The 115,343-nt window shown below is 35.1% G+C and carries 115 protein-coding genes and 1 riboswitch (1 of these 116 running past the window's edge); of the genes, 52 read left to right on the forward strand and 63 right to left on the reverse strand.

All coding sequences use genetic code 11. The features are described 5' to 3' along the window. Positions 1-154: 154 nt before the first annotated feature. Positions 155-1,483, forward strand: a complete 1,329-nt coding sequence (mtaB, locus tag MWU65_RS10790) for a tRNA (N(6)-L-threonylcarbamoyladenosine(37)-C(2))-methylthiotransferase MtaB (protein WP_247077867.1) — start codon at positions 155-157, stop codon at positions 1,481-1,483. Positions 1,484-1,524: 41 nt separating this feature from the next. On the opposite strand, the gene MWU65_RS10795 is transcribed toward mtaB, so the two are convergent. Next, the gene (locus MWU65_RS10795; protein ID WP_247077868.1) at positions 1,525-1,821 is read right to left on the reverse strand and encodes an N-acetyltransferase; all 297 of its coding nucleotides are present in this window, start codon (positions 1,819-1,821) and stop codon (positions 1,525-1,527) included. 177 nt (positions 1,822-1,998) lie between these two features. Between MWU65_RS10795 and MWU65_RS10800 the strand changes: the two genes are divergently transcribed. Next, positions 1,999-2,649 carry an alpha/beta hydrolase gene (locus MWU65_RS10800; RefSeq protein WP_247077869.1) on the forward strand — a complete coding sequence of 217 codons (651 nt, stop codon included), beginning with the start codon at positions 1,999-2,001 and terminating at the stop codon, positions 2,647-2,649. A gap of 52 nt (positions 2,650-2,701) precedes the next feature. After that, a complete protein-coding gene (locus MWU65_RS10805; RefSeq protein WP_247078059.1) occupies positions 2,702-3,640 on the forward strand; it encodes a lytic transglycosylase domain-containing protein in 939 nt (312 codons plus the stop codon). Positions 3,641-3,955: 315 nt separating this feature from the next. Here MWU65_RS10805 and MWU65_RS10810 read toward each other — a convergent pair whose 3' ends face one another. Both MWU65_RS10810 and MWU65_RS10815 read right to left on the reverse strand, forming a co-directional pair. Further along, complete coding sequence (locus tag MWU65_RS10810) at positions 3,956-4,471, reverse strand: DUF2892 domain-containing protein (RefSeq protein ID WP_247077871.1); 516 nt, start codon at positions 4,469-4,471, stop codon at positions 3,956-3,958. A 4-nt stretch (positions 4,472-4,475) separates the two neighbouring features. Next, positions 4,476-5,360 carry a DUF6263 family protein gene (locus MWU65_RS10815; RefSeq protein ID WP_247077873.1) on the reverse strand — a complete coding sequence of 295 codons (885 nt, stop codon included), beginning with the start codon at positions 5,358-5,360 and terminating at the stop codon, positions 4,476-4,478. Positions 5,361-5,526: 166 nt separating this feature from the next. Here MWU65_RS10815 and rpmH point away from each other — a divergent pair, with 166 nt between their 5' ends. Together rpmH and carB are read left to right on the forward strand one after the other, a co-directional pair. Continuing rightward, positions 5,527-5,688 (forward strand): 50S ribosomal protein L34, encoded by a 162-nt coding sequence (rpmH, locus tag MWU65_RS10820; RefSeq protein ID WP_247077876.1) that lies wholly within the window; start codon positions 5,527-5,529, stop codon positions 5,686-5,688. 114 nt (positions 5,689-5,802) lie between these two features. Beyond that, positions 5,803-8,655 (forward strand): carbamoyl-phosphate synthase large subunit, encoded by a 2,853-nt coding sequence (gene carB / locus MWU65_RS10825; protein ID WP_247077878.1) that lies wholly within the window; start codon positions 5,803-5,805, stop codon positions 8,653-8,655. Between the two features lie 107 nt (positions 8,656-8,762). On the opposite strand, the gene MWU65_RS10830 is transcribed toward carB, so the two are convergent. Continuing rightward, positions 8,763-9,155 (reverse strand): VOC family protein, encoded by a 393-nt coding sequence (locus tag MWU65_RS10830; RefSeq protein WP_247077880.1) that lies wholly within the window; start codon positions 9,153-9,155, stop codon positions 8,763-8,765. Positions 9,156-9,208: 53 nt separating this feature from the next. Beyond that, the gene (gene gndA / locus MWU65_RS10835) at positions 9,209-10,621 is read right to left on the reverse strand and encodes an NADP-dependent phosphogluconate dehydrogenase (protein WP_247077882.1); all 1,413 of its coding nucleotides are present in this window, start codon (positions 10,619-10,621) and stop codon (positions 9,209-9,211) included. Between the two features lie 213 nt (positions 10,622-10,834). Here gndA and zwf point away from each other — a divergent pair, with 213 nt between their 5' ends. Together zwf and pgl are read left to right on the forward strand one after the other, a co-directional pair. Further along, positions 10,835-12,364, forward strand: coding sequence for a glucose-6-phosphate dehydrogenase (gene zwf, locus MWU65_RS10840; RefSeq protein ID WP_247077884.1), 1,530 nt, complete (start codon positions 10,835-10,837; stop codon positions 12,362-12,364). 9 nt (positions 12,365-12,373) lie between these two features. After that, positions 12,374-13,090, forward strand: coding sequence for a 6-phosphogluconolactonase (gene pgl, locus MWU65_RS10845; protein WP_247077885.1), 717 nt, complete (start codon positions 12,374-12,376; stop codon positions 13,088-13,090). A gap of 120 nt (positions 13,091-13,210) precedes the next feature. On the opposite strand, the gene MWU65_RS10850 is transcribed toward pgl, so the two are convergent. From MWU65_RS10850 to MWU65_RS10870, 5 genes are all read right to left on the reverse strand, one after another. After that, positions 13,211-13,573 (reverse strand): hypothetical protein, encoded by a 363-nt coding sequence (locus tag MWU65_RS10850; RefSeq protein WP_247077887.1) that lies wholly within the window; start codon positions 13,571-13,573, stop codon positions 13,211-13,213. Between the two features lie 225 nt (positions 13,574-13,798). Next, a complete protein-coding gene (locus MWU65_RS10855) occupies positions 13,799-14,545 on the reverse strand; it encodes a hypothetical protein (RefSeq protein ID WP_247077889.1) in 747 nt (248 codons plus the stop codon). A gap of 136 nt (positions 14,546-14,681) precedes the next feature. Beyond that, positions 14,682-16,073, reverse strand: a complete 1,392-nt coding sequence (locus MWU65_RS10860) for a hypothetical protein (protein ID WP_247077891.1) — start codon at positions 16,071-16,073, stop codon at positions 14,682-14,684. Positions 16,074-16,391: 318 nt separating this feature from the next. Next, positions 16,392-16,745: a DUF779 domain-containing protein gene (locus MWU65_RS10865; RefSeq protein WP_247077893.1), complete on the reverse strand. Its 354-nt coding sequence runs from the start codon at positions 16,743-16,745 to the stop codon at positions 16,392-16,394. Positions 16,746-16,812: 67 nt separating this feature from the next. Beyond that, positions 16,813-18,312, reverse strand: a complete 1,500-nt coding sequence (locus tag MWU65_RS10870; RefSeq protein WP_247077895.1) for an aldehyde dehydrogenase family protein — start codon at positions 18,310-18,312, stop codon at positions 16,813-16,815. A 172-nt stretch (positions 18,313-18,484) separates the two neighbouring features. Between MWU65_RS10870 and MWU65_RS10875 the strand changes: the two genes are divergently transcribed. Beyond that, positions 18,485-19,402 carry an AraC family transcriptional regulator N-terminal domain-containing protein gene (locus MWU65_RS10875; protein ID WP_247077897.1) on the forward strand — a complete coding sequence of 306 codons (918 nt, stop codon included), beginning with the start codon at positions 18,485-18,487 and terminating at the stop codon, positions 19,400-19,402. 82 nt (positions 19,403-19,484) lie between these two features. Here MWU65_RS10875 and MWU65_RS10880 read toward each other — a convergent pair whose 3' ends face one another. The 6 genes from MWU65_RS10880 to MWU65_RS10905 form a co-directional block, all read right to left on the reverse strand. Next, the gene (locus tag MWU65_RS10880; protein WP_247077898.1) at positions 19,485-20,030 is read right to left on the reverse strand and encodes an acyl-CoA thioesterase; all 546 of its coding nucleotides are present in this window, start codon (positions 20,028-20,030) and stop codon (positions 19,485-19,487) included. Between the two features lie 4 nt (positions 20,031-20,034). Continuing rightward, entirely contained in the window at positions 20,035-20,400 is a 366-nt protein-coding gene (locus MWU65_RS10885) for a 6-phosphogluconate dehydrogenase (protein WP_247077899.1), read from the reverse strand. Positions 20,401-20,435: 35 nt separating this feature from the next. Beyond that, complete coding sequence (rmuC, locus tag MWU65_RS10890; protein WP_247077900.1) at positions 20,436-21,767, reverse strand: DNA recombination protein RmuC; 1,332 nt, start codon at positions 21,765-21,767, stop codon at positions 20,436-20,438. Positions 21,768-21,872: 105 nt separating this feature from the next. Beyond that, positions 21,873-22,667, reverse strand: a complete 795-nt coding sequence (locus tag MWU65_RS10895; protein WP_247077901.1) for an ABC transporter ATP-binding protein — start codon at positions 22,665-22,667, stop codon at positions 21,873-21,875. Between the two features lie 154 nt (positions 22,668-22,821). Beyond that, the gene (locus tag MWU65_RS10900; RefSeq protein WP_247077902.1) at positions 22,822-23,853 is read right to left on the reverse strand and encodes an iron ABC transporter permease; all 1,032 of its coding nucleotides are present in this window, start codon (positions 23,851-23,853) and stop codon (positions 22,822-22,824) included. 1 nt (position 23,854) lies between these two features. Then, a complete protein-coding gene (locus MWU65_RS10905; protein ID WP_247077903.1) occupies positions 23,855-25,012 on the reverse strand; it encodes an ABC transporter substrate-binding protein in 1,158 nt (385 codons plus the stop codon). Between the two features lie 68 nt (positions 25,013-25,080). Continuing rightward, positions 25,081-25,286: riboswitch (cobalamin riboswitch) on the forward strand. An 89-nt stretch (positions 25,287-25,375) separates the two neighbouring features. On the opposite strand from MWU65_RS10905, the gene MWU65_RS10910 reads away from it, so the two are divergent. Further along, positions 25,376-27,232, forward strand: coding sequence for a TonB-dependent receptor plug domain-containing protein (locus tag MWU65_RS10910; protein WP_247077904.1), 1,857 nt, complete (start codon positions 25,376-25,378; stop codon positions 27,230-27,232). Between the two features lie 102 nt (positions 27,233-27,334). Here the strand turns inward: MWU65_RS10910 and MWU65_RS10915 are convergent, their stop codons facing one another. Then, positions 27,335-28,843 carry a S41 family peptidase gene (locus MWU65_RS10915; RefSeq protein WP_247077906.1) on the reverse strand — a complete coding sequence of 503 codons (1,509 nt, stop codon included), beginning with the start codon at positions 28,841-28,843 and terminating at the stop codon, positions 27,335-27,337. 230 nt (positions 28,844-29,073) lie between these two features. Here MWU65_RS10915 and MWU65_RS10920 point away from each other — a divergent pair, with 230 nt between their 5' ends. The 5 genes from MWU65_RS10920 (at position 29,074) to MWU65_RS10940 (ending at position 32,139) form a co-directional block, all read left to right on the forward strand. Further along, positions 29,074-29,583 (forward strand): sigma-70 family RNA polymerase sigma factor, encoded by a 510-nt coding sequence (locus tag MWU65_RS10920; RefSeq protein ID WP_247077908.1) that lies wholly within the window; start codon positions 29,074-29,076, stop codon positions 29,581-29,583. After that, entirely contained in the window at positions 29,570-29,989 is a 420-nt protein-coding gene (locus MWU65_RS10925) for a hypothetical protein (RefSeq protein ID WP_247077910.1), read from the forward strand. Before MWU65_RS10920 ends, MWU65_RS10925 begins: the two co-directional genes overlap by 14 nt. A 9-nt stretch (positions 29,990-29,998) precedes the next feature. Continuing rightward, positions 29,999-30,535, forward strand: coding sequence for a DUF4252 domain-containing protein (locus MWU65_RS10930; protein ID WP_247077912.1), 537 nt, complete (start codon positions 29,999-30,001; stop codon positions 30,533-30,535). A gap of 67 nt (positions 30,536-30,602) precedes the next feature. Next, complete coding sequence (locus MWU65_RS10935; protein ID WP_247077914.1) at positions 30,603-31,148, forward strand: DUF4252 domain-containing protein; 546 nt, start codon at positions 30,603-30,605, stop codon at positions 31,146-31,148. Positions 31,149-31,335: 187 nt separating this feature from the next. After that, a complete protein-coding gene (locus MWU65_RS10940) occupies positions 31,336-32,139 on the forward strand; it encodes a mechanosensitive ion channel domain-containing protein (RefSeq protein WP_247078061.1) in 804 nt (267 codons plus the stop codon). A gap of 78 nt (positions 32,140-32,217) precedes the next feature. Here the strand turns inward: MWU65_RS10940 and purB are convergent, their stop codons facing one another. Continuing rightward, positions 32,218-33,561, reverse strand: coding sequence for an adenylosuccinate lyase (gene purB, locus MWU65_RS10945; protein ID WP_247077916.1), 1,344 nt, complete (start codon positions 33,559-33,561; stop codon positions 32,218-32,220). Between the two features lie 133 nt (positions 33,562-33,694). Beyond that, positions 33,695-34,255 carry an adenylosuccinate lyase gene (locus MWU65_RS10950; RefSeq protein ID WP_247077918.1) on the reverse strand — a complete coding sequence of 187 codons (561 nt, stop codon included), beginning with the start codon at positions 34,253-34,255 and terminating at the stop codon, positions 33,695-33,697. A 35-nt stretch (positions 34,256-34,290) separates the two neighbouring features. On the opposite strand from MWU65_RS10950, the gene MWU65_RS10955 reads away from it, so the two are divergent. After that, positions 34,291-34,764: a heme-binding domain-containing protein gene (locus MWU65_RS10955; protein ID WP_247077920.1), complete on the forward strand. Its 474-nt coding sequence runs from the start codon at positions 34,291-34,293 to the stop codon at positions 34,762-34,764. Here the strand turns inward: MWU65_RS10955 and MWU65_RS10960 are convergent. Continuing rightward, positions 34,727-35,422: an NAD-dependent deacylase gene (locus MWU65_RS10960; RefSeq protein ID WP_247077922.1), complete on the reverse strand. Its 696-nt coding sequence runs from the start codon at positions 35,420-35,422 to the stop codon at positions 34,727-34,729. The two genes, MWU65_RS10955 and MWU65_RS10960, sit on opposite strands and share 38 nt — an antisense overlap. Positions 35,423-35,475: 53 nt before the next feature. On the opposite strand from MWU65_RS10960, the gene MWU65_RS10965 reads away from it, so the two are divergent. Both MWU65_RS10965 and MWU65_RS10970 read left to right on the forward strand, forming a co-directional pair. Beyond that, entirely contained in the window at positions 35,476-36,126 is a 651-nt protein-coding gene (locus tag MWU65_RS10965; RefSeq protein WP_247077924.1) for an RNA methyltransferase, read from the forward strand. Positions 36,127-36,190: 64 nt separating this feature from the next. Continuing rightward, positions 36,191-36,718 carry an SRPBCC family protein gene (locus MWU65_RS10970; RefSeq protein WP_348646034.1) on the forward strand — a complete coding sequence of 176 codons (528 nt, stop codon included), beginning with the start codon at positions 36,191-36,193 and terminating at the stop codon, positions 36,716-36,718. Between the two features lie 6 nt (positions 36,719-36,724). Here MWU65_RS10970 and MWU65_RS10975 read toward each other — a convergent pair whose 3' ends face one another. Further along, the gene (locus tag MWU65_RS10975) at positions 36,725-37,399 is read right to left on the reverse strand and encodes a hypothetical protein (RefSeq protein ID WP_247077926.1); all 675 of its coding nucleotides are present in this window, start codon (positions 37,397-37,399) and stop codon (positions 36,725-36,727) included. A 176-nt stretch (positions 37,400-37,575) separates the two neighbouring features. Between MWU65_RS10975 and MWU65_RS10980 the strand changes: the two genes are divergently transcribed. The 4 genes from MWU65_RS10980 to MWU65_RS10995 all read left to right on the forward strand — a co-directional run bounded on the left by MWU65_RS10980 (position 37,576) and on the right by MWU65_RS10995 (position 41,790). After that, the gene (locus MWU65_RS10980) at positions 37,576-38,454 is read left to right on the forward strand and encodes a PPK2 family polyphosphate kinase (RefSeq protein WP_247077928.1); all 879 of its coding nucleotides are present in this window, start codon (positions 37,576-37,578) and stop codon (positions 38,452-38,454) included. A 2-nt stretch (positions 38,455-38,456) separates the two neighbouring features. After that, the gene (locus tag MWU65_RS10985; protein ID WP_247077930.1) at positions 38,457-39,851 is read left to right on the forward strand and encodes a M28 family peptidase; all 1,395 of its coding nucleotides are present in this window, start codon (positions 38,457-38,459) and stop codon (positions 39,849-39,851) included. Between the two features lie 81 nt (positions 39,852-39,932). After that, positions 39,933-40,865, forward strand: coding sequence for a peptidylprolyl isomerase (locus MWU65_RS10990; RefSeq protein WP_247077932.1), 933 nt, complete (start codon positions 39,933-39,935; stop codon positions 40,863-40,865). Positions 40,866-41,244: 379 nt separating this feature from the next. Continuing rightward, the gene (locus MWU65_RS10995; RefSeq protein ID WP_247077933.1) at positions 41,245-41,790 is read left to right on the forward strand and encodes a YfiT family bacillithiol transferase; all 546 of its coding nucleotides are present in this window, start codon (positions 41,245-41,247) and stop codon (positions 41,788-41,790) included. A 2-nt stretch (positions 41,791-41,792) separates the two neighbouring features. Here MWU65_RS10995 and MWU65_RS11000 read toward each other — a convergent pair whose 3' ends face one another. After that, positions 41,793-42,347 (reverse strand): thioredoxin family protein, encoded by a 555-nt coding sequence (locus MWU65_RS11000; RefSeq protein ID WP_247077934.1) that lies wholly within the window; start codon positions 42,345-42,347, stop codon positions 41,793-41,795. Positions 42,348-42,402: 55 nt separating this feature from the next. Here MWU65_RS11000 and MWU65_RS11005 point away from each other — a divergent pair, with 55 nt between their 5' ends. After that, complete coding sequence (locus MWU65_RS11005) at positions 42,403-42,741, forward strand: tRNA-binding protein (RefSeq protein WP_247077936.1); 339 nt, start codon at positions 42,403-42,405, stop codon at positions 42,739-42,741. Positions 42,742-42,754: 13 nt separating this feature from the next. On the opposite strand, the gene MWU65_RS11010 is transcribed toward MWU65_RS11005, so the two are convergent. The 3 genes from MWU65_RS11010 to MWU65_RS11020 form a co-directional block, all read right to left on the reverse strand. Next, on the reverse strand, positions 42,755-45,274 hold the full coding sequence (locus MWU65_RS11010; protein WP_247077938.1) for a M14 family metallopeptidase: 2,520 nt from the start codon (positions 45,272-45,274) through the stop codon (positions 42,755-42,757). Between the two features lie 72 nt (positions 45,275-45,346). Next, entirely contained in the window at positions 45,347-45,721 is a 375-nt protein-coding gene (locus MWU65_RS11015; protein WP_247077940.1) for a PUR family DNA/RNA-binding protein, read from the reverse strand. An 88-nt stretch (positions 45,722-45,809) separates the two neighbouring features. Next, positions 45,810-47,561, reverse strand: a complete 1,752-nt coding sequence (locus MWU65_RS11020; protein ID WP_247077942.1) for an ABC transporter ATP-binding protein — start codon at positions 47,559-47,561, stop codon at positions 45,810-45,812. Positions 47,562-47,729: 168 nt separating this feature from the next. Between MWU65_RS11020 and nusB the strand changes: the two genes are divergently transcribed. From nusB to MWU65_RS11040, 4 genes are all read left to right on the forward strand, one after another. Next, positions 47,730-48,677, forward strand: a complete 948-nt coding sequence (nusB, locus tag MWU65_RS11025) for a transcription antitermination factor NusB (RefSeq protein ID WP_247077944.1) — start codon at positions 47,730-47,732, stop codon at positions 48,675-48,677. A gap of 46 nt (positions 48,678-48,723) precedes the next feature. After that, complete coding sequence (locus tag MWU65_RS11030) at positions 48,724-49,209, forward strand: DUF1573 domain-containing protein (protein ID WP_247077946.1); 486 nt, start codon at positions 48,724-48,726, stop codon at positions 49,207-49,209. A 4-nt stretch (positions 49,210-49,213) separates the two neighbouring features. Next, a complete protein-coding gene (gene yajC, locus MWU65_RS11035; RefSeq protein WP_247077948.1) occupies positions 49,214-49,510 on the forward strand; it encodes a preprotein translocase subunit YajC in 297 nt (98 codons plus the stop codon). 94 nt (positions 49,511-49,604) lie between these two features. Next, on the forward strand, positions 49,605-50,924 hold the full coding sequence (locus MWU65_RS11040; RefSeq protein ID WP_247077950.1) for a Gfo/Idh/MocA family oxidoreductase: 1,320 nt from the start codon (positions 49,605-49,607) through the stop codon (positions 50,922-50,924). Between the two features lie 10 nt (positions 50,925-50,934). On the opposite strand, the gene MWU65_RS11045 is transcribed toward MWU65_RS11040, so the two are convergent. Beyond that, the gene (locus tag MWU65_RS11045; RefSeq protein WP_247077952.1) at positions 50,935-51,546 is read right to left on the reverse strand and encodes a DUF1801 domain-containing protein; all 612 of its coding nucleotides are present in this window, start codon (positions 51,544-51,546) and stop codon (positions 50,935-50,937) included. A 2-nt stretch (positions 51,547-51,548) separates the two neighbouring features. Further along, complete coding sequence (gene pepT / locus MWU65_RS11050) at positions 51,549-52,772, reverse strand: peptidase T (RefSeq protein WP_247077954.1); 1,224 nt, start codon at positions 52,770-52,772, stop codon at positions 51,549-51,551. Between the two features lie 164 nt (positions 52,773-52,936). Here pepT and MWU65_RS11055 point away from each other — a divergent pair, with 164 nt between their 5' ends. Beyond that, complete coding sequence (locus tag MWU65_RS11055; RefSeq protein ID WP_247077956.1) at positions 52,937-53,974, forward strand: quinone-dependent dihydroorotate dehydrogenase; 1,038 nt, start codon at positions 52,937-52,939, stop codon at positions 53,972-53,974. Positions 53,975-53,977: 3 nt separating this feature from the next. On the opposite strand, the gene MWU65_RS11060 is transcribed toward MWU65_RS11055, so the two are convergent. After that, entirely contained in the window at positions 53,978-54,397 is a 420-nt protein-coding gene (locus tag MWU65_RS11060; protein WP_247077958.1) for a Dabb family protein, read from the reverse strand. Positions 54,398-54,480: 83 nt separating this feature from the next. Here MWU65_RS11060 and MWU65_RS11065 point away from each other — a divergent pair, with 83 nt between their 5' ends. The 14 genes from MWU65_RS11065 to MWU65_RS11130 all read left to right on the forward strand — a co-directional run bounded on the left by MWU65_RS11065 (position 54,481) and on the right by MWU65_RS11130 (position 67,918). Next, positions 54,481-55,107: a LysE family translocator gene (locus MWU65_RS11065; RefSeq protein ID WP_247077960.1), complete on the forward strand. Its 627-nt coding sequence runs from the start codon at positions 54,481-54,483 to the stop codon at positions 55,105-55,107. 30 nt (positions 55,108-55,137) lie between these two features. Continuing rightward, on the forward strand, positions 55,138-56,004 hold the full coding sequence (locus tag MWU65_RS11070; protein WP_247078066.1) for a hydroxymethylglutaryl-CoA lyase: 867 nt from the start codon (positions 55,138-55,140) through the stop codon (positions 56,002-56,004). A 160-nt stretch (positions 56,005-56,164) separates the two neighbouring features. Beyond that, positions 56,165-57,343, forward strand: a complete 1,179-nt coding sequence (locus MWU65_RS11075; protein WP_247077963.1) for an OprO/OprP family phosphate-selective porin — start codon at positions 56,165-56,167, stop codon at positions 57,341-57,343. 98 nt (positions 57,344-57,441) lie between these two features. Continuing rightward, positions 57,442-57,978, forward strand: coding sequence for an FMN-binding protein (locus tag MWU65_RS11080; RefSeq protein WP_247077965.1), 537 nt, complete (start codon positions 57,442-57,444; stop codon positions 57,976-57,978). Then, positions 57,978-58,475, forward strand: coding sequence for a hypothetical protein (locus MWU65_RS11085; protein ID WP_247077967.1), 498 nt, complete (start codon positions 57,978-57,980; stop codon positions 58,473-58,475). The genes MWU65_RS11080 and MWU65_RS11085 overlap by 1 nt, the downstream gene beginning before the upstream one ends. 36 nt (positions 58,476-58,511) lie before the next feature. Next, on the forward strand, positions 58,512-59,219 hold the full coding sequence (locus MWU65_RS11090) for an Insecticidal toxin complex protein (RefSeq protein ID WP_247077969.1): 708 nt from the start codon (positions 58,512-58,514) through the stop codon (positions 59,217-59,219). A 59-nt stretch (positions 59,220-59,278) separates the two neighbouring features. Next, positions 59,279-60,751, forward strand: coding sequence for an IMP dehydrogenase (gene guaB / locus MWU65_RS11095; RefSeq protein WP_247077970.1), 1,473 nt, complete (start codon positions 59,279-59,281; stop codon positions 60,749-60,751). Between the two features lie 117 nt (positions 60,752-60,868). Beyond that, entirely contained in the window at positions 60,869-61,201 is a 333-nt protein-coding gene (locus MWU65_RS11100) for a metalloregulator ArsR/SmtB family transcription factor (protein ID WP_247077971.1), read from the forward strand. Between the two features lie 29 nt (positions 61,202-61,230). Next, the gene (locus tag MWU65_RS11105; protein WP_247077972.1) at positions 61,231-61,701 is read left to right on the forward strand and encodes a DUF6428 family protein; all 471 of its coding nucleotides are present in this window, start codon (positions 61,231-61,233) and stop codon (positions 61,699-61,701) included. A 30-nt stretch (positions 61,702-61,731) separates the two neighbouring features. Next, positions 61,732-62,364, forward strand: coding sequence for a protein-tyrosine-phosphatase (locus tag MWU65_RS11110; RefSeq protein ID WP_247077973.1), 633 nt, complete (start codon positions 61,732-61,734; stop codon positions 62,362-62,364). Beyond that, complete coding sequence (gene arsB / locus MWU65_RS11115; RefSeq protein WP_247077974.1) at positions 62,351-63,394, forward strand: ACR3 family arsenite efflux transporter; 1,044 nt, start codon at positions 62,351-62,353, stop codon at positions 63,392-63,394. The genes MWU65_RS11110 and arsB overlap by 14 nt, the downstream gene beginning before the upstream one ends. Before the next feature lie 55 nt (positions 63,395-63,449). Continuing rightward, positions 63,450-63,959: a DUF3124 domain-containing protein gene (locus MWU65_RS11120; RefSeq protein WP_247077975.1), complete on the forward strand. Its 510-nt coding sequence runs from the start codon at positions 63,450-63,452 to the stop codon at positions 63,957-63,959. Between the two features lie 196 nt (positions 63,960-64,155). Then, a complete protein-coding gene (locus tag MWU65_RS11125; protein WP_247077976.1) occupies positions 64,156-65,964 on the forward strand; it encodes a DUF885 domain-containing protein in 1,809 nt (602 codons plus the stop codon). A gap of 778 nt (positions 65,965-66,742) precedes the next feature. Continuing rightward, entirely contained in the window at positions 66,743-67,918 is a 1,176-nt protein-coding gene (locus MWU65_RS11130; protein ID WP_247077977.1) for a dicarboxylate/amino acid:cation symporter, read from the forward strand. Between the two features lie 180 nt (positions 67,919-68,098). Here MWU65_RS11130 and MWU65_RS11135 read toward each other — a convergent pair whose 3' ends face one another. The 18 genes from MWU65_RS11135 to MWU65_RS11220 form a co-directional block, all read right to left on the reverse strand. Then, complete coding sequence (locus MWU65_RS11135) at positions 68,099-69,337, reverse strand: S41 family peptidase (protein ID WP_247077978.1); 1,239 nt, start codon at positions 69,335-69,337, stop codon at positions 68,099-68,101. 149 nt (positions 69,338-69,486) lie between these two features. Then, positions 69,487-70,326 (reverse strand): alpha/beta hydrolase fold domain-containing protein, encoded by an 840-nt coding sequence (locus MWU65_RS11140; RefSeq protein WP_247077980.1) that lies wholly within the window; start codon positions 70,324-70,326, stop codon positions 69,487-69,489. A 277-nt stretch (positions 70,327-70,603) separates the two neighbouring features. Then, the gene (locus MWU65_RS11145; protein ID WP_247077982.1) at positions 70,604-72,457 is read right to left on the reverse strand and encodes a PLP-dependent transferase; all 1,854 of its coding nucleotides are present in this window, start codon (positions 72,455-72,457) and stop codon (positions 70,604-70,606) included. A 245-nt stretch (positions 72,458-72,702) separates the two neighbouring features. Continuing rightward, complete coding sequence (locus MWU65_RS11150) at positions 72,703-73,263, reverse strand: GNAT family N-acetyltransferase (RefSeq protein ID WP_247077983.1); 561 nt, start codon at positions 73,261-73,263, stop codon at positions 72,703-72,705. Positions 73,264-73,818: 555 nt separating this feature from the next. Continuing rightward, the gene (locus tag MWU65_RS11155) at positions 73,819-74,190 is read right to left on the reverse strand and encodes a DUF2200 domain-containing protein (RefSeq protein ID WP_247077984.1); all 372 of its coding nucleotides are present in this window, start codon (positions 74,188-74,190) and stop codon (positions 73,819-73,821) included. A 153-nt stretch (positions 74,191-74,343) separates the two neighbouring features. After that, entirely contained in the window at positions 74,344-74,844 is a 501-nt protein-coding gene (locus MWU65_RS11160) for a hypothetical protein (protein ID WP_247077985.1), read from the reverse strand. 68 nt (positions 74,845-74,912) lie between these two features. Then, the gene (locus MWU65_RS11165) at positions 74,913-75,404 is read right to left on the reverse strand and encodes an amino acid transporter (RefSeq protein ID WP_247077986.1); all 492 of its coding nucleotides are present in this window, start codon (positions 75,402-75,404) and stop codon (positions 74,913-74,915) included. A gap of 52 nt (positions 75,405-75,456) precedes the next feature. Further along, a complete protein-coding gene (locus tag MWU65_RS11170; RefSeq protein ID WP_247077987.1) occupies positions 75,457-76,269 on the reverse strand; it encodes an alpha/beta hydrolase-fold protein in 813 nt (270 codons plus the stop codon). Between the two features lie 216 nt (positions 76,270-76,485). After that, positions 76,486-77,220, reverse strand: coding sequence for an SDR family oxidoreductase (locus MWU65_RS11175; protein WP_247077988.1), 735 nt, complete (start codon positions 77,218-77,220; stop codon positions 76,486-76,488). 73 nt (positions 77,221-77,293) lie between these two features. Beyond that, positions 77,294-77,989 carry a haloacid dehalogenase type II gene (locus MWU65_RS11180; protein WP_247077989.1) on the reverse strand — a complete coding sequence of 232 codons (696 nt, stop codon included), beginning with the start codon at positions 77,987-77,989 and terminating at the stop codon, positions 77,294-77,296. A 140-nt stretch (positions 77,990-78,129) separates the two neighbouring features. Then, complete coding sequence (locus MWU65_RS11185) at positions 78,130-78,690, reverse strand: carboxymuconolactone decarboxylase family protein (protein ID WP_247077990.1); 561 nt, start codon at positions 78,688-78,690, stop codon at positions 78,130-78,132. A 271-nt stretch (positions 78,691-78,961) separates the two neighbouring features. Then, entirely contained in the window at positions 78,962-79,525 is a 564-nt protein-coding gene (locus MWU65_RS11190; RefSeq protein WP_247077992.1) for a TetR/AcrR family transcriptional regulator, read from the reverse strand. Between the two features lie 265 nt (positions 79,526-79,790). Beyond that, positions 79,791-80,834, reverse strand: a complete 1,044-nt coding sequence (locus MWU65_RS11195) for a serine hydrolase domain-containing protein (RefSeq protein ID WP_247077994.1) — start codon at positions 80,832-80,834, stop codon at positions 79,791-79,793. A 320-nt stretch (positions 80,835-81,154) separates the two neighbouring features. After that, positions 81,155-81,730, reverse strand: a complete 576-nt coding sequence (locus MWU65_RS11200; protein WP_247077996.1) for a hypothetical protein — start codon at positions 81,728-81,730, stop codon at positions 81,155-81,157. 152 nt (positions 81,731-81,882) lie between these two features. Beyond that, positions 81,883-82,626 carry a type II CAAX endopeptidase family protein gene (locus MWU65_RS11205; RefSeq protein WP_247077998.1) on the reverse strand — a complete coding sequence of 248 codons (744 nt, stop codon included), beginning with the start codon at positions 82,624-82,626 and terminating at the stop codon, positions 81,883-81,885. 169 nt (positions 82,627-82,795) lie between these two features. Then, a complete protein-coding gene (locus MWU65_RS11210) occupies positions 82,796-83,554 on the reverse strand; it encodes a DUF6090 family protein (RefSeq protein ID WP_247078000.1) in 759 nt (252 codons plus the stop codon). A gap of 336 nt (positions 83,555-83,890) precedes the next feature. Continuing rightward, positions 83,891-84,799, reverse strand: a complete 909-nt coding sequence (locus MWU65_RS11215) for a VOC family protein (RefSeq protein WP_247078002.1) — start codon at positions 84,797-84,799, stop codon at positions 83,891-83,893. Positions 84,800-84,946: 147 nt separating this feature from the next. After that, entirely contained in the window at positions 84,947-85,714 is a 768-nt protein-coding gene (locus tag MWU65_RS11220; protein ID WP_247078004.1) for a DUF6090 family protein, read from the reverse strand. A 426-nt stretch (positions 85,715-86,140) separates the two neighbouring features. On the opposite strand from MWU65_RS11220, the gene MWU65_RS11225 reads away from it, so the two are divergent. Continuing rightward, positions 86,141-87,694, forward strand: a complete 1,554-nt coding sequence (locus tag MWU65_RS11225; protein ID WP_247078006.1) for a M20/M25/M40 family metallo-hydrolase — start codon at positions 86,141-86,143, stop codon at positions 87,692-87,694. A 221-nt stretch (positions 87,695-87,915) separates the two neighbouring features. Here MWU65_RS11225 and MWU65_RS11230 read toward each other — a convergent pair whose 3' ends face one another. The 12 genes from MWU65_RS11230 to lysA form a co-directional block, all read right to left on the reverse strand. After that, positions 87,916-88,647, reverse strand: coding sequence for a DUF6090 family protein (locus tag MWU65_RS11230; protein WP_247078008.1), 732 nt, complete (start codon positions 88,645-88,647; stop codon positions 87,916-87,918). A 175-nt stretch (positions 88,648-88,822) separates the two neighbouring features. Beyond that, a complete protein-coding gene (locus tag MWU65_RS11235; protein WP_247078010.1) occupies positions 88,823-89,305 on the reverse strand; it encodes an SRPBCC family protein in 483 nt (160 codons plus the stop codon). Between the two features lie 107 nt (positions 89,306-89,412). Further along, complete coding sequence (locus MWU65_RS11240) at positions 89,413-90,135, reverse strand: DUF6090 family protein (RefSeq protein WP_247078012.1); 723 nt, start codon at positions 90,133-90,135, stop codon at positions 89,413-89,415. A 160-nt stretch (positions 90,136-90,295) separates the two neighbouring features. Continuing rightward, positions 90,296-91,174, reverse strand: a complete 879-nt coding sequence (locus tag MWU65_RS11245; RefSeq protein ID WP_247078014.1) for an alpha/beta hydrolase — start codon at positions 91,172-91,174, stop codon at positions 90,296-90,298. A gap of 835 nt (positions 91,175-92,009) precedes the next feature. Beyond that, a complete protein-coding gene (locus MWU65_RS11250; RefSeq protein ID WP_247078015.1) occupies positions 92,010-93,755 on the reverse strand; it encodes an FAD/NAD(P)-binding protein in 1,746 nt (581 codons plus the stop codon). A 171-nt stretch (positions 93,756-93,926) separates the two neighbouring features. After that, positions 93,927-94,691, reverse strand: coding sequence for a type I methionyl aminopeptidase (gene map, locus MWU65_RS11255; protein WP_247078016.1), 765 nt, complete (start codon positions 94,689-94,691; stop codon positions 93,927-93,929). 166 nt (positions 94,692-94,857) lie between these two features. After that, positions 94,858-95,436, reverse strand: a complete 579-nt coding sequence (locus tag MWU65_RS11260) for a hypothetical protein (RefSeq protein WP_247078017.1) — start codon at positions 95,434-95,436, stop codon at positions 94,858-94,860. A 2-nt stretch (positions 95,437-95,438) separates the two neighbouring features. Then, positions 95,439-95,933: an RNA polymerase sigma factor gene (locus MWU65_RS11265; protein WP_247078018.1), complete on the reverse strand. Its 495-nt coding sequence runs from the start codon at positions 95,931-95,933 to the stop codon at positions 95,439-95,441. Continuing rightward, the gene (locus MWU65_RS11270; RefSeq protein ID WP_247078019.1) at positions 95,923-96,798 is read right to left on the reverse strand and encodes an alpha/beta hydrolase; all 876 of its coding nucleotides are present in this window, start codon (positions 96,796-96,798) and stop codon (positions 95,923-95,925) included. The genes MWU65_RS11265 and MWU65_RS11270 overlap by 11 nt, the downstream gene beginning before the upstream one ends. Before the next feature lie 611 nt (positions 96,799-97,409). Then, positions 97,410-97,595 (reverse strand): hypothetical protein, encoded by a 186-nt coding sequence (locus MWU65_RS11275; protein ID WP_247078020.1) that lies wholly within the window; start codon positions 97,593-97,595, stop codon positions 97,410-97,412. Between the two features lie 832 nt (positions 97,596-98,427). Further along, complete coding sequence (locus MWU65_RS11280) at positions 98,428-98,940, reverse strand: DUF255 domain-containing protein (RefSeq protein WP_247078021.1); 513 nt, start codon at positions 98,938-98,940, stop codon at positions 98,428-98,430. Positions 98,941-99,015: 75 nt separating this feature from the next. Further along, positions 99,016-100,257 (reverse strand): diaminopimelate decarboxylase, encoded by a 1,242-nt coding sequence (gene lysA, locus MWU65_RS11285; protein ID WP_247078023.1) that lies wholly within the window; start codon positions 100,255-100,257, stop codon positions 99,016-99,018. A 320-nt stretch (positions 100,258-100,577) separates the two neighbouring features. On the opposite strand from lysA, the gene sucC reads away from it, so the two are divergent. After that, positions 100,578-101,768 (forward strand): ADP-forming succinate--CoA ligase subunit beta, encoded by a 1,191-nt coding sequence (gene sucC / locus MWU65_RS11290; protein WP_247078025.1) that lies wholly within the window; start codon positions 100,578-100,580, stop codon positions 101,766-101,768. A 70-nt stretch (positions 101,769-101,838) separates the two neighbouring features. Here the strand turns inward: sucC and MWU65_RS11295 are convergent, their stop codons facing one another. Then, positions 101,839-102,213 carry a DUF1456 family protein gene (locus tag MWU65_RS11295; protein WP_247078026.1) on the reverse strand — a complete coding sequence of 125 codons (375 nt, stop codon included), beginning with the start codon at positions 102,211-102,213 and terminating at the stop codon, positions 101,839-101,841. 111 nt (positions 102,214-102,324) lie between these two features. Here MWU65_RS11295 and MWU65_RS11300 point away from each other — a divergent pair, with 111 nt between their 5' ends. Further along, entirely contained in the window at positions 102,325-102,753 is a 429-nt protein-coding gene (locus MWU65_RS11300; RefSeq protein ID WP_247078027.1) for a TerB family tellurite resistance protein, read from the forward strand. 211 nt (positions 102,754-102,964) lie between these two features. Next, positions 102,965-103,390 carry an Hsp20/alpha crystallin family protein gene (locus MWU65_RS11305; protein ID WP_247078028.1) on the forward strand — a complete coding sequence of 142 codons (426 nt, stop codon included), beginning with the start codon at positions 102,965-102,967 and terminating at the stop codon, positions 103,388-103,390. Positions 103,391-103,490: 100 nt separating this feature from the next. On the opposite strand, the gene uvrB is transcribed toward MWU65_RS11305, so the two are convergent. The 4 genes from uvrB to MWU65_RS11325 form a co-directional block, all read right to left on the reverse strand. Then, entirely contained in the window at positions 103,491-105,476 is a 1,986-nt protein-coding gene (uvrB, locus tag MWU65_RS11310; RefSeq protein ID WP_247078029.1) for an excinuclease ABC subunit UvrB, read from the reverse strand. Positions 105,477-105,611: 135 nt separating this feature from the next. After that, positions 105,612-108,362 carry a T9SS type B sorting domain-containing protein gene (locus MWU65_RS11315; RefSeq protein WP_247078030.1) on the reverse strand — a complete coding sequence of 917 codons (2,751 nt, stop codon included), beginning with the start codon at positions 108,360-108,362 and terminating at the stop codon, positions 105,612-105,614. Between the two features lie 30 nt (positions 108,363-108,392). Then, on the reverse strand, positions 108,393-109,226 hold the full coding sequence (locus MWU65_RS11320) for an ABC transporter permease subunit (protein ID WP_247078031.1): 834 nt from the start codon (positions 109,224-109,226) through the stop codon (positions 108,393-108,395). A 27-nt stretch (positions 109,227-109,253) separates the two neighbouring features. Then, positions 109,254-110,156 carry an ABC transporter ATP-binding protein gene (locus MWU65_RS11325; RefSeq protein WP_247078034.1) on the reverse strand — a complete coding sequence of 301 codons (903 nt, stop codon included), beginning with the start codon at positions 110,154-110,156 and terminating at the stop codon, positions 109,254-109,256. Between the two features lie 341 nt (positions 110,157-110,497). Here MWU65_RS11325 and msrB point away from each other — a divergent pair, with 341 nt between their 5' ends. The 7 genes from msrB to MWU65_RS11360 all read left to right on the forward strand — a co-directional run. Beyond that, on the forward strand, positions 110,498-110,956 hold the full coding sequence (msrB, locus tag MWU65_RS11330; RefSeq protein WP_247078068.1) for a peptide-methionine (R)-S-oxide reductase MsrB: 459 nt from the start codon (positions 110,498-110,500) through the stop codon (positions 110,954-110,956). Between the two features lie 75 nt (positions 110,957-111,031). Continuing rightward, positions 111,032-111,373, forward strand: a complete 342-nt coding sequence (locus MWU65_RS11335; protein ID WP_247078036.1) for a GNAT family N-acetyltransferase — start codon at positions 111,032-111,034, stop codon at positions 111,371-111,373. Between the two features lie 119 nt (positions 111,374-111,492). After that, positions 111,493-113,064, forward strand: coding sequence for a protein adenylyltransferase SelO (locus MWU65_RS11340; protein ID WP_247078070.1), 1,572 nt, complete (start codon positions 111,493-111,495; stop codon positions 113,062-113,064). A 161-nt stretch (positions 113,065-113,225) separates the two neighbouring features. Further along, on the forward strand, positions 113,226-113,732 hold the full coding sequence (gene msrA / locus MWU65_RS11345; RefSeq protein ID WP_247078037.1) for a peptide-methionine (S)-S-oxide reductase MsrA: 507 nt from the start codon (positions 113,226-113,228) through the stop codon (positions 113,730-113,732). A 32-nt stretch (positions 113,733-113,764) separates the two neighbouring features. Beyond that, the gene (locus MWU65_RS11350; protein ID WP_247078038.1) at positions 113,765-114,727 is read left to right on the forward strand and encodes an aldo/keto reductase; all 963 of its coding nucleotides are present in this window, start codon (positions 113,765-113,767) and stop codon (positions 114,725-114,727) included. Positions 114,728-114,841: 114 nt separating this feature from the next. Continuing rightward, the gene (locus tag MWU65_RS11355) at positions 114,842-115,123 is read left to right on the forward strand and encodes a DUF427 domain-containing protein (protein WP_247078039.1); all 282 of its coding nucleotides are present in this window, start codon (positions 114,842-114,844) and stop codon (positions 115,121-115,123) included. Between the two features lie 27 nt (positions 115,124-115,150). Continuing rightward, positions 115,151-115,343 carry the 5' portion of a peptide-methionine (S)-S-oxide reductase gene (locus MWU65_RS11360; protein ID WP_247078040.1) on the forward strand. Its footprint extends 344 nt past the window's final position, so 193 of the gene's 537 nt are visible here — the first part of the coding sequence; it begins with the start codon at positions 115,151-115,153; its stop codon lies beyond the right edge, outside the window.

Consider the following 115,343-nt stretch of genomic DNA (forward strand, 5'->3'; position numbering starts at 1 on the left):
CCATCAACCATCAACCATCAACCATCAACCATCAACCATCAACCATCAACCATCAACCATCAACCATCAACCATCAACCATCAACCATCAACCATTTTCTAATAAGTATTCCGTATATTTGCACCCCAATAAAAAATGCTGTAATTAATTAAAAATGAAGAAGAAGGTTGCTTTTTATACACTTGGTTGTAAGCTAAACTTTTCGGAGACCTCTACCATTGCTAGAAGCTTTGTGGATGAAGGTTTTGATAGGGTAGATTTTTCTGAAGTAGCAGATATGTACGTCATAAATACATGTTCGGTAACAGAAAATGCAGATAAAAGGTTTAAGTCCATCGTAAAACAAGCACAAAAGAAGAATTCCAAAGCATTTGTTGCTGCGGTAGGTTGTTATGCACAATTAAAACCAGAAGAATTGGCAGCGGTAGATGGTGTCGATTTGGTGTTAGGGGCTACTGAAAAATTTAAAATCACTGATTATATCAACGATTTGTCTAAGAACGATTTTGGTGAGATACACTCATGTGAAATTGAAGAAGCCGATTTTTATGTAGGTAGTTATGCTATTGGGGATCGAACGCGTGCATTTTTAAAAGTGCAGGATGGTTGCGATTATAAATGTACCTATTGCACAATTCCCTTAGCTAGAGGTGTTTCTAGAAGTGATACCTTGGACAATGTGTTGCAGAACGCCGCAGAAATTTCGGCAAAAGGCATCAAAGAAATTGTACTTACTGGTGTAAATATTGGGGATTATGGCAAAGGAGAATTTGGAAATAAAAAACACGAACACACTTTTTTAGACCTCGTAAAAGCGTTAGACACCATTGATGGGATTCATAGGCTAAGAATATCGTCTATTGAACCTAATTTATTAAAAAATGAGACCATAGAATTTGTGTCTAAAAGCAATTCTTTTGTACCGCATTTTCATATTCCATTGCAAAGTGGTAGTGATGTGATCTTAAAATTAATGCGACGTAGGTATTTGACCAATTTGTATATAGATAGAGTAGCGAAAATCAAGGAAGTTATGCCACACGCTTGTATTGGGGTAGATGTGATTGTTGGTTTTCCTGGGGAAACAGAGGAACATTTTTTGGAGACCTATCACTTTTTAAATGAATTGGATATTTCTTATTTACACGTTTTTACCTATTCCGAAAGAGATAATACTGTAGCAGCTGCTATGGAAGGTGTTGTGTCTAAAAATGTGCGTAGTAAACGCAGTAAAATGTTGCGTGGCTTGTCCGTTAAAAAACGACGCGCTTTTTATGAAAGTCAGTTGGGAACAACACGAACCGTTTTGTTTGAAGGTGAAAATAAAGAAGGATATATTCACGGGTTTACAGAAAACTACGTAAAAGTAAAAGCAACTTGGAATCCTGCTTTGGTGAATACAGTACACAAGATAGTACTAACAGAAATAGCTGAAGACGGTTTGGTTCGGTTTAGTTTTGTAGAAAGTAATGTTATCGTATAAAAAAAGCCTCTTTTTAAATGAGGCTTTTTTTATAATTTTGTTTAGATGCGAATCCCAACGGGTAACATCTCTTGGTATTGTCTTTTGTTTCTTCTTAAGAAACTTGCAATATCTGGGCTTGTAGGAACCACTCTCATGTTTTTTTCCTGAATTTCACTTAAAACAGCTTTAATGAAATCTTCTTTAAATTCTTTGGCTGTAATTTCTTCCGGAATAATTAGTTTCGTTAAAAACACTTTACGTTCTTGTGAAGAGTATTCTATTTTGGCCAAATGTCCATTAACTCTAGTTTCGTACTGACGTAAAAAACTATTGTCTTTAATTTCTACTTCATTCATATAGTATGGTTTTAAATTGTAGTTAAAATATGCATCAAAGTGTTCTAAAATGACGATATTTAAAAAAAGATTTAAGCATTAAATATCGAAAGAAAATATCTAATGACAAGTTAACAAAGTTAGGTTAAAATAACCTAATTTCCTAGTTTTCATAAGGCTAAACCGTTTGTACTTACTATGATTCATGTTTATTTTATGCCAGGTATGGCTGCGAACCCAACTATTTTTAAAAATATACGGTTGCCAGAGGCTATTTTTCAACAACACCTGTTAGAGTGGTTTGTACCAAGTAAGGGGATGACACTGGAGGATTATGCAAAAAAAATGTGTACTAAAATAGAACATTCAAACGTTGTATTAATTGGAGTGTCTTTTGGAGGGTTTTTAGTGCAAGAGATGGCTAAGCATATTAAGACGAGGAAAGTAATCATTATCTCTAGTGTAAAAACTAATAAGGAACTTCCCAAGCGTATGCTTTTGGCAAAGTATACCAAGGCGCATAAATTATTACCAACAGGCTTGGTGACCAATATGGAAGTACTTCACAAATACGCTTTTGGAGATGCCGTAACAAAGCGTTTGGAGTTGTATGATGAATTTTTATCTGTAAAGGATAAGTATTATTTGGATTGGTCTTTGGATCAAATTGTAAATTGGAATCAAACGAGTTGTGATCCAAATGTCGTACACATTCATGGAGACAAAGATCCCGTATTTCCAATTCGGCATATAAAAGATTGTATTACGGTATCAAATGGTACGCATATCATGATAATTAATCGGTTTAAATGGTTTAATGAGCATTTACCCAAAATAATTTTAGATTAGGAAGGTATTTGATATCTTTGAGTAGAATTGAATTTAAAGAAAAGATAAGATGATGAAAATTATAAAAAATACGTTGATGTTTTTGGGTGTTGTTTGTGTTGCAGGGACTTTAATGTTTGCAGTACAAAGTGGAACAACAATTCCTGTTGAGGTTGCTGTAGACTTAGAATCTCCGGTAAATGCCTATAAAATAACATCTATTGACATCCCAGAGGATCTAAATTTTGCAGGTGAGTCTGTTCCAATGGAAGATCCTGAGGTTATGGAGCGTATAGATCGTGAGTTTTTAGTGAACACCTATTGGCAGTCTAACGCCTTATTGTTGATGAAAAGAGCGCACAAGTATTTTCCAATTATAGAGCCAATTTTGGCAAAACATGGAATTCCAGATGATTTCAAATATTTGGCTGTGGCAGAAAGTGGCTTGCAAAATGTGGTTTCTCCGGCTGGAGCAACTGGTTTCTGGCAAATAATGAGGGCTACCGGAAAAGAATATGGATTAGAAATAAATGACAATGTAGATGAACGTTATCATATTGAAAAATCTACGGAAGTAGCTTGTCGTTATTTAGCCAAGTACAAAGAGAAATTTGGCAACTGGACCTTGGCTGCTGCATCGTACAACGCAGGAGCCGGAGCTATTAATAAATACCTTGGGATTCAAAAAGTAGATACCTATTACAATTTATTATTGGGACAAGAGACAGGGAGGTATGTATTTAGAATTATGGCAATTAAAGAAATTCTTTCGTATCCAGAGAAGTATGGTTTTGAAATTTCTGAAGATGATATGTATAAGGCGGTACCAACCTTTACTATTGATGTAGATGAGCCTGTAGCTAACTTTGCTGATTTTGCAAATACCTATGAGATTAACTACAAAGTGTTAAAGAGACACAACCCATGGCTAAGAGAGCCACACCTAAACAATAACTCTAGAAAGAAGTATACCCTAGAAATACCAAATAAAGGGTATTATATGATCGATTAAGGAAGTTTCTCATTACTTTGGGTAGATACCCATGTAATAAGGAGAACTGACTTTATTAGTATTGATACGGCTGAATCTTGATAGGAGGGCGCTGCACCATCGAAATTCACCGTGGTAATATTTTATAATAAAATGGTTTTACTCAGGAAGTACTGCGGTGATTGAGGAAGTAGAAAATTTATTTAGAATACGAAATAGACCTTGGAGATTTCAAGTAAATAGAAGGTTATTTTAGGTTCACTTTAAAATCAAAAGCCCATCAAATTAGTTTGATGGGCTTTTTTAGGATTGTTATGGTAAGGTTTTTCGTTCCTGCTAAATCTTCTTCAGTTGTTGCTTCATCATTTTAATCTGATCTGCAAGCATATTTTGTTTGTCTAACTTTTTAGCTTCATTTAATAGGGTAGTTGCTTCTCTTTTACGTCTTTTCTGCATTGCTATACCAGCCAAACTAAGTTTTGTCATGGCAACATCATAGTCCATTGTTAAGCCTAGTTTTAATGCTTTTTTAAAATATTTTTCAGCCTGTGTTAAATTAGTTTGCGAAAAAATAATACCATGTAAATAGTTGTAGTACCCTTGCTGTTTTGTTGTAAGTGCACCTTCTGGGTTTTTAATTTTAGACAACCATTTTTCTGTACCCGCTAAATCTTGCTTTCTCATTCGTAAAAAAGAAAGTAAAATGATTTCGTTTCTAAAATAAAGAAAGATAAAAACTAATGATATTAGAATTAAAAAAATACCATTACCTATATTTCCATCTGTAAATTGATAAACGGCGTACGCTATTATTAGGGTCGCTATGACCAGTTTAAAGTTTTTATTGAACATATCTCTATTCTTCTATTGTTTTGTAAGTTATTGTTGATGTAATTTTTGTTGGTATTTGCTGATTGCCTAACATAGGCAAAGTAGAATTTCCGCTAGAAGTACCAATGACTTCCATTTCTTGTATAAATCCAGTTTTAGAGTTTGCTGTTACCTTTGTTGTTTGTGTGCCTGTTAGATCCATATTGGCGGCGGCATCTTTAACGCTCATAATTACTGAAGCTTCACAACTAAGTTCTGTAGTATCGGCGTTATAGGTATTTAAGGTCCATTTGTTTTTTGTGTCTAATTTACCGGTATATTCATTCTCCCATGAATCGCCCACTTTTACTTTTGTTGCTGGATATAAGTAGGTCATTTGTTCAAAACTACTAGCCAAACCTTCTGTTCCATACTCCTTGCCTAAGGATTCTTTTACTAATTTTAAGGTTGTTTCATCTGTAATGCCAGAGGCATCCATCATTTTGTTTATGATTTCATCACCTCCTGTAACACTTGTTATATTGCCATTTTTTGCTAATGTTATTGAAACAGGGATATTTAATATGGCATTGAACATAGCAGATTGCGGATTAGCTGTAGATACTTCTTTTGCTTTTATATCCATTAATTCACCTTGAAGATTAGAAGCCATTTTCATATTTAAATCAGTAAATGACATTTCAATAGTATAAGAATCGTCAGTCATTGACGTCACTTTCATCAGATATTCACCGCTCACCGTGTTGGTAAGTTCATGAGACATGCCTTGAATTTCTTGAGAAATTACCTGTTTTGCATTTTGTTGTATGGTAAAAGTATCACCTTTTGCCAGTTTGTATTCTAATTTAGATTGCGCCTTAAGGTGCAGGGAACACAATAAAATTGCGGTAATAAAGAGTATTTTTTTCATTTAAAAATAGTGTTGTAGATTTGCATTGGCAAAAGTAGTAAAAACAAACTAAAATATTTTATTAATTAGGTTTGCTAAAGAAAAAACTCTTTGTATATTTGCGCCCAGCTTTTCAGAAGCTAATTAACTAGATTTTTTACATATATTATTATAAAGATATTCTAAGATGAGCAAAAGAACGTTTCAACCATCAAAAAGAAAAAGAAAGAACAAACACGGTTTTAGAGAGCGTATGGCTTCTGTTAACGGTAGAAAAGTTCTAGCACGAAGAAGAGCTAAAGGACGAAAAAAACTTAGTGTATCTTCAGAGTTGAGACACAAGAAATAATGATTGAATTTATTATAAAATAATAAAGGTGTTACTTTTTTAAAAGTAGCACCTTTTTTTTGACTAAGCTGTACTTGCTGCAGCCATTACACCCACAAAGCAAAATACTATAAAATGCCAAAAAGACAAGACATTAAATCGGTTTTAATAATAGGATCAGGACCAATAGTAATAGGACAAGCGTGTGAATTTGATTATTCAGGATCACAGGCATTACGTTCGTTACGCGAAGATGGAATAGAAACGGTTTTAATTAATAGCAACCCTGCTACAATTATGACAGATCCATCAATGGCAGATCATATTTTTTTAAAACCCTTAACGACCAAATCTATCATTGAGATACTTAAAAAACATCCTAACATAGATGCTGTTTTGCCAACAATGGGTGGGCAAACGGCATTGAACCTATGTATAGAGGCTGATGAAAAAGGTATTTGGGAAGATTTTAATGTTGAAATTATCGGGGTAGATATTGCAGCAATTAATATAACAGAAGATAGAGAGCAGTTTAGAGAATTGATGTTGAAAATTGGGATTGGTATGGCACCACAAGCAACTGCAACATCGTTCTTAAAAGGAAAAGAAATAGCGCAGGAATTTGGTTTTCCTTTAGTTATTAGAGCATCTTACACCTTGGGTGGGGCAGGTGCTTCAATAGTATATAAACCAGAAGATTTTGATGATTTACTAAGCATGGGCTTGGAGATTTCTCCAATACATGAGGTGATGATTGATAAGGCCTTGTTAGGCTGGAAGGAATATGAACTGGAATTATTGCGCGATAAAAACGACAATGTTGTGATTATCTGTACTATAGAAAATATGGACCCAATGGGGATACATACCGGCGATTCTATTACGGTTGCACCGGCAATGACATTGTCTGATAGAACTTTTCAGAGAATGCGGGATATGGCCATAAAAATGATGCGTAGCATTGGCGATTTTGCAGGAGGTTGTAACGTTCAGTTTGCAGTTAGCCCTGATGAAAAAGAAGATATTATTGCTATTGAAATTAATCCAAGGGTTTCTAGATCCTCTGCCTTGGCATCAAAAGCAACGGGTTATCCAATAGCAAAAATTGCAACAAAGTTAGCAATTGGGTATCATCTAGATGAGTTAGACAATCAGATTACAAAATCTACATCGGCTTTATTTGAACCGACATTAGATTACGTTATTGTAAAAATACCGCGATGGAATTTTGATAAGTTTGAGGGATCGGATAGAACCTTAGGCCTGCAAATGAAATCTGTTGGTGAGGTAATGGGTATTGGTCGTTCTTTTCAAGAGGCATTACACAAAGCAACGCAATCCTTAGAAATAAAAAGGAATGGCTTAGGAGCAGATGGAAAAGGGTATACAGATTACGATCAAATTATACAAAAACTAACAGTGCCAAGTTGGGATCGCGTATTTGTTATTTATGATGCTATCCAATTGGGTATTCCGTTGAGTAGAATTCATGAGATCACTAAAATAGACATGTGGTTTTTGCGTCAGTATGAAGAATTGCACTTCTTAGAACGTGAAATTTCTAAATATACGGTAGAGAGTTTACCAAGAGAATTATTGTTAGAAGCCAAGCAAAAAGGTTTTGCAGATCGACAAATAGCGCACATGCTAGATTGTTATGAGAGCGAAGTACATACCAAGCGTTCTGCCCAAGGTATCAACAGAGTATTTAAGTTAGTAGATACTTGTGCCGCAGAATTTAAGGCGATGACTCCTTATTATTATTCAACTTTTGAAGCAGAAATAGAAACTGCAGACGGTAGGCGTTATGTAGAAAATGACAGTATTGTTACAGATAAAAAGAAGATTGTTGTTCTTGGTTCAGGACCAAACAGAATTGGACAGGGAATAGAGTTCGATTATTGTTGTGTTCACGGGGTGTTGGCAGCTGCAGAATGTGGCTACGAAACCATAATGATTAACTGTAATCCAGAAACGGTTTCAACCGATTTTGATACGGCAGATAAATTATACTTTGAGCCCGTATTCTGGGAACATATCTACGATATTATTCAGCATGAAAAGCCCGAAGGTGTTATCGTACAATTGGGTGGACAAACGGCATTGAAGCTTGCAGAGAAATTAGATAAATACGGCATAAAAATAATAGGAACTAGTTTTGAAGCTTTAGATTTAGCGGAAGATAGAGGTAATTTTTCTAAAATGTTATTGGAGAATAACATACCATTTCCTAAATACGGAATTGCAGAAACAGCTGATGAAGCCTTGGTTCTTGCAGACGAATTAGATTTTCCTTTATTGGTTAGACCATCCTATGTGTTGGGCGGACAGGGAATGAAGATTGTAATTAACAAGCAAGAATTGGAAGAGCATGTCGTGAATCTACTAAAATCAATTCCTGGCAACAAATTATTATTAGATCATTATTTAGATGGCGCCATTGAAGCAGAGGCAGATGCCATTTGCGATGGTGAAGATGTGTATATTATAGGAATTATGGAGCATATAGAGCCTTGTGGTGTACATTCAGGCGATTCTAATGCTACTTTACCACCATTTAATTTGGGTGAGTTTGTAATGCAGCAAATTAAAGATCATACCAAAAAAATTGCTTTGGCATTAAATACAGTAGGATTAATAAACATACAGTTTGCTATAAAAGACGATATGGTTTACATTATAGAAGCGAATCCTAGAGCTTCACGAACGGTACCTTTTATAGCCAAGGCCTACAAAGAACCATATGTAAATTACGCAACCAAAGTAATGTTGGGTGAGAAAAAAGTAAAAGACTTTAACTTTAACCCGCAATTGGAAGGTTATGCTATTAAGCAGCCAGTATTCTCTTTTAATAAGTTCCCTAATGTCAATAAAAATTTAGGTCCAGAAATGAAGAGTACAGGAGAAAGTATTTTGTTTATTGATAGTTTAAAAGACGATGATTTTTACAACCTTTACGCGAGACGTAAAATGTATTTGAGCAAATAGAAAAACAGTTTTATATAAAAAAGCGTCGAGTGTATAACTCGACGCTTTTTTTGTTTAAAACCGGTACTTTGCAGTGGCTCTAAGGTGACGAGGTAATCTATAGATAATTATTGCATTGGTTTAAAATCGGCGATTTGTTTTTCAAATTTCGCACTATCTTTAAATGCACAAAGATTTCCATCTGGGTCATAAAATTTTGCAATTGTTCCCCAAGAATGTTCTTGATAATCAACGGCTATATGTTTTGATACTAGTTTGTCTGCAACTGCTTTTACATCAGGAACATTCATTCTTATACACGTCTTTATCCGTTCATCAGGCGTTTTTTTTCCATGGTATTCATCATCTAGTTCTACCATCAGATACGACTTTCCAAACTCGAAACAGCTGAGTTCTTCCGTTTCAAATATCTTGGTCAATTCTAGCGTGTTTTCATAGAAATCCACACACTTTTTATAAGCGATGGTGTATAGAATTATTCCTGTTCTATCAAATTTCATAGTTTTGGTTTTCAACTTACTCAGAACAAACTAATTTGCGATATCATTCTCTTTTACGAATCCCACTCCGTATGAAAAATACCTTCCATATCTGTACGTTCATAAGTGTGTGACCCAAAATGATCGCGTTGAGCTTGTATTAAGTTGAGCGGTAAATTGCTAGAGGTATACGCATCAAAATATGTTAATGAATTGGTTAATCCAGGTGCCGGAATTCCATTTTTAGCAGCATAGGCTACCAATTCACGAGCAGCAGGCACCGCTTTTTGTACTTTAGGCACAAAAGAGGGCGCTAAAAGCAAATTGGAGATGTTTTTATCGGCTACATAAGCCGCAGAGATATCTTCCAACAAACCAGCTCTAATGATACAACCAGCACGCCATATTTTGGCTATAACAGACAAGTCTAAGTCGTACTTGTATTCTTTAGAGGCATCCGCTAATTGGTGTAAGCCTTGGGCGTAGGTAGTAATAAATGCAAAATACAAAGCTTCTTCAGCCATTTTAATAAAGGCATCTTTATCTGTTTTTTCAGGGGTTGGCCTATTGTACAAGCTATCTGCCAATACCCGTTCTTCTTTAAGAGCAGAAATTTCACGCATACTTACTGCAATATCAATAGAGGGAATTGGAATTCCTAAATCCATTGCATTTTGAGAGGTCCATTTTCCGGTTCCTTTTTGCTTTGCTTTATCTAAAATTTTATCCACCAAATAACCAGAACTTTGGTCATCTTTCTGAGCAAAAATTTCAGCTGTTATTTCAACTAAAAAAGATTGTAATCTTCCCTTGTTCCAGGTGTCAAAAATTGTGTGAAGTTCTTCGTTAGTCAGTTTACATGATTTCCGTAGCAGATCATAAATCTCTGAAGTCAGCTGCATCATTCCATATTCAATACCGTTATGTACCATTTTTACATAATTTCCGGCAGATTTAGGTCCTAGGTAAGCTACGCAAGGTTCTCCGTTAAACTTTGCAGCAACTGCTTCAAAAATAGGCTGTACGTGGGCATAGGCTTCTTTATTTCCACCGGGCATAATACTTGGGCCTTTCCGGGCACCTTTTGCGCCACCAGAAACTCCAGAACCAAAAAAGTGTATTCCTTTTTCTTGCAAATAAGCTTCTCTTCTGTCTGTATCTGTAAAAAAAGAATTCCCACCATCTATAATGATATCATCTGTATCTAAATGCGGTAAAAGACTTTCTATTACATTATCTACAATTTTACCTGCAGGAACTAAAAGCATTATTTTTCTTGGTTTCGCTAAAGCGCTAATAAAAGCTTCTATGTCACCAGTAGCATTTACACGTTCTAAATTTCCTCCTTCTTCTTTTAAAGCATCTACTTTCTCTTTGTCCAAGTCATAGCCAAAAGCTTTAAAATTATTGTCAGCAACGTTTAAAATAAAATTGCGTCCCATAACTCCAAGTCCAACTAATCCAAAATCGTAATTTGTATGCGTCATTTTTTAGTAAAATATAACAATAGGGTTAAATATTGATTTAAGTGTTCGGTTGTGCTATTATTTGATCTAAAATAGTCTTAATTTAGCCGAAATATTATTTCAAAATTAATTTAAAATATTCATTTTTTAAGGTTTATAAGGAGAAACTAAATAATATTCTCCATAAAACTGAAAAAAACATCATTTTTTTACAAAAAAAATCAGCAATACTTTATGAATAAGACTGCGAACCAAATGCTTATAATCTTTGGAGCTTCTGGAGATTTAACGGCAAGAAAATTAATTCCAGCAATTTACAATTTGTTTAAAGGAAATCATTTACCAGAAAACTTTGTTGTTTTGGGCGCAAGTAGAAGTGCAATTACAGATGGGGAATTTAGAAGAAAAGTTGTTCAAGAGAGCCGGTATTTAGAAGAGCGATTAACGAAGGAAAATGAGGATTTTATAACCCAGTTTTCTGATAAACTTTTTTACGAAGATTTAGGAGAAGATTACGATACCGATTACGATAGATTAAGTAAAAGAATCGCTGATTTAAACAACAAATACAAAACAGATAACAATTATATTTTTTATCTGTCTACGCCGCCAAGTTTGTATGAGGCTATTGCTAAAAACTTGTGTGATAAAGGATTAACTGCCGAAGACGATGGGTGGAAGCGCATTGTTGTAGAAAAACCCTTTGGCTATAGTCTTGCTTCTGCTAAAGAATTAAATACAGGTTTGCACAAGTATTTTCAAGAAAATCAGATCTACCGAATAGATCATTATTTAGGTAAAGAAACGGTGCAGAATTTGTTGGTTACTCGTTTTGCAAATTCTATTTTTGAACCCTTGTGGAACCGAAATTATATCCACCATATAGAAATAACCAATGCAGAAGAAGTAGGGGTTGAAAAACGAGGCGGGTATTATGACAAATCGGGAGCATTGCGAGATATGTTTCAGAGTCATTTGCTGCAAATTGTTTCTTTAATTGTTATGGAACCGCCAATTAGTTCAAGCGCAGAAGAAATTAGAAATGAAAAGGTTAAAGCGCTAAAATCACTCCGGTTAATGACCGATGAAAAAGTGCTGTATGAAAATACGGTTAAAGGGCAGTATGTGTCATCTGTTATCAATGGAGAAAAAGTAAAAGGCTATCGTGAGGAAGAAGGGGTTGATCCGCAATCTAAAACAGAAACATTTGCAGCCATTAAGTTTTTTGTAGACAATTGGAGGTGGAGAGACGTTCCGTTTTATGTAAGAACAGCGAAACGTATGCCTACAAAAGTAACTGAGGTTGTCATTCACTTTAAAACACCGCATCATCAAATTTTTAAAGAACAGGATTTAAATAATAAGGATAATAAATTGGTTATTCGGATTCAGCCAGATGAAGGAATTTTATTGAAATTTGGAGTTAAAGTGCCAGGGCAAGGTTTTAAAGTGGAGCGCGCCAATCTGGATTTTTATTATTCAAGTTTAGCAGATACCAATGTAATGGAAGCTTATGAGCGTTTGTTGTTAGATGCTATGCAAGGCGATGCTACCTTGTATGCTAGAGCAGATGAAGTAGAGTCGGCTTGGCGTTTTGTAGATCCAATTCTTGAATATTGGGAAGGTGGTAAAGACGTAAATACTTACGGGTATTCTGCGGGTACTTGGGGCCCTGAAAATATGGATCGCTTAATTGAAGGTGAGTATACCTGGAGAAATCCATGCGAACGTTTAACAGATGATTCTGGGTTTTGTATTATATAAAATATAGTTATGAAAGAAATTAAAATATACGATTCAAAGCAAACAGTAGCGGAAGAATTTTCAGTCTTTTTTAAGGAATTGGCAGCATCTCATAAAACTTTTAATGTGGCCCTTTCTGGAGGAAGTACCCCTAAGATTGTTTTTGATTATCTAGCTGAAAATTTTGAGGAAACTATAGATTGGAGTAGAATAAACTTTTATTGGGGAGATGAACGTTGTGTTTTGCCAACAGATGAGGAGAGTAATTATAAAATGACAGTAACCCATCTCTTGTCTAAAGTTGCCGTCCCTGAAGCAAATATTTTTCGTGTTCAGGGAGAAAATGATCCTATAAGTGAAGCAGTCCGGTACGGAGCAGTTTTAGCTAAAAATTTACCCAATGTAGATGGTGTTCCAAAATTTGATTTGGTGATTTTAGGTATGGGTGATGACGGACATACGGCTTCGATTTTTCCGCATGAAATAGAGCTTTGGGACGCTACAGAAAATTGTGAGGTTGCCATTCATCCAGATTCTGGTCAAAAAAGAATTACCCTTACAGGAAAGGTGATTAATAATGCAGCTGTTGTTGCTTTTTTGGTAACGGGAGGCAGTAAGGCAGAAAAAGTAAAGGAGATTCTAAAGGAAGTTGAAAACTACCGAGACTATCCAGCAACTTTGGTGCAACCGACAACCGGTGATCTCGTTTGGTTTTTAGATGCAGATGCCGCTAAGGAGATTAATTAGTATTGTAGATTTATAATGAAAGCGCTGATTGTAAAATCAGCGCTTTTTTATTGAGTTGAAAATCCTACCTTCTAGAAACAACGAAGAAGATAGCGTATTATTCAAAGTTGTATAAGGGGTTTATGCTTCTGTATCTTCTTCCGATTCTAGTGTGGTAAATCTCGCTAAAAGTTTAGTGGGTACTTTATAGGAAGCGGAATAGAAGAGTCCGGCTTGATCTTTTTTGAAGGATAAAAAGGCTTTGGTATACCATCGTTGGTCAGTTGCTTTCCTTCTAAATTCTTCATGGGTAACCTCTGTACTGAATGCACCATTGAACCAAGGTTTTATTGCATACACTCCAATTCCGAAATGGGCTACGCGTTCAAGAACAGTTTCGAAATCCGATTCAGAAAAGTAATGAATAGACGCTTCATCAAAGCCGTCGTTCAGGTTTTTTAAATCATTAAATACATTTTTTTCTAAGAATTCAGTTTGTTCCATAGTGTGGGTGACAACGCGTTTAAGGTTAATGCGGATGCAAATATACGCTTGTATTCTGCTACAAACAAAGCCCTTGTTTTATGTTTTTGTTTTATTTGCAGGAAAAGGCGCATTAAGATTAAAGCTTCGGTCACGAAGCCTTTTTGAATTATTTAAATATACAGTTCCTTATAGTCCAATCAAAAGTCTAAACTGCGGCCTATATTTAGGTGTTTTATCTTAGTTTTATTCCAAGCTGCCTAATCTTTGTAGGGCTAATTTCCGCACTTCTGGATCTTTATCTGTTTTGGCTATTTCTGTAAGGCTTGGCCCAAAAGTCATTTTATTTACCGCAGTTTTACGTACCTCTGGGTCTTTATCCGTTTTAGCGATTTCTGTTAAACTGGGCCCAAAGGTCATTTTGCTCACTGCTAGTTTTCGCACTTCTGAATCCTTGTCTGTTTTGGCTATTTCCGTAAGGCTTGGCCCAAATGTCATTTTGCTTACTGCCAATTTCCGAACCTCAGGGTCTTTATCCGTTTTAGCGATTTCTGTTAAACTGGGCCCAAAGGTCATTTTGCTCACTGCTAATTTCCGTACTTCTGAATCCTTGTCCGTTTTGGCTATTTCCGTAAGGCTTGGCCCAAATGTCATTTTGCTTATTGCCAATTTCCGAACCTCAGGATCTTTATCCGTTTTAGCGATTTCTGTTAAACTGGGCCCAAAGGTCATTTTACTTACCGCTAATTTCCGCACTTCTGGGTCTTTATCTGTTTTGGCTATTTCCGTAAGGCTTGGCCCAAATGTTATTTTTTGAACAGCATCTTTTCTGGCCTCTGGGTTTTTATCTGTTGTAGCAATCAGATACAAGGTAGAGTCCATACTGGAGCTGGTAGTTGTAATTTCTGAAGTACTAGATTTCTTTAAACTAATCGTACAACTAAGAAGGAGTGTAATTGATAAAGGAAGCAGTAAAAAGCGTATTATTTTCATAATTTATAGAATGTCTATTATGTAAGTAGCCTATGGTTTGGACTCGGATATATGTTTAATAGTTTGAAGATAGTACTTTTTGGGAGAATAGTGACCAGGCTAGAGATCATAGCATAGAATAAAGGCTCTTGTTAAGCTAATGTATTTTAGTATATTTATTAAAGTTCAATGGGTCGTTTATGAAGCGTTGTAATCCAAATCCGTTATCCCCACCAATACTAGTGCCTGCTCTCTTGAGTATAATATCTTTTCTTTTTTCTTCAACCCATTTTTCGAATACTTTATTGTATAAAATCAATTTTTTTATAAGATTATTATCTCCATTATCATACCTAAAACTAAGTTTTTTAATTGCTATCCCATTAGAGAAGGAAATTATTTCGTCAAACATAAAATTATGAATACTATGCTTAGGAAATGAGTTCATAACAGACTCGTCATCATTAAAAATTATTCGGCGATTAATAGCCCCAGTAGAATCAAATTTTTCCCATTTGTATTCATAAAATTTATCCTCCATACTATTGACATAATTTAAATAGTATTTATCATTTATAAAGTGTTTACCATTCAAGAAGTCTTTATCATTAATTCTTTTTCTTTGAATTTTCTCTATCAAAACCCCATTTTCATTATAAACTTCTACTTTTTCGTTTTCGCGATTCATTTTCAACGTTCCATCAATATAGTATTCTTTACCAGTCTTTTTACGTTTAAATGTTTTTGACCAATTCTCTTCTTTTTGTTCTTGATCAATTGGGTAACACTTTCTAAAAGACTGTGAGATTTGCTCAATTTTCAGCATTCCATCAGGGTAATATTCTCTAAGTATTATATTTTTTATTACCCGCTCTCTTACTTTCTTTTCTATTTCCTTTTTATGACACTCATAATTTAACTCGCGCTTTATATGAACTATGGCCTCAACTTGTCCATTCTCATAATAGGTTGTATTCTTAAATCCTTTCTTGTTGGGAGTTATTAAGGTTTTAACTTGACCATTCTCGAAATACGTTATACTCTTAAATCCGTGCTTATCAGGAGTCGTTACATTATAAAGCAGACCATTTCTATAATATGTAAACAGACTGTCTACAGGTTGTCCTTTTTTAAATGTACCTTTCATCCTCTTTTTTCCATTACTGTAATAATCAGTAATTTCCCCATCTGCAAGACTACCACAGAGAGAATACTCAGATTTATCATAATCACCGCCAATGGTCATTAACTTATTAAGTCTACTTAGCAAAAAGGTATCTTTAACAGTTCCAGAAGTAGTAATAGATATATCTATAGGTGTCGTAGAAATGGATGAGCAATTTAATTGATAATTACCTGTTTTCGGTAGTACAACCTTGTCCATACCATAATACTCAAGACCATAATTTTGGATAGAATCTGATAGCCACCACATCACTCTTTTTATTGGTTTATTAGTGCATTGGTCTATGAATGTTGGCTGGTAAACAATTTGGCTCAATAAAGATTGAGATAACAATAATCCTAAGGCCAAGAGTAAGGTTTTCATTTATTAAAGTTTTAACCTAAAGTTACAATATAGAAAGATTTTTGGGTATAAACGTAGCAATTGGATTTAAACTTCTTGCTCCAATATATCGTGAATTATATGTTTTTTTCGTTTGGTACAACCATAAAAACTCAGCTTTTATTTAAGTTCAAACTTAATATTTTCAGTGCTTTCATAATTTTAAATCAAAATTACAAGCTAAGAAATGTGGTGTAGGAAGCTAGAATTGCCATAATGAAAAGACTATATTTTGGCAAAAATAGTTTGAGGTAGACAAACACACTCACATTGGTGTTTTTTAATTGTAGTAATATTTAATTATTTAGAGAGTAATTTATTTTCTTCATCAGTTAAAAGTCTAGAATGAATAAAAAAACGTAGTCCCAAGGGTATTTCTAAAGAAAAACTGGAACCACGACCTTCGGTAACATCTACAGTTAAATGTGTGTGTTTCCAATATTCAAATTGATCTTGATTCATGTAAAAATTAACATCTTCTACCTGCCCAAGAAGCACATCACTTTCATCTAAATACATATCTCCTTCTTCAAAAATCATTGGAGCAGAACCATCACAACAACCTCCACTTTGATGAAAAATTAAATCGCCATGCTTTTCTTTTAACTGCCTTACTATTTTAGCGGCACCTTCTGTAATTGCTACTCTTTTCATAATTTAAAAGTATTAAAAAAGGCTGAATAAGATCATTCAGCCTATAAATTTATATTCATCTTAACTACTAAAAGAAACCTAATTTATTTTTATCGTAAGAAATTAACATGTTTTTAGTTTGACGGTAATAGTTAAGCATCATTACATGGTTTTCTCTCCCAAATCCAGATTTTTTATAACCTCCAAATGGTGCATGTGCAGGATACGCATGGTAGCAATTTACCCAAACACGACCTGCTTTTATAGCACGTGGAATTTGATATAATTGGTGTGCATCTCGTGTCCAAACTCCAGCACCCAAACCGTAAAGTGTATCGTTTGCGATTTCTAAGGCTTCCGCTTCATCTTTAAATTTAGTAACACAAACTACTGGCCCAAAAATTTCTTCTTGAAACACACGCATTTTGTTATGCCCTTCTAATATTGTTGGCTTAATATAAAATCCGTTTGCCAAATTACCTTCTAAGGCATTAGCAGAACCTCCTGCTAATACTTTGGCACCTTCCTCTTTTCCTATTTCTATGTAGGATTGTATTTTTTCATATTGATCATTAGATGCTTGCGCACCAACCATTGTATTTACATCGTATGGATTGTCTTGTATTATAGCATTCGTTCTTTCTACAACACGTTTCATAAACGCATCATATATATCTTCTTGCACCAAAATTCTTGAAGGAGCAGTACATACTTCTCCTTGATTAAAGGCAAATAAAACCGCTCCTTCAACAGCTTTATCTAAATAAGCGTCGTCATGATCCATAACAGAATTAAAGAAAATATTAGGAGATTTTCCACCTAATTCCATGGTTACAGGATTTAAGTTTTTAGAAGCATATTGCATAATTAACTGACCCGTGGTAGTTTCTCCTGTAAAAGCAACTTTGTCTACTTTTGGGCTAGAAGCTAAAGGTTTTCCTGCTTCTGGGCCAAAACCGTGTACAATATTTACAACACCTGGAGGAAATACTTCTGCAATTTTTTCCATTAAAAAAGTAGCGGAAGCTGGTGTCTGTTCTGCTGGTTTTAAAACCACACAATTTCCTGTAACTAAGGCTGGTGGTAATTTCCAAGAAAGCATTAATAATGGAAAATTCCACGGAATAATTTGTCCAACAACACCTAGTGGTTCTTTAATAGTTAATGATAATGTATTCTGATCTAACTCTGATGCACCTCCTTCTTCAGAACGAATACAAGCAGCAAAATAGCGCCAGTGATCTACTGCTAATGGAATGTCGGCATTTAAAGTTTCACGAATGGGTTTTCCGTTATCACAAGTCTCAATCAATGCAAATTCCTCTAAATTCGCTTCAATAATATCGGCTACTTTATTTAATAAGGTAGATCTTTCTGTAGCAGATGTATTTCCCCAAGCTTCTTTTGCTGCATTGGCTGCATCAAGTGCCATTTCAACATCTTCTTTTTGCGAACGCGGATATTTTGCAATTAAAGAATTATCAATTGGTGATGTATTTTCAAAATATTGCCCACCTAAAGGAGCAACAAATTTTCCGTTAATAAAATTGCCGTATTTTTCTTTAAATTTTGGTTTTGAGTAACTCATATAAATTCTTGTTAAATTAGTAATAAGATAATTTTACAAACTATAAAATAGATTATCTTTCTTTTTTATAAAGATATTTTATCATATTCTAATTATCTTGAACGTATTTATCATTATTTTGAACATATCTCTTATTAACAGATTTGTTAACTAAAATTTTGTACTATTGATTATGAAGTCCTTATTAAATCAACATAAAAGCACAAGAAAACTGACTACTTTAGTGGAGAACAGAACTACCTATAATGCGGATTATGCTGAACTTAATATTTTTGAAACACATGCTTTTGCCGAAAAAATATCACTAACGTTTAACTTTCCTATTATTGCAAGTATGCTTACAGGAAAGAAAATTATGCACCTTGAGGGTTTTGAAGCTTTTAATTTTTTTCCAGGAGAATCTGTAGTGATGCCTACAAATAAGGAAATGGTTATTGATTTTCCAGTTGCTACAAAAGAAAACCCAACACAATGTTTAGCTTTAGGTATTGATACTTTTAAAATAGATGAAGTTGTTGAAAAATTTAATCAACACGTAGCAATTGAAAAAGAAAATAATACTTGGGATTTAGAGGAAACAACCTCCCATTTAATTAATAATTCCGATGTTAATCATTTAATAGAAAGACTTACGTATACTTTTACAAATAACAATAAATCTAAAGACGTGTTATTAGATTTAATGATACAAGAGCTGATAGTTAGACTGCTACAAACTAAAGCGAAATCTTTAATAATAAACGATCAAAATCAGGTATTTAATGACACTAGAATAGGAACAGTTATTAAATATATAAAAGACAATTTAACAAATAAGGATATTAATGTAGATGTGTTGGCTAAAAAGGCATATATGAGTACTTCACATTTTCACAAGCAGTTTAAAAATACCTTGGGCATCTCTCCTATAGATTATATAAATTCTGAAAAAATTAAATTCTCTAAAAAACTCATCAAAGAATCAAAAGATTTTAGAATGTCGGATATAGCTTTTAAATCTGGATTTAATAACACAAGTTATTTCAATAGACAATTCAAAAAAATGGAAATGATGACGCCTCAACAATTCAAAAAATCTATTTCAATTTAATGAATTTCAATTTTCTTTAGTTCTAAACTTAATGAAAAACTAAATTGTCCAAGGACAAATTCAATCAAAAAAATAACAATTGCTATCTAAGTACTAACTTAATATTTTCATTGGCCAAAGAAGTCAAATGTTCTGCGACTTTAAAGTTTGCAGGTTCATAAGCGTTACTTCTAATAGAGGCCTGATTTTTACGTCTTATACTGCGTGCAAAACGTCGTGCGCCTTCAATGTTTTCTACCAACAAACCAGGAACCTCCATACTTTTGCCATCATTGTCCTTTGAAACCATGGTAAAATAAGAAGAATTGCAGTGTTTTTTTACCCCGGTGGTAATATTTTCAGACTCTACGCGAACCCCGACTACCATAGAGGTTCTACCTGTATAATTTATAGATGCTTTCAGGGTTACGAGTTCCCCTACTTCTATGGGGTTTAAGAAATCGACCTTATTAACAGATGCCGTTACACAATAGCTCCTGGAGTGCTTAGAGGCACATGCAAATGCAATTTGATCCATAAGGTTTAAGATATGTCCGCCATGTACCTTTCCGCCAAAATTGGAGTGGGAGGGCAGCATTAATTGAGTTATGGATACCCTAGATTCCATGGCTGCTTTAAATTTGTTCATACTATTAGTTTCTAAAGTGAGGGGAGGTTTCTTTTTCGATCTCCGTAATAAAATACTTTGTATCGCCTAACCACGGAAAAGTAGCAAAACGTTCTACATAGGTAACCTTGACATAATTACCTTGATACTCTTTGAGTTTTGCTATCACCGCAGCATTTTTATCCAATACCGAAAAAGTAAATATCTGAGCTCCTGAGATGCCTTGACTTATTTCTCCTTCCCATGTTTTAACAACAACTCCTTTGTGACTAAATTTTATTAATTCACCCGATCGGTATCCTTCGCTTATAGGAACATAATAGATAAAGGCGTATATCATAGCAAAAATAATTGCAATGATAAATAGCGTACTGAATAATGCTTTTTTCATGTGTTATTTTTTAAGTGTTGCCTTTGGCTTACTGCCTACTCATCGTCATCTTCATCCTCAGCTCGTTTTAAGATAGACTCTGGAATGGATTTCTTGGCTTTGGCCCCCATCTTCTTTAACTTCTCTATTGAAGTTATAATATTGCCACGGCCAACTACCAACTTACTCATAGCGCCTTTGTATTCAACCTTAGCCTCGTCCATTTTTTTACCTACCTTGGTTAAATCGCCTACAAAACCTTCAAATTTATCATACAAGGCACCTGCTTGTCTGGCAATTTCTATGGCATTTCGTTGTTGTTTTTCATTATTCCACATAGAATCTATGGTCCGTAAGGTTGCCAGTAAGGTAGATGGTGTAACTATAATAATATTTTGTTCAAAAGCCTTATTGTACAGATTGTTATCATTGTTTATTGCAATGGCAAACGCAGGTTCTATAGGAACAAAAAGCAAGACAAAATCCGGACTTTCCATTTCATACAAATCTTCATATTTTTTAGCAGAAAGTTGGTCTACGTGCTTGCGCAAGGATAGAATATGCTCTTTTAGAAATCGTTCTCTATCTATTTCCTCTTCTGCGTTTACATAGCGTTCGTAGGCCGTAAGCGAAACTTTAGAATCGACAATCATTTTTTTGCCATCGGGCAGGTTAATGATCACATCGGGCAATACCCTTGAACCGTCTTCTCGCGTAAAACTCTGCTGCACCGTGTATTCTCTGTCTTTTTCTAAGCCAGATTTTTCTAAAACCCTTTCCAATACAAGTTCGCCCCAATTGCCTTGCATTTTACTATCACCTTTTAAAGCCTTGGTTAAATTTTCAGCCTCTTGGGTAATTTTAAGGTTCTGACTCTGTAAATTAATCAATTGTTCTTTTAAGGCAGAGTGTATGCTGATGTTTTCCTTCTGACTGTCTTCAACTTTTTTCTCGAACAACAGAATTTTTTCCTGTAGCGGATGTAATATGTTCTTTATGTTTACTTGATTTTGTTCTGTAAACTTGGTGCTTTTTTCATCCAATATTTTATTGGCAAGATTCTCAAACTCTTTGGTAAATTTCTCTTGTAGCTTTTCTACTTCTTGCTTTTGCTCCGTATTTTTTAGCTGCAGATTTTCTAAATCTGCCTGATATCTGGTAATTTGGTTTCCCAGGTTTTCTTTTTCACTACGCAAGTTCGTTTTTTCATCTTCAATAGACAGCAATTTATTTTCTAGAGCAGTAATATTATTGTTCAATTGAGCTTCCCGCTCTAATAAGGTGCTTTGACTCGATTTCGTCTTTAGGTTTTCAATATAGTTGCCTAAAAAATAGCCTATAGCTAGGCATACGATTGCGATTAAAAGGTAAATTAAAAATTCGTTCATATAATTCTGTATTCTAAAAAAGTAAAGATAACAGTTTTGTCTCGTGTTTTCTTAACGGAAGAATAGAAGTAATTAACATAGTAGAACTACTTTATGCTAATTGATTTATACCACCCTAAAAGAACCGCTAGTAGCATCAAAAACAATGGTGTCCTTCGGGAAAAGGGTATCAAACTTATTGGTGGCAATTAGTTCGTTTGGGGTACCAAAATTACTGTTCTGTTTTTCTAATACCAAAATCTTGTCGCATAGCTGCAGGGCAACTTCAATTTCGTGGGTCGTAAATAAAATGGTTTTATTGGTTTTATGGGCAATCTGTTTCAATAATTTTAAAATTGTAGCCTTGTGGTACAAGTCTAAATGAGAAGTAGGTTCATCTAAAAGGATAATTGAAGTATCTTGAGCTAAAGCTCTGGCGATCATTACCTTTTGTAGCTGTCCGTCGCTGAGTTCATAACATTTTTTATGCTGCAGCCCTTCCAGTTTTACAAGGGTAATAGCTTCCGTAATTTTAGCCTTGTCTGTTGGGGTTAAGGTACCAATCCAGTTGGTGTAGGGTTGTCTTCCTAAGGCAATAACTTCTAGTACAGTTAAGTTTTTTGAAGCTATTTTTTCGGTGAGAACCAAACTGATTTTAGAGGCCAATTCGCCCGACTTATAATCCTCTATCACTTTATTGTCGATATGTATTTCTCCCTTTAGTTTTGGTTGTACATTACCTAAAGTACGCAATAATGTAGATTTCCCAATCCCATTAATCCCAACAATGGCAGTTAGCTCTCCCTGTTGTAAATCAAAATTTATCCCTGTTGATATAAGGTTTTGTTGTTTCTTGTTGCTATAGCCAATGCTAAGGTTGCTAACATGGAAGGTGATATTTTTGGGTTTGATAGGGTTCAAAGGATTTTTTTAAAAAGTCTATAAGTCAAAGTATAAAGTCTGATCGGTAAAAGTAATACGTTTATTTGGTATGCTGAATTTTAGTCGGTTTTTTTCGAAAATCGAAAGTATTATGTACAAAGTACAAAATAGGAGTTTGAAAGTCAAAAGCTAATTAAAATACCATTTTCTTTTTACGCACCAGTAACCAGATAACAACGGGAGCCCCAACAATAGATGTGATGGCATTTATAGGCAGTACATAGGCACTTGATGGTAATTGTGCGATTACATCGCAGAGAAGCATCAAAATAGCACCATATAGTAGTACGGCAGGGATTAGTGTTTTATGGTTTGTTGTATTAAAAATTTGTCGTGTTAAATGTGGTACAGCCAAACCGATGAAAGCAATGGGTCCGGCAAAAGCAGTTATGCCGCCAGCTAGTAATCCGGTAGCTGCAATAATAATATAGCGTTGCTTTTTGATGTTAACCCCTAGGCTACGCGCGTAGTTTTCACCCAATAAAAAAGCGTTTAACGATTTTATAGAGAGTACACTTAAAAATATCCCAATACTAATTATGGTACCCAATAAAGCCAATTGGTTCCAAGAGAGGTTGCCCAAACTGCCAAAAGACCAATATATGTACTGTTGTAATTGTTCAGCCGCTGTAAAATAAGAGAGTACACTTACAATGGCTGCCGTAATACTACCAAACATTAATCCAATAATTAACAAGGCCATTGTATCTTTTACTTTAGCAGCAACGAGCATTACTGCCAATAATACAGCAAAGCTACCAATGCTTGCAGCAATGGTAATTGTAAGGTCATTTACAAGGCCAAAAGTTAGAAACCCCGAGAGTAAGGAAGAGCCCATAATTAAGATTGCAGCACCCAAACTGGCACCAGAACTGATGCCCAATACAAAGGGACCGGCTAATGGATTTCTAAACAGGGTTTGCATTAACAGCCCACTTAAGGCAAGGCCGCTACCGGCTAACATAGCCGTTATTGCTTTTGGAATTCGATAATTTTTAATGATATACCCCCAAGATTCTTTCTGTGTTTCTCCTCCAAAAATAGCACTTAAGGTATCCGAAAAAGGAATACTAACCGAACCAAAACTTATGCTAATACCAAAACAGACTACAAGTAAAACAAGTAATAATAAGAAGGATAATTTGTAGGAGTTGGGATGCTGCACTTTATTGTAAGGGTTTAAAAAATAGTGGCTCGTGTTTTGGTAAGAGGTCTGGATGAAAAATATGGATAAGATCTTTTAACACCAAATCGGGTCTGTTAGGTGCGAGTTCAAAAAAGAGTACCCCTCCTGTTTCTCCTTTTGATAATGTTATGGTGTATATTTTTTTATTTTTATAAGCATCAAATTGTTGGTAATGTTCACTGGCATTGGCCATTTGTTTGTAGGTGCTATTGTTAGATGGCGAAATCCAATATTGGGCTGTACTAGCTTTGTCAAAAACACTTTCAACGCTTAAACCAACACCCCCAGTTTCATCTAAATTACTCCATAAATAATTGGCATTGGCATCTTTTAAAAACTGAGCCATCCAACTTTTTCCTCCAGCAACATGCCATAAATCTTTGTACAAACCACCTGTTAAAACACTAGGTCTGGTTTTAGATTTTTTGGCCAATTCATTGGCTTCAATATAGTCCTTTTCAATCGTTTTAAAAATAGAATCAGCCTTTGCTTCAGCCTTAAAAAAAGGAGCAAAAAATTTGATCCATTCCGCCTTTCCAAGTGGAGATTCCTCGGTCCAATCACCATTATATACCACAGGGATATTTGCGCGTTGCAGCGTGTTGTAGGTTTTATTTTGGTTGTCTATGCTAAAACCAACTACCACATCAGGGTTTAAGGCAATCACCATTTCTGTGTTTATAGATTGATTGGTTCCCAATTCTTCAATAGTACCTTGCTTAATTTGTGCTCTTGCTTTGGGGGATGAAATATAATCTGTATTTGGAAACCCAATGAGTTTATCCAAAACATCTAAGGCTTCCAAGGCGGGAATATGAGTGGTAGAGGTGACCACAATTTTTTCTATGGGCACCGTAACAATGGCATCGTATTGGTCTTTGTTTAGGGTAATGAATGCAGCTTTTTCTTTGGGTACTAAGGCGTAAGTGTAGGATGCTTCTGCATTAGGCCAAGGCGAAGAAATTTTTAATATAGTAATTCCATTTGCTTGTTTTTCTATGGTAAACCCTTTGGCGTAGCTGACCGTTGCAATAGAAGTCTGTTCAGATAGAGGTGTGTCTTTCGGTTTTTCATTCTGCTCTTTACAACCTATAGAAGAAAGTAGTATGGAAAGAATACAAATTTTGAAATAATGCATAGGTTGAATTTAAAAATTCAAAAGTAAGGTAATTTACTATTGAATAAAAAATTTGAATAAAAAGGATTACTTTTGCACCGAATTTTGGTTCGGACCGTTTAAAACGGAAAGATTAAAAGGGAATTCGGTTTAAATCCGAGACTGTTCCCGCAACTGTAAGCTAAGTTTACCAAGGGTAAATGCTTTTTGTAACTACAATCCACTGCCTTTTTAAGGTGGGAAGGAAGACAAAAAGACGCAAGTCAGGAGACCTGCCATTTTCAAACAATGAATGTTAAACTTTCGGGATAAAAGTTTTACGTGTGTGTACAGACATACGAAGGAATCTATCTGATTTCTACTCCCGTTTATGAATTAAACAAAATGAACAAAAATTTTATTGGTTTATGTGCAGCTGCAATGGCGTGCACTAGTGTTATGGCACAAGAACAAGCTACAATTCAACAATTAGACGAAGTTGTGGTTAGTGATTCTCGTTTTGCCCTAAAAAGGGAGAACTCTGGTAAGACAGTACTAAAAATTACAGCAGAAGAATTAGAAAGAAGTCAAGGCAAAACAGTAGCCGAAATCATTAATGCAAAAAGTGGCTTTTCAATAGCAGGTACTACCAGCAGAGAAGGTGCTGTATTAGGGGTGTATGCCCGTGGTGGTAGAGGAAGGCAGGTGTTAATTGTTATTGATGGTGTGCGTGTGTCAGACCCATCATCAGTGGGTCAAGAGTACGATTTAAGATTGCTTTCAGTAGCAAGTATAGCATCTATTGAAATTATTAAAGGAGCCGCAAGTACGCTTTACGGAACAAATGCAGCAACTGCCGTGATTAGTATTACAACTAAAACGGCTTCCAAAGCGAGCATCTCTGCTAATTTTCAGTCTAGTGTAGGTACCAACCAAACCGTAGAAGCTCAAAATTATGATGTAAACGATTTTGCGAATAGCGCTTTAATAAGTGGTACTGTGACTAAGTTTACCTATACATTGGGTTTTTCAAATAGATATTCCAATGGGTTGTCTGCTTTAGTTACACCGGCTAATGAAAAAGATGATTTTTCAAACTATAGTACCAATGTAAACTTAGGCTATGCTTTTTCTGATAAATTTTCGGTTAATGTTTATGGTAATCAAACCAAAAACAATGGTGCGTATGATGAGTCTTTTGGAATGATAGATGCGCCCTACGAGTTTATCAGTGAACAAAAAAGAGCAGGCTTGTCATCTATTTTCACTTATACTAATGGATCAATTGTATTAAATGGAGCATTTAGTGAGTATAGTTCAGAAAATATATCAGCCTTTCCAAGTGCTTACGAGGGAAAAAATAGTGTAGTTGATGTTTATAATAAATACAATTTTAACAATGCTTTTTATACTATTTTGGGAGTGAATTATATTCATGACGAAACAGAATATGTGGCTACACAAGATTTTTCTATTGTAGATCCTTACGCTAATGTTGTCTATGTTTCTGATTTTGGATTGAATCTAAATGTAGGGGCTCGTTTTAACAATCACTCTGAGTATGGATCTCATTTTGTATATAATTTTAATCCCTCTTTTACTTTGAAAAATGATAATGGGTATGTGAAATTGTTAGGGTCTTATGCTACTTCTTATATTACTCCAAGCTTAAATCAATTGTTTGGTAATTTTGGTGCCAATCCGGATTTAAACCCTGAAGAAGACCTTACCGTAGAAGGTGGATTGGAGTATGTAACAAATGATAAATTACGAGTAAGTGCTTTATACTTTAATAGAAAAGAAGAGAATTTTGTTTTTTATGGCGCAACTGGCTATGATAATGCAGCCAATACAGTACACGCTAAGGGGGTAGAAATAGAGTTAGATTATACACCAATAGCAGCGCTTAATTTTGGTGCTAACTATACATTTACAGAAAGAGAAGGAGATAGTGGTATTCGTTTACCCAAACATAAGGTAAATGGATATGCCAATTATAATTTTTCTGATAAAACAAATGCATCTTTAAACTACGCCATGGTTGGTAATAGATCAGATTCTGATTTTGCTACCTTTCCAGCTACAGATGTCAACTTGCACGCATATACATTATTAGATTTTTACTTTGCACATAAACTTATTGCTAATAAGTTGACTGTTTTTGTGAATGCAAGCAATTTATTGAATGAAAAATATACAGAAATTTTAGGATTTACAACAAAAGGAAGAAACTTTAGATTGGGTTTAAATCTAAGTTTATAAGACTACAAGTCGTTGTTAAAAATAATGATACCTACTTGTTATGTATAAAAAAAAAAGGGAGCGCTAACTTATTAGCACTCCCTTTTTTTTGATCAAATTATTTTACTGCTCCCAGGGCTTAATATCATTGGGCATAATATACATTTCATTACTAAATTTAGGTGTTTTTACACCGGCTTCTATGGCGGTCGCATTTTTATCTGCAAGCAAATTAAATTTACTAGAGGTACCCAATATATCATCTAAGGTGGCACGTAATAATGGTTCATCCGAATCACCAAAAGCTTTAATTCCTTTGTAATAATGCCATTCTATTACCTCAGTCTTAGGAGTAAAACCGTCATTGTAGTCATTTTCATCATTGGTGTTAAATATTTGAAAAACAATAGGCTGCATCCCTATAGTGTGTTTTGTGCTTCTATTGTCTGCATTTGTGTACGGATTGTCGGTGCCAATATTTGGAGCATCAACTACGGTAATAGAACCTTCGTTCTTACCTACGGTAGTTTCTCCAATGGTAGTTACCGGCATATAAGGTCTTAATCCGTTAATAATCATTTCACTTGCCGAAGCCGTTTTTCCAGTAGTAATAACATACAATTTGGTAATATCACTTAGTCTATTCATCGCTGTTGTACCGTCATAATCTCCTGTAGCTTTGTTGTATAAATAGACTTCATCAAAAAATGGATATAAAGACCCGTTTGAAGCATTACGCTTTGAATTATAAGTTAGTTTTGCAAAAATAGCGGCATTACTTTCTGCTGGGGCACCTCCATCTATCATACTTGCTAGCAAGGCCGATGTTAGTACTGAACCTCCTCCGTTATACCTAAAATCTAAAATAAGCTCGTCTATTCCTGCCGCTTTAAATTCGCCAAAAACATCGTTTAATTCCCCGTTATAGGTGCCGCGAAAACCATTGTATACCAAATAGCCAATTTTTTTCCCACCTTCTTCAATAACGCTTGTAAAATGTACCGGGTTTTCAGATATCGTTGCCGCCGTAATAGATTTTTCTGTCGTTTGTGTAATGGTATTGTCTTCAGAGACGGTTGCAAAACCTAAGCTTATGTTTTCTTCTGTATACAGATTGTTGATTAACAGATAGTTTTCTGTAGTTAATATTGTTCCGTCAATCTTAGAAATAATATCGCCTCTTTTAATTCCAGCAATTGCAGCTGGAGAATCAGGAGTAGTATATGCAACTACCTGAACAACGTTAGTGGTACCACTCACTTGTACAAATGGTCCTCGTGTTATACCATAGGATTTGCTAATCCCGTTGAAGCTATTTAATTGCTCAGCAACATCGTCTATATACCAAGAAAAATCGTCCTTACTGCTGTATACAAGTGCATCAAAAAGGTCTTCTGAGGAGTTGTAACTATTTAAATAGGTATTAAAACTATTAACATCATCATCCTTGGTATCCGCCAAAGCGTCTACATTTGGCTGCCAATAATACCAATAGTTTAATCCGTCCCAGATAAATTTATTTACTTCGCTCTTCAATGCAACATCTCCAGAAGTATCACCATCGTCGTCATTCTTGTTGCAGGCAGATAAAAATAAAATCAGCCCAGATAAAAGATATACAGTTTTTTTCATAGTATTTTTTTAATTTAGAACAGGTGTATAATTGGTAATTGCAATTATCATTCCATTTGTAAAGTAGCGCTACTTGTATATAGATATACGTAATTTAAGTTAAGTCGGTTTTTTAGTGTGAAAAATACTAACAACTTTAAGAATAAAAAATTATTTGTAACAAAATTCGTTATACTTCGTCTTGCTAATAGAACCCTTAGTATTGGGTTTTACAACAACCAAACTAAACAATGAAACAAACAGAATTTCTTAATGTGGTCTTGCCTTTTAAGGACAAGCTTTTTAGGTTAGCAAAAAGGTTGCTTGTTTCCACAGAAGAAGCGGAAGATGCAACGCAAGAAATACTGTTGAAACTATGGTCTAAAAATGATCGTATGAAGAGCTATGACAATGTGGAGGCGTTTGCTATGACCATGACCAAGAATTTTTGCTTAGACCGATTAAAATCGAAACAAGCAAGCAATTTAAAGTTGGTACATAGTAATTATACCGATACAAATGCGTCTTTACAAACACAAGTAGAAGTAAAGGATAGCGTGAGTTGGGTAGAAAAAATTATGGAGAGTCTACCAGAGAATCAAAAGATGGCATTGCAATTGCGAGATATAGAGCAATATGATTTTGATGAAATAGGAAAATTACTAGAAATGACACCAGTTGCCGTACGAGTAGCGTTGTCAAGAGCTAGAAAAACAGTCAGAGAGAAATTAATGGAAAAACACAATTATGGAATTGCATAATATAGAAAAGTTATTAGAAAAGTATTTGGAAGCTACCACGACGGTTGCTGAAGAAGAAACATTACGCACTTATTTTTTAAAGGGAGATATAGCACCTCATTTAAAAGAATACACAACTATGTTTCAGTATTTTTCTATGGCCAAAGAAGAACAGTTTACCAAGCAGGTACCATTAAAACCTAGAAAAAGTAATTACAAATGGTTATCCGTAGCAGCTGTAGCAGTTTTAGTATTTGGCATTTATTTTGGTAAGGATTACCAAGAGCAAAAACAAGCAGAATATGTTTTAAATGAAACAGAAAAAGCATTTCAACTTATTGCTCAAAATTTAAATAAAGGAACAGAGAAGCTGGTGTACCTTGGAAAATTAGAAGAAACGACAAACAAAATTTACACGAACAATTAAAATTAAATTATGAAAAAAATAATAATGATAGCAGTTATAGCTGCATTGCCATTCTCAGGGTTTTCACAGTCTCTGTTTGATAAGTTTGAAGACTTAGATAATGTGACTTCCGTAGTCATTAATAAAAGTATGTTTAACCTGTTAACTAAAATTGATGTTGAAGTAGACGATAAAGAAACACAAGATTTTATTGACATTGCTAAAAGCACCAACAGCTTAAAAGTGTTTATTACAGAAGATAAAGCCATAGGAGCAGATATGTATTCGGCGGTGAAGTCTTATTTAAAATCGGCATCTTTAGAAGAGTTAATGCGTGTTAAGGACAAGCAAGCGAATATTAAGTTTTATATAAAAAATGGGAAAGATGCAGACCACGTAAGTGAGTTATTGATGTTTATTAGTGGTATTCAAGATGTAAATTTTGATAGCCGAAAAATAGAAACTGTATTGTTATCCATTACGGGTGATATTGACCTAAATAAGATAAGTTCATTTACTAAGAAAATGAATTTACCTGATGAATTAAATAAGGTTAACCAAAAATAAGAGTACTAAGGTAGCTCTGAAAAAGCTTTCTAATCTACTTTTTTAACAATTCTAAAAACCTATAATAATGAAAAATAACATTAAAAATATAGCGGTAGCCTTGCTTTTAGTTGTGTCTCTAGCCAGTTGTTCATCTAGCCAGAGTCTACAAGAGTACTACGTAGATAGTAGCGAAAACTCTAATTTCTTATCTTTTGATATTCCTTCAAGTATTTTAAATATTGCAAGTGAAAATTTAACAGTTGAAGAGAAGAAAGCAGTGGAATCCATAAAAAAATTAAATGTTTTGGCATTTAAAAAAACAGGAGAGAACAGTGCCTCTTACAATGCGGAGAAGCTTAAGGTGAATTCTATTTTAAACAATAAGAAGTTTACCCAATTAATGAAAATTAATTCAAAATTTGCCAAAGGCGTAGTGAAGTATATTGGTAATGAAGATGCTATAGATGAAGTTATAATTTACGGACATACAGACAAGAAGGGTTTTGCTTTAATTCGTGTTATCGGCAATGATATGAATCCGGCACATTTGGGCCAATTAATTAGAGCTATGGAGAAATCGGATATCAATGAAGGGGCGCTCAAGGATCTTGGAAGTGTTTTTGGTCAATAAATAAAATAACAAGATTATAATGTAAACCCCACTTTTGAGCAATCAAGGGTGGGGTTTTCTTTAAGAAAAAAACGCAATAATTTCATATCATCAAATTGTTTTATCTTGTAGGCAACATTAACTAAAAATAAACAATATTATGACCTTACAAGACGCTGTAGACACAGCCGCTACAAGTACAGATTTTATGGGTAACCTAAATTGGGAAGGAGCCATGAGTTATATTGAGACTTATGGATTTCCTGTTTTAAAGGCAATTTTAATTTTCATCATTGGTTCCTGGGTTATTAAAAAGATTGTTGGGGCATCCAGAAAAATGATGGCCAAAAGTAATTATGACGAGTCGCTACAAAAATTTTTAATGAATCTGGTTGGGTGGGCACTCAAAATCTTTTTAGTAATTACTGTTATTGGAGCTTTAGGAGTAGAAACAACAAGTTTTGCTGCTGTAATAGCTGCAGCTGGTTTAGCAATTGGTTTGTCGTTACAGGGCTCTTTGGGGAATTTTGCGGGAGGCGTTTTAATTATGATTTTTAAACCCTATAAAATTGGAGATTTAATTGAAGCCCAAGGTGTTTTGGGACAAGTAAAAGAGATTGAAATTTTTACAACCAAATTAATTACTCCTCAAAATAAATTGGCTATTGTGCCAAATGGAGCAATGTCTAATGGGAATATCATTAATTATACTGCTGAAGGTAAAATTCGTGTGGACACTACGGTAGGGATTGGTTATGGTGAAGATTTACAAAAAGCTAAAATAGTATTGTTAGAGGTTTTAACTGCTAACCCTAAGGTTTTACAGGATCCTGTACCCTCTGTAAATGTATCAGAATTGGCAGATAGTTCTGTTAATTTGGTTGTACGCCCATTTTGTAAACCGGAAGATTATTGGGACGTATTTTTTGCGACCATAGAAGGTAGTAAAATAGCGTTAGACAAGGCAGGTATTGAAATTCCTTACCCACATGAGGTGCAAATAAATAAGTAATACAACGCTAACCTAAAAAAAGACCGCTAACTAGCGGTCTTTTTTATGTTTTTAACTTCTACAATTGTAAAAGGTGTATTAGATACCTGTATAATTGCTTGGGGTTATCGCTTTTAATTCTGTTTTAATAGCATCAGAAACCTCCAAAGTGTTTATAAAATTAGCAATAGATTGTTGGTTTATTTTTTCGTTGGTTCTCGTTAGTCCTTTTAAGGCTTCGTAAGGGTTAGGGTATGCCTCACGTCTTAAAATTGTTTGTATAGCTTCTGCTACTACTGCCCAATTATTTTCTAAATCCTGCTCAAACTTTTCTTTGTTGAGCAATAATTTATTCAATCCTTTTAAGGTAGATCCAAAAGCAATTACAGTATGTGCAAAAGGTACGCCAGCATTTCTTAATACTGTACTGTCTGTTAAATCTCTTTGCAATCTAGAAACCGGTAATTTGGCAGATAAATGCTCAAAAATAGCATTGGCTATCCCTAAGTTTCCTTCTGAATTTTCAAAATCTATCGGGTTTACCTTATGTGGCATAGCCGAAGATCCTACCTCTCCTGCCTTAATTTTTTGTTTAAAATAATCCATAGAAACATAGGTCCAGAAATCCCTATTTAAATCTATGAGTATGGTATTGATGCGTTTTACATTGTCAAATAAGGCAGCCATATGGTCATAGTGCTCTATTTGTGTTGTAGGAAATGAATGTTGTAAATCTAATTTTTCTTGTACAAAATTTTGTCCAAAGGCTCTCCAATCTATAGACGGGTAGGCCACTTTATGTGCATTGAAATTTCCGGTAGCTCCACCAAATTTTGCAGCGCTAGGAATGTCATTTAATAAATTAAATTGCTCTTTAAGACGGGTTGCATAAACAGCGATCTCTTTACCCAAACGGGTAGGAGAGGCAGGTTGCCCGTGGGTTCTAGCCAGCATCGGAATTTCAGCCCATTCTACAACTAATTCTTCAAGCTTCTCTAATACATCAAAATACATAGGTACATACACTTCATTCATAGCTTCCTTTATAGAAAGCGGAATAGCAGTATTGTTAATATCTTGTGAGGTTAATCCGAAGTGAATAAATTCTTTGTATTTTTCTAAACCAAGTTTGTCAAATTCCTTCTTAATAAAGTATTCAACAGCTTTTACATCGTGGTTTGTTACTTTTTCAATCTCTTTAATGGCTATTGCATCTTCCGTAGAAAAATTAGTATAAATAGACCGTAAACTTTCAAACAAAGCCGAATCAAAAGATTCCAATTGCGGCAAGGGAATCTCGCAAAGCGCAATAAAGTATTCAATTTCTACCCGAACTCTGTATTTTATTAATGCTTCTTCAGAAAAAAAAGGAGCTAAGGCTTCTACTTTGTTTCTGTATCTTCCGTCTATAGGAGAAATGGCATTTAATTGATTTAAAGACATCTGTTTTTGTATTGATTTTTAAAAGCTGCAAAGATAGTCAAAAGTTAAACTTTGTTTAAGCGTTTCTTAGTTTATCTATCGTTTAAATCGTATTATAACTGAGAATAAAGTTGAAAATTATAGTATGGCACTATTATAATTTAGCCAATGTCATTCTGGCTCTGGCTTTATATGCAGCGGTTCCTGTAGCATAGTTCTGTTCCAATATTATTCGTAGTTCTGGATGTATCCAAGGGAATGTTCTTCCCAATAGTAATAAACTGGTCATTGAATACGCTTGTGCCGCCACCTTATGGTCGCCAATAAGCCAATCAAAACAGGCCGTTGTAATATCTTCCAAATGCTGTTTTTTTACTACAGATTGAATAATGTTCTCTTGTTTCGCGTAGTATTGAAGAATAAGTATTTCGCAAATTTTTGCATTGGGCCTAATACTAGACTCTAAAGTTAATGTATGCAGACCTTTGGTGAAATCATTTAGGACCGGGAATAATATAGTTATGTCTTGTTTTACTGTAAATTCCATCACCCAAGCAGCCTTACAAGAAATAGGATCTTTTACCTTAAAAACTAATTCCAATAACAGTGGCATTAACAGGGGTTGATCTAAAATTAGGTCGGAGATTTCCTGTCTTTTCTCTCTAGAGTGATTTACGCCACTTACAAGCCGTTCGTATAATGCTGATTTCGTCACAAAAATTTGTATTTTGCAGTTGTAAATTTAGAACGATGAAAATACTAAAAAAAATTCTAGTTGCGTTATTGCTTGTTTTAATTGCAATGCAATTTTATAGACCTGATAAAAACAGCGCAGAAACCGATTTAAAAACGGCCTTTTTGACAGAAACTAATCCTTCTGCGGAACTGCAAAACATCTTTGAAAGTAGTTGTTTTGACTGTCATAGTAATACTACCTCATACCCTTGGTATAACAATATAGCCCCCGTTTCTTATTGGTTGGCAGATCATATTAAAGACGGAAAGAAACATTTAAATTTTTCAGAATGGGAGACGTATTCTGCAAAGAAAAAAGATCATAAGCTTGAGGAAGTGATAGAAATGGTTGGAGAAGGAGAAATGCCATTGCAAGAATATACCTGGACACACAATGAGGCCAAACTTTCAGAAGCACAAGTTGCTGCTGTAATAGACTGGGCTAAAAAAACTAGATTGCTTTACCAATTAGGTCAGCAACCAGAATAGGAACGCCAACAACAGCAGTTTTGGAAAGTATACTGAGGTTGTTAAATTCGCTGGCCCTAATTTTAGGTTGGGGATCTATAAAATAAATGGGCGTGTTTTGTTTTACATAGTGTACCAAGCTTGCCGCTGGATAAACTTGCATGGAGGTACCTATAATTATTAGTATATCTGCTTGTTGTGTTATTTGAGCCCCTTTTTCTAGTAAAGGAACTTCTTCCCCAAACCAAACAATATGGGGTCTTAGCTGATGGCCATGTTGGCTTAAATCACCCAAAACCAATTCTTTTTTCCAGGGTAGTACAACCAATTCATTTTTAGTACAGCGTGCCTTTAAGAGTTCTCCATGTAGGTGTATCACATTGGTGCTGCCGGCACGTTCATGAAGGTCATCCACATTTTGAGTAATAATGGTCACATTGTATTGCGCTTCTAGCTTGGTTAAGGCGAGATGGGCATTATTTGGTTCTACTGCTAATAGCTGTTTTCTTCGCTGATTGTAAAAATTCAATACTAGGGCTGGGTTGTCTGCAAAGCCTTTTGGCGATGCAACTTGCATTACATCATATCCTTCCCAAAGGCCATTGTCATCTCTGAACGTCTTTATTCCACTTTCAGCGCTAATACCAGCTCCAGTAAGTATTACAATGTTTTGCTTCATTTGCACAGTTTTCAATTTTTATAAAATTAAACTTTTCTTTTTATATTCGGTTTATGATAGATGAGCAACTCCTAAAATATCTAGAAAATATTATTAGCCCTGAGCGAAAAGAACGGTTTATAGAAGTCTTGGAAAACAGGACCAATTTTATAACGGTGGCCATTGAGGATGTTTTTCAATTGCATAACACCAGTGCTGTTGTACGCAGTTGTGATGCCTTTGGGGTGCAGACGGCCCATTTAATAGAAAGCAAATATAGTGAGCGCTTAGATAAAAACATAGCTATGGGGGCAGAGCAATGGATAGATACACCTAGGTATGACACGACAGCGGCATGTATTGATGAATTGAAGGCTAAAGGATATAAAATTATTGCAAGCTCTCCACATACCGATTCGTTTTTATTGGACGATTTTGTGATTGATGAAAAAGTAGCACTTTTTTTTGGAACTGAGCGAAGTGGATTAAGTCAGGAAGTGTTAGATAAGGCAGATGGTTTTGTTAAAGTCCCAACGGTAGGTTTTAGCGAAAGTTTAAACATTTCAGTATCTGCGGCAATAATTTTACAAGACTTAACCGTTAAGTTGAAAAAAACAAATTTAAAGTGGCAACTTTCAGAGGAAGAGAAACTAAATAAAAGACTGGATTGGACCAAAAAATCCATAAAAAGTATTGATGAAATTTTGATGAGGTACTATAAATAGGGGTAGAAAGCATTTTTTACAAGTATTATTTTGTAAATTGAAGCACCAACTAAACTATAAACCAATGATGCTAGCTGTTTATATTCTAATAGGATTAGTAATTCTAGTCTTTATTTTAGCTGTTGTAGCCCCGAAAAACTACGAAGTATATAGAACCGTGGATATCGCTCGTTCAACAGAAGATGTTTTTGAATATCTTAAATACGTCAAAAATCAAGAAATTTGGTCGCCTTGGGCAAAGAAAGACCCTGATATGGCCCGAAAATATACGGGTGAAGACGGTGCCGTGGGGTTTGTAAGTTATTGGAACGGTAATAAAGAAGTAGGTGAAGGAGAACAAGAAATAACTGCCGTGGTTAGAAACGAACGGATAGATGGAGAATTGCGGTTTTTAAAACCTTTTAGATCTAATTCCAATTGTTATTTTAAGGTGTATCCTGTTGCCGAAAATAGAACCAAAGTAAGTTGGGGTTTTTCAGGTAAAAATGTATTTCCTATGAATGTATTTATGTTATTTATGAATATGGATAAGGCCGTTGGTAAGGATTTTGAAGAGGGCCTTGCCGAATTAAAAAAAATATTAGAAAATTAGGGAAGCTTATTTGTTTGCACAATCTGTCAAAGCATCCAAGGTGTTTTTTGCTATTTCTTTTGTTCTTAGATGGTAATACCTTTTAGCTTCAGTCAATTCAGCATGCAACAACTTTCCTTCGCTTTTTTCAAAAATTGAAAGGGCAATCTTATACCCTTCTTTGCAATTATCTGTATTGAGTATTGTAGTCATCGATTCCTCAAAAGGAACCAAAATACTATCAATTTTAGCGTAGAGTAATTTGTTTTGCGACGCAGTTTGGTTAACAATGGTTCCTGAATTGTTATTTTCAGGGCTGTATTTGTTATTTAAACTGTATGCTGTTATTGAGTCTATGCTTATGGAAATATCTTTTTTTGCTTGTGAAAGCATTGATTTCGCCGTCGCAATGGATGCTGATTGGGTTACATTTTTTAATAATGTAAGTCCTTTAAGAATGATGGTTTCTGCACTTTGACATCCACAATCATCTATTTTTGTGTCTAATTTTTGCAAGGTGTTAACAGCCTTATAAGTATAATATTTTAAGGTGTTTAAGGTAGGAGCATTTTCTGCATTCGTCGCTTGCTTTATAGCGTATCCTAAGTTTGAATTCAGTACGTCACAGGCTGTATTCTCTTTAAAGGAATACAACTGTAATACAATTACCAGTAGGAGTAAAAATGTAGTCTTTTTCTTCATAACAGGACAGATTTGGGAGGTCCTTAAATACAAACGAAAGTACAAGATACTAGGAAACTGATAAAATACCTTTTATATTCGTTGAATAGGCAAAAAAGTCTATTAACCTACCTTTTTAGTGATCAAATAATCAAAAAAAGGTATATTCAAACTTTTAATAACCCAAAATAATAGCGGTGCGTAAAGTAGATATAAAAGAGTATAAGGTAGATAAGGGTACAAATATTAGTAGTGCTATCACCAATGAAAATTTTGGACAGTCTGATAAGAAGTTAAAAAAAGAATTAGAAGACATTCGTGAGGAACTTGGAGATTTCCAGGACACCCTCTATGCACACGGAAAATATAGTGTTTTAATTTGTTTACAAGGAATGGATACAGCAGGGAAGGATAGCCTTATTCGTGAAGTTTTTAAAGACTTTAATGCCCGCGGTGTTGTGGTTTATAGTTTTAAGGTTCCTACGGAGCTAGAATTAAAGCATGATTATTTATGGCGCCATTATATTGCCTTACCCGCAAAAGGTAAATTTGGAGTATTCAATAGAACGCATTACGAAAATGTATTGGTGACCCGTGTGCATCCAGAGTATATTATGAATGAGCACATACCTGGAGTACATAGTGTTGCGGATATTACGGACGAATTTTGGGCAAAAAGATTTGAACAAATAAATGCATTTGAAAAGCATATTGCAGACAATGGTACCTTAATTTTTAAATTCTTTTTAAATGTCTCAAAAGAAGAACAACGCCAACGTTTATTGCGTAGGTTGGCCTTAAAAGAGAAAAATTGGAAGTTTTCTCCGGGCGACTTAAAGGAGCGGAAGTTGTGGGATAAGTACCAAGAATGTTATAAAGATGCCATTACTAGAACCTCAAAACCTAAAGCACCGTGGTATATTGTTCCTGCAGATAATAAAAACGGTGCACGTGTTATTGTAGCTTCCATCTTATTACAAGAGCTAAAAAAATACACAGACATTAAAGAGCCAGAGTTAGACCATAAAATACAGGTGAACCTAGAAGAATATAAAAACCAATTAGAATCAGAATAAAAATGAAAAAATTAAGCATACTATTCCTTTTATTAAGTACCCTGGGTTTTTCACAATCCGCAGATGAAAAACAAATGAAGTCAATTTATGATATGGCCTTAACGGATGGGATGGCCTACGATTGGCTAAATCATATTTCAAATCAAATAGGTGGTAGGTTGTCTGGTTCGGTAGAAGCGCAAATGGCAGTTGATTATACAAAAAAGGAGTTGGAGGATTTGGGGGTAGACCGTGTTTGGTTGCAGCCTGTAATGGTTCCTAAATGGGTTAGAGGTTTGCCTGAAAGTGCTAAAATTGTTACCGAAGACGGTACAGCCGTTACGGTACCTATTTGTGCACTGGGTGGTTCTGTGGCAACACCAGCTTTAGGTATTAACGCCAATGTTGTTGAAGTACAGGGAATAGATGATTTAGCACGTTTGGGAAGAGAAAAGATAGAAGGAAAAATTGTATTTTTTAACAGACCAATGGATCCAACGGAGATCGTTACGTTTACCGCTTACGGGGGCTGTGTAGATCAAAGGTATTCCGGGGCTGCAGAGGCTGGAAAATTAGGAGCAATTGGCGTTATAGTTCGCTCTGTAAATCTGCGTTTGGATGATTACCCGCACACCGGGGCTATGAGTTATGGAGATACTCCCGTAAAGAATAGGATTCCCGCAGCAGCTATAAGTACAAAAGGGGCAGATTTATTGTCCACTTCCCTTCATTTAAACCCTAAAACTAAGTTTTACTTTAAACAAAATTGCAGGCAATTAGAAGATGTGCAATCGTATAATGTGGTCGGGGAGATAAAAGGGAGTATGTATCCTAATGAGATTATTCTCGTTGGAGGACATTTGGATTCTTGGGACTTAGGCGATGGGTCGCATGATGATGGTGCAGGTTGTGTTCAAAGCATGGATGTTCTTCGGTTAATAAAAGCCTCTGGATATGTTCCAAAGAGAACAATACGTGTGGTTTTATTCATGAACGAAGAAAATGGTTTGCGCGGTGGAAGTAAATACGCTGAGGTTGCCAAAAATAAAAAAGAGAACCACATATTTGCCTTAGAAAGCGATGCCGGTGGATTTTCACCAAGAGGTTTTTCTTTTGATAGTTCTGAAGCTAATTTTGATCGGATTCAAGAATGGAAAAAATTGTTTGAACCTTATTTAATTCATTTGTTTGAAAAAGGAGGTAGCGGGGCAGATATTGGACCTTTAAAAAATCCAAATATGGTATTGGCGGGACTTAGACCAGATTCTCAACGTTATTTTGACCACCACCATGCCGCCAATGATACGTTTGAGCACGTTAATAAAAGAGAGTTGGAACTTGGTGCCGCAACGATGGCCAGTTTGGTTTATCTGTTTGATAAATATGGTATTGTGCCTCCAAAAAAGATAAAAGGTTAATTGTTGGATGCGGATAAACAACTAAACTTTTTACAACAAAAAACAATTCCTTATCTTTGCGGCTCATAAAAAATAAGCGATATGCAAGACGGAATTTACGCAAAATTCAATACTACTAAAGGTGAAATTTTAGTAAAATTAACTCACGATAAAACACCAGGTACAGTTGGTAACTTTGTTGCTTTGGCTGAAGGAAATTTAGAAAACTCGGTAAAACCACAAGGGACACCGTATTACAATGGATTAAAATTTCATAGGGTAATTCCAGATTTTATGATTCAAGGTGGTTGTCCACTTGGTACAGGTACTGGAGATGCAGGTTATAAATTTGACGATGAATTTCATCCAGAACTTACCCATTCTAAACCAGGCGTATTGTCTATGGCAAACGCAGGCCCTGGTACCAATGGAAGTCAGTTTTTTATAACTCACATCGCAACTCCTTGGTTGGATAATAAGCATACTGTTTTTGGACATGTAGAAAATGGTCAAGAAGTTGTAGATGCTGTTGCACAAGACGATGCTCTTGAAAGTATAGAAATTGTTAGAGTAGGAACAGAAGCAGAAGGGTGGAATGCAGTTGAAGCTTTTAGAACTTTTGAAGGTTCAAGAGAAAAAAGAGTAGCAGAAGAAAAAGCAAAAGCAGCAGCAGAAATGGAAAAATTAGCAGCTGGCTTTGAAGAAACTGCCTCTGGATTACGCTATAAAATTATTCAAAAAGGAAAAGGAGCCAAAGCGGAAAGCGGAAAAACAGTTTCTGTGCACTATGAGGGTTCTTTAACAAGTGGTCAAGTTTTTGATTCGTCTTACAAGCGAAATGAGCCTATAGATTTTCAATTGGGTGTTGGCCAAGTAATTCCTGGATGGGATGAAGGTATAAGTTTATTAGAGATAGGAGACAAAGCACGTTTTGTAATTCCTTCTAACTTAGCTTACGGTAGCGCAGGTGCAGGTGGAGTAATACCACCAGATGCGACATTAATTTTTGATGTTGAATTAATGAACGTTAAATAAGTTCACTTTAAGCATAACTATTTTCAAGACCTCTCTTTTCTAAAGAGGGGTTTTTTGGTTTTGATAGAAAACCTCCATTTACACTTACAGATAAAAGAACGATGTTCACTAGAATTAGAACAGATAAAATGAGAAAAAAAGCGATCATAATGTTGTGGTTAATACGGTTATTTAAGGGTGTGTACTAATGAAACAATTCAGGAGGTAAAAACCCTACAATATTTTTTAACTTGTTCATATAATTTGGGGGAAACTATACGTATTAAAAAGAAGACACCTAAACGTTAAAAGGGTTGCGTAAAAAAAGTAAGAATTTATTTATTTTTATGTAGCTTAGGGTAAATTACCACTAAAAATAACAAATAAAGACGCTAATTCTATGAATAACAGCAGCTTGGAACAGCTTAAATTCCCCATAGGACATTTTAATTGTCATAAAGAAATTTCTGATTCCGAAATCTCTAAATGGATTACAGTACTCGAAAATTTCCCCCAAAAGTTACAAAGTTTAGTGGCTAACTTAAGTGAACAGCAATTAAATACTGTGTATAGACCTGGTGGGTGGACGGTAAAACAACTAATTCATCATATTGCCGATAGTCACCACCACAGTTATACGCGCTTTAAATGGGCTTTAGCAGAAGACAATCCCATCATCAAGGCTTATGAAGAAAAGGACTGGGCAAGTTTGGTAGACTCCAGGACTGCACCAATAGCATTGTCTTTAAATTATATTACGGCCTTACATGCAAAAATGGTATTTATGTTAAAGGGGCTTTCTCCTGAAGATTTGCAGCGCTGTTATGTGCATCCAGTAGGAAAAGTAGTTGTTTCCATTTCAGAAAATATGGGTAAATATGCATGGCATTGCAACCACCATTACGCACACATAGAAAATTTATGTAACTCCAAAGGCTGGTTGTAAATTTATTTCCATTTAATATTACAGCCAATACTGGGTTTTTGGTTAGGGTTAATGGGACTACCCCCAATTAGATTATCTAAAGCATTTCTAAGATCTACACCGGTTAATGGAACTCCATTTCCAGGCCTAGAGTCGTCCAATTGACCTCGATAAACTAATTTTAATTCGGCATCAAACAGGTAAAAATCTGGGGTACAAGCTGCGTGGTATAAGGTTGCAACTTCTTGAGTTTCGTCGTAGAGATATGGAAAATTATAGATGTTCTCTTTAGCAAATTCTTTCATTAAATCCGGAGCATCTTGTGGGTAATGCATTACGTCATTACTGGAAATCGCAATAAAACCAATTGCTTTACTTTCGTATTCTTGCGCTATTTTCACCAGCTCGGGGTTCACATGTACTACAAAGGGACAATGATTGCAAATAAAAACGATAACGGTACCTTTTGTTCCTTTTGCTTTCTCTAAGGTAGTGTTAGAGTCGGTTAGTGGATTAAAAAGTGAGAAGTCGGGTGCTTTTGTGTCTAAGGGAAGCATATTGCTTGGAGTTCTTGCCATTTTTGTACTTTTTACTCGGTTATGGATTATATTTGATTGATAAATATAGGAAAGAATGAAAGAACTAATCGGTTGGGGAGATTTTTTGAAGGTAGATATGCGCGTCGCAACAATTGTGAATATTGCTGATTTTCCCCAGGCAAAAAATCCAGCGTACCAATTGCAACTCGATTTTGGTCCAGAAATAGGGGTGTTAAAAACTTCGGCACAAATTACATTGCGGTATACTAAAGCAGAACTGTTAGGGCGACAAATAATAGCCGTTGTAAATTTTCCAAAAAAACAAATTGCCAATTTTATGAGCGAGTGCCTAATTTTAGGTGCTGTTGATGGTAAGGATGTTATACTATTACATCCAGACGCTAAGGTAGCCAACGGACTCAAGGTAGGGTGAACCTAAAATTAAATTACATCATATCACTAAAGAATATGGCATTCATCAATAATTTGTTGGTACCAAACCAATACGCCCTAAAATTGGTGTTGTCTGTAAATAATATAATTCTACCTTTTCCATAACGCTCTGTTTTAAAGGGTGCGCTATTTTTTAAAAGCGCTAGATTTTCTTCAGAAATATAGCCACTTAACAAGGGCTTGTCTGTGTAAAGAATGGGATTGTTATAGCTATTTTTATCTGGATTTATATAAATATTTGTATTTCTGAAAAGGGGTAATTTATCATTTTTATAGCCGTAATTTATGGGATGTGAACGATCTAATTTGGCTTCAAAAATAGCACCACCGGTAACCTGTGCTCCTCTAAAGTCGGCGCGTTGGTCAAAGGCTATGTTTTTGGCTGCCAAAGGAGTATTTTTCTTGAAATCGATCTTCATGAATTCGTTAGCATTAAGCCAATTTGCCGTATATCGATAAGCAATTAAGTTGCCTCCATTTTTAACCCAATTTTTTATATTATCCGTAGCTATTTTATCTAAGGCGTTCCCAGAAAGGTTGGGTACTATTAATGTGGTGTACTTGCTTAGGTCTACTCTAGAAAAATAGTCTGTATCTAGCTTTGTTATATTCATATCAAAACGCTGATCAAATAAATGCCATATTTCGCCAGCATCGGCATAGGATACGCCACGGCCTACCAACAAAGCAATTTTTTGCTTCCGTATTGGATCAAATTCATTACTACCTAAATCGATACCTTTTGTAAGTCCGGTGGCTACAGCGGTTATATTTAGGTTATTGTCACTAGCGATTGTGGTAAGCAAATTATGCAAAGCTGTTGCATTTAATTTTTGATTTTGAACGGGAATCATAAGGGTGCCATAATCATAGTTCTTACCCGCTATTGAAAATGGACGTTTACCTACTTTTACTCGAAGCTCTTTTTCTAAAAGCAGCTGTAAAGCCTTGGGACTATAGTACGCATTCCATGGTAGCAGATAAGCGTAATTGCTCTTGCCTGAAACCTTGCCCGTTAAAGCAGTAAGATTTGTTATTTCTTCTCCTAAATAAGATAAACTAGTAGTTTCAGTATAGTCTAAATTAAAGGCCAGTGGAAATGTCCATGCAGAGATATCATAAAAAAGGCTATCGGAGAAGCTTGTTCGTTTTTCGAACATGGCTTGAATTAGCCTGTAATTTTTTTGGTTCATCGGAACCACGTAGCTAGCACCCTTTTTATAATAGGTGCCAGCTATAGTTGCGTCATTTTTTAAAGCGTTAAACTGAATTTTGTGCCGCTGTAAGATATCTGCTAAATGCCACGTTTTAGAAGCGTCTTTACTGTCGCCAAAAACAATAGCCTTGGTTTTATTTTTTGCAGCTTCTGATTTTGCATTTTTGTAAAATTGGAACTGATATTCTAATAATTTGGGCCGCAAGTTTTTGGCCGCCTCAATGGTAGAAACTGCAGCGGTAAATTGATTTCTTATCGTAAACGGAAAGGTAAGGATGCCGTTTTCACTTTCCTGTATATGACCGCGAGAGCTGCCTTGTTCAAATAAAATACCAATGCTGCCATTGATGTCAGGAAAAGTAGAGCCTTTACCATAGTAATAATCATCATAATTTTCTTCAGAATAATACAGAGAACCAATTTTGTCAAATGCCTTGGCGTGATAGGTTCCAATTTCAGCCGTTAATTCTTGATTAAGGGTTGGTGTTAATGGATGTACTCTTGAAGGTACTCCTGGTTGAAAAAAGAAGGTAGAATTTGTACCCATTTCATGATGATCTGTAACGATATTAGGCATCCATTTGTGAAACGTTGCTATCCTAGCCTGACTCTCAGGTAGTTGTACAGGAAGCCAGTCTCTATTCATGTCAAACCAATAGTGATTTGTGCGTCCGTTAGGCCAGGTTTCATGAAATTCCCGATCATTTGAATCTGGATTTAAATTTTTACTTTTATTGCTATTCGCCCAATGGGCAAAACGCTGTATGCCGTCCGGATTAAAGGCGGGATCCATTAAGATTACAAGATTATCTAGTAAGTTTTCAATTTCTGGACCTTGTGCCGCAGCCAAATAATAAGCGTACACTAATCCGGCATTTGCACCACTTGGTTCATTGCCATGTATAGAGAAACCTTGGTAAACAACAAGAGGTAAATTAGTTAAGTTTTTTGTCTTTCCATTGGTGATATCCACATGTTCTTTTTGAATTATGTCTAAGGAAGTATGATTTTTTTGAGAGGTTATAGTTAAGAGAATAATGGGCCTGCCTTCATAGGTTTTGCCTCTATCTTCTATAGATATTCTATCACTTGCTTTTGCTAGGGCTTGCATATAATAGACTAATTTGTCATGAGACACGTGCCACTCGCCAACTTCGTAACCAAGAATGTCTGTGGGTTTTGGAATGCTTTCATTATAAGAAACATCTTGAGGTAGATAATAATTTAAGTCTAATTTCTCCTGCGAATACAGTTGTTGTACTACAATTAAAACGAGTAAAAGCAATCCTTTTTTCATGCGTATGGAATTTTTGATAATAAAAAACGACCCCTATTGAGGTCGTTTAAATATACATTTTAATTTTAATACTTAGATATCGTCAAAACTTACATCAGTAAAACTACCAGAACTATTGCTTGCTTCAACGTTTTCTGTGTTGTCTTCTCTTTTAAAGTCTTTTTGGTGCCTGTCAGAAATAACTTCTTCACCTTTTTCATTAATAATGTAATCCATCATTTCATTTAACAGCTCCTTAAAAGGAGTAAAGTCTTCTTTATACAGATAAATTTTGTGTTTTTTATAATGGAAGGATCCATCATCATGTGTGAATTTTTTACTTTCCGTTACGGTTAAGTAATAATCTCCTGCCTTGGTGCTACGAACATCAAAAAAATAGGTTCGCCTACCTGCCCTTAATACTTTTGAATAAATCTCTTCTTGATCCATTAAATCTTTTTCACTCATCTGTTGTAGTTATCTTGTTAGTGTAAACTTATCATAGTATATACCAAAAATGAAAAAAAAATGCCTATCTGGCAAGGTTTTTTTGGTTTTATTTCTCAGATAGTTGACTATTGTAAAGCTCTTTATAATAACCATCTTTTGTATACAAAGTGTTGTGTGAACCTTCTTGAATGATTTTTCCGCCTTCTAGAATTATTATTTTATCTGCATTTTTTGCCGAAGAGACTCTATGACTTACGATTAGTGTTGTTTTATTTTTAGATGCCGATTTTAAATTGTTTAAAATTTCTTCTTCAGTTTCTGTGTCAACTGCAGACAAACAATCGTCAAACAAGTATATTTTAGGATCTCTTAACAAGGCACGTGCAATGGATACCCTTTGTTTTTGTCCGCCACTTAAGGTAATTCCTCTTTCACCTAATACCGTATTGTACTTTTCTTTGAAGCCCATGATATTTTTATGGACTACTGCTTTTTTAGCTACTGCAATGATCTCGTCATCAGTGGCGTTTTCATTGCCAAATTTGATATTGTCTTTGATTGAATCTGAAAATAAAAATGCATCCTGTGGCACGGCGCCAATATGTTGTCGTAAACTATTAATATTAAAATCTTTTATAGGGATACCATCAAACAAAATATCACCAGAAGAAACATCGTATAATCTTGCAATTAAATCTAAAATTGTAGATTTTCCACTTCCTGTTTTTCCTAGAATAGCAACCGTTTCACCTTCGTTGATTGTAAAGGAAACGTTTTTTAATGCAGTGATATTGGTATCGTCATACGTAAAACTAACATTTTTAAACTCTATTTTACCGTGAACCTCCATAGGAGTGTTAACCGTGTTTATGATTTCCGGAACTTCTTGTAAAAATTCGTTTATCCTTGCTTGTGAGGCTTCTGCTCTTTGGATTACAGATGTTAACCACCCAACAATGGCAACCGGCCAGGTAAGCATATTAACATAAATAATAAACTCAGCTATAAGTCCAATATTATCAATTTTACCACTGATGTACTGTTGGCCTCCAATGTAAATGACAATAATGTTACTAATCCCAATCATTAATGCCATTAATGGAAAAAACCAAGCGTTGACATTGACCAATGACATACTTTTCTCTTTTCCTTCATTAGCCAAAGATATTAGTTCCCCGTTAATCCGTTCTTCTATACCATAGGCTTTTATAACGGAAATTCCAGAGAATGATTCTTGAGCAAATGAAGACAATTTTGATAAAAACTGCTGTACAATGGTACTGCGCTTGTGTGTAAGTTTACTAATTTGGTATATAATAACAGACAAGATAGGCAAAGGCATTAAGGTATATAAAGCCAGTGATGGGGCTTTTGAGTACATGATAGGAATTATACATGCAAAAAGAGTAAATGTATTGATACCGTACATCAGTGCCGGACCGCAATACATTCTAACCTGACTAACGTCTTCGCTAATGCGATTCATTAAATCGCCCGTTCTATTGTTTTTATAAAAATTTAGACTCAGCTTTTGGTAATGATTAAAAATTTCGTTTTTTAGATCGTACTCAATATAGCGCGAGACATTGATAATGGTTTGTCGCATTAAAAAAGTAAAGAAGCCAGAAAGTAAAGCTGCACCTAAAATGATTAGGATGTATTCTAAAAGGTGTTCCTTGACTACCACAATATCTACATTGCCTTGTTCAATGAAATCTTTGACAATGTTAATAGATTTATTTACATAAGGAGGCATTACTAAGGAAAACACACGGGCTATAATTGTTATGATAATTCCAATAAGTAATTTTAGCCAATACTTTTTAAAATATTTATTAATGTGTTTTAATTCTTTCATGCAATTTTAAGGATGGTTTTGTTTGGTAACAATTTTGCAAAGATAGTTTTTTGAAACATAAACTTATGTTATCATTATCATAAGATAAAATAAAGGCGGAATAGTTACATTTGAAAAATATAGTGGTACTTTTGCAAAATATTTTTTAACAAATTAAAGTTCTTTTTAATGCTAACAAGAAGGCATATTCGGGTAAAAGTAATGCAGTGTATTTACGCCCTCACTCATTCTCAAGATGATACGCTAGAAAAACAAGTAAAGTTTTTAAAATATAGTATAGACAATATGTATACACTATATCTTTTAATGTTAAGCTTGTTAATAGAGCTCCAAAGTAAGGCAGAAGAACAAGTTAAACTTTCTTCAAACAGTTACCTCGGTAATTCCACAGACAACCAGCTCAACAAAGATAAGTTCGTTAACAATAAGTTATTGCTCCAAATTGTAGACAATAAATTGCTTAAGGAAGAACTTTCAAAAAGAAAGTTGAACAATTGGTATTTAAATGAGGAGTATGTTCGGTTAATTTATAAAGAAGTAGTGGCCAGTGATTACTATAGTGCATATATGGCTAATGCAAAAAGTAGTTATAGTGAAGATAAGGAGCTAATTGTACAACTGTATAAAAATATAATTGCCCCTAACGAGAAGATCTACGATTATTTTGAAGATGATAAGTTAACATGGATAGATGATATCCCGATAGTGAATACTTTTCTTTTAAAATTGCTTAAAAAAACTACGGAAGATGAAATAGATTCCTATTTCTTACCTGCTTTGTTAAAGGATGATGATGATATGGTTTACGCCAAACAATTGTTGACGAAAACATTGCTGAATGATGCCTTATATGTTGAAGAAATAGAAGGTAAAACACCAAATTGGGACAAAGATAGGATTGCAGATATTGATGCGATACTCTTAAAAATGGGGATTTGTGAATTGTTAAATTTCCCGTCAATTCCTGAGAAAGTTACCATTAATGAGTTTTTAGAGATTGCCAAAGAATATTCTACACCAAAAAGCAGCATATTTATAAATGGAATTTTAGATAAGTTGGTGCGTGAGTATAAAGAAAATGGAAAGTTAAAAAAGATGGGAAGAGGATTATTATAAATAAATATTCATTATTTTTGTACATCACAATTTAAAAAATACAATTATGAAAAAGGTTATTTTAATGTTTGGAGCTGCAATTTTTGCATTGTCATTTACTTCTTGTAAAGAAAATGCTTCTAGTAAAATAATTATGGCTAATGTTGATGATGCATCAGAAAGAGATGATGCCGCTAAGAAACTTCCAGTGTTAACTTTTGATAAAGTAGAGCACGATTTTGGATCAATTCAACAAGGAGCTGCACAAGAAACGATATTCAAGTTTACAAACACTGGAGATGCACCTTTAATTCTTACAGATGCGACAAGTACTTGTGGATGCACAATTCCTGAGTATCCTAAAAATAAAGCAATACAACCAGGAGAAACTGGAGAATTATTGGTGAAATTTAATGGATCGGGTCAAAATCAAGTCACTAAAGCTGTAACCGTAACAGCTAATACAGCCAAAGGAAGAGAAACATTACGTATAAAAGCATTTGTTAACCCTAAAAATGGCGCAGGCGCGGCATCTATACCTTTAAATCAATAAAAGCATGCAACAATTATTAGAACAGTACCCATTCTTACCAATGGTAGGGATATTTATAGTAGCATATTTTTTTATGATACGTCCGCAAATGAAACGCTCTAAAGACGAGAAGAAATTTGCATCAGAAATTAAGAAAGGGGATCGCGTTATTACCAAAAGTGGATTGCACGGTAAAATTTTCGAATTAAATGATAAAGATGCTTCTTGTGTAATTGAAACAATGGCTGGGAAAATTAAATTTTCTAGATCTGCTATTTCTATGGAAATGAGCAAGAAATTAAATGAGCCAGAAAAAAAATAAGAGCATAAGATTTTGTTATAAAAGCACCGATTTAATCGGTGCTTTTTTTTTGCTTTAATTTTATTGTTATCTTCCATCTCTAAAGGAGTTTGGTATGGTTCACAATCGAAGAAAGTTTATACAAAAGAGTACATTGGCTGGTATGGGTATGGGGGCGGCGTTTTTGTTTCCAATGGACTTATTGGCAACTATCCGGAAAAAAGTTGGCGCTAATGACCGTATAAACGTGGGACTAATAGGTTGTAATGGTATGGGATTTTCCGACCTTACCTCCTTGTTAAAAATTAGTGAAGTAAGTATTATTGCCCTATGTGACGTAGATGAGCGTGTTTTGCTAAAGAGAACAGCCGATTTAGAAAAAGCAGGTATAAAAAAACCATTGTGGTATAAGGACTATAGAAGTTTATTAGCAAATAAAGATATAGATGTAGTGGTAATTGGAACACCAGATCATTGGCATTGTTTGCAATTAACGGATGCTATTAGTGCAGGTAAAGATGTGTATTGTGAAAAACCAATTGCAAATTCTGTGCAAGAAGCAGATATAATGTTAGACTATGTTAATGCTAGTGATCGCATTGTTCAGGTGGGGCAATGGCAAAGAAGTCAGCCGCATTTCGTAGACGCCATTAATTTTGTGCATTCCGGGGAATTGGGAAATATTAGGTTGTCTAAAGCATGGGCCTACCAAGGCTGGATGAAGCCTATTCCAGTTGTTTTGGATAGCGCAACCCCTAAAGAAGTAGATTACAATATGTGGTTGGGTCCGGCACCGGAAAGAGCATTTAATGCCAATCGATTTCATTTTAACTTCAGATGGTTTTGGGATTATGCAGGCGGATTAATGACAGATTGGGGAGTGCATTTAATAGATTATGCCTTGTATGGTATGAAAGCAGGTGCACCAAAATCTGTTATGGCATTGGGTGGTAAATTTGCATACCCTGATGATGCATCAGAAACTCCAGACACCCTACAGGCTGTTTTTGAGTATGATGATTTTTCAATCTTATGGGAGCATGGTACCGGAATTAGTAATGGTAATTATGGGCGTAACCACGGGATTTCATTTGTTGGAAATAATGGTACTTTGGTGTTAGACAGACAAGGCTGGGAGGTTATTCCAGAAGGTGATAGAATGCAAGCTATTCCTTTGCAAAACAATAAAGGCAATGGACTGGATTTGCACACTACAAATTTTATTGCGGCTGTAAAAAATAGGGATGCTTCTATTTTAAATGCGCCAATACAAGTAGGGTATGATGCTGCCTTAGTTTCTCATTTAGGAAACGTAGCTTATAAAACTGGAGACCGAGTCTATTGGGATAAAAACACCAATAAATTTACGAATGATAAGGCCAATGAATTTTTAAAAGCTGATTATCAAAACGGGTGGAAATTACCACAAGTGTAGTTTCAAAGGATTACTTTCTATACGTATCATGAAGCCCGGTGCCTTTCTGTATTAAGGCAATGCACTTTTTTAACCGAACTACTTTTGTAGCATCCTTTTTTGCTGCAAGGATGTATTCCATAAATTCCTTTTGCTTATAGGGTGTAAAAGCTTCAAATTTAGATTTTAAAATAGCATCAGAAGCAAATTCTTTTGTGAGCAGAGTAGGGATGGGGGTTATCTTTTTTTTCTCGGTAACAAGGACGATTCCCTTTTTTTGATTTTCTATAGCTTCCAACATGTAGGCTGAAATGGCTTTGGTGTCAATTTCAGCTGCGGAAGTAAATTTCCAATGCCGCATGGCTTTGGTTTTGCCTTCTTGAGCATTTTGCAATACTTTTTTAGGGTCGTTTAAAAAAACACCATTGTAAAACCATATTCCAAAATGGCTTTTAAACGCTAATATTCCTAGTACATTTTTGTTGTTGATGGTATATACAGGAACACCCCACTTATAGGTTTCAATCAGTGCTGTAGCTAAAGCCAATTGCCTTAGAATGGCGATGCCTTCTTTAAATAATTGCTTTTTTGCAAAGTAAGCTTCAATTTTTTCTTGGTCATCCTTTTTAACTACAGCACTCATTTTTATTTTTTAGCGGTTAACTCGCATATTTTTACAATTACCTCAACAGCTTTTTGCATACTTTCTACAGGAACATATTCATATTTGCCGTGAAAATTATGACCTCCAGCAAAAATATTAGGACAAGGTAAGCCCATATAGCTAAGCTGAGATCCGTCTGTACCACCACGAATAGGTTTTATTATAGGAGTTATGCCAATAGCTTCCATGGCTTCTTTTGCCGTTTCTACAATATGAAACACAGGAACAACCTTTTCTTTCATATTAAAATATTGGTCATCTATGTTTATCGTAATACAGTTGTTGTATTTTTCATTTAACTTAAAAACAATAGATTCTAATTTTTTTTTGCGATCTTCAAAAAGGTTTCTGTCGTGATCCCGTATTATTAAACTGAGTTCTGCATGTTCTATTTCTCCTTTTATAGTATGGATATGATAAAAACCTTCTCTGTCACTGGTGTGCTCTGGAACTTCCTTTTGTGGTAAAGAAGACATAATTTCATTGGCAATACCAATGGCATTAATCAATTTACCCTTGGCGTATCCAGGATGTACACTTTTGCCTTGGATTGTAATTTTTGCACCTGCAGCATTAAAGTTTTCATACTCTAATTCCCCAATTTGACTGCCATCCATGGTGTAGGCCCATTGGGCTCCAAATTTAGAGACATCAAACTTATGGGCGCCACGACCAATTTCCTCATCTGGCGTAAAACCAACCCTAATGGTGCCGTGTTTAATTTCGGGATGTGCAATTAAATATTCCATTGCCGTCACAATCTCTGTAATACCTGCCTTATCATCTGCCCCTAAAAGAGTGGTGCCATCTGTGGTAACCAGCGTTTGCCCTTTGTATTGAAGTAAATCCTCAAAATAATCAGGGGAAAGAATAATATTTTTAGCAGCGTTTAGAATAATGTCTTTCCCATCATAATCTCTAATTATTTGCGGATTTACATGGGTGCCAGAAAAATCAGGCGTTGTATCAAAATGAGAAACAAATCCAATGGTAGGCACTTCTTTGTCTATATTACTAGGTAAAGTTGCCATAATATAGGCATTGTCATCAATAGTGACTTCTTGCATTCCAATTTCTTGTAGCTCTTCCACCAATTTATGAGCTAAATCCCATTGTTTTTCCGTGCTTGGCGTGGTATCAGAACTGGCATCGCTTTGTGTATCAATTTTAACATAACTTAAAAATCGATCTAGAATATGTTGCATAGGTATATATTTTACTCAAAAATACAGTTTATTTCAGTTTTTTTGCTGATATTTTATGAAGATCTAGAGACCGATAAAATTTTACATTTTTGTTAAAAAAAAAGAAGATCTAAAACAGCACTACTGTTCCGTAGTTTGTATTTTTGCCGAAAGATTAGATTTTTATGTATAAAGCACTTATTAGACCTTTGTTTTTCTTATTGGATCCAGAAAAGGTACACCATATTTCTTTTTCCTTAATTAAATTTTTGTCTACAATTGGCTTAGGCGGATTGTTGCGATCAATGTACGTAGTAAATGACAAGCGCTTAGAGAAAGAAGTGTTTGGCATTCGGTTTAAAAACCCTGTGGGTATGGCAGCTGGTTTTGATAAGGATGCAAAACTCTTTAAGGAACTTTCTAATTTTGGTTTTGGATTTATTGAAATAGGCACCTTAACACCAAAGCCGCAATCTGGTAACCCAAAACAACGTTTATTTAGGCTAAAAGCCGATAAGGCTATAGTGAATCGTATGGGGTTTAATAATGGGGGTGTTTTAGAAGCAGTTGAACGTTTAAAAGAGACGCATAATGTTTTAATAGGAGGTAATATTGGTAAAAATAAAATTACGCCAAACGCAGAGGCAGTAGATGATTACATCCTATGTTTTGATGCCTTGTATGAACACGTAGATTATTTTGTGGTGAATGTAAGTTCTCCCAATACTCCTGGTTTACGAGAATTACAAGACAAAGAACCATTAACTAATTTGTTAAATGCATTAAAAACAGAAAATAAAAAACACATTACACAAAGAGGTGTTAAAGGGAAACCCATATTATTAAAAATTGCGCCAGATTTAACGGATGAGCAATTACTAGATATTATAGATATCGTGGCGGTTACTAAGATTGATGGTGTTATTGCAACCAATACTACCATAGCGCGAAACAATTTAAAATCTCCAGAAAATCTGATCAATGAGAATGGAGGGTTAAGTGGAAAACCATTGACAGCGAGAAGTACAGAGGTCATTCGGTTTTTATCTGAAAAAAGCAATAAAGCCTTCCCTATAATTGGCGTAGGTGGGATACACTCAGAAAAAGATGCCTTAGAAAAGTTAGAGGCAGGAGCCGACTTAATTCAGTTATGGACCGGTTTTATTTATGAAGGGCCAGGCCTTGTCAAAAGAATTAACAAGGCTATTTTAGCAAAATTATAAGATTTATTTCGTCCAATAATCAACAACTAATACATCATCTAAAATTGTTTTTAGTAAAGCCCCAAATGCTTTATGATCTGGATGTGGCAAATAAATAGCCCGGTCTTCTTCACTATTAAAGGTAAGGAAAAAACAATGAGTAAAGCCTTTACTTAGCCCTTCTGGACTGTTGTTTAAGCCCCATTCATAGGATATAATTTGTGGTATTTTGGAGGGTAATGCTTTAAAGGCGTTTTCTACATTTTTAATTTTGTCTTCTGATGCTTCTGCTTTAAACTTAAAAAGTACCACATGGCGTAATACGCTATCTTTTTGCTGCATATAAATTGTTGTTTTGGAGGATTTATCTTCTAGCTTTAATGGTTTAAAGCTAAAAAACAAAAGAGAAGTTACTACTAATAGTCCTAAAGAAAGAGTTTTCATACGTGTAATTGATTTCTTGAAAGGTAAAAAATTACGGCGTATTATGAAGTGAAATTTGTACATTTCCGTTTAAAATTTTCAATTTGAATTTCGACATACTCTACGCTTTTATTTCTGCTACAGCACTTTTAGCAATTTTTCCAGGGCCAGATAATATTTATGTCCTGACGCAGAGTTTGGCGAATGGGAAGAAATATGGAATGGCAACTGTAAGCGGATTAATTACAGGTTGTTTGGTTCATACAACCTTATTGGCTTTTGGAGTGTCTGCCCTAATAAAAGCGAATGATAATATATTTTTGGCTATTAAGATTTTTGGGACGGCCTATTTGTTTTATTTGGCGTTTAAAGTCTTTAAAAGTGATGCCAACCTGGTGGTGTCTCGTGAAAATACCCCACAGAAAAGCTTGTTTTCCCTTTATAAACAAGGGTTTTTTATGAATGTACTAAACCCGAAGGTGGCACTCTTCTTTTTGGCTTTTTTTCCTGGGTTTTTGTTTAACGATGATTGGAGCACGGTTATTCAGTTTTATGTTTTGGGGCTGCTCTTTATGTTGGTGTCATTTCTCATTTTTAGTTTAATTGCCCTATTGGCAGGGTTAATATCTAATTATATCAATAGAAGTCCATCGGTTGGCGTTTTTCTTAAATGGTTGCAAATAGTTGTATTTTTAGGTCTTGGAATTTATATCTTATTATCGGATAAATAATAGTAATTTTGAAAGCAAGAAGTTAAAATGATGTCTCAATCGGTAAAGATTATAGAATGTCCTAGGGATGCTATGCAAGGAATAAAAACATTTATTCCTACAGAGCGGAAGATCAAGTACATTCAATCTTTATTAAACTGTGGGTTTGATACTATTGATTTTGGGAGTTTTGTATCTCCTAAGGCTATACCGCAAATGGTAGATACCGCTGAAGTTTTGGCGGGTTTGGACTTGTCTAGAACACAAAGTAAACTTTTGGCTATCGTTGCCAATGAACGGGGAGCACAAGATGCTAGTGCGCATGAAGAAATAAGGTATTTGGGCTATCCATTTTCTATTTCGGAAAACTTTCAAATGCGAAACACCCATAAAACCATCGCACAATCCGTAGAAACCCTTCAAGAAATATTGCGTATAGGCAAGGCAACTAATAAAGAAGTAGTAACCTATATATCTATGGGTTTTGGAAATCCGTATGGAGACCCTTGGAATGTGGAAATTGTAGGAGAATGGACAGAAAAACTCGCAGCAATGGGGGTTAAAATTTTGTCATTATCAGATACAGTTGGTACGTCTACACCAGATATAATAACCTATCTCTTTTCCAATTTAATCCCAAAATATCCGGACATAGAATTTGGTGCACATTTACACACTACCCCTACCAAATGGCATGAGAAGATCGATGCAGCCTATAGGGCAGGTTGTCGAAGATTTGATGGGGCAATTCAAGGTTTTGGGGGCTGTCCTATGGCAAAGGATGAGCTTACGGGGAATATGCCAACAGAAAAAATGTTGTCTTATTTTACGGCCCAAAAAGCAAATTCCAATGTTAATTGGATGGTATTTGAAGCGGCTTACAATAAAGCAACTGAATTGTTTTCATCCTATCATTAATCCTGTTATCAGGGATTCATTTTTCTTTTTCTAGGAATTAAAAATATTTCATTTTTATTTAGATTTAATACAAATAAGTTTTGGTAAATAAATTTTGGGTCCTATATTTGCGGCTTTAAAATCAATTATTAATAATCAATCTAAATAAAAGCGAGTTTAAATGAAAAAGATTACTTCTATTATTGCCGTCTGTTTTGCATTAGGTGCCGTAGCCCAAACAACCACAGATTCAATTACATTAGATCCTCAGAAGCAATTAAATTCGGCCCAACGAATTTTATCTGGCAATTATGGTTCTGCCGTTACCGTTGGTGCTTATGGCGAAATGCTTTACAATCAAGAAGAAGGGAATAACGGAGAATTAGATGTTCAACGTCTAGTATTACTATTAGGATACAGGTTTAATGATAAGACTCAATTTTTTACTGAAATTGAATTTGAACATGTAGAAGAGGTTTTTATTGAACAAGCATTTGTAAATTACAGTGTGGCCAATAATACGAACCTAAGAGGTGGATTAATGTTAATTCCTATGGGTATTATTAACGAGTATCACGAGCCTACAACTTTTAATGGCGTGGAGCGTCCTGCTATGGATAACGTAATTGTTCCCACTACATGGAGAGAGTTGGGTGTAGGGATTAGCGGTAAAATTAATTCTGCTTCCTTAGGTTATCAGGCCTATATTTTTAATGGTTTTAGATCTACTTCATCAGATGGGGCAGGAGGATTAACAGGAGTGTTAAAAGGGTCTAACGGATTGAGAAGCGGAAGACAAAAAGGAATTCAATCTACAGTAGATAGTCCTACTTTATCTACGAAATTGGAGTATTATGGGTTGCCTGGATTACGTTTAGGTTTATCAGGTTATTTTGGTGATACACAGGCAGAAGATGATATAGAGCAGTTAGATGGTGCCAACATCGGAATTTCAATGGTTGGTTTGGATGCGCGTTATGCTTACCAAAGATTTACGGCTAGAGGACAATTTATTCATGCTAGCTTATCAGGTACAGCGGCTTATAACACAGCTACTGGAAATGATTTAGGGAGTGCTATGCAAGGGTATTATGTAGAAGGAGCCTATAATTTATTACCGACGACAAACGAACAAAAGTTGTTCCTTTTTACAAGATACGAACAGTATGATACGCATAATAAAACGGCTGGAGCATTGGTACGCAATGATGCTTTTAACAAAACTGATATCACCTCTGGCTTGTCTTACCACATTGCTCCTGGCGTTGTTTTAAAAGCAGATTACCAGTTTAAAGATGATGCGCGTAGTGGAGACAGTAGAGACAACCAACTTAATTTTGGAATTGGAGTTTGGTTCTAAGAAAATAAGAAATGCAATTAAGAGCTATCGCTAAGGCTTTTTTAGATAGCTCTTAATTTTATTATTAAAAATGATTCTAAATTACTACATTTGCTTTTATGAAAATGAATAGGATATTTACAGTAGCTATTGTAACACTTTCTTTTGCTTTGTTTGGGTTTGGATTAACTTCCGTCATTCAAAAAAAAGTCAAAAAAGAAGTAGTTAAAATATTTCATGTAGAAGATTTCAAATTAAAACCTATTTTGGTTTCTACGGCCTTAAATGAAATGCTACCTGCCAAAATTTCTTCGGATAATTTTTATAGTTTAAGCAAGAATGAAGAGCTACTGGGATACATTTTTGTAGATCAAGCCTCTAGTAAAACGGCTAAATTTGATTATTTGGTTGTGTTTAATGAAGAATTAGAGATTGTGAGTTCTAAGGTGTTGATTTATAGGGAAGAATATGGAGGAGAAATAGGTAGTACAAGATGGTTAAAGCAATTTCTAGGTAAAACAGGTGGAGATCGTGTAAGTATGAAATCGAATATAGACGCGATATCTGGCGCTACTATTTCAGTGAGATCAATGACTATTGCTATGGACAATTTATTGCAAACTATAGGCCTACTTCAAGAGAACAAAATTTTATAATGAAATACGACGGTCTTTTAAGTACATTTCCTTCGGAGATAAAAATATTCATTGCTGCCTTTGTAGTGATCTTATCAATTGGATTTTATACAGGACTACTTTTTGTAAATGAAACCAGCGAGTCTTCATTGGTTGGGATAGAAGAAAATTATTTAGGTAACGAAGCAGATGAAGATGCCGAAATAATGAAATTTAAAAAGAGTGAACGTCAAATGCTGACCATTGTACATACGCACATCTTATCCATGTCACTTGTCTTTTTTTTACTTGGTATCCTAGTTTGGCTAACCAAATTACCAAAAAGGGTGAAGCTGTTTTTAACTGTTGAGCCGTTTGTATCGGTTGTTTTGACCTTTGGTGGTATATATTTACTGTGGAATGGTATGCTTTGGATGAAGTACGTTGTTGTTTTTTCCGGAATGTTAATGACGCTAACTTTTTCCATATCAACTATTATCATTTTCTACCAATTAACGCAAAATAAAAATTTGCAATAGCGTTCTTCCTTTGGTTTAGTATTGTAGCTTTATACAATGTTGCGACAAATACTATCTTTTGTTTTATTTTTTTGTTGGATGCAGGCTTTTGCTTCTGAATGGAAAAATTTAAAACAATATCAAAAAGAAACTGGAAAAGTAGCACTTTCTTCTTCAGATTGGTTAACTGCTGATCGATTGAAAAATAGTGGTATTTGGCATAACGCTAATATCTTCAATTTAAAAAACAATGGTTACCTAGAATATCAAACCATAAACCAAAGAACCAGTTTTTACAAATGGTATGGTGTAGAGATTGAAAAAAAAGGCCATACAGTTGTTTGGCCTAAAATGGCCTATTTTATTTCCAGGAAGTTACACTTAACAAAGAATTTTCCTTATAATTTACTCGTCAATAAAGATGTAAAAGTATACAGCTATAAAGGGAGTGAAGTTGTTTTTAATGCCGCCTTTACCTCCTTAAAGGAATTGTTTTTTTCATCGGTTATTTTAAAAGGAAGTGCTGCATTGCATTGGGATACGAGTACATTGTATAAAGAGCAGTATGTATGGCTCGCAGATCTGTATTTAGAAATGGATGCTAAAACAATTAAAAGGCTAGCCAATATCGCAAAAGGAAATTTTTTGTATGGATTAGTTGTTCCAAAAAGTATACGATTTAAAGGGGATTTATCAGATTGTGAAGATCGGTATCTGTATGCCGTACATACGCTAAGAAAATATTGTAAAAACACTTATTGGTAATTATAGAAGCGTTTTTATTTATTAATCGTATATTTGCACGCAATTAATCTTTAATTGCTATGCAAGCGCACCTAAATAAAATTGTTGGAGAAGGTCTTACTTACGATGACGTACTCTTAGTTCCTGCCTTTTCAGAAGTACTTCCTCGTGAAGTAAATATTCAAACTAAATTTACACGAAATATTACTATTAATGTTCCTATTATTTCTGCAGCTATGGATACAGTTACAGAATCTAAAATGGCAATAGCAATGGCTCAAGAAGGAGGTATTGGTGTATTGCATAAAAACATGACCATTGAAGAACAGGCCATGAAAGTGCGAAAGGTAAAACGTGCAGAAAGTGGTATGATTATAGATCCTGTTACGCTACCCCTAAATTCTTTAGTACGTGATGCCAAGGCAAACATGAAAGAATATGGCATTGGCGGTATTCCTATAGTGGATAAAGAAGGCAAGTTAATCGGTATTGTTACCAATAGAGACCTTCGTTTTGAAAAAAATAATGATCGACCAATTTCAGAAGTAATGACTTCTAAAAACTTGGTTACCGTTGCTGAAGGGACTTCTTTGGCACAAGCTGAGGATATTTTACAAGTAAACAAAATTGAAAAACTACCCGTTGTAGACAAAAACTATAAGTTGGTGGGTTTAATTACGTTTAGAGATATTACCAAACTAACGCAAAAACCAATAGCGAATAAAGATACCTACGGAAGGCTAAGGGTTGCTGCAGCATTGGGTGTTACAGCAGATGCAGTTGATAGAGCAGAAGCCCTAGTGAATGCTGGTGTAGATGCAGTGGTAATCGATACTGCACATGGTCATACCAAAGGAGTGGTGTCTGTTTTAAAAGCCGTTAAAAAGAAGTTTCCAAATTTAGATGTTATTGTAGGAAATATTGCAACTGGCGAGGCTGCAAAATATTTAGTAGCAGCAGGAGCAGATGCGGTAAAAGTGGGTATTGGACCGGGTTCTATTTGTACAACAAGAGTTGTTGCAGGTGTTGGTTTTCCTCAGTTTTCTGCGGTTTTAGAAGTTGCTGCTGCCATTAAAGGTAGTGGTGTTCCGGTTATTGCGGATGGAGGAATTAGATATACAGGGGATATTCCAAAAGCTATTGCTGCAGGTGCAGATAGCGTAATGTTGGGGTCTCTTTTAGCAGGAACAAAAGAATCTCCTGGAGAAACCATCATATACGAAGGAAGAAAATTTAAATCGTATCGTGGTATGGGTTCTGTGGAAGCCATGAAGCAAGGAAGTAAAGATCGTTATTTCCAAGATGTGGAAGACGATATTAAAAAACTAGTACCTGAAGGTATTGTGGGGCGTGTTCCGTACAAAGGAGAGTTGTACGAAAGTATTCACCAATTTATTGGTGGTTTACGCGCAGGAATGGGCTATTGTGGTGCCAAGGATATTGCGACCCTAAAAGAAACCGGTAAATTTGTAAAAATTACGGCTAGTGGTATCAATGAAAGTCACCCACATGATGTCACCATAACGAAAGAATCTCCAAATTACAGTAGATAATTTTAAAGTATAAAATAGCAATGCAGCATCACGTTTACGTGATGCTGCATTTTTTTTTACCATATTTTATGTTTTGTATAGATATTAATCGTAATATTGCAATAAACAAATTAAGATATGGGGTTAACTAAGACAGAAATGTTTACAGATGAACAAAACCAAATTGCAATTTTTGCCAAAGCATTTGGACACCCAGCAAGAGTAGCCATATTGCAACATTTGTTTAAAATAAATGCTTGTGTTTGTGGTGATTTAGTTGCTGTAATTGGCCTAGCCCAACCTACAATTTCTCAACATTTAAAAGAACTTAAACTTTTAGGGTTAATAAAGGGGAGCGTAGAAGGTACCAGTGTTTGTTATTGTATCCATGTAGAAAACTGGACAAAAATGAAAAAAGTTTTGACAGAATTTTTAGATTTAGATACAAGTGTTGAAAACGGGTGTTGTTAAAATAGTATAAACTTATTAATAGAAACATTATGAAATTATCAGAAGTAAAAGAAAACCTAAAACGGTCATCGGAAATTGCATTTCAATTGCCAAACGGAGAATTGGTTCCAAGCCATTTTCACGTAACAGAGGTAGGGAAAATATCTAAAAATTTTATCGATTGTGGTGGCACAGTTAGAACAGAAGAACTTGTAAATTTTCAATTGTGGAATGCCAATGATTACAACCATAGATTGCACCCAGAAAAATTAGTGCACATCATAGAATTGTCTGAAAAAGTCTTGGGTATTCAAGATGTAGAAGTAGAAGTAGAGTACCAAGGTGATACAATTGGTAAATACGGATTGGATTTTGACGGGACCAATTTTCTATTAACCACAAAACGTACAGATTGTTTGGCAAAAGAAAATTGTGGTGTTCCAGAAGAAAAAACAAAGGTGAAATTGGCTAGCTTGGAAGCTTCCACTACTAGTTGTGCACCCAATAGCGGCTGTTGTTAACCATTACTAAGGTATAAATAGAAACAAACTATGACATTGTTTTCAAAAATAGAATACACCATCTTAACAATTTCTGGTGTAACAATTGCATCAGATCGGAAGGGTATATTACAGCCTTTAATTGATTTTATTCAAGAAAAAGTAAATGACAATCAAGAGATTCGCCTTAATTTTATTTGCACCCATAATTCCCGTAGAAGTCATTTATCTCAAATATGGGCACAGGTGATGGCCTATTATTTTGGTATTAAAAATGTGGCGAGTTATTCTGGAGGCACAGAGGCTACGGCACTTTTTCCTAAGGTTGCTAAAACCTTAGTACAGCAAGGATTTAAGGTTCAGGAACTATCTCAAGGCAAAAACCCCATATACAGCATTGCCTATTCAGAAAATGAGCATCCTGTAATTGGTTTTTCTAAAAAATACGATGCCGCATTTAATCCGGCATCTGCATTTGCTGCAATCCTCACTTGTTCGCAAGCTGATGGGGGTTGCCCATTTATAGTAGGCGCAGAAGCGCGAGTTCCCATTACCTATGAAGATCCAAAAACGTATGATGATACCCCATTACAAGCTGAAAAATACCAAGAAAGAAGTTTGCAAATAGCTTCAGAAATGTACTATGTATTCTCTAAAATTAAAATAAAAAATGAGTCAAAGTAAAAAATTAAGTTTTTTAGATAGTTACTTAACCCTGTGGATATTTGTCGCTATGGTTTTGGGGGTAGGAATAGGGTATTTGGCACCTTCTTTTCCTGAGATACTAAATTCCTTTAATAGCGGAACCACCAATATTCCGATTGCCATAGGATTAATTGTGATGATGTACCCACCCTTGGCCAAAGTAAATTATGCCTTGCTGCCAAAAGTGTTTAAAAACACAAAAATATTATCAATCTCCTTACTGCTAAATTGGATTATTGGTCCCATTTTAATGTTTGTATTAGCGATCACTTTTTTACGCGATTACCCGGAGTATATGGTTGGACTAATCTTAATAGGGTTAGCGCGTTGTATCGCTATGGTTTTGGTATGGAATGATCTTGCAGAAGGGAGTAGCGAATACGGCGCAGGTTTAGTGGCTTTAAATAGTGTTTTTCAGGTATTTGCCTACAGTTTTTACGCGTGGTTGTTTATCACCGTATTGCCACCTTATTTTGGGTTTGAAGGGGCTATTGTAGATATCTCTGTGGCTGCCATTGCAGAAAGTGTTGCCATATACTTGGGAGTGCCTTTTCTTTTAGGGATTTTTAGTAGGCTTATACTTGTAAAGCTAAAGGGTGAATCTTGGTATACTAATAAATTTATACCAACAATTTCTCCACTTACTCTTATTGCCTTGTTGTTCACCATTGTTTTGATGTTTTCCTTAAAAGGAGAACTAATTGTAGAAATTCCTTTAGATGTGGTAATCATTGCAATACCTTTACTGCTTTATTTTACGCTGATGTTTGTCATTGGTTTTTTTGTAACCAGGGCAACTGGCGCTACTTATGATAAGACTGCCGCGGTTGCTTTTACAGCAGCAGGAAATAATTTTGAATTGGCCATAGCCGTGGCCATAGCAGTTTTTGGTTTAAATTCTGGTCAGGCCTTTGCAGGTGTTGTAGGACCTTTGGTAGAAGTGCCAGCCTTAATTCTTTTGGTTCGAGTTTCCTTTTGGTTAAGAAAAAAATATTTTACAACGGCATAGGTTGTTGTGACACAAGAATTATTTTACGTAAATTTAAATCTTAAAAATAAGAAAGATGAGGGGTTTTGTTGTTTTGCTGATAGGTATGTCTACTTTGATTTCTTGTCATGAAATCAATGAGGTGAGTTCTATTGATCCTGTCAATTGGAATAAAAGAACAGTAGACATTTCTCCTAGTGACTCTTTAAATGAAGGCAGCACTTATCTATCAGTCTATTCACAAATATACAGTCAGTCTGAACATATAACCCATGACCTAACAGCAACGGTAAGTATGCGAAACACAAGTAGTACCGATACCCTATATGTATTAAATGCGGAATATTTTGATACTAAAGGAAAGTCTGTACGTAGATATTTTAACAAATCCATTTATGTTGCACCATTGGAAACCGTGGCTATCGTAATTGATGAGCACAATAGTGAAGGCGGTACCGGAGGCAATTTTATTTTTGATTGGAAAAATAAGAGCGGGGCGAGTACCCCACTTTTTGAAGGTGTTTTTATTTCTACCAAAGGGCAACAGGGCTTATCTTTTACTACGGTAGGAACACGGGTTAAATAATTCGGGAACTAGTCTTATTTTCTTTTTGTTGCCTCAGCATTTCTTCCAACTCCTTTCTAGTGGTGTTATAGAAAAAATGTCTCTAAGTACCTAAAATTGAATAAATTAACATATATTTAAGAGGTTGTCTAAATGTTGATGATCTACAGATCAATTCCCAACAGTTTTAAACACCTTAACCTTTAATCTGAGTAGAATGCAAAAATTAATTTCTTCAAGTATTACCCTATCGTTTTTAATTGTTTTTCTATTGTTTTCCTCTTGCAAAGATGCTCCAAAACAAGAAGTGGACCAAACGGAAGCACTAAATCAGTGGTTTGATGTTAAATATGAGGAATTATTACAGATGAGTCCGCTAGGGTTAACAGATCAGGGGCGAAAAGATCAGTATGATAAAATTGATGATTTTAGTAAAGAAGCAGAGGTTAAGAAATTGGCTTGGTATTCGGAAAGCATTGACGAACTAAAGGAAAAATTCAATTATAAAAAGCTGAATGCGTCAGACCAAACCTCTTATGATTTATGGGTGTATCAATACGAGATGTTAAAGGAAAGTATGGCCTATGATGATTTGGATTATGTTTTTGATCAAATGCGAGGATTACATACCGGACTACCTGGGTATTTGATTAATTTTCATAAAGTAGATAGTCTGGCAGATATGAATGCCTATATTTCTAGGATACAGGAAACAGGAAGAGCTATGAATCAGTTGGTAGAAAGAGCCAAGGAACAAGCCAATTTGGGAATTCTACCTCCAAAATTTGCCTTTGAAACTGTCATTATTCAAACAAAAAAGTTAGTAGAAGGTACCCCTTTGTTGAAGGATATGCACGGAAAAATTGAGGCATTAAAGGCAGCTGATAAAATAACTTCCGAAGAAGCAGATGTTCTTAAAGAGGAATCTGAAAAATCTCTAAAAAATTATTTTAAACCAGCATATGAAGATCTTTTAGCTTGGTTAGAAAGTAAAATTGATAGTGCCGAAGCGACACCAACAGGAGTTAGTCGGCATCCTAATGGTTCTAATTTTTACAAACATCAATTAAAGGTCTTTACCACTACAAGCCTTACGGCAGATGAAATTCACGAAAAAGGCCTAAAAGAAGTAGCGAGAATTAAAGAAGAGATGTTGGCAATCAAAGAAAAAGTTGGATTTGAAGGTGACTTAAATGCCTTTTTTACCTTTGTAAACACGGACAAACAATTTTTCTTTCCAAATACAGACGAAGGGAGACAAGGATACTTAGCTGAATCCATAAAATATTTAGACAACATCGCTAAAAAATTACCAGACTACTTTGGTATTTTACCAAAAGCCAAATTAGAAGTTAAACGTGTGGAGGCTTTTAGGGAGCAAGATGGTGCACCCCAGCACTATGCTGCAGGAACGCCAGACGGGTCTAGAGCAGGTAGATACTATGTGCACCTTTCCGATATGAATGCTATGCCCAAATCAACTTTGGAAGGAGTAGCCTATCATGAAGGAAATCCAGGGCATCATATGCAAATTTCCATTGCCCAAGAATTAAAGTCAGTTCCGAAGTTTAGAACACAGGCAGGATTTAGTGTTTATAGCGAGGGTTGGGCCTTATATACGGAGGCATTGGCCAAAGAAATGGGTGGTTACCAGAATCCGTATTATGATTTTGGTCGCTTGGTAAATGAGATATGGAGAGCCATTAGGTTAGTAGTAGATACAGGATTACATGCAAAGGGATGGACAGAAGCTGACGCCATAAAGTACTTTATGGAAAACTCTTCCATTTCGCAAGGTGCCATAAAGGCTGAAGTGCAACGCTATATGGTAATGCCAGGTCAGGCTACTTCATATAAAATAGGAATGCTTAAAATTCAGGAATTGCGAAAAAAGGCGGAGGCAGCCTTGGGAGATCAATTTGATATTAAAGGTTTTCACGATACCGTTCTAGGTGGTGGTGCCTTGCCATTAGATTTGTTAGAACGTAGAGTTACCACATGGATAAACGCCCAAAAGGGCAGCTAGAAAAAAAAGCTGTAAATGTATATTTACAGCTTTTTATAAAGGATTTTGATATGGACAAGCTATACTCTAGACTTGCGTTTTTTGATTTTTTTATCTTCTAATTTTTTTAGAATTTTCTCTTGTTTTTTAGCATTTAATTCTGCTTTTGTGAGCTTTTTTCTTAATACAGCCATGATGTAATTATTTTATGTTTATATAAAAAGAACATTGCTTAAACTCTAATTTTAGTACACTATTTTATATGCGAGTAGAATTATTCAGTATGTTTAAATTGAATGTTTTCCGTAAAAAATAATAGAATAGAGTTGTTCAGGCACACTCGTTATGCCTGGTTAATTGAGGAAGATGGTTTGACCCTTTGGATAGATTGCAACATATAAAAAAGAAAAGACCAACTTACTCACGAGGATCTCGTTAAAGTTTTGTTGGTGTTTTGTTTTTAAGGAATGCATCTTTACGTTTTACAATGAAATTAATAGTAGTAAAATGTAAACATAAGAATTAAGTTTCAAGTTGCCAAATTAAGTCAGGCAAAGTGGTTTACCATTGAGAAAAGTAAGGAAAGGGGACATTTTAAAGGATAAGAAACGCAGATTGAATACGCGTTAAAACATTTTTACTACAAAGGCAGTATTGCCTTTATCAAAAAATTTTCAAAAGAATACGACTAAAAAAATTAGAGTATAAAATTTGGGTTCCTAACATTGGTTGTATATTTGGGAGCTTAAAAATAATCTACAGGAAGACTCATCTTGTTTTCTACTAATTTGCATATATAATGAAGCGTTTATTTTCGAACTTGTTATTTAAAGTTTTTCTTGGTATTGTATTAGGTATTCTTTTCGGACAGGTTTTGCCAGAGTCAATAAATAGAATATTTACCACCTTTAATGCCTTTTTTGGAGAGTTTTTAAATTTCTCTATTCCCTTAATCATTATGGGTTTAATTATGCCCGCTATTTCCGATTTAGGGAGAGGAGCTGGTAAATTGTTATTGCTTACGGCTGTTATTGCTTATGGGTCGACTTTATTTTCAGGGTTTATGACCTATTTTACGGCTTCCAATATATTTCCAATGCTTTTAGAATCGCATGTAAATAATGCGGGTGCAATTACGGATTCTGGTCGCGAATTAACACCTTACTTTAGTATTACTATTCCAACAGTTTTAGATGTTATGTCGGCCTTGGTTTTAGCATTTGTTATCGGTTTAGGACTTTCTTTACAGGAGAAATCGAGTTTAAAATTGGTGGTTTCTGATTTTCAGAAAATTATCATGCAATTAATAGAGAAAGTTATTGTACCCTTACTACCGCTTTTTATTTTAGGCATATTTGCAAGCATGTCTTTTAGTGGAAAAGTATTTTCAATCCTTTCCGTATTTATAAGTATTATCGGTGTTATTTTTGCCTTACATATTTTATTATTACTACTTCAATATACTATAGCGGGTATTTTAACTAAAAAGAACCCTATTCGGTTGTTAGCTACAATGATGCCCGCGTATTTTACAGCATTAGGAACACAATCCTCAGCAGCTACTATTCCGGTTACCTTAGAACAGACGTTGAAAAATGGTGTTTCCGAAAAAATTGCTGGATTTGTTATTCCTTTATGTGCCACCATACACCTGTCTGGTAGTATCATGAAAATTACTGCCTGTGCCATGGCATTAATGATTTTACATGGAATGCCTTTTAGTTTTACCCTTTTTGCTGGCTTTATTTTTGTGTTGGGAATCGCGATGATTGCAGCGCCAGGTGTTCCAGGAGGCGCAATTATGGCTGCTGTGGGAATCTTGCAATCTATGTTGGGTTTTAATGAAGAGATGTTGGGCTTAATGATTGCCCTGTATATTGCGATGGATAGTTTTGGAACGGCATGTAATGTTACTGGTGATGGTGCTATTTCTATTGTGGTGAATAAAATTACCAAGGAAAAGCAGGTTGTTTAATTTGAAATATCCGTTGAACTAATTCTGAACTTGTTTTTAAAGGCGATTCTAAAGATAGGTGGGGGATTACCCCAGATCTAAATAGATAACAAATGCTTTTAATTCACTTCCTAGAAACAGCCCTTTTATTTTTTCAAGGAATTTCTAAGCAGGGATGAATTGTTCTTCTGATTTAAAACCCTAGTTGTTTTTTTCAATATATCTTGTTAGCTGCAGTATCCAATCTGTTTCCATACTAAGCGTTATGTTAGGTTCAATTCCCTGCGATTCAAACTGAAGATAATCTGAATCTTTTTTTGAAGTTAGAACAGCGATAAAATTCCCACAAGGCAAGGTGTAGTTGTCCCCTTTTATTTCATAGGCAAGGGTTCCATTTGTTCTTTGTCCAAAAAGTAGACTGTTGTCTAACCTACTTAATTTATACGCAAACTGTTCGGCGTTGCTCACCGTTTTATGATTGATTAGCACATAAACCTTGTTGGTTTTTGCGTATTTTTTAATGATTTTATATAGAATATCGGAATTTCGATCGCCCCCGCCACCATTATTTCTTAAGTCAATAATTAAGTTGCTCTTGTTTAAATTTCCTTCTAGGCTCTTATAAAAATTTTCAGCATCTGAAAGTGTTGGATACCATGAATTGAAACTTCCAACTTTTAGATAAGTAATGTTATTAGATAGCTCATTGCGGTAATAGGTGCTATCTGAAGGCATTATGGAAGCATAATTAGGTTGTGAAAATTCTTTCTGAAAACCCATAAAGTAGAAGAATCCATCTCCAATTCTTTCCGTATAAGCTATGAGTCGTTTAGAAGAGAGACTCCCCCCAATACTCAGTAGGTAATCATTGCCAAAGGGTATTAAGTCATAGGCAATTTCTCCTTTCACCCACACCTCTGTTTCAGAATTAAGAACAACGGCTCTATAGGAGTTCTGTAATTTGCTTTTATACACACCAATTGTAATGTAGTTATTTCGAGTATAAATACCTTCTATATCCTCTTTTGGTTTCGTATTTAAGACTGTTTTTAGACTGTCTAAATCGATCTTTGGTTTTGGAAAGGCGTTGAAAATTTTTGAATTTTTAAATGCAACGAATTTATCAGGATTTGCTTTGATGTCTACTGTGGCTCCTTTGTCGACGCTGTAAACCTTACTGTGATTATCGTTTAAAGAAATTAATAAAGTGTTCAGTAAAACTTGGCAATCGAAAATTGTGTTTGCAGCAGCTACTTTTTTTAAAATTTTAGAATAGGAAGATTCATAGGCTTTTTTGTTGATTTTATAGGCAGGTGTTTTTCTGATTTTGGCATCTAAGAATTTCAAATCAGACGAACAAGGACAGACTTCGTTTTGAGCTCTGACTTGTGCACTTAGGCCGCATATAAATAACAATAAAACTAGTATTTTTCTATGCATATTATATATTTTAATTCATAAAGGCTAAGCTAGTTAACCAAGCTGTTTCTTTAACAAATTTAAATTTTGAAGACACTCGAACTTCAGAATTAAATTTAGGGTTTGTTTGGGTATTTACTGATCATTAAAGTTTCCGAAATAGGAAACTTTTATTTTAAATTCATTATTTCTTGAGACATTTGTTTTACCTCACGATACAAAATTGGTAAAGCGGCATACATCATTTGTCCGTGGTTGAAGCCATCCAACTCAAGAATACGTACTTGTTTATGTCCCGCTACTTTCATCATGCGCATCATATAGGCATTCTCTTCATACCTACCCAACATTTCAAGCTTTCTATCCCCTGTAATAATTAACATTGGGGGCGCATCTGCTCTTACATGGTAAAGGGGGGCCATTGCATCAATAGTAGGCTGATGCCCTGGAATCCCCATCTCTTTACGTACCGTAAAATGTGTAATGGCATGCCCAGAAAAAGGGATTAATCCTGCAATTTGGTTGGCATCAATAGTATGGATTTTTAAATATTTTTTATCCAATCCCACCATATAGGCAAGGTATCCTCCTGCAGACATTCCAGAGACAAAGACAAGCGAAGTGTTTCCTCCATATTCTTCTATATTTTTAAAAGCCCAGGCTGTGGCTGCTGCGGCATCTTTGATGCAATCTACCACCTTAACTTTTGGTGATAACCGATACCCTACACCTATAACGGCAAATCCTTTGTCTTTCAAAAATTCTGGTATTTCTCGTGTTCCGGCAGTTAAACCACCACCATGAAACCAGACTATTGTTGGAAAATCCTTGATATTGGTTGGATAATAAAAGTCAAATACACACATTTGCTGTATGTATGTATCACCTTGCATAACCAACTCGGGATAGTAAGGAATAGCAGACTCTGTCTTGTATTCAATTTTTTGTTGTGCGCATACATTGGTTAGTATAAAGCTTAGTGTAATTGCAAATACAATTTTAGATGTCATTTTACAGGTATTGATTCCTATTTCAAATAAAACACAAAGTAGATTATGGGTTTGCTGTGTTTCTTGTGCAACTAAAATAGCAAAAGAAAACCAGACTTAAAAAAATTCGTCAATATCATAGCATCTCTATATAGAATAATATGGAGTCAAGCCATGGTCCAAGCTGTCTATAAGTCGGATTTTTGCGGAAGATAAAGGGTGCTTTAAGTCGTATCCCTCGCTACTTTGGTTAAAAGACAGCCATCTAATAATTAAGTAGGGAGGCCCTTAAAAATGCTTAATCAATCTGTATTTTAGTAGCAAAGTCTAAAAAGACTTTTTTATGAAGTTCTAAATCCAATGAAGGAGAAAGTGCAACCCGAACAATATAATCCTTGTCACCTTCCTTAGTTGTCCCTTGCGTAGATGTTGCCGGTATGGTCCAATAGCAGCCTTTTAACTGACCGTAGCTCACACAGAATTTACTCTCATTAGGGATTTCCGTGATCATAGCATTGATCAATTTTAAATTCAATGCTCTTTTGTACATTTCCTTTTCTTCAACCGTTTTTCCTTTGGTAGGAAGATCTAGTGAAAATACAGAAGGCGTAAATCCTTGTGCAGCCAATGCGGATGGTACAAAATTTATTTTTGCAGAAGGTAAAGTCTCCTTGATATAGTTTACAAAGGCAAGTGTATGTGTATAAGCATCTTTAATTCTTTGCTTCATGGAAGGCAATTGCCTTGCCAATATCTCGTATTGAAGTGAAGTAGCTTCGTTATCGCATAGCAGAAGATGACGTTCTATCTTGGCCATTAAAGCATTTGTTTTTTGATTTCCTACACAGTATCCAGCCGTACATTGTCCGCCGCTTGGAAATTTGGAACCACTAGCATAAGATATGGATCGCCCTTTTGCAAGTACTTCACCTTCCCCTAAAAAATGGACATTGGGACAAAAGGTTTGATCTAAAATAAAAACGGGATCTATGGCTGTTTTACCGGTATTTGTTTTACGTACTTTTCCTAAAACCTCTTTCAATTGCAACAGGTCTGGTACTTCAACTCTGGGGTTTGTTGGTATTTCTGCAATGATATAAGGAATTGCATCTTCTTTAGCAATTTCTGCTAAAATCGTATCCATACTTTGTACCATTTCATTATCACCGTCTACTGGTAAATCAACAATTTCTACAATATCAATACAGGCAGCCACACGTCTTGCCTGGTCATTGGTTCCTCCATAACAATTAGGAGGGACAATAAATTTGATTTTCTTTCCTTTATGATTTTCTAGTGCATCATGCACAAGCCCCATCATAATAGCGTATTGCATAGAGAGTCCACTAGAAGCTACCAGTGGTTTTGAAGTTGTTCCGGTAATGGCCTTAATTGAATTTAAGACCAGAGTTTTGTTGGTTTCGGTAACACTGTTCTGGGGGTTAAAAGAAGGCTTCTCAATGAGTAACTGTAAGGCGGTCAGAGAATTAGTTGGTGTCATTGCAATTGTTTCTCTTCGGCGCACATGTTGAATTTCGGAGATATACCCTTTGTTTTTTTCGCCATTAACAACTAAAATACTACCTAGATTTGTATACAAATTGATAAAAAAGTCAATGTTAGGGGAGAGGTCTTTAGTACCCAAATCCTCCTTTTCTGAAATAAAAATAGTACTCCCATTATATTCAGAAAGAGCAGTTGCTTGACCCACCTTTTTTAGCTCAAAATTATAACCATAAATTGTCCGTAGTACTTCAGGATCAAAAGAATCTGGTACGCTATCTGTATATAAAATTTGGGTCTTTTTATTGTCTAATAAATTTTTTCGTAGAATTGCCAATATGGGCATTGTCTGGGATGAAAAACTGATTACATTTTCTGGAGTCCTATTATTTAAGGTAGCAACTCCCCATTCTAAGATGCAAGACAGTGGATGCCCCAAGCGTATATAGTCGTAAGCCGTAGGTAATTCTTTTAGTGCCAATACTTCTGAATTATTAGCGTGATATAAGGTTTCAAACTGTGCCAAAAACTGAGTTTTGGCTAATTTTTCCTCATAAATATCTAGTCGATGGGTGGTTAAATGCAACCAATCAGTCGGCATATTTTTTAATACAGCTTTGATATAATTGACCATTTTGTTTGCTTCCATAGGGTATACTATTAAATAGGTTGGCAAGATACAGTTCTTAGATTTGTTTTAGAAGTGTTCTATGACCTTTGTCCCCATAATTTTCCTTGAATTTTGCTTGATCCCATAGGTGTTCATTTTATTGTTAAATTTTAAGCATAATGAGCTAGCTAATTGCGCCACTTTGATTACAAATACAACTTTTACACCTGTTATTATTGAAGTCAGAGGCTTTCAATAGTTTAAATATGCACTGTATTCGTAATTTATAGCACCCCTTTTTGCCAACTTTTTTTACTTATTTCATAACAGATACACTTCTCGTATGTTGGATATTCTCTTAATTTTGGATGGTTAAATTCTCCCAATTTTTTCATTCCTATTTTTTTCATGACATTTTCCGACTTGGTATTTTCCTTGGTGCACATGGAAATAATCTTTTCCAAATGCAATTCGTTAAATCCAAAATCAAGGCATTTTGTAGCTCCTTCCGTTGCATATCCTTTGCCCCAACTATTCTTTTTTAAGCGCCATCCAATATCAATTGCAGGGGTAAACTCTGTTTTATATTCTTGAAATGCAAAGCCTATAAACCCAATTAATTCCCCTGTTTTTAGAATTTCCGTAGCATAGTAGTTAAAGCCATTTTTTTTATAATGTTCTTGAAGTCGACCTATGAAATCTGATGTTTCTTCTATTGTTAGGGGTTTGGGGAAATGTTCCATTACCTCCAAATCAGCATTAATTTTTGAAAATTGAGTCAAATCCTTTTTGGTCCAATTGCGAAATCCAAGTCTTTCTGATGTAAAAATGTAATCTTTTTTCAAGGGAATGGTTTTTAGTGGAATAGTACTTCTAAAAAGCAGCTCACTTTTTAGAGTTCAGTTTGTGCCGTTTGGACTTTAAATGGTCCGTTAATTTTGCTTATGTTCTATCGTTTTTACTACACACTAATTTTTAACTAGCGAAGTCCCTAGATACATGCTACTAATTTAATAAAAAAAGCCGAAATGTACATTTCGTATAAATGTAACACGGCTTATTCTAAGCCCTGTTTTACGAAGAAAAGCGTTCAATAAAGAGTCTTTACAAACCATTTAAATAGTTTCTTAGGGTACATGCATTAACAGATATACCAAAGTGCATACCGTCTTAGCTTACCTAATGAAATTTAGTGGCCGGCGTATGGATAACAGTTCCTTTAAATTGTGGCAAAACAAAAAAATGAAGAGATGTAAAAACTGGGCTATAAGTAAAAACATAGTTAAGCCTCTATAAAAATCAAGAATTAAAAGTAGGCCATTAGAATGCTCTTGGATTTCTTACATGTTGTATCACCTTAAAAGTTACAATTAGTTACATCGGGTATTAGCGGCAAGGATTTATTCTTTTACTTTGCGTAAAATTTTATCCATTTTCCGTCCTTTTGCTAATTCATCTACCAACTTGTCTAAATATCTTACCTGTTGTGTTAATGGGTTGTCTATTTCCTCAATGCGATAACCGCAAATTAATCCTTTAATTAGGTGTGTATTAGGATTCAGATCTGCCTTTTTAAAAAATGCTTCAAAAGTTGTTTTTTCAGCAATAAAATGTTGCAGTTTCAATTCATCATAGCCTGTTAGCCATGCGATCACTTGATGGAGTTCTGCCACCGTTCTTCCTTTCTTCTCTACCTTAGTAACGTAATGCGGATAAACTGATGAAAATGTCATTTTTGCCATGCGTTCATTATGTTCTGCTGTAACTTTCATTTCTCATTTTTTTGGGTGTTGGTACTCCTAACTTTTGTACGGTTTATTGGGGCAGGCAGTCCGTAGCCCCATAGTTCACTTTCTAAATTAGCAATTATTTGGCTACTGGACGGCAGGTTATGCATACTTTTGTATTCGTTTAATTTGCGTTTATTATTCTCTTTCTAATGTATCAATATCTTGATTTTCTGCTTCGTATTGGATTGCAGTATAGGATATGATTTTCCAAGCGTTTGCTTTTTTTACTAAGGTAATGGTTGCTTTTGCTACAGTGATTATTCCTGCTTGGCTTGTCCAAGTTTGGTCAAATGCTACCCATGCCAAATTAGCATCATAAAAAATAAGATAATTGGAGTTTACAAAGGTAGAAGTTATGGGTTCAGGATTCTCGATAAAAAAGGATTCTAAATTTCCACCATTTTTATCCCAGCCTCTAGTTTGGGAGAAACCTGCTTTTGTAACATCCAATCGCAATACATCGCTACTATGGTCCCAATAAGAGGCCCATTTCTGATAATCTTTCTCCATATAAGCATAAGTTTCTCCAGCCACAATTTCTTTTAGAGTTTCTTTTATATCTTCAGAGGTTGAAGCTTTTTCTTGTTGACAAGAGAACAATAGTGCAATAAAAATTATTAAAATAGGTTTACGCATATACGAGTTTTTTATTATTTGGATACAATGGTTGGTAGCGGTGTAATTTACCTGTTTCAGGTAAATAATCATTTGCACAGTGTTGTACTTAGGATATTTATTTTTTCTGTAATGTATTTTTTAATCATTTCCTTATCCGTTTTATTTTTTATAATTAATAATTGGTTGTTTTTATGAGTCCGATAATTCATTACGAATTTTGATGCGCCACTTCGAGTTAATTCCGAGTAATCAAATCGGTTAGGGTCAAAATTTTCAGCTATCAATTCAGCCTTTTGAGTTCGTTCTAGGATTTTTATTAAACGAATCAGGTTTCTACTTTTCTCTTCAATTTCTATTTCCGAGGAGTAAATCCATGATGTTAATCGGTACAATGAATATCCGATTAGAGATAGAAACGCAACAAAAATTCCAATTCCAAAAGCAAGAAAATAAATTATAAGCACAATCGAAGCAGTATTCCAAAATATTAGCTCTTTCCCTTTAATCGGAATTCGGTCACTCAATGTATGAGCATCACCTTTTTTCGAAATTCTAAAATAGTCTTGGTGTTGGTTCATAATTGTTTTAATTCTGCTGGCTAGCAGCTTTATAAGCCATGAGCTACGATTGTTATTCATTTAATGCCCAAATCATAGCTTTCTCTTTTGTCGCTCTAAAAATGGTGTTGTGTTTTTCATTCGGTTCGTCTGAATATTTCCAGGTTAATTTTTTTGGCGCCTTGTTTTCTAAATTTTTTTCCACCCTTCTAGTGAATTGAGAAATATCTTCTGTCCCTGAACCTGCAAACCAGATTTTCAGATGTTTATCAGGAAATTGAGCCAATAAGGAGTCTGCGTTTTTGGTTAAGAAATGGTTGTTCCACCAAAGGGAGGGGTCCATTGCAATATAAAAATTAAACGCTTCGGATTTCGTAAAAAATGTTTCCATAACAAAAAGCCCTGCCAAGGACTCTCCAATTATTCCTTTTTTGTTTTTGGTTCTATATTTTTTATTTATTTCAGGCACTAATTCTTCTAAAATAAAGGCTCTAAAATCTTTAGCTCCATCAGTTACTGGGCAAAATTGCTTGTCATATTCAGCTTCTGAAAAACCAGTTAAATCTCTCCCTCTTTCTGTATTTTCAATACCGACTACTATAAAAGGTGGTATTTTCTTCTCAGCTAACAATTTCTTCACCGTATTGGCGATATGTGGGAAGTCTTCTTTAATTCCACCGTCTGGCATATAAAGTACGGGTAAGCTGTCAGCCGATTCGTTGTAATTTGGTGGTGTCCAAATGTTAATAGTTCGGTCTTCGTTAACAAATTTTGAGCTAATGGTTAAACTGTCGTGTTCTGGAATTGGGTCGTTGTAAGCAATTCCTTTGTTTTTACAGCTAATAGCCAAAGCAACAAGGAATAGAAAGAAAATTGCATTTTTCATATAATTTTAGTTTTTTCAAATGAGTGCGCTCTGTATTGCATCAGATTCGTGATGCTTGCCTATTGGCAGACAGTTAATTAAACCACTAATTTAGTAATAAAAAACCAAAAAAAACCCCGAAGCCTTAGGACTTAGCCTAAAAACTTAGGGGTTCATAAGTAGGCTAGAACTAGCCATTTTTTTGCTCGCTGTTGCCAACTGGCATTTTGATTTCTACTATACTAAAGCTCCATTTGCACCTATTACTTGCCCTGAAATCCATTTAGAATCATCACTGGCTAAGAACAAAACGACCCTGGCAATATCAATAGGTTCTGCTAATCTATTAAAAGCATTCATAGCACTCAACGTATCAATAGTTTCTTGTGATTTTCCATTTAAGAATAATTCTGTTGCTGTTGCACCTGGGGCAATTGCATTTACAGAAATACCTCGTCCTATTTCTTTAGAAAATACTTTTGTTATTTGCTCAACTGCTGCTTTTGAGGCCGAATATAAAGCGTATTTGGGAAACATTAATTTTGCAGTACTTGATGAAAAGTTAATAATAATTCCATTGTCAGCTAGTTTACGATCAGCTTCTTGTAGGGTATTAAAAATACCCCTAACATTTACATTAAAAAGTTTCGTAAATTCCTCCTGTGTATGGTCCTTTAAAAACTTATTGTACATAATACCGGCATTATTTATCAAAACATCTATTTTGCCAAAAGCTTCTATCGTTTTATCAAATAGAAGGGTTACTTGATTTTTTTGACTAACATCAGCCTGAATTGCCAAAGCCGTACCTCCGTTTTTAATGATATAGGCTACGGTTTCATTTGCTTCATTTTCACTATTAGAATGGTTGACAATTACCTTGGCACCATTTTCTGCTAGTAGAATAGCAACTTCTCTTCCTATTCCTTTAGAGGATCCAGTTACGATAATGACTTTATTTTTAACCTTCATAATAATCTTTTTATACATTGAATATTTGGTGGTATGGGAAATTTACCCATTCCAATAATTGAAATACTATTTATTATTTTAAAGAAATCAATTTAGTAGCAGCTAGTGCTAGATTACTTTCATTGATTTCAGGTTGTGGAGCAAGGGGATATAATTGAGCACCTGGTCTACTAATAAAAGCTCCTCTCCAACCAGCCCAAAGTGCACCGGCAATATCCCAGCCATGAGCAGCAACTAACAGGGCTTCGTTGGGTTTAATGCCCATTTTTTTTGCTCCCCAATCATAAGTTTCTCTGAAAGGTTTGAATTTTCCAACTCCTTGTACACTTAATCGCTCATCAAAATAGTCGATTAAGCCAGCGCTTTCAAATTGTTTTTTTAAACCTTCGTTAGATGAATTAGTAAACGAGACTAGTTTGTATCCACTTTCTTTTAATTCTATTAAGGCGGCTTTAACTTCGGGATGAGCAGGTAAACCACCTAAGGCATTTACAATAACCTCCCGTGCTTTGTTTTCTTTAATATGGATATTATTATTAGCTCCAACCATTTGAAGTGCAGCTGCACCAATATTTCCAAAATGTTCATATTGACCACTTGCTGTTGTAACCAAAGAATATTGTAACATTGTTGTAAACCACAGGGAAAGTAAATCCTCTCTACCATGTAGTGCTTCTCCAACCTGCCTTTTCATTTGAGTTAAATCTAGAAGAGTTTCATTAACATCAAAAAACAAAATTTTTGGTCTTGTCATTTCTTTTAGAATCATTATGTCTACTTATTAATTACGATACATAGGGTTGGGTATTCTAATTCCGGAAGTACTTGTATCGTTTCTCCTGGAACTACTTCTAATTATTATTTGAATTGGATAAGCTCAACTTCTAAATTGAGCTTATCCAGTTTTATTTATACAGTTTCTGATGGTTCCCAAGCAAATTTTTGAAAAGGTGCATCCACTGGGGTGTTGGCAATATGATTTGTATAATTACTTATCACTTTTTGCGATAAGCCCAAAATAATTTCTAGGACTTGTCTTTCTTCATAACCTGCTCCGTAAAATGTATTTAAATCTTCTTGTGATACGTGTCCACGATTACGTACAATCTTTAACGTAAAATCGTGTAAGACTTGCAATTTTTCCGTAGGCATTGCTGTTTTATTCCTTAATGCCTCGGTTAGAGATGCTTCAACTTTCATCATATGGGCAATTGCGGTATGTGCAGGTACACAATAATGGCATTCGTGCTCTACATTAATAGTTTGCCAAACCACAGTTAGTTCTTCTTTAGAGAAAGAAGATTCAGTGAACAATTTGTGTATTGTTTGGTAAGCTTCTAATAAACCCGGTGCTCCAGCTAAAACGCCATGTAAACCTGGTATCATACCATTTGATTTTAAAGATTGCTCTAATAATGTTTTGCTACCTTCAGGTGCAGTTTCAATGTTGTGAATTTTTAATTTTGTCATAGTTCTTTAATTTATTGTTTTTGTACTTCGTATTGTTTAAAATAAAAATGGTTTTTGTTAATATAAAATGATTCCAAAAGCGATGTAAACCAAACACCATTTGGGTTAAACTTTCAGGGAAAACTTTACTATAAGTGCGCCAACCATAGCGAGTAATCCAAAAAAAATGGTAATTATTGCCCATTTTTAAAAATGGAATTTATATAGTGATGACTTTGTTTATTAATTAGTAAATACCTAAACGTTTGTTTAGTTTAATGCTAAAAAAAGTTTACAAATTTTGGAAGGTCATTTCTATATAATCTTCTATTTCTTTTTCACTATTTACGCGAGATGCTGCTGCCAATCCGTGCTTTGCCAATACTAAATAATTGGCCTGTTTTAATATAGTTGCTTCCTCTTTATTGGCATCTGATTTTAATTTGTCGATGAATAATTCCTTTAGATTATTCATGAACAAATTCATCTGTTCCTGAATTTGTTCATCTTCTTTTTCTGAAAATTCATTGTATGTATTCGTAACCAAACAACCTTTTTGATTTCCAGCTTCCTTACAAATGTTAACTGAATTATAGAAGAATTCTTTTATGTCTTCTATACCATTGTTTGAGTTTTTAAATGCTTCGAAAATAAAATTTACTTTTCTTTTGTAACTTTTTAGACTTTCCAGAAATAGACCATGTTTGTTACCAAAACTTGAATAGATAGAAAACTTATTAATGCCCATTTCTTTTTCAAGCATCTGCATTGAAGTTGCTTCAAAACCATTGCGCCAAAAAAGATTCATTGCTTTTTCTACTACTACATCTTCTTGATATTGTTTTTTTCTTGCCATTATTTCCAATAATAAGTACAAAGCTAAACAATCGGTTAGTTATAAAAAATTATTCTTACTTTTATTTTAGAATTTCAATGAATGAAGTGGAATTAGAGGGGTGAAGTTGTTGCTGTTTACTTTTTATCTAACGTGTTACTAACAGTTAGTGTTTGATTGGTTAGTTGTTGCGATTCGTCCAAGAAACAATTCTACAGAACCTAATGAAAGCTTTTTGCGTTAATTTTCGTTTCGGAAATCTGCAAGCAATGAATTTTATAAGGTGTTATGAACCTTTTTTATTTCTCACTATTTTTACAATACGACTATATATGATTTCAGCTAAATTCCAGTTATATCCATCAAAATTAGTTGTATTATTAAATTGAATAACCACTGTGTCTATGTCTTTGTGGTATTCTGCAATACTCTGATACCCAGGAATCAGACCTGTATGTTCATACACGTAAATGGAGGAATAGATTTCCTGTTCCCCTTTATTGAACACCGACCCATCATTCAATGCCCTTAAGAATATACCCACATCCTGTGCTGTAGCTATCATTGAGCCTGCAGGGTTTATAAAATCACGATACTTTAGATCGCCATCATAACCTACGTAATACCCACTCATAACATCGGCTATATTTACTTCACTAAGCAAACTGTACGTATTGATCAGTTCAAGCGGTATTAAAATTTCCCTTTTAATATATTGGTGGTGGCTATATCCCAATGTTTTATCAAGGATTTCTCCTATCAATAAATAATTCGTATTAGAATAGCTATATTTTTTATCAGGTTCAAAGTCGGCAGGTTTATCCAGTACCAACTCAAGATTTTCTCTATTGGCTTTCGGTGGGGCTTGCCAATATCCAGAAGTACGGGTAAAATCGGGGATGCCACTTCTATGTTGCACCATCATCCTTAAGGTGATTTTATCCGAATTTTCGATTCTCCCCACAAGTTCAGGAACGTATTCAGCGAGCGTCTTATCCAAAGTCAAGCGTTTGTCATTTACCAATTTAGCAACAGCAACAGCAACATATAACTTGCTAATACTGGCAATCTTGAATAAGGCTTTCGGGTCCGCAGGAATTTTATTTTCTCGGTTATGCCAGCCTGCTGCATACAACTCAGGTGGCTTCCCAGCTTGGTCTACGTAAACAATCATTCCATCAAATCCAAAGCCCATTGCTTCATCTACTTGTTCTTGAACCGTATCAGGTAATGGTAAAATCCAAGCCTTTACTAAAATCCATGGTACAAACGCCAAAGAGCTTACGCTGGCAATAATAAATACGATTCTGAGTATTCGTTTTTTTGTCATACTATTTCAGGCCGATTCGTTTTTCTCAAATTCCGCGCTATCGGTCACGGTTATGGTTGGTGTGACTTAAAAGTAATAAACTTTCGGTGAAGCACTTAGTCAAAGCTTTTTATTTTGTTTTATCTTTTTTATTTTAAAGCCAAATCACAAGATTTGGAGGACTTTATAAATAGGCATAGATTTTGGTTAACGATAGAAGTGTCGGGGGTAGATTGAGCTGGATTTTATTTGTTTTTTAGCTCAGTTCTTCGTTAGCTTTTAGTGCTTTTTAGATCCATTTTTAATAATTAATGGATTTAATTAAATTTCAACTTTTTTAATTAATTGTCAGTTGTTTTTCGCAGCTGTCTCTTTCTTATCATCTCAATTCTCATTCGATGATGCCTTTGTAATAGAATTGGATAGAAATTGCCAATAAAATTTATTAGAAAAGTACAAACACCTAATTCAGTTTGTCTGATTATTACGAAATAAACGCTTAAAAAGCATATTATTATAAAGGGAAGTAGATGTCCAAATTCAGATTTCATTGATTGTTCTATCAAATTTGAAATTCCATTTTTTTTACCATTAAAATATTTTTTCCTTTGTTTTGGACTTTTCCATAAAGTGGCCAACAACATTTGTCTAAATAAATCAATTTTTAATACGTTATATATTCTCTTTAATTTGTTCGGATGATATATTTTGTAATACGATTTTGGAAGTAATTTTTGTGTCGAAAAAGCAAAACCAGAAAAAGCAAATATTCCAGTAATAAATAAGTTTATAATCCAAGCTGTAAAAATCAATAGTCCTACTGAATTAATTTCCAAATTGTTGATATTACGCAATAAACTATAGGATTGCCAAATCAAAAAGATAGTAGCCATTGTAAGTAGTATTTTTTTTATCATAGTTACGTTTATTCGAAACCTTGTTTTTGCATTCTAGCAAACGGTTTCAGTTAAGGTTCGTTGGGGCGATCTGTCCGCAGAACTGTCCCACTGGCCCCAGGCGTTGGATTAAAAATAGGGATTTCCAACAGGAAACCCGCAAGTAATGAACTTTAGGTATTTTTTTCTGCTGTCTTCTTTTCAATATTGGCTATATTTAAAAACCAAAACATCGCATATATAAGTCCTGAACCAACTATTAGCACGGATATAATAATTGGGTATTCATTTATCGTTGTATAGATGTTTGCAAAGTAAGGTGTCAAAAGATAAGTGGTTATGTTATACAGTAAATGGGCAGTAATACTTAAGTAAATATTATTGGTTTTAAGGTAAATATATGCAAAACTAGCTCCTCCGATAAAGGCGCTTAAAATACCTGTTTCTGTATAAATATGTGTTAAACCAAAAATTAGTGCAGAAATCCACACGGCTTTTTTTAGTCCAAGACGATTGAATAATTTTTGAGCCAGGATTCTCCGAAACAGGATTTCTTCAAATATTGCAAGGGATAGTATGGCTGCAAAAACCCTGTTGATTTCAGATGTTCTGTTTAAGAGTCCGGTATTATCAATTCCTGCAATCTTTGTTGCAAGTACGGGAATGAAATTGCTAACTCCCAAAAGTCCAATAACCCCGACTAAAATTACTAGTATGTGATTAAGTTTGAATTTAGCTTTTTCCTTTATTGGAAGCTGATTTTTGTTTAGGCCAACCAGTGTAAGTCCAGCAAAAAACATTACTCCAAGATGTACTATATGTTTAATCCAAAATTCCTTTATTTCAGACACAAAATAAAATCCAACCAAGAGTAGTAGGAGAAACAAAAATATAACCCGGTAAGTCTTTCTATTCATCTGTTGATTTGGTGAATTTTTCAATTTGCAGCCAACGGTTTGTATGTGATTAGTTGCGTATCTCGCGCAACTAATTTAGCAAAAGGAAGCCGAACGTAGCGAAAATCCGTAGTGTTTTCCGGGTACATACAAACCCAAGCCATTAATCATAGATGTTGCTGTACTTTCGTTATTTTTCTTTTAATTCGTTATTTATAATTTGAATCATTCTTTCAATTTTATCTATAAATAGTTGTTCATCTAATACATTCTCTTTTTTCCAGCTAAAAATATTGGCTGACAAATCTTCCATTTCACGATTATTGAAGAACCATTCATAATCTGATGCATATGTTCCTTTTGGAAATTCTTGATACCTTTCAGAATTTGAGATGCTATTTAAAGCACTTAATTTACCATCGGTTGATGGCCAAAAACGTTCATTTAATAGTCTTCTTACGAATCCATCTTCTTGGTTAGCATCTAAAATCATCGATTCAAAAGATGAAATGTATGATTTCAATTCAGAGTTTTGTATGTAATCAATTTTGTTCGATGCAATAAGTGATTTGATATATCCGTCTTTTGCTTCAAATGAATATCCGCTAAAAGCATTCGAAAAAAGTGAATCCAATTTTAATTCAGAAACATTTGAAACATCAGTTCCGAAGAGATTCAAAAGATAAATACCATCTTCAAATTCCGACTTATGTTGTTTATTTATTACTTCGAGTTCTTCAAGGTTGAAATTTAATTCAGTTTTTAAATTTTGAAGAATTTCTATTTCCGCATTTTTGATTTTTCGGATTTCATTCCAATTGTTTATTGATAGTGCAATTAAAATTCCAATAACAACAAGTACAATTTCTCCGATTGCGTAAATCAGATACTTACTCAACTTGTTTTCAGTCAGCAGTTTTTGTCTAATTCGTCTAAAAAAATTGATCATAGTTTTTAGGTTTTAAATTCTCCGCAAGCGGGGAAATCAAGCAAATGTTCTCTTAGCCCTTCGGGGTGCTTACATCAAACATCTATTAGATGTTTGGTATCGCTTCACGATACTTCATTTCAGCAATATCATTGGTTATTGTTTGGTCATAATGAAAGTTAACTTGGTGTGTATGGTTAGCTACTTGTTTAAGTAACTAATTTAGCAAATAAAACACAGATAGAAATTCGAGGTCTCGGAACGCGAGCCCCAACACTTTGGGGTTCGTAAATAAGCTTGCACTAGCAATGAATTATGCACGACTTAAGTTTGTTATTCGTTAAATTAAAGGTGTTATCAGTGCCAGATACCTTCAGGGATTGACTTTTCCTCTACTATTTCTACTAGCAGACTGTCAAGGCCTCTAACGAAAAAACTTTTCATTCCATGAATAGGATCAATTTTTATATCCTGTACAATATCTAACCCATCATATTTCATTTTCTTCATTAGAAACTCAATATTTTTAGTTGAAAAACCAATATGATCAATTGCGCTACCATCAGTTGGTTTAAATTCTTCGTTAGACCACCATGATTCTTTTTCAACTGGTTTACCAAACACAATAATATTAATATTATTGACAGTTAATAAATTCCATTTCCACCGAAGTTTGTTGTTCTGCCATTGTTTGGCCTTTTCATATACTGGAATCAATCCCAGATTTGATTTGAACCAGTCCATAGTTTTATTAACATCAGTTGATAGTAAATGTATGTGTTCAAATCTATGGTTTTTGTTTCCTGTATAGACCTCTACGACTTCATTCTCTGGGCCACGAAAGTACATCCAAAAATTATCGCCCAGGGGTGTAATGGGTGTGTGTACCGCTATTCCTTCTTTGACTCTCCAATCAAATTCAGATTGACCATCTACACCCGACCAACCAATATGCCATAAACTAGAACCCAAATGTGTTGATGGTGGCGTGTCGACAAGATTCATTAGTAAAAACGATTTTTCCGTAAAAAGAGCATCCACGCGATCTCGGTATTTTACTTGACTGGCACCAAAGTATTTTTGATAATATGCAATAGTTGAATCCCTGTCTGTAACATTTAGATGGACATGATGGAAATTCACTGAACTTAATTTCTCAGTCTCTTCGGATTTTTTAGGTAGCTGTTTACATCCAACAATTTGAAATAATAGAGCAGTGAAGACAATCAAGGTAGTTCTATATTTTATGTCATACAAAGTATTCATTTTTTTAAATGGGTGTTAATGGTTTTTGGTTAGTTGCGTGGGTAAGCAGCTAACTTATTAAAAATGGAACGAACCAGAGGAAAATAGGCAGGATTTTCCAAGTAGGCTAGAACTAGCAATTATATTTACGCGGCTTTCGTTATTTATTCAATTTTCAAGTTCTTCTTCAATTCCGTAAATCACACTATCTATTGCCTTAATAGTTTCTGTTTCTTCATCAATTATTTTACCTCTATTGAAGAGTGATAACTGCAAATTCATCATAAGGTCATTGTCATTTAAAAATTTATCGTAATTATTTATTCTTAATTTGTAAATAGATATAGAGTCAGAATGTATAAACCCATATTTTGTTGGTTGACTATAATCCGCAATCAAATATTTGAATAGAAAAGGCTGAATAAGCTTAGTAATATTAATTTCAGCTTGTTTCATCCCAAGTTCATCATCCAATCGCTTTAAATTTAATTGAAATAAATTGGTTATGTCAATGCGTAAACTGTCATTAGATAAGGTGTTTAATCCAATGTTTTTTAAATTTTCAAAGGCACTTGTTTTAGGAATAATTTGAAATTCAACACTGGAACTTGTCAATGACTCATAAATTGATTGCGAATTTGATTTCTTATCATAGATATCAGTTATAAGCTGTTGACTTGATTTGAATATTTCCTTATGCTTAACAATTGTTTTTTTTATATCATTTCTAGTTTGTAGTAAATCACTTTTTAGTTCTGTGTAAATCTGTGCTTCTAGTTTTTGTGCTTTTCGATTTTCATTCCAATTATTAATCTGAAGTGCAATAAGAATCCCAATAACCACAAGTACTATTTCCCCAATAGCATAAAGTAGATATCTGCTGAATTTGTTTTCAATTAAATGTTGTTTTCTAATTCGTCTAAAAAACTTAATCATAATTTGTATGTATTAATTTCTCCGCAAGAGGGTATCTCAACCAAATGTTCACTTAGCCCTTCGGGGAGCTTACATCAAACATCTACTAGATGTTTGGTATCGCTTCACGATACTTCATTTCAGCAATATCATTGGTTGGTCATAATGAAGCACAACGGTTACGTATATCGCTTGTTTCGCCTGGCGCAGCGCGTTGCTGGCAGCAGCTTGAACTTTAGCCTTCGCCTCGGCACCAAATTATTCGGAGCTGTGTGAGACTCAGAAAGGCAAGTGAGTTCGTATTTGTCAGAAACTAAGATAAGCTAATTATTTGTACCGAGCATAATCCTAGTAATAGTGCTGTAAATGAGTGATATACGTTGTTGTGTTTTCGTTATTCTTAAATAATTTCATTATATTGTAACCACCTTACCAATCGTTCATATTATGAAAATAGTCTCTAAAATTAGTATTGTTTTATTTCTTTTTATTGGATTCTCAGCAAGTAGTCAAACAAAGTCTCAAGCGCTTGCTAAAATTAATACTGAAGGCTTTCAGAAATCTCAAGTTATGAGTCTAGTTTCAGACTTATCAGACGTTTATGGCCCTCGATTAGCAGGAACAGATCAATATTTTACGGCAGCACACTGGGCAAAGAAAACCATGGAAAAATGGGGAGTGGATAAAGCCTATTTCGAAAAATATTGTGATGATTGTATGGGATGGGAAGTACAATCATTTAATGTAGAAATGACAGCGCCTGCTTATATGAAAATACAAGCCTATCCGTATGCCTGGACAGAAAGCTCTAATGGTGTTCAAATAGGGGATTTAATTTGGATTGAAAGTCATGCCGATTTAGGCAAAGTTAGAGAACAATGGAGTGGAAAATTACAAGGAAAAACCATTCTCGTAGGTGCTGCTCCAGAACAAAATATGTTATTCGATCCACTTTCCACACGCTTTACTGAAGCCCAAATTGAAGAAGCAGAAAAATCTATTGTACCTGCACCAAATAATCCGTTAAGCCATAATGCTGGAGATATGGATTTAATTGGAAATTTGGATTTTATATTCGATAATATGGTGAGAAAAGATGATGCTTTTTTTGCCTTTTTAAAAGCAGAAGGTGCATTAAGTATTTTAGGGACGACACCTTTTTTTCCTGGTATTGTTCATCCAAGTGGAACTTATAATTTTAGAGAAAGCGATGCAAAACCAATACCGTATTTTGCGATTTCTCCAGAGAGCTTTGGAAAATTAAAGCGCCTAATAGGAAGAGATATTAGCCCTAAAATTAAATTCCATTTAGATTCTAAGCTTTATTTAAAGCCAGAAAATAATGTAAATATTTTTGCAGAAATTACGGGCTCAGATCCAAAATTAAAGGACGAAGTTGTAATGATTGGTGCACATTTTGACTCTTGGCACCCTGCATCTGGAGCTACAGATAATGGAGCAGGTTCTGCAGTAATGATGGAGGTTATGCGAATTATAAAAGCTTCTGGATTAAAACCAAAACGAACTATAAGAATTGCACTTTGGGGAGGAGAAGAACAAGCATTTGTAGGTTCTATGGCCTATGCGGAAAAGCACTTCGGTAAAGTAAAAGAAACTACTCGGAAAAAAGAGGTTGAAAAAATTTCAGCCTATATAAATATGGATAATGGTGCGGGACAAATGCGAGGTATCTATATGCAAGGAAACGAGGCGGTAAGACCTATTTTCGAAGAGATGTTAAAACCCTATGCGTATTTAGATGTTAATAATCTAACCATTCAAAATACAGATTTTACAGATCACGATGTTTTTGATTATTATAAAATTCCAGGATTTCAGATAATCCAAGATAAATTAAACTATAGTACAGTAACGCACCATACTAATTTGGATGCACTGGAATATGTTCCCGAACGCGATATGAAGATTAACGCTACTGTAATTGCAGCACTTGTTTATCAAATTGCTCAGGAAGATTCTAGGTTGCCAAGGGAAGATTAAAGGTTAAATAATACTTTTATGAACTTGATTCTTTCATTGGTAAATGCTGAAGATAATGAAGCACAACGGTTTTGTATATGGTTTGTTACGTGTTTCAAGCAACTAATTTAGTAAATATTTAGCGACCAAGGAAGTCCGCGAGAACTAGCCATTAATTATACACTTCTTAAGTTTGTTATTCGTTATTTTATTGAATTTGTTGATAAAGATTCAAACATGATTTATTCCAGATTATATTCTACTTTAATATTATCAATCAAAACCTCACCATCAGTTTTAAATGTTTTCAGTGAATTCTTATACATTTCATATGATACTGAGTATATGTGAAAGTAATTAGCGTAAGTGTCATCTTCAAAAATCATGTTGGTATATTTTGTTCGATTTTTGTTTACATTATAATCTACTAAAACGCCTTTTTCTACTGCGTGATTAGTTAATCGGGTTAAATTATCATTTAGAAATTTCTCATCGACCTCCATTTCGAATAAATGCTCGGAATACAACACTGAAAGCGCTTCCGTAAGTTCCGTATTTAGTCCATAATCAAGCTCAATTTTTGATTCAAGTAGCCGTATTCCTGTGTCATTAATTTGAATGTCTGGATATCCTATGGTATAATAGTATTTGCGGAAATAATCATCATTTGTCAAAAGGGAATCACGTACAACATCACCTTTATTGATATTTTGCATCAAAGGATATATGATATCCATATTTTTAAGCCCTCTCTCAATTTCTATAGCTGTATTATTAAAATCTTGCACAATTCGAGTATAAATATTTCGTATTTGTTTTTTCTCTATCTGTTTCTGATTCCAATTATTAATAGAAAGTGCTATAAGAATTCCAATAACAACAAGAATAATTTCTCCGATTGCGTAAATCAGATACTTACTCAACTTGTTTTCAGTTAGCAGTTTTTGTCTAATTCGGCTAAAAAAATTGATCATAATTTTTAGGTTTTAAATTCTCCGCAAGCGGCTATCGCAACCAAATGTTCTCTTAGCCCTTCGGGGTGCTTACATCAAACATCTACTAGATGTTTGGTATCGCTTCACGATACTTCATTTCAGCAATATCATTCGTTAGGGTTTGATTTTAATGATACCCGATGTTATACCACGTTTATAATTCCGGTTTAATTATTACTTTCCATTTATCAGATTCCGCAAATTCTTTTACAATCATATTACGTTTCTTTAATAATTCAGACATGTATTGTTTTAAAAACAGAAAGTCAGCTAGCTTTCCCAGAATCCCAAGAGGTGATTTATAATCAAAAATATCAGTCATTAGAGTTCCTTTATCAGAATCTGAAAAAAGATGTTCGTGTTTAAAACTTTTAAATACTCCATTTAGCATTTCATCAACAAAGTAATTCGGTAGCTCAAATTCCGTTATTTTGGTAGTCAACGTTTGAGAAATTCCGAAATGTTTGGCTTTCCAGGTAACGCTTTCATTCATTCCAATTAATCCACTTGTCTTACCACTTATAGCTTCTTCATTTGTATGCTCGGTTGAAATTTTATGTAAATCAATGCTACGAGATAAATCGAATACTAGATTTTTGTTTGCTTTAATTATAGTACGTAATTCTATTCTAGGCATTTAGGTTCTCGAATGTGGTGTAACAGTTGAATTTATTTTCTTCCCTGTAAGGTACGAAACAGGAATGAAATTTACTTGTTGTTGTGCTTTCGTTATTTTTTATTCAGCTATTGTTCTAATTCTTTGTCAATTTGAGAAATAATATCCTTAAGTGTTTCCTGGTTTATTACAAATGTTCTCCAATAATAAAAATCCTTTGATTGAAAATAAATATTAAGATCAGCAATTAAATACTCATCCGTTAAATCACTAATGTTTTTATAGGGCTTATAAGCAATTACATGAGCATATTTATAATTTAAATCAGATGATTCCTGCCTCAAGATTTCAAATAGATTTTCATTGGTAGGTGCATTAAAAGTATAAAACCTTTGAATATTTGAATATAAGGTGTCATTTATTATAAGGTCAGAATTGCCATCAGCAATCATTGCATCGTAGGCACTTTTGCTGGACCGAAAGGGCATATCATATCCAAATAACTCCGAATAAGATATTTTGCTAATAGTATCAAAGCCTTCAAAGGAAGTTATTTCTTTTCGAGGATTAAATGAAGGTAAAACCTTTTTAAAGTACATAATCTCTCTTCCCCAATATGGTTTTAATTCTTCGATTAACTCTAAATCTTTAAACATATCCGAACGAATTTCTTTCAAAATAGTGGTAGCTTTCATTTTGCCCTTTTGAACTTCATTCCAATTATTAATCTGCAGTGCAATCAAAATCCCAATTACGACAAGAATAATTTCTCCAATTGCGTAAATCAGATATTTACTGAATTTATTTTCAGTCAGCATATTTTGTCTAATTTTTCGAAAGAATTTTATCATTTGGTTATTGGTTGGTCATAATGAAGCACAACGTGTTTGTGTATGTAAAGTAGCAGAGTTAAAATGCTATTACTTTCATTTTTAAAATAAAAACAGTAGAAAAGCACAAACTTAATAGTTTGCACTTAACTGCTATTTTTTATATACGTGTTAGCTACAGTTATTTCTTCCATTTTGTAAAATCTGAATCAGGTCTATTAAAAGGTTCTGATAAAAATTTATTCGTAATTGCATTAAATAATTCAGGGTTTGATGCAGGTGTAAAATGTGTTTCTCCAGGCATTATGCATAATTGAGCTTTGGGAATATTTTCATATATTTCTAAACTATGTTTAGTTATAATTATATCTTCATCGCCAGCCATTATTAAAACTTTTGCTTTTATTTTTGATAAGTCTTGAATTGGGATATTTGGCTGGTCGCCCAAAAGTCCGAGACGTTGTTTTTGTGAGTTCCAATTTTGAGTAGTATCGTCCTCCTGAATTTTTAATTCAACCATTTTTTTGGATTTCAAAGCGTGATTCACTGCCCAAGAGTTAACAGCTGTAGAATCTGGTCTCAAATTAGCTCCCATCGCTACAATTTTTTTGATTTTTGATTTACCTGAAATCCCCATCTTCAATCCAATAATTCCACCGTCACTCCATCCAATTATATTAATAGAATCTAATTTTAAGTAATTAACTATTGTTTCCCAATCTCTTGTAATTTGAACATATGTCAAAGAATCCGTTTTTAATTCAGATTTCCCATGTCCTCTATTGTCAGCTATGATTACTCTATATTTAGTTTTGAAATAATCTATTTGATTACCCATTGATTTAATACTACCACTATTTCCGTGAATAAGTAATAATGGTTCTCCTTTTCCATATTCCTCATAATAAATTTTTGCTCCATCTATTGTGATATAATTCCCGACTGTTTCATTTTCTCCATAAGGTGTGTCAAATTCATTGTTCATTTTGACTTGAGCATTGGTAATAGTACTAATCAAATAGAAAATAAGTATTCCTAAAAGTTTAATTGAATTTTTCATATTGTCGGTTTTAATTGTAGCTAACCGGTTTGTGTATGGTTAGTTGCGTGGCTCGCGCAACTAAAATAGCAAAAGGAAACCGAACCTTAGGGAAATCCGTAGGATTTTCCAAATAATCACTTGCCCAAGCAATTAATTATACACTTTGTGTGTGCCCAGCATGGGCATCTTTACCATATCTAAGATATGGCATTAATCTAGAGGGTGCAAGTCCCTTATGGGCAGGGGTGACGCCTTGAACCATTAGTAAGCTGCAAGGTTGCTAACCGTGAGGATAGGACTGAAGGAAGCAGGACTACAAAGCTCGGTTCTGACGAACAGAAACCGTATACGAGGCATAATTGCACGGGTAAGCAAACACATCATTGTAACGCCCAAAGAATACGAAAACTGTATAGGTCTCACGTGTGGGGAAGGACTGAATGAAGTACTTCTGGAAATTACAATGGGAGCATTGATTTCCGTTATTTGGGTGACCTATTCCCAAGAAAAACTGTAGACTATTCAAAAAGTACAGAATAGTTTCAATTGGTGTAAAGAGCAATTGAAAAGATGGATTGCGAACCGCCGTATACGAGACCCGTATGTGCGGGTGGTGTGAGAGGCGCACCGTGGGCATATTGCTCACTCTATTACCGAGACATCTTTTAATATAACCGTTGAAGCGACTATTGAACCTATTGAAACAGTCACAATCCAGTCGAAGTTATTAAGCTCTTATGTTGAGCGTTTTCCTAAAATTCCAATATAAACTACGATAATAATAGATATGATAATTGCTGACCCGAGAAATTGTAAAATATCTTCTAAACTACACTCAAATATTTTGCTCGTTTTAATTTTTATTTAACCAATCCATATGATTTTGTGTTGCTTTTTGCGCCCATTGTCTTGGACGGGCTCCAAAACACTCTAAAATGGCATCGACACCTATTATTGTTCCTTTTGCTAATCTACCAAGAAGTGCAATGGGAACTTTTTGATTTTTATTGTTGGAAATCAAGTATCCGTTTTTATTGGTGGTGACACCTAAATCATCGTGGACAACTTTTATAAGACCATCATCAAGCATATTTTGTACTAGTGGCGACCTGACAGCATTAATTTTAGGGGAATCTAAAACCGAGTCAATCAGTATGGTTGCAGTAAGTGATTTACCGGAATGTTCAAATTGCCAACCTTCAGTAATCAATTCAATATTAGGATCATTGATCATATTCAAATTCAAAATATCTGCTTTAGCTAATGCCAATAATTGCTGAATACTTTCAACAGGAGGTCCGTAAGAATACCGCTTTGTTGATTCATCCAATGCAATTATTTCTACAAAAACTTCATCTGAACAGTCATTAAATGATAAGGCTCTATAGATGGTGGGCTGGCAATGCCTCCATACTTGACCAATGCAATAATCCAAACTCACGGTGGCATTTCCTGTTGCCATTGCTTCAAAATTGCGCATACTTTTTTCTGCGGATTGTTTAGTAGGTGTAATAAGAGCGTGGGCTATGCTTTGGTCATTCAGCCAGAGCATAATTAATTTTTCAATCTCTTGTTTTGATAAATTTTGGATGTTGTTTGCATTCTTTAATTTAGAGAAAACACTTGCCGCAATTGGGGCAAAGGCAGCCAGTAAGAAATGAGGGCTTTCTGCATCTTTCTGAATCTGTGTATTGCCAATTTGCTTTTCAAAACTCAAAATAGAGGCTTTGGAAGGTTTAAACCAACTATCTATTCGTGCATTTAAAGGTTTAGGAACAGGTGGCAATCCATCTAGCGAAAACGGAATGAACAAATTCTTGATTGCATGTTCTGTTTGATACGTGCATAAAACATTTTCTTTCTGATTGATATAAAAACCACCAAATTTTTCAGCTATTGCCCTTACCACATCGATCATAGCCAGCCCAAAGCCTCGAATTGCAATAGTGCTTTTACTGGTTAGATTATTGTGATTTAAGAAGTTGTCGACTGGGTAGGGCGATTTGAAAAGAGTTGTATTTTCGTTGTCCTTAGCATATTTATCCCAATCTAATAGTTGGTTAGAAAGTTCTGTGCTTTGATGCCCGATGGTTAATAATATTTCATCAAACGCATTATGTCGAGTAGAGTCTGTGATTATTTGAAGTTGGTTATAATCTATCCACTCTATTTTTATAGCCTGCTCTTTATGTAGCGACACAATCTTTGCTTTTAAAAGAGGTTTTATAAGCGATTGGAATCTTTCGACCAAGAATTTCCCCAATTTCGCACGAGGGGGATAAGTATCTATTTCATTTTCCGAAAGAGTGCTGAAATCTTTGTTAATCCACTCGTGGTACGAAGGAAAGGGTTTAATTTTTACAGTTTCAGTATTAATGGCTTTTCGCCCTTCTAATGCAAGTACCCTTTCAGTAATATTTATCCAGTTTGATGCATTTTGGTCTAAATCATAGACTTGTCCATTGCCAAAATTACCAGTAGTTTCAAAGAGTGATATGTGAATATTTATAAGACTGTTTTGTTCAGCCAATTCAACAATTAATCTTTCTAAAGCATATCCGCCTCTGGGTCCAATACCTATGATTCCAACTTTCCTCATATTGTAATGTATTTCGTTTCTCAAATTACAACCAACGGTTTGGCTCGTATGTTTCGGTCTGGGAAATCCGTTAGGATTTTTCAAGATCGGAATCGAGCCAGATTAAAAGTATTAAATTTTCTCTTTTAAAAAAGGCAAGACTGAATTATAGCCATTGTTGTAGCCAGTTATTTAATTCCAAATTTCATTAGATTCTGTTAAAATGACTGGATAGTTATCAGTTACAAGTATTGTTTGTTCGTGTTGGGTTACATATCCACCTTTGTTTCCGACTAAAGTCCAACCATCATTCAGTTCGACAGCAACAGTTGAGTTTGTTGAAATAAATGTTTCTATTGCTACCGTTGTATTTTTCTTAAATCGTTCTCTGTTACTTTTAACTCTATAATTTAAAATATTCTCAGGTTCTTCGTGTAAACTTCTACCAACTCCGTGACCAGCCAAATTTTTAATTACTTTAAATCCTGACTTTTTAGCTTCTGTTTCTATTAAATATCCAATTTCAGAAATTTTTACTCCGCCTTTAATATTGCCTATTGCTTTGCGTAAAATGTTTTTAGAAGCATCTACAAGAGGTTGGTGATTATGAATGTCTTTTCCAAGTATAAAAGAACCTCCATTATCAGACCAAAAACCATTTAGTTCTGCTGAAACATCAATATTAATTAAATCTCCTTCCTGCAGTATTTTTTTCTCGGATGGTATTCCGTGAGCCGCTTCTTTATTTACACTTATACAAGAGTAACCAGGAAATCCATAAGTTTCGTATGGTGCAGATTTAGCGCCATAACTCTTTAAAATTGCTCCTCCATATTCATCAAGCTCTTTAGTTGACATCCCAACTTTTGCGTATTCTCTCATTAGTTTTAGTGTAGTTCCAACAACTTCACTTATTTTTTGCATCCCTATTAATTCAGATTCTTTTGTTATTGACATTTCGTTTTTTTTAATTAGCTACAACGTGTTCGTGTATAGTTTCGTTGGGTTTGGTACTAAGATAGCAAAAAAGCGTTGCAGTAAGGAAATCCGCTAGGATTTCCGAGGCACTCTTTACCCACAGTCAAACAATTAATTAAACTCAGTGTTAGACACTGGCAATTTTTCAGTTCAAATTTTCTAAAAAGTCAATTAATGGTAAAATTCCTTTATTATTTTCTTTTTTTCTTTTTTCTATTGAATAATACATCACGCAAATCATTAAAACTGTGAATACAACGTGAATAATTATCCTTACAGTTATTGATACATTGAATTTTTGTAAAACATCAATGTAGCCTATATTTATTCCTAAAGCTAATAGAAATGTATAGAACCACATATATCTTGATGTAGTTAACATTCGTTGCTTTAGTTTATGAATAAGGTTTTTTATATACTTATGATTATTTAATTCAGCATCATTGCTTATTAAGCTATACTTACTTCTATAAGATTGGATTAGTATCATTATCATACCAAAACTAATTAGGACGATAGATATTAAATAATATATATTTGAGAGTATAGGAAGTAATGTTGCTAAAACTATTATCGTAACTGGAACAGCAACGAGTAAAATGATTCTTTCTAACTTTCCTTTCTTTTCAATTTTGTTTAAATGAGTAATCAACTTACTTACATCTAAAGGTGTCGCCTTTTCTTCTTTCCAAAGGTTTTGCCAATTTGTAATATCGTTCTCCATAATTATTTGAGTTTTTTACTCAATGTTTTTTTAATTCTATTTATTCTAACTCCAACATTCGAAGTTTTCAATCCAGTTATATTTGAAATGTCGTCATAACTACAATTCTCTAATAATAATCCTATAATTATTCTATCTATTTCTTTAAGTAATGAAATGGCTTTATAGAGTTTTTTTACTTCTTGTTCTTTATCAGTTGAGTTCAAATTCTCACTTTCGTAATGAGGAATATTGGGTTGATAATCTATCTCTTTTTTGTTTAATTTGGTTTTTCGATTTAGAGTTAAGAGTGCTGTGTTTGTTGTAATTCGATAAATCCAAGTATCTATATTGCTCTCATTTCTAAACGTGTCTAAATTATTCCAAACTTTTATAAGAACTTCTTGAAACAAATCATCAGCATCAGTTTTATTTCCCATAAATCCCAAACAAAGTCGATAGACTTTATCTTTTGATTGCTCGTAGACTTTTTTAAATTTTTGTTCTTTATTCTTCATAATTTATAAATGCCTCAACTGAATTAATAAACCATTTAGGTTCGTCCCACATTATAAAGTGCTTTGCTGTTTCTGCAACTTTGATTTGACAATTATCTGCTTTCAAAAATTGATTTTTATAGTTTGCTTGAACTGTTTCTTTTGTTATTCCGTAATCTTTTGCTCCATACCAACTTCCAAATACAAGGATAGGTATTTTTACTTTTTCAATATCATTTCTTAAGTCCGTTGTCATAAGTTCGTAAATTGCTTGTGCCATTGTATTTCTGTCTGATTGTATAGACCATTTAGTCGCTAACTGAATATTTGTGGAATCAGTTATCATAGTAGGCATCGTCATTTTTTGTTGTTGAATAAATAGACTATCAGAAGTTGATAGCATCATTTCTTTCATCATTTTTGCTTGTGGAAGAATATTTTCTTCTGTTGCATTTGGGTTATAAGCCGAAGACATAAAAGGATATGAGTCAACAATTATAATCTTTTTCAATAATTTAGGTTGAGAACTAGCAATTGAAAGTGATAAAAAACCACCCAAACTATGTCCAATTAATATTGGTTTTTCATTGAGTTCATCCTGAACATACTTGATGATTTCGTTTTCAATAATTGGTAAGTAACCTTTTTCGAGTGAAATTGCACTTTGATTAGCAAATCCTGCTAAAGTCAAAATATGACATTCAAAATTGTTCTCTAATGTATCTGTTGCTTCTTCCCATACTTTACCAGAAGATGCTAATCCTGGAATTAAAATTATCGGTTTCCCTTGCCCTTTAATTTCAATATTGAAAGAATATTTTTCAGATTGAGAGTAAGTTGTGGTTTGATAAAAAAAGATGACTAATAGAATTGCTAATTTTTTCATTGTAAATTTTTTTATGATTTACTCTTTAGATTAGCCAAAGGTAATTTTATTACACTTTTTCAATTATTTTTTTTATGCCGATTTTTAGGGTTTCGTGAGTGCTTGTGCAGAACGTTTAGGCTCGTATGTTTGTTTCCTAGTTTGAAGGTAGTAAATTTTTAAGAGATTAAGAGGTTCGGCTAGATGCAAATTAATTGATATCGTTTCATAGAATTAAGACTTTAAGAGAGCTACTACTTTTTAAAAGGTAGTAGCTTAGATACTGCAAGATCCACAGTGTTTCCTAATTTGTTACGGCAATAGGTTGTCTGCCTTCCATTCTGGCTTCCAAGAGACACGAGATATCATTAAACCCATCCTTTTTTCCATTTTCATCATTCCAATATACCTCTATTCTGGAAATATGAGATTCGAAAATTTCTAAGGCACTGTCAATTTTAGAAGTTAAAAAATCAGCGCTTTTTTGTTCTCCAGTAAGCGTTTTATCGGTATTTATTTTACAGCATTTTTAATGCTTTTTAGTATAAATTACTAAAAGGCCATTTAGATGCTCTAAATAGCCTTTTAGTTCTTAATTATGTATTCCCATTTCCATTATGGATAGGAAATTATTATTTCTTTTGGTCATCTCCTGGCCTCGGGGACTTAAATACATCCATTCCCTCTTCTCTATGCTCCACCACTTGTTCCTTAATAAATTCACGGAACTCCCTGTTACTCTGACCGGCTTGTTTGGAGAATTCAGCTACTGTTTTGGTTATTCCTTTTAACTTTGTATTCAAAAAAGTTTTACTCATATATAATTGTTTAAATTGTTAACAGGCAGTATACAGGTTTAAAAGTGGAACTGTATTAATACTGTCTTAAAATCCAAAGATTATCTTAACAATGGGCTATTCTATTAGGGTTCTAATTAAAAGATCAACTTCTTTAAACCCAATAAAGAGGGCAAATTTTCCCATTTCTAAAAATCAATTTCGCGATATCCTTTTTCTTTAGCACTTACAAGAGCAGTCCTACAAGAAGGTTTATTCCCAATAGAAGCGCGATGAATACCAACATATCTGTTGAATAGTACTTAGCTGCAAATAATCTCAAAAAATTGGTGTGAATTAGTAAAGGATAAAATAAACATTACCAAAGTCCGTGTTCTGTTCATTTTTTGTAACGCCCAAAGAACGAACCAATAAACGCCAGGCTGATTTTAAATTTCTTTAAATCCACTCACTTTCCACTGCCGCACCGTTTAGGTCGCTTTCACTTGGGTGAAATGCTCGTAAACAACCAATTGAAACTAAATCGTAAAATGCTAAAGGAATATACTTAAGGCGGTATGGTTACAGTGCGCTTAGCGCGGTTAAAGGAGTAGGGATTTATCCCATTGTTTTTACCCACTATTGGAAAAATAAAAAAATGAAGTCTACCTCTTTGTGTATGAATATGGCTTTATAATGAGAAGTGATCAGACCATAGAGAAATAGGTGCTTATCCAATGGCAAGGCTATATGGTCGAAGCCATATGCTGAAAACCGCAATGATGCTATTTAATCTTCAACAAGGGTTTAAATTTCTAAAAGAAGGAATAAGAAAGCGATGTACGCCATCCCTTTCACCCAAAAGGCTAGGCTGTTATTCCGTTTCCGTATCGTATTCTGCCCACTTTTTAGTTTTGTGAATGTCCTCACCAAAGTACTTCGCAATTTTTAAAAAGGGCTCTGGTTTTTGGTAGCCTGGAACAGGAGAGAGCATTTCTTGTTTCTCATCTAAGAAAATGGTTGTAGGATAGCTCATTTTACCTTGCATTAAAGCAGCGGCAAATTCGTGGTAACCACGCCTGCCAGAGGCAACAAATTTAAAGGTTTTACCCTTGTATTCCAATGGCTCTTTTTGCTCACCATCCAACTTTACCATATAGTACGTTTTTTCCATATAGGCAGCTACCTTAGGATTTTGAAACGTATCTGCATCCATTTTTTTACACCATCCACACCAATCTGTATAGACATCAATAAACATTTTTTTAGGAGTTTTATCGGTGCTCGCCAATGCAATTGCTTCTTCCCAACTCAACCAATTCACTTCCTGGGCGTTTATACTAAAACTCCAAAGGGTAAGGCAAAAAATTAGAATATTTTTAATCATAATAAAATGGATAAACCTAACGTATACTATAATAGTACGTAATGGGTACGTAAAACTAACGAAAAAGTAATCATTTTATTTTGCCAAAGCCACTTTTTGCTTGGTTTCAAACAATTCTTTAACATCTACCTGATTCCGAATAAGGTCCTCAAAAGTTTCGCGTTCCCGGATTAAGATCGCTTTTCCGTTGTGCCACAATACTTCTGGTGGTCTAAATCTAGAGTTGTAGTTGCTAGCCATTGTAAAGCAATAGGCCCCTGCATTGTGGAAACAAAGAATATCGCCTTCTGAAATTTCATTAATCCTGCGGTTGCTTGCAAACGTATCTGTCTCACAAATATAACCCACAACAGAGTAATAACGCTCCCTGCCTTTAGGATTAGAAATGTTTTTTATTTTATGTGAAGAACCGTATAACATTGGTCGTATCAGGTGGTTAAAGCCAGAATCGATACTAGCAAAAACCGTAGAGGTAGTTTGTTTTACCACATTAACTTTGGCTAAAAAGAAGCCAGATTCACTCACTAAAAATTTCCCCGGTTCAAAGGCTAAGGTTAGTTCTTTCCCGTATTCTTTACAAAAAGTATTGAATTTAGTGCTTAATTTCTTCCCTAATTCCTCAATATTGGTTTCAATGTCTCCGTCTTTGTACGGCACTTTAAAGCCGCTTCCAAAATCTATAAAATCTAAATTTCTAAAGTTTTTAGCAGTCTCAAACAATATTTCTGAAGCATACAAGAAAACATCAATATCTAAAATATCGCTGCCCGTGTGCATGTGAATCCCATTAATATTCATTTTGGTTAGATCTACTATACGTAGTAAATGCGGAATCTGATGGATGCTAATTCCAAATTTAGAATCAATATGACCCACAGAAATATTAGAATTCCCACCCGCCATTACATGCGGATTAATACGTATACAAACAGGAATATCAGGGTGTTTCCCACCAAATTGTTCCAATACTGATAAATTGTCAATATTGATCCGCACTCCTAAAGCTGCCGCTTTCTCTATCTCCTCCAAGGAAACCCCATTGGGTGTGAAAATTATATTTTCTGGTTTAAAACCCGCCAAAAGGCCTAGTTCTACCTCTTGGATAGAAACCGTGTCTAAACCGCTCCCCAAAGAATTCATTAAACGTAATATGGTGATATTAGACAATGCCTTAGCAGCATAATTTAATTGTAACTTTTTAACTCCCTTAAAAGCATTGGTTAGTCTTTGATACTGGGAAATTATTTTTTCCGAATCATAAACATAAACAGGATCGCCGTATGTTTTTGCAATTTGTAATAAATCGGATGCTTGCATAGTTCTCTAATTTTTATACAAAACTAATATTCTTAGTTCGTTTCAACAAAAATAACGGAACGAAAATATTTAAAAATAACAAATTGTTACATTTGAAACAAATTATATTCTAATTCTGAATTCAATTCCTCAAAATAGGCAGCCAGAACCTAAGGTATATTCCTAAAATAAGTAGCATCTTGGGTTTTGTAGTGCTAAGCGACCTACTATTTTGCATTTTAAAGCGGAATCCTATTATTATATACAGCTAATTTAAAATTAATTAGTGAAAATGACCTTGGTTTCTTATTTTTGTGCCAGAACAAAATATACCATTATATATGAACCTTCACGAATATCAAGGAAAAGAGATTTTAGCAAGCTTTGGAGTCCGTATTCAACGCGGAATTGTTGCACATAATGCAAAAGAAGCTGTTGCTGCTGCCAAACAACTTACAGTAGAAACTGGAACTGGGTGGCACGTAATAAAGGCACAAGTACACGCAGGTGGTAGAGGAAAAGGTGGAGGCGTAAAATTGGCCAAAAACTTGAATGAAGTAGAAGAAATTGCAGGTTCAATTATTGGAATGAACCTAATTACACCGCAAACTTCTGCAGCTGGTAAAAAAGTACATCAAGTTTTGGTAGCTGAGGATGTGTATTATCCTGGAGAAACAGAAACATCAGAATTCTACATGTCTGTATTATTAAACAGAAGTACAGGAAGAAACATGATTATGTATTCTACAGAAGGTGGAATGGATATCGAAGAAGTGGCGGAAAAAACACCACATCTTATCTATACGGAAGAAATAGACCCAGGAACTGGTTTGTTAGCTTTTCAAGCGCGTAAGATTGCATTTAACCTAGGGTTGTCAGGAACTGCTTTTAAAGAAATGACAAAATTTGTTGCTGCTTTATATACGGCTTATGTTGAGAGCGATTCTAGTATGTTTGAAATTAATCCGGTTTTAAAAACATCAGACAATAAAATTATGGCTGTAGATGCTAAAGTATCTATAGATGATAATGCGTTGTACAGAAGAAAGCAATATGCAGAAATGCGCGATTTGCGTGAAGAAAATCCAATTGAGGTAGAAGCGGGAGCATTGGGGTTAAACTATGTAGACTTAGAAGGTAACGTTGGCTGTATGGTAAACGGGGCTGGACTAGCAATGGCAACAATGGATTTAATTAAGCAAGCAGGTGGTGAGCCAGCTAACTTTTTAGATGTTGGTGGTACTGCAGATGCAGCTCGTGTAGAAGCGGCCTTTAAAATTATTTTAAAAGACCCTGAAGTAAAGGCTATTTTAATTAATATTTTTGGTGGTATTGTACGTTGTGATCGTGTTGCACAAGGGGTAATTGATGCCTATAAGAACATGGGAACCATAAATGTACCAATAATTGTACGTTTGCAAGGGACCAATGCAGATATTGCAAAGGAATTAATAGATAACTCAGGATTGGATGTACAATCAGCTGTGCAATTCCAAGAAGCTGCAGATAAGGTAAAACAAGTTTTGGCTTAAGCTCAAACAACCATATATAAAAAAGGGACAGCAATGAATTGCTGTCCCTTTTTTTATTTGAATAACCAAACTACTTCTTTTTATTCTTATACTTCACATAACTAAGATCTGGAGTTTTGCTCTTTGGCTTAACCCTGTCCTTATACGGTGGTTTTGGCTTGTTGGCCGTGTAAATTTTCTTCTTAGGAGCAGTCTTGGCAAAGGCTTCAGCAGGTGTTTTTGGATTTTCTTTGGTACCTCTTAAATGAATAACTAAGCCATTTAAAAAATTACGCAGCACTTGGTCCCCGCATTCCATATACTTAGGGTGATCTTCTTTTCTAAAAAAAGCACCCAATTCACTCGTAGAGATCTTAAAATCTACCAATTTTAAAATTTCCACAATATCATCATCACGTAACATTAATGCTACCCTCAATTTTTTTATTATATCGTTGTTGGTCATTATCTTATAATTTATTACAAAGTTACTATAAATATACCATTGATACATAAACATGATACAGTTATACAGTTTTAAAAATATATACTTTAGCCCGTTTTAAAATGAATTATATTGCATATCAATTCATTGGATATGCGTCAACAAACTGTTTATTTAAAGAAGTTAAGTATTTTAGTAGATTTAATCGATTTTGCCAAAGTAAATGGGTTGCTCGAATGTGAATACGACTTTTTACAAGAGGCAGCCACAGATTTAGGCGTGGATACAATTATTTATGAATCGCTTTTTGATGTTGAAATTGAAAAAACAAAACCTAGAACGCAATCAGATTGTATACAACACTTGTATACCCTTGTTCAATTATTTAAGGTAGACCACAAACAATCCATAGTAGCACTTAATAGGTTGCATCATATTGGCGTAGCTATGGGGCTATCGCCTGTAGCCATACAACAAGTACTATCCCTAATGCACAACTATCCCAATAAAGATGTGCCTTTTGCTGTGGTAGAAAGCACCCTTATGGCGCAATACAACTAATACTTCCTTTTCCTTCTAGTACACTAATTGCAATACGTAGCTTGTAAGACACAACCTTATGATCACTTTTTGATGGCTAAAATCAAAATAAACGCCATTTTGTCACTTATCTTTTGCTGAAACACGCCAATACGTCATGTATATTGAGTTGGTACAGCATTTGACTATTGCTATACCAAAGAATAGAAGTTTAATTCAAACATTAGTAATTATGAGTATAGTAAAAAATAACAACGCAAGTTTTCCATCTTTATTAAATGAAATTTTTAATGCAGATTGGTACGGAGGTTTAGAATCTCAACGGGTTTCTTATCCGCCAGTAAATATTAAAGAGGGTGAAAAAGATTTTACCTTAGAAATGTTAGTTCCTGGTAGAAGTAAAGACCAATTCAATATAGAGATAGATAAAAGCATATTAACTGTCGCTGTAGCGGATGAAATTTTAAATACAGAAGCGCAAAGCAAGTATTCTGTACGCGAGTTTAAACTAAAAAGTTTTAAAAGAACTTTTAGTTTACCAGATGCTGTGAGTGTAGAAGCAATTAGTGTTCAGTATGAAAACGGAATTCTAAGGTTTACACTTCCTAAAAAAGAAGAAGCATTACCAAAACCAAAAAGGGTATTGGAAATTGCTTAAAACGAATATAAGAAATTGTTTTGCATCATTACGCAAGATGATGATTGATTAAGTTGGTTGGTTTGTAAAGTGTCCAGGGGGTTATCTCTCTGGGCATTTTTTATTTCTCTTGCAGGCGTTTTATTTCATCTCTTAATTTAGCGGCCTGTATAAAGTCCAATTCCTTGGCGGCTTTTTCCATGGCTTTTCTCTTTTCACGTACCATTTTTTCCTTTTGCTCTAGGGTCAAATAGTTGAGATCGGGTTCCGCTGCACGTACTTCCTCTTTTTCAAAATGATAGGTAGAGACCGAGTTTTTAGAAAGTACGCTGTCCAAACTTTTATTCAGCGCTTTGGGAGTCATATTGTGTTTGGTATTGTAAGCTATTTGCCGTTCGCGCCTATAGTTGGTTTCATCCATTGTTTTCTGCATGCTTGCAGTAACTTTATCCGCATACATTATGGCCCTACCATTCAGGTTTCTGGCGGCTCTACCTACCGTCTGCGTCAAAGAACGGGCACTTCTTAAAAACCCTTCTTTATCGGCGTCTAAAATAGCTACCAAAGAAACTTCCGGTAAATCCAAACCTTCACGCAAAAGGTTAACCCCAATAAGCACATCAAAAATACCCTTTCTAAGGTCTTGCATAATTTCCACTCGTTCCAAGGTATCTACATCACTGTGTATATATCTACAGCGAATACTAATTCGGTCTAAGTATTTGGCCAATTCTTCGGCCATACGTTTCGTTAAAGTGGTAACCAATACCCGTTCGTCTTTTTCAATTCGCAAGTGCATTTCTTCTACCAAATCATCTATTTGGTTTAGGCTTGGGCGTACCTCTATAATGGGATCCAACAAGCCCGTAGGGCGTATCACTTGCTCTACAAATACCCCGCCACTGAGTTGTAGTTCATAATCCGCCGGGGTAGCACTCACGTGAATCACTTGGTTTTGTATTGCTTCAAACTCTTCAAACTTTAGGGGCCTGTTGTCCATCGCCGCCGGAAGTCTAAATCCGTATTCCACTAGGTTTTCCTTTCTACTCCTATCACCTCCATACATGGCGTGTACCTGTGGTATGGTTACATGGCTTTCATCAATCACCATTAAGTAGTCATCCGGAAAATAGTCCAACAAACAAAAAGGTCGTGTCCCAGGTTCCCTACCATCCAAATACCTAGAGTAGTTTTCAATACCCGAACAATACCCCAATTCACGTATCATTTCCAAATCAAAACTAGTCCGTTCTTCAAGGCGTTTGGCTTCTAGATGTTTTCCTATTTCTTTAAAATAATCTACCTGCTTCACCATATCTGCCTGTATGGCATGAATGGCATTTTGTAGAATGTCCGGGGAGGTTACAAACATATTGGCAGGATAGATATTCAACGTTTCGTATTTTTCCAGTACCTTATTGTGTAAGGGGTCAAAAGCCTCAATTTCCTCAATTTCATCCCCAAAAAAATGAATTCTAAAAGCGTGGTCTGCATAACTCGGAAAAACATCAACCACATCTCCCTTTACCCTAAAATTCCCATTTCTAAAGTCGGCCGTAGTTCTCGAATATAAACTCTGTACCAGTTGGTGTAATAATTTAGTTCTAGAAATGACCTGGTCTTTGTTGATGGTAATTACATTTTTTTGAAATTCCACTGGGTTTCCTATACCGTACAAACAAGAAACCGAAGCCACTACCAATACATCCCTTCGGCCAGAGAGTAGGGAAGAGGTAGCGCTTAAACGTAATTTTTCTATGTCTTCATTAATCGATAAATCTTTTTCTATAAAAGTTCCAGTGGTAGGTATATAAGCTTCGGGTTGGTAATAATCATAGTACGACACAAAATACTCCACCGCATTCTCAGGAAAAAACTGCTTAAATTCAGAGTAAAGTTGAGCGGCCAAGGTTTTATTGTGGGCCAATACTAGCGTTGGTTTTTGTAGTTGTTCCACCACATTGGCAACGGTAAAAGTTTTTCCAGAACCAGTAACACCCAAAAGGGTTTGGTGCTTGTCACCTTCGTTAATTCCTTTGATCAATTCTGTAATAGCCTGCGGTTGGTCTCCCGTAGGTTTAAAATCGGATACCACTTTAAATTTCATGGTTTAAAAGTACTAAATACCATAGAAAAAGCAACCAAATAAAATGGGTATTTTGGGCGCTCGGGCGGGCTTTACGCTGTACTCCGTTTTGCCAGTAGGCAAATACGGGGTGCCGCTACAATCCCTAGCGCAATCCTATCGTTTTAGAGAAAAATGACCGTTAAAATCCCTGCCATCTTCTAATTTTGCCCGAAACCAGTAATCAGATTCCGGAACAGGTTTGCCATTATGTGTGCCATCCCATCCGGCAGAAGTGGGTGTAATTTTGGAGATTAAAACACCGTATCTGTCAAAAATAAAAATAGAACTATTGGGCTGAAACTGTTCGTTTAAACCGCTAATTTGCCAAGTCTCATTGGCTGTATCCCCATTGGGGGTAAACATTTTTGGATACCCTATAATAGATATTTTATAAGGCGATGTTACTCCACATCCCTTTTTATCGCGTACATACACATCTAAAAAGCCAACCGGAAGACCGCTAAAAACATTGCTGTCTTGGTAAGGTCCAATACTATCATTTATAGCATATTCATAATCGCCATCTCCAGAGACAAGTACTGTGATCACGTTATTTTTCCGGATATCCTTAACTTCTACATTGGTAATGATTGCAATATTAGACGGAGTAACCTTAAAATTTTTGCTGTTGGTACATATTTGCAGCCCTCCGCGGTAGCTGTATCCTAATTCCAATCGATAATCTCCTATTTCTGTAAGGGTAATAGTGCTAGTAGAGGCAACCAATACCTCTTGGCCATTGGCCTCTGTTTTGTACCATTCATAACTGTCAAACCCATTCTCTGCCGTGAGTTCTAAAACGGGGTTATCGGTACAAAAATAATATTCATCCTCAATAATAACCTTGGGTATAGGTTGTACGTTGAGGCTAATCTCTTCTACGCCTTGGCATTGATTAAAAGCTTCCAAACGTACATATATTGTTGCGGTTTCAGAACTGTAATTTGCACCAGAAACGGCGTTTATTTCTAAAGACGCATCTTCTTTAGAGGTGTACAAGCTAACGTCGAACCCTAAAAAATTGCTAGCAATTATAGCATCCAAGTCAAAATACCCAGTTTCTTTTCCATCATTAGGGTCGCTATCACAAGCGTAGTAAGGCAGATTTGTTGGGAGGCTTATACTGGCTGTGGTAGGGTTTACTATTAGATTAAGGCTTCCGTAAGAACTACAACCAAGGGTATTGGTAACACGGGTATAAAGAGTTTGGTTGGTGGCCGTAGTATTGATAAACCCTATAGGATTAGCAATAGGTTTGTCTGCATCCCTATCCGCTTCCGACGCATAAAAAGCTACCTTATTCCCGGCCACTCCATTGGCAATATCAAAACTGGCCTGTTCCAAATTAAAGGCCGTATACCCGTCTGTGGAAGCGGTGGCGCTATCGGTGTCCAAATCGCATTGCGTTAATGTGGGGTTGTTTATAACAGGCATAGCGTTTATACTGAGTTGTGCTTCTCCAAAAATGGAACATTCAGATGGATCCGCAGGAATAATTTCTAGGGTGTATTTCCCCTCATCAGTTAATGCTGCTTGGGTAACGCTGAAAACAGAACCATTTGGGTTAGCAATAGGATTTCCATTGTGCGTCCAGTTGTAGGTTGCTCCTGGTATATTTGTGGCTTCTAAAATAAAAGGGCTGGCCTCACAAACCGTTAAACTTGTGCTGGTAGTACCATCCGAATTTTTTACCAAGCCCGTTTTAGCAAAGAAAGATTGAATAAAAGGAGGCAATCCTTGTGTGGCATGCTTTCCGTTCAAATAAATGGCATTGTGTTGGTAACCGGCCGCTGTTCCTAGTTGGTTGGGATTGTTAATAACGCCCAAATAGCGCGAACCTTCGTCGTAAGATACGGCTAAGGACCGGTAAATTTTACCATTTTCAGCCAATTGCAGTGCCCCTCTATAAATATTGCGTTCGTCTAATACAACCTGTGAAGCAGAAATGTCTCCTGCTTTAAGATTAAACTGAAGCAGGTTTGATGATTCCGTATCAAGCCCTTGCACCGCATTATAGGCTACCACATAGAGTAATTCGTTGTTGGGAGAAAATTCTACTCCATAAGGATCTTTATTGCTAGCCCGTATGGCAATATGTTGTTGATTGGCGAGGACCCCTGTACTAGCGTCAAAGTCATACAGGTAAAGACCATCTTTTACATTTGCAGCTGCCATTTTTGTGCCATCTGCAGAAAGTTTTAAATACCCTCTATTATCAGAGATTGCGATGCTATCAAAAGTGTTTATTACAGGTGTCATCACAACGCCTGTGTCATTTACTTCAAAAGCAAAAAACGTATCAAAAATTTCAGTGTTACCACTTTCAGAGCCATAGGCAATTACCCAAACAGATTTTTCAAAGCAATCCTTAAGAACAGCTGTTATCTTTTCAGAGCAATTAGCGAGTAAGTTTTTATTTTTTTGGGTAATAGCACCGGCGCCTGCATTGAGCGATAGGTCTACAGTGGAGTAGTTTAGTCCATAGTCTTTATCCGTGCCGCCTAGTGAAGTATCTACGGTGAAAATATAGAAAATATGGGTGTCTTTTTGATTGGGTACTATAAGAGCCGATTGCGAACTGGAAGGATCACCGTACAATCCTGTGCCGTTTTGCATGATATCATGGGTGCTGGTATAAACCGTAATACCATCCGTATAAAACAATAAATTGCCGTCGCTATCCGAAATGGTAGCGCAACCTTCTTTGGTGTTTAGTTTTCCGTCTGTAACAGCAGTAACACTGCCATTGCCATTAAAGCTAAGACCCGCACCTTCTCCAAAATACCAGTTTGATGCTTCACTCTGGCTAAAAGAAAAGAGAGGCAATAGAATGGACAAAACAAGGAGCCTCATATATAACTTCATATTCGCGTTCTCTAAAACGCTTCAATATAGTTATAAATCTCGTTTTTTCAGTAAAGCATAGGATAAATAGATAAAAACAGCTGTCCAACATAAGACAATCAATAGTTGTGATCCATGAATGCTGTAGTCCCCAGATATATCTTCTCCTACCTGTTGTGCAGCAGTTTTAATAACACTTAGCCTACTTGCCGGTTCAGGAATGGTACTCCACATAGAACCAAACGGAAAAAACCGCGAAACAGAATCTGCAAATTCTTTGGAATAATTAGAGCTTAAATAGATATACGGAATTATTTCTGCGCCAATAAACCAGATAAATAAAAAGCCTAAGGCAAAAGCAGATCGCTTTACCAACATACCAACAAAAAAGCAGAACGAGAAAAACCCTAAAAGCTTTACAAAATAGGCAGCCAGATACTCCAGGTCAGAGAAGATGATAGCTACTTCCGTATAATCCGAATAAAGTAATCCCAAAACTAAAGAAATTGCAAAAATAAAAACCGTAGAGACCAGTGCAAATACGGCAATGGTTAAAAACTTAGACAGAATAAATTCCTTTTTTGAAAGGCCGTCTATTAAATTTTGTTTTATAGTCTTATTGCTGTATTCATTGGCAATCATAGAGACAATAACAATGGCTAAAAACAACTTTAGAAAAGCAGCCACAAAGGTGTTAAAATGCCAGATATATGGGAAGTTAAAAATCCCAATATCTGCGATATGGAATTTAAGAGGGCCAAAATCTACCTTGATCATAGAAATCCCGGCAATGAGTATCATTAATATAAAATAGGATAACACAAGAACTTTACTAGCTCTATTGTTCCATAATTTAATAAATTCTATCTGTAATAAGCGCAACATAATTTTTAGTTTTTTTGGTGGGTATATTTAGTTAGATTGGTTCTTGGTGAGTTCAAGGAATTGTTCTTCCAAGCTTTCTTTTCGTTTCACCAAATGCGATAAAATAATACCAGTGCTAAAGAGCACTTTGTTTAAATCTTTTGCACTTATTTCTTTATTTGGAAAACCAGTGACTAGTCCGTTTTCTTCTTTAAAAGAATCAAAATCAGGATTGTCTTCTAAAAACTTCTTAAGAAGTGATAGATCGTCCGTCTTTAATTCAAAAAAGCCATGACTGGCCAGCATATCTCCAACACGACCCGAATAGAGCTTTTCTCCTTTGCGTAAAATTACAACATGGGTGCACACCTTCTCAACTTCATCCAAAAGGTGAGATGCCAATAAAATTGTAGTGCCTTGGGATGCAATTTTCTTTATAATTTCTCGTATCTGATGAATCCCTTGAGGGTCTAATCCATTTGTGGGTTCATCCAGGATCAAAATTTCAGGATCGTTCAATAGGGCAGAGGCAATGGCTAACCGTTGCTTCATGCCAAGGGAATAGGTTTTAAACTTGCTGTTTTTTCGGTCTAGGAGTCCAACCAATTCTAATTTTTCTTCTATTTTTTCAGTACCCACTTCCTTAATCTTACAAACCAATTTAAGGTTTTGAACGGCGGTCATATAGGGGTAAAAATTGGGGCGTTCAATAATAGCCCCTACCTTTTTTAAGGCTTGGTGGGTATTTACGTTTCCATCAAACCAGCTAAATTCACCTTGAGTTTTGTTTACTACATTTAAAACAATACCCAAAGTAGTAGATTTACCACTGCCATTGGGACCTAAAATTCCGTAAACATTGCCTTTTTCAATTGTAAAAGAGAGGTCTTTTACTGCTGTTAAATAACCAAATTTTTTGGTGAGATTTTTTACGGTGAGAATAGTTTCCAAGAGTTGGCGGTTTTAAGATTGTTATGGTCATAAGACGACTGCCTATAGTTTTTGTTACAAAAAAATGAAGAATAGTATCAAATAAGAACCACCTTGTTTTATTCAAGCACCATAAAATGGAAGTGTAGGTGTAATAACCTTGGTCTAAAAAGCCAAATACCGTTAAATAAATCGCTTTTTTTTGAGAATACAATAGTTTATCCTATTTTATGATAATAGGCACACATTTTGCACTAAATTAAGTAGTAATATCGAGCTCTAGGGAATTTTAAGGAATACCATATAAAGCCGACTTATAGTGTAAATTTGTAGGAAAGGAATAACTAAAAATGATAAAAGATATGTTGACTTGGAAAGACGTAATAAAATTTGCGAATAAAGGCAATCTTGCACCCGATAAACGGGTAGAAAAAACGGAAGAAGAATGGCGCAGCTTGTTAACGCAAGAACAATTTAGAGTTACACGTAACGCGGGTACAGAAGCCGCTCATTCAGGTGCCCTTTGTACAAAATATGATGCTGGAAAATACAATTGTGTGTGTTGTGGTACGCCTTTATTCGATTCTACTATTAAGTTTAGTTCGGGAACGGGGTGGCCAAGTTTTTCACAACCCATCAAAGAAAATGCCATTAAATATATCAAGGACAGTTCGTTTGGAATGGTACGGGTAGAGGTGCAATGTAATACCTGTGACGCTCACCAAGGGCATGTGTTTCCTGATGGTCCAGAACCAAGTGGGTTACGCTATTGCGTTAACTCTGCGGCTATGGTTCTTCAGGAAGAAGAAAGCGAGGATTAAATGAAGCTAGAAACGGTAACAATAGCTGTTGCGCACCTTTTTAAGTAGGCTTTACGAGGCTTCCCTTCATGAGCAATGAGTGCAACAAAAGAAAGACCGCCAAATTCGGTAAATAGAGATATATTAACGAAATTAATACAGACAAAATTGGAGATACTACACGACAAAGAAAATAAACGTTTTACCATGGATGTAAAGGGTGAAATGGCAAAAGTAACCTATACACTTAGGGATGGTAAAATGTACCTAAATTATTCTGAAGTGCCCAATGCCTTAAGAGGACAAGGTATCGGAAAAATATTGGTAGAAAAAACCTTTGAAAAACTAACAGAAGAAGGGTATACCGCCGTTGCCGTTTGTAGTTATATAAAGGCTGTGAAAAACAGAAGCGATTATTGGAAAAATAAAATCGAATAATAGCAGATTTTATAAATTGAATCGGTATTGCCAATTCATTACGATTAAAAAAAGCGCGGATTACAATTTTTAATGGGTAGGAAACGTAAATACAAGCCTTACATACATAAGAACGATAAATTTTGGATTTAAAACTAAACATACAAGATTATTTTAATAAAGAATTACCAGCAGATCCTATTCTAGAAAATAGTAGGAGGCAAGTAACAGAAGCTTGCTTCTCTTTTGTTACCCCCAAAAAAACAGAGAAACCTGAATTGTTACATGTGTCTTCTGAGATGTTAAAAACATTGGGGTTAACAGCAGAAGACGGGGCAAGTGCCGATTTTTTAAACGTATTTACCGGAAACCAACTGTTGCCAAATACCAAGCCGTATGCCATGTGTTACGGCGGACATCAATTTGGGAATTGGGCGGGGCAATTGGGAGACGGGCGCGCCATTAACCTCTGCGAAGTAACACACACTACTAAAAATTGGGCACTTCAGCTTAAAGGTGCTGGGGAAACCCCCTATTCTAGAACGGCAGACGGATTGGCAGTGCTGCGTTCTTCAATCCGGGAATACCTGTGCAGCGAAGCCATGTATCATTTAGGTGTCCCTACCACACGGGCACTATCCTTGGCGTTAAGTGGAGATCAGGTTTTAAGAGATGTGTTGTATGATGGGCATCCAGAATATGAAAAAGGCGCCATTGTATGCAGAACGGCCCCCTCTTTTATTCGTTTTGGTAATTTTGAAATAGTTGCAGCAAGAGACGACAAGAAAACGCTAAAAACTTTGGTAGATTATACCATAAAACATCATTTTTCTCATTTGGGCGCCCCTTCTAAAGAAACTTATATTCAATTTTTAAAAGAAGTAGCAGATCAAAGTTTAGAAATGGTGATGCATTGGCAACGAGTAGGCTTTGTACATGGCGTTATGAATACAGATAACATGTCAATTTTAGGGTTGACCATTGATTACGGGCCCTATGGTTGGTTAGAAGGATACGATCATAATTGGACACCGAATACAACAGACCGTGCACACAGTAGGTATCGCTACGGGACCCAACCCAAAATTGTATTGTGGAATTTAGTAAAGTTGGCAAATGCTTTATATCCACTCGTAGAAGAAGCGGCACCCCTTGAAGCAGTATTGCATAACTATAGTGATACGGTTGAGGTGGCCTATTTAACCATGATGCGGGGTAAATTAGGATTGGAAAACGAGCACGAAAACCATGCTAGAATTGTCACAGAATTAGAACGCTTGTTACAAGAGTCGGAAACAGATATGACTATTTTTTTTAGAAATTTAGCCAACCTACCAAAAGATAAGCCCGTAGACTGGTTTAAAGTAGTTGGTACTGCTTTTTATGCCCCTTTAGAAATTACAGATGAACTGAAGTCAGATTGGAATCTTTGGTTTATAGACTATTCAGAAGCCTTACTAAAAGAAGTACAAACAGACGATGAACGTAAGCTTAAAATGAATCTCCTTAACCCAAAATATGTATTGCGTAATTACATGGCCCAATTGGCAATAGAGGATGCTGATAAAGGGGATTACGAATTAATTGATGAATTGTACCAACTCCTTAAAAAACCCTATGAAGAACAGCCAAAAAACGAAAAGTGGTTTGTAAAACGCCCGGAATGGGCAAGGAATAAGGTAGGTTGTTCCATGTTATCCTGTAGTTCCTAATTCATTTTTAAAACACGTAGTACGGCAACATAAATTAGGCTGGGCTTGGTGATGTTACGGAATAGTGACTTAGAAAAAAAATGAGCTACATTTTATACTACTAATCTGTAAGTTTGTAGTTATAAGCAAGACCAATTACCAATATTTTAATACCGAACAAAATGAATAATATTAAAAAAGTATATATCGCAGGAGGATGTTTTTGGGGTATGGAAGACCTCTTTCGGGTGCGTCCAGGAATTAAAGATACCGAAGTAGGTTACCTTGGGGGAGAAAACGACGAACCAACCTATAAAAACCATCCCGGACATGCAGAGGGGATAGAATTAACCTATGACCCTAGAGCAACTAATTTTAGAGAAATTCTAGATTATTTTTTTAGAATTCACAATCCAACAACCATGGACCAACAAGGGAACGACTTGGGTTCTAGTTATAGGTCGGCCATATTTTTTCAGAATGAAGAAGAAAAAGCAATTGCCGAAGAAGTTATCAAAATCGTAGACGACTCCAATAGGTGGGAAGGTAAAATAGTAACTACTTTAGAACCATACACACACTTTTGGGCTGCAGAACCGGAACATCAAGATTATTTGCTTAGAATACCAAATGGCTACACCTGTCATTTTGAAAGATTTGGCACCTTTTTAAAAGAAAAAGCTTCTTAAAAAGGCAGAAGAGGAACCCATATTTTGAACCTATGAACAACAACAGTAATATAGGATTTGGTACTGCCGCTATTGGTAGACCGCTGTATATAAACTTGAAACAAAATAAGGAAGCAGAAAAACCATTTTCATTAGCAGAATTTAAAGCCAACGGTATGCAAACCTTAGAAGATGCATACAACAACGGCATCCGTTGTTTTGATACTTCTCCAGGTTACGGCCTGGCAGAAGAATTGATGGTAACTTGGTTGGCTCATAAAAAAGACCCTTCCATAAGCGTGTCTACAAAATGGGGATATACCTATGTAGCAAATTTTGATCCTAAAGCAACTGTACACGAAATAAAAGAGCATTCGTTACAGAAGCTCAATGAACAATGGGCATATTCCAAAAAGCTAATGCCTTATCTAAAAGTGTATCAAATACATTCAGCTACCTTAGATACGGGGGTTTTAGAGAATGAAGCCGTTTTAAATCGTTTGCACCAGTTAAAAAAAGAAAACGGACTTATCATTGGTTTAACAACCACTGGAGCAAATCAAGTTGAGGTGCTTCAAAAAGCATTGGACATCACTGTAGCTGGCGAACAATTGTTTCAATCTTTTCAATGTACTTTTAATATTTTAGATCAAAGTGTATTGCAGTGTAAAGAAGCTTTACAAGCCTTACAAGGCTCATTGATCATCAAAGAAGCATTGGCAAACGGCCGTTTACTGCCAAATACAAGGTATTCAAAATACGAAGGCCTTTATGGTTTTTTAAAGGTGTTGGCGGCACAGTATTCCGTAGGTGTAGATGCCATTGCCCTGCGCTATTGTATGGATAGCTTTGTAGGGGCTACTATTTTAAGTGGAGCTACAAACAAAGGACATCTTTTGGCTAATCTTGAAGCGCATACCTTTAGCTTAACGATACCAGAATTGGAAAAATTAAATGCATTTGGAAAAAGTTCCGAAGCCTACTGGAAAGAGCGCAAAGCATTGGCTTGGAATTAGAATCCATATAAAACCACTACTTTATCCCATAGGATGGCGTTTACAAGGCCATAAGCGCTATGCAGTAGTTATTGATATTGAAATAGAGATACAAATACACTAAAACAGTTTATTATGAAGGCAATTTGGAACAATCAAATTTTAGCAGAAAGTGATGCCACAGTGGTGATAGAAGGAAATCATTATTTTCCAATAGAAAGTATAAAGAAAGAATATTTTAAATCTAGTGATATGCACACCCATTGTCCATGGAAAGGACAGGCATCTTATTACACTTTGGATGTGGATGGGAAAACCAATGAGGATGCAGCTTGGTATTACCAAGAACCATCGGCCCTAGCAAAAGGAATAAAAGATCACCTTGCTTTTTGGCGTGGGGTAACTATCATAGACTAATAGATAATGAATAAGCATACCTTATAATTGAAAAACGTAAAAAAAATAGGATTTGGAGGTGGTTGCCATTGGTGTACCGAAGCAGTTTTTCAAATATTGAAAGGTGTTCACACGGTAGAACAAGGATGGATCGCTTCAGAAGGAGATGCATGTGCGTTTTCGGAGGCGGTTATTGTTACCTATGACGCCACTGAAATTTCACTAGATATTTTAATTGCAG

This window comes from Cellulophaga sp. F20128 (assembly GCF_023015805.1).
Classification (GTDB): Bacteria; Bacteroidota; Bacteroidia; order Flavobacteriales; family Flavobacteriaceae; genus Cellulophaga.

What these genes read in the sequence shown, in the direction of transcription:
- mtaB (WP_247077867.1), top strand. Translation starts at nt 155, where the DNA reads ATGAAGAAGAAGGTTGCTTTTTATACACTTGGTTGTAAGCTAAACTTT.
- MWU65_RS10795 (WP_247077868.1), bottom strand. Translation starts at nt 1,821, where the DNA reads ATGAATGAAGTAGAAATTAAAGACAATAGTTTTTTACGTCAGTACGAA.
- MWU65_RS10800 (WP_247077869.1), top strand. Translation starts at nt 1,999, where the DNA reads ATGATTCATGTTTATTTTATGCCAGGTATGGCTGCGAACCCAACTATT.
- MWU65_RS10805 (WP_247078059.1), top strand. Translation starts at nt 2,702, where the DNA reads ATGAAAATTATAAAAAATACGTTGATGTTTTTGGGTGTTGTTTGTGTT.
- MWU65_RS10810 (WP_247077871.1), bottom strand. Translation starts at nt 4,471, where the DNA reads ATGTTCAATAAAAACTTTAAACTGGTCATAGCGACCCTAATAATAGCG.
- MWU65_RS10815 (WP_247077873.1), bottom strand. Translation starts at nt 5,360, where the DNA reads ATGAAAAAAATACTCTTTATTACCGCAATTTTATTGTGTTCCCTGCAC.
- rpmH (WP_247077876.1), top strand. Translation starts at nt 5,527, where the DNA reads ATGAGCAAAAGAACGTTTCAACCATCAAAAAGAAAAAGAAAGAACAAA.
- carB (WP_247077878.1), top strand. Translation starts at nt 5,803, where the DNA reads ATGCCAAAAAGACAAGACATTAAATCGGTTTTAATAATAGGATCAGGA.
- MWU65_RS10830 (WP_247077880.1), bottom strand. Translation starts at nt 9,155, where the DNA reads ATGAAATTTGATAGAACAGGAATAATTCTATACACCATCGCTTATAAA.
- gndA (WP_247077882.1), bottom strand. Translation starts at nt 10,621, where the DNA reads ATGACGCATACAAATTACGATTTTGGATTAGTTGGACTTGGAGTTATG.
- zwf (WP_247077884.1), top strand. Translation starts at nt 10,835, where the DNA reads ATGAATAAGACTGCGAACCAAATGCTTATAATCTTTGGAGCTTCTGGA.
- pgl (WP_247077885.1), top strand. Translation starts at nt 12,374, where the DNA reads ATGAAAGAAATTAAAATATACGATTCAAAGCAAACAGTAGCGGAAGAA.
- MWU65_RS10850 (WP_247077887.1), bottom strand. Translation starts at nt 13,573, where the DNA reads ATGGAACAAACTGAATTCTTAGAAAAAAATGTATTTAATGATTTAAAA.
- MWU65_RS10855 (WP_247077889.1), bottom strand. Translation starts at nt 14,545, where the DNA reads ATGAAAATAATACGCTTTTTACTGCTTCCTTTATCAATTACACTCCTT.
- MWU65_RS10860 (WP_247077891.1), bottom strand. Translation starts at nt 16,073, where the DNA reads ATGAAAACCTTACTCTTGGCCTTAGGATTATTGTTATCTCAATCTTTA.
- MWU65_RS10865 (WP_247077893.1), bottom strand. Translation starts at nt 16,745, where the DNA reads ATGAAAAGAGTAGCAATTACAGAAGGTGCCGCTAAAATAGTAAGGCAG.
- MWU65_RS10870 (WP_247077895.1), bottom strand. Translation starts at nt 18,312, where the DNA reads ATGAGTTACTCAAAACCAAAATTTAAAGAAAAATACGGCAATTTTATT.
- MWU65_RS10875 (WP_247077897.1), top strand. Translation starts at nt 18,485, where the DNA reads ATGAAGTCCTTATTAAATCAACATAAAAGCACAAGAAAACTGACTACT.
- MWU65_RS10880 (WP_247077898.1), bottom strand. Translation starts at nt 20,030, where the DNA reads ATGAACAAATTTAAAGCAGCCATGGAATCTAGGGTATCCATAACTCAA.
- MWU65_RS10885 (WP_247077899.1), bottom strand. Translation starts at nt 20,400, where the DNA reads ATGAAAAAAGCATTATTCAGTACGCTATTTATCATTGCAATTATTTTT.
- rmuC (WP_247077900.1), bottom strand. Translation starts at nt 21,767, where the DNA reads ATGAACGAATTTTTAATTTACCTTTTAATCGCAATCGTATGCCTAGCT.
- MWU65_RS10905 (WP_247077903.1), bottom strand. Translation starts at nt 25,012, where the DNA reads ATGCATTATTTCAAAATTTGTATTCTTTCCATACTACTTTCTTCTATA.
- MWU65_RS10910 (WP_247077904.1), top strand. Translation starts at nt 25,376, where the DNA reads ATGAACAAAAATTTTATTGGTTTATGTGCAGCTGCAATGGCGTGCACT.
- MWU65_RS10915 (WP_247077906.1), bottom strand. Translation starts at nt 28,843, where the DNA reads ATGAAAAAAACTGTATATCTTTTATCTGGGCTGATTTTATTTTTATCT.
- MWU65_RS10920 (WP_247077908.1), top strand. Translation starts at nt 29,074, where the DNA reads ATGAAACAAACAGAATTTCTTAATGTGGTCTTGCCTTTTAAGGACAAG.
- MWU65_RS10925 (WP_247077910.1), top strand. Translation starts at nt 29,570, where the DNA reads ATGGAATTGCATAATATAGAAAAGTTATTAGAAAAGTATTTGGAAGCT.
- MWU65_RS10930 (WP_247077912.1), top strand. Translation starts at nt 29,999, where the DNA reads ATGAAAAAAATAATAATGATAGCAGTTATAGCTGCATTGCCATTCTCA.
- MWU65_RS10935 (WP_247077914.1), top strand. Translation starts at nt 30,603, where the DNA reads ATGAAAAATAACATTAAAAATATAGCGGTAGCCTTGCTTTTAGTTGTG.
- MWU65_RS10940 (WP_247078061.1), top strand. Translation starts at nt 31,336, where the DNA reads ATGGGTAACCTAAATTGGGAAGGAGCCATGAGTTATATTGAGACTTAT.
- purB (WP_247077916.1), bottom strand. Translation starts at nt 33,561, where the DNA reads ATGTCTTTAAATCAATTAAATGCCATTTCTCCTATAGACGGAAGATAC.
- MWU65_RS10955 (WP_247077920.1), top strand. Translation starts at nt 34,291, where the DNA reads ATGAAAATACTAAAAAAAATTCTAGTTGCGTTATTGCTTGTTTTAATT.
- MWU65_RS10960 (WP_247077922.1), bottom strand. Translation starts at nt 35,422, where the DNA reads ATGAAGCAAAACATTGTAATACTTACTGGAGCTGGTATTAGCGCTGAA.
- MWU65_RS10965 (WP_247077924.1), top strand. Translation starts at nt 35,476, where the DNA reads ATGATAGATGAGCAACTCCTAAAATATCTAGAAAATATTATTAGCCCT.
- MWU65_RS10970 (WP_348646034.1), top strand. Translation starts at nt 36,191, where the DNA reads ATGATGCTAGCTGTTTATATTCTAATAGGATTAGTAATTCTAGTCTTT.
- MWU65_RS10975 (WP_247077926.1), bottom strand. Translation starts at nt 37,399, where the DNA reads ATGAAGAAAAAGACTACATTTTTACTCCTACTGGTAATTGTATTACAG.
- MWU65_RS10985 (WP_247077930.1), top strand. Translation starts at nt 38,457, where the DNA reads ATGAAAAAATTAAGCATACTATTCCTTTTATTAAGTACCCTGGGTTTT.
- MWU65_RS10990 (WP_247077932.1), top strand. Translation starts at nt 39,933, where the DNA reads ATGCAAGACGGAATTTACGCAAAATTCAATACTACTAAAGGTGAAATT.
- MWU65_RS10995 (WP_247077933.1), top strand. Translation starts at nt 41,245, where the DNA reads ATGAATAACAGCAGCTTGGAACAGCTTAAATTCCCCATAGGACATTTT.
- MWU65_RS11000 (WP_247077934.1), bottom strand. Translation starts at nt 42,347, where the DNA reads ATGGCAAGAACTCCAAGCAATATGCTTCCCTTAGACACAAAAGCACCC.
- MWU65_RS11005 (WP_247077936.1), top strand. Translation starts at nt 42,403, where the DNA reads ATGAAAGAACTAATCGGTTGGGGAGATTTTTTGAAGGTAGATATGCGC.
- MWU65_RS11010 (WP_247077938.1), bottom strand. Translation starts at nt 45,274, where the DNA reads ATGAAAAAAGGATTGCTTTTACTCGTTTTAATTGTAGTACAACAACTG.
- MWU65_RS11015 (WP_247077940.1), bottom strand. Translation starts at nt 45,721, where the DNA reads ATGAGTGAAAAAGATTTAATGGATCAAGAAGAGATTTATTCAAAAGTA.
- MWU65_RS11020 (WP_247077942.1), bottom strand. Translation starts at nt 47,561, where the DNA reads ATGAAAGAATTAAAACACATTAATAAATATTTTAAAAAGTATTGGCTA.
- nusB (WP_247077944.1), top strand. Translation starts at nt 47,730, where the DNA reads ATGCTAACAAGAAGGCATATTCGGGTAAAAGTAATGCAGTGTATTTAC.
- MWU65_RS11030 (WP_247077946.1), top strand. Translation starts at nt 48,724, where the DNA reads ATGAAAAAGGTTATTTTAATGTTTGGAGCTGCAATTTTTGCATTGTCA.
- yajC (WP_247077948.1), top strand. Translation starts at nt 49,214, where the DNA reads ATGCAACAATTATTAGAACAGTACCCATTCTTACCAATGGTAGGGATA.
- MWU65_RS11040 (WP_247077950.1), top strand. Translation starts at nt 49,605, where the DNA reads ATGGTTCACAATCGAAGAAAGTTTATACAAAAGAGTACATTGGCTGGT.
- MWU65_RS11045 (WP_247077952.1), bottom strand. Translation starts at nt 51,546, where the DNA reads ATGAGTGCTGTAGTTAAAAAGGATGACCAAGAAAAAATTGAAGCTTAC.
- pepT (WP_247077954.1), bottom strand. Translation starts at nt 52,772, where the DNA reads ATGCAACATATTCTAGATCGATTTTTAAGTTATGTTAAAATTGATACA.
- MWU65_RS11055 (WP_247077956.1), top strand. Translation starts at nt 52,937, where the DNA reads ATGTATAAAGCACTTATTAGACCTTTGTTTTTCTTATTGGATCCAGAA.
- MWU65_RS11060 (WP_247077958.1), bottom strand. Translation starts at nt 54,397, where the DNA reads ATGAAAACTCTTTCTTTAGGACTATTAGTAGTAACTTCTCTTTTGTTT.
- MWU65_RS11070 (WP_247078066.1), top strand. Translation starts at nt 55,138, where the DNA reads ATGTCTCAATCGGTAAAGATTATAGAATGTCCTAGGGATGCTATGCAA.
- MWU65_RS11075 (WP_247077963.1), top strand. Translation starts at nt 56,165, where the DNA reads ATGAAAAAGATTACTTCTATTATTGCCGTCTGTTTTGCATTAGGTGCC.
- MWU65_RS11080 (WP_247077965.1), top strand. Translation starts at nt 57,442, where the DNA reads ATGAAAATGAATAGGATATTTACAGTAGCTATTGTAACACTTTCTTTT.
- MWU65_RS11085 (WP_247077967.1), top strand. Translation starts at nt 57,978, where the DNA reads ATGAAATACGACGGTCTTTTAAGTACATTTCCTTCGGAGATAAAAATA.
- MWU65_RS11090 (WP_247077969.1), top strand. Translation starts at nt 58,512, where the DNA reads ATGTTGCGACAAATACTATCTTTTGTTTTATTTTTTTGTTGGATGCAG.
- guaB (WP_247077970.1), top strand. Translation starts at nt 59,279, where the DNA reads ATGCAAGCGCACCTAAATAAAATTGTTGGAGAAGGTCTTACTTACGAT.
- MWU65_RS11100 (WP_247077971.1), top strand. Translation starts at nt 60,869, where the DNA reads ATGGGGTTAACTAAGACAGAAATGTTTACAGATGAACAAAACCAAATT.
- MWU65_RS11105 (WP_247077972.1), top strand. Translation starts at nt 61,231, where the DNA reads ATGAAATTATCAGAAGTAAAAGAAAACCTAAAACGGTCATCGGAAATT.
- MWU65_RS11110 (WP_247077973.1), top strand. Translation starts at nt 61,732, where the DNA reads ATGACATTGTTTTCAAAAATAGAATACACCATCTTAACAATTTCTGGT.
- arsB (WP_247077974.1), top strand. Translation starts at nt 62,351, where the DNA reads ATGAGTCAAAGTAAAAAATTAAGTTTTTTAGATAGTTACTTAACCCTG.
- MWU65_RS11120 (WP_247077975.1), top strand. Translation starts at nt 63,450, where the DNA reads ATGAGGGGTTTTGTTGTTTTGCTGATAGGTATGTCTACTTTGATTTCT.
- MWU65_RS11125 (WP_247077976.1), top strand. Translation starts at nt 64,156, where the DNA reads ATGCAAAAATTAATTTCTTCAAGTATTACCCTATCGTTTTTAATTGTT.
- MWU65_RS11130 (WP_247077977.1), top strand. Translation starts at nt 66,743, where the DNA reads ATGAAGCGTTTATTTTCGAACTTGTTATTTAAAGTTTTTCTTGGTATT.
- MWU65_RS11135 (WP_247077978.1), bottom strand. Translation starts at nt 69,337, where the DNA reads ATGCATAGAAAAATACTAGTTTTATTGTTATTTATATGCGGCCTAAGT.
- MWU65_RS11140 (WP_247077980.1), bottom strand. Translation starts at nt 70,326, where the DNA reads ATGACATCTAAAATTGTATTTGCAATTACACTAAGCTTTATACTAACC.
- MWU65_RS11145 (WP_247077982.1), bottom strand. Translation starts at nt 72,457, where the DNA reads ATGGAAGCAAACAAAATGGTCAATTATATCAAAGCTGTATTAAAAAAT.
- MWU65_RS11155 (WP_247077984.1), bottom strand. Translation starts at nt 74,190, where the DNA reads ATGAAAGTTACAGCAGAACATAATGAACGCATGGCAAAAATGACATTT.
- MWU65_RS11160 (WP_247077985.1), bottom strand. Translation starts at nt 74,844, where the DNA reads ATGCGTAAACCTATTTTAATAATTTTTATTGCACTATTGTTCTCTTGT.
- MWU65_RS11165 (WP_247077986.1), bottom strand. Translation starts at nt 75,404, where the DNA reads ATGAACCAACACCAAGACTATTTTAGAATTTCGAAAAAAGGTGATGCT.
- MWU65_RS11170 (WP_247077987.1), bottom strand. Translation starts at nt 76,269, where the DNA reads ATGAAAAATGCAATTTTCTTTCTATTCCTTGTTGCTTTGGCTATTAGC.
- MWU65_RS11175 (WP_247077988.1), bottom strand. Translation starts at nt 77,220, where the DNA reads ATGAAGGTTAAAAATAAAGTCATTATCGTAACTGGATCCTCTAAAGGA.
- MWU65_RS11180 (WP_247077989.1), bottom strand. Translation starts at nt 77,989, where the DNA reads ATGATTCTAAAAGAAATGACAAGACCAAAAATTTTGTTTTTTGATGTT.
- MWU65_RS11185 (WP_247077990.1), bottom strand. Translation starts at nt 78,690, where the DNA reads ATGACAAAATTAAAAATTCACAACATTGAAACTGCACCTGAAGGTAGC.
- MWU65_RS11190 (WP_247077992.1), bottom strand. Translation starts at nt 79,525, where the DNA reads ATGGCAAGAAAAAAACAATATCAAGAAGATGTAGTAGTAGAAAAAGCA.
- MWU65_RS11195 (WP_247077994.1), bottom strand. Translation starts at nt 80,834, where the DNA reads ATGACAAAAAAACGAATACTCAGAATCGTATTTATTATTGCCAGCGTA.
- MWU65_RS11200 (WP_247077996.1), bottom strand. Translation starts at nt 81,730, where the DNA reads ATGATAAAAAAAATACTACTTACAATGGCTACTATCTTTTTGATTTGG.
- MWU65_RS11205 (WP_247077998.1), bottom strand. Translation starts at nt 82,626, where the DNA reads ATGAATAGAAAGACTTACCGGGTTATATTTTTGTTTCTCCTACTACTC.
- MWU65_RS11210 (WP_247078000.1), bottom strand. Translation starts at nt 83,554, where the DNA reads ATGATCAATTTTTTTAGACGAATTAGACAAAAACTGCTGACTGAAAAC.
- MWU65_RS11215 (WP_247078002.1), bottom strand. Translation starts at nt 84,799, where the DNA reads ATGAATACTTTGTATGACATAAAATATAGAACTACCTTGATTGTCTTC.
- MWU65_RS11220 (WP_247078004.1), bottom strand. Translation starts at nt 85,714, where the DNA reads ATGATTAAGTTTTTTAGACGAATTAGAAAACAACATTTAATTGAAAAC.
- MWU65_RS11225 (WP_247078006.1), top strand. Translation starts at nt 86,141, where the DNA reads ATGAAAATAGTCTCTAAAATTAGTATTGTTTTATTTCTTTTTATTGGA.
- MWU65_RS11230 (WP_247078008.1), bottom strand. Translation starts at nt 88,647, where the DNA reads ATGATCAATTTTTTTAGCCGAATTAGACAAAAACTGCTAACTGAAAAC.
- MWU65_RS11235 (WP_247078010.1), bottom strand. Translation starts at nt 89,305, where the DNA reads ATGCCTAGAATAGAATTACGTACTATAATTAAAGCAAACAAAAATCTA.
- MWU65_RS11240 (WP_247078012.1), bottom strand. Translation starts at nt 90,135, where the DNA reads ATGATAAAATTCTTTCGAAAAATTAGACAAAATATGCTGACTGAAAAT.
- MWU65_RS11245 (WP_247078014.1), bottom strand. Translation starts at nt 91,174, where the DNA reads ATGAAAAATTCAATTAAACTTTTAGGAATACTTATTTTCTATTTGATT.
- MWU65_RS11250 (WP_247078015.1), bottom strand. Translation starts at nt 93,755, where the DNA reads ATGAGGAAAGTTGGAATCATAGGTATTGGACCCAGAGGCGGATATGCT.
- map (WP_247078016.1), bottom strand. Translation starts at nt 94,691, where the DNA reads ATGTCAATAACAAAAGAATCTGAATTAATAGGGATGCAAAAAATAAGT.
- MWU65_RS11260 (WP_247078017.1), bottom strand. Translation starts at nt 95,436, where the DNA reads ATGGAGAACGATATTACAAATTGGCAAAACCTTTGGAAAGAAGAAAAG.
- MWU65_RS11265 (WP_247078018.1), bottom strand. Translation starts at nt 95,933, where the DNA reads ATGAAGAATAAAGAACAAAAATTTAAAAAAGTCTACGAGCAATCAAAA.
- MWU65_RS11270 (WP_247078019.1), bottom strand. Translation starts at nt 96,798, where the DNA reads ATGAAAAAATTAGCAATTCTATTAGTCATCTTTTTTTATCAAACCACA.
- MWU65_RS11275 (WP_247078020.1), bottom strand. Translation starts at nt 97,595, where the DNA reads ATGAGTAAAACTTTTTTGAATACAAAGTTAAAAGGAATAACCAAAACA.
- MWU65_RS11280 (WP_247078021.1), bottom strand. Translation starts at nt 98,940, where the DNA reads ATGATTAAAAATATTCTAATTTTTTGCCTTACCCTTTGGAGTTTTAGT.
- lysA (WP_247078023.1), bottom strand. Translation starts at nt 100,257, where the DNA reads ATGCAAGCATCCGATTTATTACAAATTGCAAAAACATACGGCGATCCT.
- sucC (WP_247078025.1), top strand. Translation starts at nt 100,578, where the DNA reads ATGAACCTTCACGAATATCAAGGAAAAGAGATTTTAGCAAGCTTTGGA.
- MWU65_RS11295 (WP_247078026.1), bottom strand. Translation starts at nt 102,213, where the DNA reads ATGACCAACAACGATATAATAAAAAAATTGAGGGTAGCATTAATGTTA.
- MWU65_RS11305 (WP_247078028.1), top strand. Translation starts at nt 102,965, where the DNA reads ATGAGTATAGTAAAAAATAACAACGCAAGTTTTCCATCTTTATTAAAT.
- uvrB (WP_247078029.1), bottom strand. Translation starts at nt 105,476, where the DNA reads ATGAAATTTAAAGTGGTATCCGATTTTAAACCTACGGGAGACCAACCG.
- MWU65_RS11315 (WP_247078030.1), bottom strand. Translation starts at nt 108,362, where the DNA reads ATGAAGTTATATATGAGGCTCCTTGTTTTGTCCATTCTATTGCCTCTC.
- MWU65_RS11320 (WP_247078031.1), bottom strand. Translation starts at nt 109,226, where the DNA reads ATGTTGCGCTTATTACAGATAGAATTTATTAAATTATGGAACAATAGA.
- msrB (WP_247078068.1), top strand. Translation starts at nt 110,498, where the DNA reads ATGTTGACTTGGAAAGACGTAATAAAATTTGCGAATAAAGGCAATCTT.
- MWU65_RS11335 (WP_247078036.1), top strand. Translation starts at nt 111,032, where the DNA reads ATGAGTGCAACAAAAGAAAGACCGCCAAATTCGGTAAATAGAGATATA.
- msrA (WP_247078037.1), top strand. Translation starts at nt 113,226, where the DNA reads ATGAATAATATTAAAAAAGTATATATCGCAGGAGGATGTTTTTGGGGT.
- MWU65_RS11350 (WP_247078038.1), top strand. Translation starts at nt 113,765, where the DNA reads ATGAACAACAACAGTAATATAGGATTTGGTACTGCCGCTATTGGTAGA.
- MWU65_RS11355 (WP_247078039.1), top strand. Translation starts at nt 114,842, where the DNA reads ATGAAGGCAATTTGGAACAATCAAATTTTAGCAGAAAGTGATGCCACA.